Raw genomic sequence first — 89,011 nt, 5'->3', positions numbered from 1 at the left:
AAGACGCTCGGCTGGGATACCCCAGCCGAGCGTCTACGTGATCTACTCACCACCTGAAACCAAGTGGTGTTGCGACGACCCCTTGAACCCAAGGGTCGACCGGGGCCCCTTGCGTACGCGTGCCGTGCGGCCGCTACGCCGTCTTCTGCTCGCCCTGGCCCCTGCCGCGCGCGTCGCGCGGGATGAGGGTCGGGTTGACGTTGGAGTGGACGACGTCGGCGGTGATGACGACGCGGGCCACGTCCTTGCGGGAGGGCACCTCGTACATCACCGACATGAGGACCTCCTCCATGATGGCGCGCAGTCCGCGGGCGCCGGTCTGGCGGAGGATGGCCTGGTCGGCGATGGCCTCCAGGGCCTCGCGCTCGAAGTCCAGCTCCACCCCGTCGAGTTCGAACAGGCGCTGGTACTGCTTCACCAGGGCGTTGCGCGGCTCCACCAGGATCTTCAGCAGGGCCTCGCGGTCCAGGTTGTGGACCGAGGTGATCACCGGCAGCCGGCCGATGAACTCGGGAATCATGCCGAACTTGACCAGGTCCTCCGGCATGACCTCCTCGAACAGGTCCTTGGACTCCATCTCCCGCTTGGAGCGGATCTGGGCGCCGAAGCCGATGCCCTTCGCGCCGGCCCGGGACTCGATGATCTTCTCCAGGCCCGCGAAGGCGCCGCCCACGATGAACAGCACGTTCGTCGTGTCGATCTGGATGAACTCCTGGTGGGGGTGTTTGCGGCCGCCCTGGGGCGGGACCGAGGCCGTGGTGCCCTCCAGGATCTTCAGCAGGGCCTGCTGGACGCCCTCGCCCGAGACGTCGCGCGTGATCGACGGGTTCTCGCTCTTGCGGGCGACCTTGTCGATCTCGTCGATGTAGATGATCCCGGTCTCGGCCTTCTTGACGTCGTAGTCGGCCGCCTGGATCAGCTTCAGCAGGATGTTCTCGACGTCCTCGCCGACGTAGCCCGCCTCGGTGAGCGCGGTGGCGTCCGCGATGGCGAACGGCACGTTCAGCATGCGCGCCAGGGTCTGGGCCAGCAGGGTCTTGCCGGAGCCGGTGGGGCCCAGCAGCAGGATGTTGGACTTGGCGAGCTCGATGCCGTCGTCGCGGCCCTGCGCGCCGCTGTTCTCGCCGGCCTGAACCCGCTTGTAGTGGTTGTACACCGCGACGGAGAGGGCCTTCTTGGCGGCCTCCTGGCCGACCACGTAGCCCTCGAGGAACTCGTAGATCTCGCGGGGCTTGGGAAGCTCTTCCCAGCGCACCTCGCTGGTCTCGGCGAGTTCCTCCTCGATGATCTCGTTGCAGAGATCGATGCACTCGTCGCAGATGTACACACCGGGCCCTGCGATGAGCTTCTTGACCTGCTTCTGGCTCTTCCCGCAGAACGAGCACTTGAGCAGATCGCCGCCGTCACCGATGCGTGCCACGGTGTGCTTCCCCTTCGCCTGGGAGACGCCTAGGTCCAGCGGCTCCTGGTGCTGCCTTATGTCGACGGTACCTTGCCGGGCCCCTCTCCCGGGCCCCCCTTGGCACGGTTCACTTCGCGGTGCACCGTGCCGGGGGGTCCAGGGAGCCCGTGCTCCGCGTCAGCGGAGGGAGGCGTTGTCCAACTTCCGCGTGGTGATGATCTGGTCGATCAGGCCGTACGACAGGGCGTCCTCGGCCGTGAGGATCTTGTCCCGCTCGATGTCCTCGCGGATCTTCTCGATCGGCGTGGTCGAGTGCTTGGCCAGCATCTCCTCCAGCTGCGTGCGCATCCGGAGGATCTCGTTGGCGGCGATCTCCAGGTCGGAGACCTGGCCGCGGCCGGTCTCGCTGTAGGGCTGGTGGATCAGCACCCGGGCGTTGGGCAGGCCCATGCGCTTGCCCTTGGTGCCGGCCGCGAGCAGCACGGCGGCGGCGGAGGCGGCCTGGCCCATGCAGACCGTCTGGATGTCCGGCTTGACGTACTGCATCGTGTCGTAGATCGCCGTCAGCGCGGTGAAGGAGCCGCCGGGGCTGTTGATGTAGATGGAGATGTCCCGGTCGGGGTCCATCGACTCCAGGCACAGCAGCTGCGCCATGACGTCGTTGGCGGAGGCGTCGTCGATCTGGACGCCGAGGAAGATCACCCGCTCCTCGAAGAGCTTCGCGTACGGGTCGTACTCGCGGATGCCCTGGGAGGTGCGCTCCACGAAGCGCGGGATGACGTAACGGGACTCGGCCACGGGGCCGGTGTACTCGGCGATCGTGCGGTCGTAGAGGCCGCTGCCGGGGAACTCGTTCACGGTTTCTCCTGGAAGGGGGCTGGGCGGTCGGCTGGGGGCTGGCTGGGCTGCGCGGGGGCTTCGACGTCCGCACGGAGCGCGGGCGGCGCGGACCTCCGCGGGAGCGGTCCAGGGGCCTCAGGGGCCCCTGGGCGCGGCTCAGGCCCCGGTGCCACCGCCGCCCGGCATGCCGGCGGCCGAGGTGATGACGTCGTCGATGAGGCCGTACTCCTTGGCCTCGTGGGCGTCGAACCAGCGGTCGCGGTCCGAGTCCCGGGTGATCTGCTCGACCGTCTGGCCGGTGTGGAAGGCGGTGAGCTCCGCCATGCGCTTCTTGGTGTGCAGCAGCCGCTCGGCGTGGATCTTGATGTCCGAGGCCGAGCCGGCCAGGCCGGCGGAGGGCTGGTGGATCAGGATCTCGGCGTTCGGCAGCGCGAAGCGCTTGCCGCGGGTGCCCGCGCTGAGCAGGAACTGGCCCATCGAGGCCGCCAGGCCCATGGCGATGGTCACCACGTCGTTCTTGATGTACTGCATGGTGTCGTAGATCGCCATGCCGGCCGTGATCGAACCGCCCGGGCTGTTGATGTAGAGGTAGATGTCCTTGTCCGGGTCGGCGGCAAGGAGCAGCAGCTGTGCGGTGATCTTGTTCGCGATGTCGTCGTCGACCGGCTGGCCGAGGAAGATGATCCGCTCGTTGAGCAGCCGGTTGTAGACCTGGTCACCGAGGCCGCCACCGATGGAAGGCTCGCCGGCGGCGGAGGGCATCAGATTCGTCACGTATCCACCTGCTCGTCTTACGACGGCGCCGGGCCGTCTCACGTGTTCTGCCGGGGCGTGGGGGCCGTCCGGCGCTGTTCGGGGACTCCCCTGCCCTCGTATTCATGGACCCTAACGCGCGGGTCCCTTCGGGGAATCCCGCAGACGGGAGTGTTCGCCGGGGGCGTAGCGCCGCGGCGCCCGCGGCGCGCCGCACGCCGGTGCGGCGGCCGGGGAGCGACACGGTGCCCGGAACGGGAACGGGCCCCAGGTCACAACGTACCCGGGGCCCGTCCCGCACGCATGCAAGGCGCCGTGCGCCCTGGGGGCTCAGCCCTCGGACTTCTCCTCGTCCTGACCCTCGGCGGCCTGGCCCTCGGTGCCGGCGGAGGCGTCGGCGGAGGCGTCGGCGGCGGCCTCGGTGGCCTCCTCCTCGTCCTCGTCCTCCAGGTCGACGATCTCGCCGTTGGTGTCCTTCACGGTCGCGGCCTCGACCACGACGGCCAGGGCCTTGCCGCGGGCGACCTCGCCGACGAGCAGCGGAACCTGGTTCTGCTGGACGACCGCCTGGGCGAACTGGTCGGGGGACATGCCGGAGGAGGCGGCGCGCCGCATGAGGTGCTCGGTGAGCTCCTCCTGGTTGACGTTCAGCTTCTCCCGGTTGACCAGCTCGTCGAGGACGAACTGGGTCTTGATGCCCTTGATCGCCGCCTCGCGGGTCTCGGCCTCGAACTCCTCGGCGGTCTTGCCCTGGATCTCCAGGTACTTGTCGAGGGTGAGGCCCATCTGCCCGAGCTGGTGGTGCTCGAGGTTGTGCTTGCGGGTGTTGATCTCGTCCTCGAGCAGCTTCTCGGGGACCGGGACCTCGACCAGCTCGAGCAGCTTGTCCAGGACGCGCTCCTGGGCCTGCGTCGCCTGGTCGTACTGCTTCATGTTCTCCAGGCGCTTGCGGCTGTCCGCGCGCAGCTCCTCGAGGGTGTCGAACTCGGAGGCGAGCTGCGCGAAGTCGTCGTCCAGCTCGGGCAGTTCACGGGCGGCGACCTCGGTGACCCTCACGGTGACCTCGGCCTCCCGGCCGGCCGCCGAGCCGCCCTTCAGCTCGGAGGTGAAGGTGGCCTCGCCACCGGCCTCCAGGCCCTTCACGGCGTCGTCGATGCCGTCCAGCAGCTCGCCGGAGCCGATGGTGTAGGAGACGCCGTTCGCGACGCCGTCCTCGAGGACCTCGCCGTCGACCTTGGCCTCGAGGTCGATGGTGACGACGTCGCCGTCCTCGGCGGCGCGCTCCACGGGGGTGGTGGAGGCGAAGCGCTCGCGCAGCTGCTCGACCGCCTTGTCGACGTCCTCGTCGGTGACCTCGACGGCGTCGACCTCGACCTCGATGCCGGAGTAGTCCGGGATCTCGATGGCCGGGCGGACGTCCACCTCGGCGGTGAAGTTCAGCGTCTCGCCGTCCTTCAGCTCGGTGATGTCGACCTCGGGCTGGCCCAGCGGGTTCAGCTCGGCGTCGTTGACCGCCTCGGTGTAGAACTTCGGAAGCGCGTCGTTGACGGCCTCCTCCAGAACCGCACCGCGGCCGAACCGCTGGTCGATGACGCGGGCCGGGATCTTGCCCTTGCGGAAGCCCTTCACCGTGACCTGCTGGTTGATCTTCTTGTACGCCGCGTCGAGGCTGTCCTTGAGCTCCTCGAAGGGCACCTCGACAGTGAGCCGAACCCGGGTCGGGTTCAGGGTCTCCACGGCGCTCTTCACGGTTCGGTCTCCTTGTGGCTGACTTCTTGGATTTCGCCGGAGCCAGAGGGGGGTCCGGCGCATTCGCCGCCCGGAGGAGTTCGCTGGCCCACTGGGCCGGACACACGGGCGCGCAGCTTGCATAGTAACCGGAGCAGCTCGACGCCCCAAAAGGCGATCGCGCCGATCAAGCGAGTGGGAGCCGACCGGCGGATCGGCGGGTGGTCGGGGTGGCGGGATTTGAACCCACGGCCTTCCGCTCCCAAAGCGGACGCGCTACCAAGCTGCGCCACACCCCGTCTGGTGCGACACGTAGGGTACATGCCCACAGCCAGTGCGTCCGCCCCATTCCGCACCCGCCACGCCCACCCGCGCACGGCCCGCCCGCACGGCCCGTATCCCGCCACGACCACGCACCGCCGCCACCGGCGACGGGCGCGGCGACCGGCGCGGCGACGGCGCGACGACCGGCGCGCACGGACCGTGGACGGCGCCGGGGGCGTGGGGTGGTGCGAGGGGGGGCGCGGGGGCGCGGATGGGTCAAAGGGGCGCAGGGGGCAGAGGAGCGCGCGGGGCCAGAGAGGCGTTGGGGGCACGGGGGGCGAGAGGGGCTCGCGGGGTGCGGTGCGCAACCCCCGGGCGGGGCCGTGTGGTGCCCTCCCGTACGGGGCCGTCGGTACGCCCACGGGGCCAGGCCGTGCGATACGCCCCCGGGCGATGCCGTGCGGTTCTCACCCCCGCCGGGACGATGCCGTGCGGTGCGTCCCCCGGGACGATGCCGTGCGGTGGTCACGCCCCGGGGTGATGCCGTGCGGGGCGCATCCCGTGCGCGGCGGCGCGGGGCGCGCACCCTGTGCGAGGCGGCACGGCGTGCCCCTGTACGGAGGCGGAGGGGGCCCGCGGGCCGGCGGCCCCGGGACACGCCGGGCCGGGACGCGGAGGGCGGCACCGCGCGGCGTCCACGGTGCGCCGGGGGCGCCCCGCCGCCGGAGCGCCGCGCGGACCCGTGACCCGGTGGAAGCGGGGTACGGGCCGGGAACGGGGTGTGCGGGCAGAGGGTGCGACCCGCTACGATGCCTGTGTGCCGCGGTCGGTCGACCCGCGGCGCGCGCTGTGTGCGGGCGTAGCTCAATGGTAGAGCCCCAGTCTTCCAAACTGGCTACGCGGGTTCGATTCCCGTCGCCCGCTCCACATGACTCAGGGCCAGGTCGGAGGTCGTTTCCTCCGCCTGGCCCCGGTCGTTTCCAGGGGTCGTGATCAATCCGCCGTGTCCCCCGCGTGCCCCAGCCGCGTGAGCACCCGCTGCCTCTGGGATCAGACGTCCGGCCGGTTGACCAAGGCGCCGCCATGCCTCCAACCGCCATCTGTCAAGTCCCGAAATCCAGAGACATGACGCGCCATGCCTGTCGTGGCTCACTTGAAGCGTGGGCTCACACACCGCCAGCCCCGAATTCGCCGACCAAGGGGAGAAGACCTGTCATGACTCGCACCTCTCGGATGCAGCGCCTCCTGATGCTTGCCGCCTCGACCGCGGTGGTCGTAGGAGGCCTCTCGCTGCCCTCCACCGCATTCGCCACCCCGGCCACGCCACACCCAAGCGACACGAGCACGACCAGGGAAGATCCCAACAGCTACGGGGGACGAACCGAGGGCTTCATCGCTCCGTACGATCACAACCACTACGGCTCCAGCATCTTCGGAACCGGCGGCGGCACGGGCGAAGGCCCCGGACACTACACGCGAGGGACCCAGAACTTCATCGCTCCGTGGACATGGAACCAGCAGCACGGCGCCTGAGGCTGCCCCGACCCCCGCCGAGCCAGTCACGGCCGAACGGGTGGCCCCGCACGACGCACCTCCACGCGTCCGTGGGACCGCTTGGGAAATTGGGACCGCTCGGGAAATGAGGGAGACCCCCGCCGGCTGTGGGCTGCGCGGTGGGGCCTCACAGCCGAAAGGTCCGCGCCCGCCACGTGCCCGTAACGAGGGCCACCAAGGGGGAACAGCGGGGAATCTCGGGTACGGACACCGTTCCCGGAGAGACGTGCGACCACCATGGCCGGCGAACCGGCACATACCTTGTCTTCCGAACCGGCTGCGCGGGTTCGATTCCCGTTGCCCGCTCTGCATGGCTCAGGGCCAGGTCAGAGGATGTTTCCTCCGCCTGGCCCTCGGTCGTTCCCGGGGGACGACGAGGGCGCGCGCGGCTGGAGGCCGGCGCGTGGGGAGGCGGGGCCCGGCCGGGATCGGCGGCGTGGGTGATGCCCGCCGCTCGCCGTCCGTGCCCGCGGCGGCGACGGCGTCCGCCGGCCCGCTCACGGGCGCGGTGGATCACGGCCGCGGGCGCGCGGTCCGAGGGGCTCGGTGCCGGGGAGCCTGCGGCGGCACGGTGGCACCGGCGGGAGCCGTCGGGCTCCCGGGTGTCAGAAGCTGATCGAGTTGATCGTCTCCGCTATCGAGTTCAGAAAGCGGTTGATCGACGGGGCCATGCCGGTGGAGGCGAGGAAGAAGCCGAAGAGCACGGCGACGATGGCCGGCCCGGCCTTGATGGACCCCCCTCTGAGCAACACCACCAGGATGATCGCCAACAGCAGCACCACTGACAGTGAAATGGCCACAACTGATCACACCCTCGGTCGGTCCGCTCTCCCGGCCCGGGGGCGCCAACCCCGCGCACCCCGCTGGAAACATCGTGCCACCAACCCGGCCCGCCCATGCGGCCCCTGACGCATCATCGCGTCGGCCGGTGTCCGCGGACAGCGACGCCCCGGCCGTAAAGCCGTGCGGGAGAAGGCAATTCGGCGTTTGGCGGTGGTGCCCCGGACCGGCGCGTCCACCTCTAATTCCCGGGCATCGTTTCCATGCCCACACATCGCGTTCGCAGGTAATACGAATTGCCGGTGCCGACTGACCGGCATCCACCAACTCGTCCGGATGTATCCGGACATTGAGGGTGTGCATCATGTGTTCGAAGGGTGTATACGGTGTGTCGACCATCACCCCGTCGGTCACGTCACCTTCGTCAAATCCCGGGTATGCGCAGCGAATGACCAGGAGGAATGCCGGGGGTTTCACGGAATCCCACGGACAACGCTAGGGTGCCTCAGATGTTCAAAGCTGTCTCGTCCCCCGGCCAGAACAGAACACCGCTCCCCCCGGCACAGTCGCCCGCCCCGGCCGTGCCGAGTCCGCGCAGACCCGGTGAGGGCGGCGGCACGTCCGCCGGGCGGCGCGACCCGTTCTTCGACAACGCCAAGTACCTGGCGATCGTGCTCGTGGCGATGGGGCACTCCTGGTCGCCCATCAAAGGGGGCAGCCAGTTCCTCCAGGGCGCGTACGACGTCGTGTACACCTTCCACATGCCGGCGTTCATCATCATCTCCGGCTTCTTCTCCCGTAACTTCGACCTGCGCCCGGAGCGGGTCAAGCGGCTGCTCACCGGTGTGGTGGTGCCGTACGTCGTCTTCGAGACGGCGTACTCGCTCTTCCGCATGTACGCCGGTGACTCCGAGGACCGGCAGATCAGCCTGCTCAGTCCCTATTACCTGACCTGGTTCCTGTGCGCCCTGTTCGTCTGGCGGCTGACCGCCCCGATCTGGCGGGTCGTACGGTGGCCGCTGCCCCTCGCGTTCGGCCTCGCCATGCTGGCCTCGGTCACCCCGGGCCTCAGCGGTGACCTGGAGCTCCAGCGGGTCCTGCAGTTCCTGCCCTGCTTCGTACTGGGGCTGTGCATGAAGCCCGAGCACTTCCACCTGGTGCGGCGCCGCTGGGTGCGGATCGCCTCGGTGCCGGTGTTCGCCGCCGCGCTGGCCGTCGGTTACTGGGCCGCGCCGCGGATGGGCGGCGCCTGGTTCTACCGGCAGAGCGCCGCGCAGGACATGGGCGCACCCTGGTGGGCCGGACCGGTCATGGTGCTGGTGATGTCCGGCTGCGCGCTGCTGCTGACCGCCTGCTTCTTCGCGTGGGTTCCCGGCCGGCGGCTGTGGTGCACGTCGCTCGGCGCGGGCACGCTCTACGGCTATCTGCTGCACGGTTTCGTGGTGAAGACCGTGCTGTACGCGGGCGGGTACGACCCGGACTGGGTGCACACCCCGCTCGGCGCGGTCCTGGTGACGGCCGCCGCCGCGGCCGCGGTCACCCTGCTGTGCACCGCACCCGTGCGCCGGGTCTTCCGCGTCGTGATGGAGCCCCGCATGGACTGGGCGTTCCGGCAGGACGACGCCGGCCGGGCGGCCCGTGCCCGGGAGAACTCCGCGGGCCGGCAGCCCGCCTTCGAGCGGGTCGGAGCCTGAGACCGGCCGGTCCGGGCCGAGGGCGTGGGTCCGGGCCGGGTCGGGTCGGGCCGGGCCGAGGGCGTGGGTCCGTCCGGGTCCGGTCCGGGCCGGTTCCTCGTCGTGGGAGCGGGGAGTGCGGGCCGCCGGGGGCGCGCTCCCCGCTCGTCGTGTGCGGCCGTGGGCGCCCGGTGTTCGTGGTGTGCGGCCGTGGCCGCGCGGTGGGGGTACGGCCATGGGCGCCCGTGCGGGTACGGCCGTGGGCGCCCGTGCGGGTAACGGCCCAGTGCCGCGGGCCGGCTAGCTAGCGCAGTGCCTGGGCCGTCGGTCCCTCGCGGCAGATCAGCAGCAGCGCCCGGTCGTCGTTGACGTCCTTGGCGACCGCCTCGATCAGATGCCACGCGGCGCCGTGGAAGCCGCCCGCGACATAGCGGTCGGCCTCGCCGGTGAGCCGGTCGATGCCCTCGACGATGTCGCGGTCGGAGGTCTCCACCAGGCCGTCGGTGAACAGCATCAGCACGTCACCGGGGCGCAGCGAGCCCTTCACCGGGTCGAACTGGGCGCCGTCGTACACCCCGAGGAGGGGACCCTCGGCGGCCTTCTCCTCCCACCGGCCGGTGCCCGCGTTGAGCTGGAGCCCGGGCGGATGCCCCGCGGAGTACAACTCGTAGTCGCCGGAGTCCAGGTCGAGCACCAGGTGGATGGAGGTCGCGAAGCCCTCCTGCCAGTCCTGGCGCAGCAGATAGCCGTTGGCCGCCGGGAGGAAGGCGTGCGGGGGCAGGCTGCCGAGCAGACCGCCGAACGCCCCGGACAGCAGCAGCGCCCGCGACCCCGCGTCCATGCCCTTGCCGGACACGTCGGTCAGCACGACCTCCAGGGTGCGCCCGCCGTTGGTGCGGGCCGCGACCACGAAGTCGCCGGAGAAGGACTGGCCGCCCGCCGGGCGCAGCGCCATCTCCCGGTGCCAGCCCCCGGGCAGTTGCGGCAGCTTGCTCTGCACGCGGATGCGTTCGCGCAGGTCGAACAGCATGGTGCCGCCGCGCCGCCAGGGCACGCCGACCCGGCTGCGGAACTGTGCGATCAGCAGCCCGAAGAAGCCGCACGCGGCGACCACCAGCACCACGCCCGGCGTCACCCGGGCGGGGCCCTCGGTGTACGGGCCGAGCCGCACCGACTCCACGATCAGCGCCGTGGCCGCCGCCGCGTACAGCCCGAGCAGGCTGGCCGGGCGCAGCAGCAGGCCGCCCGCGACGATGGGCAGCACCAGCGCGACCGGTGAGAACCACACCGAGTTGGCGAGGGTGAGCGCCGCGATCAGGGGAATGGTCACCAGCAGACCGCCGAGCGCGACCCAGTCGGAGCCGTCCCCGCGGAAGTAGTCCACGGCGGATCTGCGCACGCCGACCCGGACCCGGTGCCACTGCATCCTCAACCGGGCCGTGAACGTCTCGGCTTCCGCGCGCCGCTCTCGTCCTGCTGCCATCAGTTCGGGACCCTATCCATCGGACCTGCTGCTTGGCACGGGAGGTCCCACTTGTCCCCCGTCCGAGGCTCAACTTCACAGTGAACTTCACCAGGAGCCGCCGCGCTGCCACCAGGCGGAAATTCGCTCGCTCCGCCCGCACCGCGCTGGTAGGCATGGCTCATGGCGACCGACCTTGCGACCGGACCGAGGGTGCTGCGGCAGGACGAGTGGGACCCCTGGTACGACACCCTGATCCGGGCCTTCGGCGGAGTGCCGGAGTCGGCGGAGGAACGCCGGGCCTGGAGGTCCGTCACCGAGTTCGGGCGTTCCCTGGGCGTCTGGGACGGCGACGCCTGCGTGGGGACGGCGGGGGCGTTCGCCTTCCGCCTCACCGTGCCCGGCGGCGCGGCGGTGCCCGCGGCCGGGGTGACCATGGTCGGCGTGGCCGCGACGCACCGGCGGCGCGGCGTGCTGACGTCCATGATGCGGCGGCAGCTGGACGACGTACGGTCCTGGGGCGAGCCGCTGGCGGTGCTGACCGCCTCCGAACCCGCGATCTACGGCCGGTTCGGGTACGGCGCGGCCACCTTCCAGCTCCAGGCCGAGATCGACACGGGCCGGGCCGGCCTGTCGGTGCCGCCCGGCACGGACGCGATACGGGTGCGGTACGCGGCGCCCGACGCCGTGCTGGACGCCTGTGAGGCCGTGTACGCCCGGCTGGTGCCCACCCGGCCCGGGATGGTGGCGCGGCCGGCCGGCTGGGAACGGCTGCCGCTGCTCGACCCGGAGAGCCGGCGGGACGGCGCGTCACCGCTGCAGTGCGTGGTCGCCGAACGCGACGGCGAGGTCACCGGGTACGCCCGCTTCCGCGTCAAGCCCGCCTGGGACGCCGGGGGTCCGGAGGGCACGGTGGTGCTGAGCGATCTGGACGCCCTGGACCCGGCGAGCGGGGCCGCGCTGTGGCGCTTCCTGTTCGGCATCGACCTGACGTCGACGCTGAGCGTGCGGTCGCGCCCGGTCGACGACGCCTGGCAGTACCTGGTGTCCGACGTCCGGCGCTGCCGGCCGCGGCTGCGGGACTCGCTGTACGTACGGCTCGTGGACGTCGGGGCGGCGCTGGCCGCGCGGACGTACCAGACGCCGGTGGACGTGGTGTTCGAGGTGGAGGATTCCTTCTGTCCCTGGAACGCCGGGCGGTGGCGGCTGAGCGGGGACGCGAAGGGCGCGTCCTGCGAGCGTACGTCCGATGCGGCCGATCTGGCGCTGACGGTACGGGAGTTGGGCGCGGCCTACCTCGGCGGCGTGCCGCTGGCCGGGCTGGCCGCGGCCGGACGGGTCCGGGAGTTGCGGCAGGGCGCGCTGGTTGAGGCGTCGACGGGGTTCGGGTCGGCGGTGGCGCCCTGGCTGCCGCACGGGTTCTAGGGGGCTGGGCTGGGGGGCCGTACGGCGGCTGAGGGGGGCTCAGGAGCCGTACGGCGGCCGGCCGCGGGCTCGGGGGCCGTACGGCGGCTGGGGGCTTGGGGGCCGTACGGCTGGCTGCGGGCTCGGGCCGTACGGCGGTTGCGGGCTCGGGGGTTCAGAGGTTCTGGCAGGTGGGGCACCAGAAGAGGTTGCGGGCGGCGAGGTCCGCGGTGCGCACCTCGGTGAGGCAGACGTGGCAGGGCAGGCCGGCCCGCCGGTAGACGTAGACCTCGCCGCCGTGGTCGTCGACGCGGGGCGGGCGGCCCATCGCCTCGGGGGTGTGCTCGGGGCGGACCGTGTCGATCCGGTTGTTGCGCACGCCCTCCCGCATGAGCTCCACCAGATCGCTCCACACGGCGTCCCATTCGGCCGGGGTGATGTCCTTCCCGGGGCGGTAGGGGTCGATGCGGTGCCGGAAGAGGACCTCGGCGCGGTAGACGTTGCCGACGCCGGCGACCACCTTCTGGTCCATGAGGAGCGCGGCGATCGTCGTACGGCTGCGGCGGACGCGGGCGTAGGCGGCGGCCGGGTCGGCGTCGGGACGCAGCGGGTCGGGGCCGAGGCGGGCGTGTATGGCGTCCTTCTCGGCCTCGGTGATCAGCGCGCACGTGGTGGGGCCGCGCAGGTCGACGTACGAGGTGGCGTTGGCCAGGCGGAGGCGGACGGTGTCCGTGGGCGGGGGCGCGGGGGCGTCGCCGAAGGTGACCTTGCCGAACAGGCCGAGGTGGACGTGGATCCAGTCGGAGGCGCGGAAGCCCAGGAAGAGGTGCTTGCCGTGGGCGTCGGTGCGGGTGAGTTCACCTCCGGTGAGGAGGTCGGCGGCGTCGGAGAACTTGCCCTGGGGGCTGGTGAGGGTGGTTGGCCGCCCTTGGAAGCGGGCGGCGTAATCCTTTGCCAGGCGGTGGATGGTGTGCCCCTCTGGCACGGGGTGTCCTTTCCTGCGGAAGGGTCTTTGTGGCGGGGGCGGGGTTTCCCCGGCGGGACGGAAGGCACCCGCCCGGGGCTCCGCCCCGGACCCGGCGGGGGCTGCGCCCCGGCGGTTTCCCACCCGCCCACCCGACTCGGTGGGGGGGAGGAGGCGGCCCCGGGGCTCCGCCCCGGACCCCGGCGGGGGCTGCGCCCCCGGGAGTCTCCCACCCGCCCAACCGACTCGGCGGGGGAAGGGCCGGCCCCGGGGCTCCGCCCCGGACCCCGGGCGGGGGCTTCGCCCCCTGCACCCCCAGGGCGGCGGGGTGCCCTGCACCCCGGGGACGGGATGCCCTGCACCCCCAGGGGGCGCGGGTGGCCCCGGGGCTCCGCCCCAGACCCCGGGCGGGGGCTTCGCCCCCTGCACCCCCAGGGGGGCGGGGTGCCCTGCACCCGGGGGGCGGGGTGCCCTGCACCCGGGGGGGCGGGGTGCCCTGTATCCCCCGGGGGGGGGCGGGGTGCCCTGTATCCCCGGGGGCAGGATGCCCCGCACCCCCCGGGGGGGCAGGATGCCCTGCATCCCGGGCCCCGCCCCGCTCCTCCTCGCGTGGCTACTGCTGCGGGTGGTGGGCCGGGACGGGCGGGAGGCCGCCCGTCGTCTCGTAGGACGTCAGCATGTCGATGCGGCGGATGTGGCGCTCGTCGCCGGAGAACGGGGTGTTCAGGAAGGTCTCGACGAACTTCGTCGCCTCCTCGGTCGTGTGCATGCGCGCACCCACCGCGACGACGTTCGCGTTGTTGTGCTGGCGGCCCAGGGACGCCGTCTCCTCGCTCCAGGCGAGGGCCGCCCGGACGCCCTTGACCTTGTTCGCGGCGATCTGCTCGCCGTTGCCGGAGCCGCCGATCACGATGCCGAGGGAGCCCTCGTCGGCCGCCGTGCGCTCCGCGGCGCGCAGGCAGAAGGGCGGGTAGTCGTCCTGGGCGTCGTAGATGTGCGGCCCGCAGTCGACGGGCTCGTGCCCCGCCTCCTTGAGCCACTCGACGAGGTGGTTCTTGAGTTCAAAGCCCGCATGGTCGGAGCCGAGATACACGCGCATGGTCCCGAGTGTGACATGCGGGGCGCCGGGCAGACGCCCCGGGTGCGGTGAGGGGCGATCCGTGGCCAGGTGCGGCTCATGCCGCTTTCAAGTGCGAGTATGGCTACAAACCTCAAGCGAACCTCAAGTAACGATTGAGTTTCGAAGGTTCACGAATTCATTCGCCACGGATTCACTGGACCGGCTCGTACACCGCTCGTATGGGCGACCGCTCACCCGGCGCAAAGGAAATCCGTCCATGACCTCGCAGCCGACCCTGCACAAGGCTGGAAGCGACAGCACAGCCCCCGAAGGACACGGTTCCGGCCTTCAGGCCGGGCTCAAGAACCGCCATCTGTCGATGATCGCCATCGGCGGTGTCATCGGCGCGGGACTGTTCGTCGGTTCCAGCTCCGGCATCGCGACCACCGGCCCCGGCATCCTCGTCTCCTACGCCCTCGTCGGCACGCTCGTCGTCCTCGTGATGCGCATGCTGGGCGAGATGTCCGCCGCCAACCCGACCTCCGGCTCCTTCTCCGCGCACGCCGACCGCGCGCTGGGCAGCTGGGCCGGGTTCTCGATCGGCTGGCTGTACTGGTTCTTCTGGGTCGTCGTGCTCGCGGTGGAGGCGACCGCGGGCGCCAAGATCCTCGAGGGCTGGATTCCCGCCGTGCCGCAGTGGGGGTGGGCCCTGATCGTGATGGTGGTGCTGACCGCCACCAACCTGTTCTCCGTCGGCTCCTACGGCGAGTTCGAGTTCTGGTTCGCCGGCATCAAGGTCGTGGCGATCGGCGCGTTCATCGTCGTCGGCGCGCTGGCCGTCCTCGGCGTGCTGCCGGGCGTCCACAGCGACAAGGCGAGCTTCGCCAACCTCACCGACCACGGCGGCTTCCTGCCGCACGGCCCCGGCGCCATCCTCACCGGTGTGCTGCTCGTCGTCTTCTCCTTCATGGGCAGCGAGATCGCCACCCTGGCGGCCGGTGAGTCGGAGGACCCGCAGCGCGCCGTGACCAAGTCGACCAACAGCATCATCTGGCGGATCGGCGTCTTCTACCTCGGTTCGATCCTCGTGGTCGTCGCCCTGCTCCCCTGGAACGACCCGTCGATCGCGGAGAAGGGCTCCTACGTCGCCGCCCTGGACTCCCTCGGCATCGCGCACGCCGGTCAGATCATGAACTTCATCGTGCTGACCTCGGTGCTGTCCTGCCTCAACTCCGGCCTCTACACGGCCTCCCGCATGGCCTTCTCGCTCGGCCAGCGCGGTGACGCGCCCAAGGCGTTCGCCCGCACCACCCGCCGCGGCGTGCCGCAGACCGCGATCATCGTCTCGGTCGTCTTCGGCTTCGTGGCGGTGTTCTTCAACTACAAGTTCCCGGACTCCGTCTTCCTCTTCCTCGTGAACTCCTCCGGCGCCGTCGCGCTGTTCGTCTGGCTGGTGATCTGCTTCTCGCAGCTGCGCATGCGCCGGATCATCCAGCGGGAGGCGCCCGAGAAGCTCGTCGTGAAGATGTGGCTGTACCCGTACCTGACCTGGGCGACCGCCGCGCTGATCGTCTTCGTCCTCGGCTACATGCTGACCGACACCGAGGGCGAGAGCAGCGGGCGCACCACGGTGCTGCTGTCGCTGCTGGTGGCCGCGGTCGTGCTGGCGATCGCCTTCGTCAAGCAGACGCTGCACCGGAACCGGTCCGCGGCCGTGGGCGAGGCGGGGCCCGCCGGGGCCGGGGGCGAGGCCGAGGCCGAGAAGGTGTCGTCGGCCGGCTGACAGCGTCGGCTGCCGGCGCCGCGCCGCGCCGCGCCGTACGGCTCGGCGGCGGCCGGCTCGGTGCCGTGTCGCGCGCGCCAACGGGTGGAGGGAGTCCTTCGGGGCTCCCTCCACCCGTTTTCACAGCACCGTGAAGCTGTCCCTGACCCTGTCGTACGTCTCCAGTGCCCGCTGCTCCACGTCCGGCTGGTACCAGGTGTTGATCTGGTACGTCTTGCCGTTGGCGTCGAAGCCGAGCAGGAGGGCGTGCCACGGGGTGCCCCGGAGCGTGAAGGTGTACTCCCAGACCACCGCCGGACGGCCGCGGAAGGTCGTGCGCTCCAGACGGATCTTGCGGTAGGCCCTGCCCTGGTGGGCGTTCTGCTCGGAGGTCCGCCAGCTCTCCATCAGGTCGCCGCGGGCCAGTGAGGACTTGGCCACCAGCTCCTGCGTGCCGTCCGGCGAGGTGTAGTGCACCTCGGCCCCCGTCTTCACGTCCCTGCGCCATCCCGTCGGCGTCGCCCACCCGAACCCTCCGGCCTCCCAGTGCGCCCCCGGCGGCAGGCTGGGCGGCCTGGACGTGCCCTCGACGGTGGGCGAGGCGGTCGCGCCGCCGCTCCCGGACGGTGCCGGGGTGCCGCCGCCGGAGGGCCGGTCCTCCCCCGGCGCGGAGGGCGGCCGGGCGCCGGCCGTGGTGTCCCCACGGCCGCCGTCGCCGCCGCCGTCGCCGCCGTGCGGCAGGGTGAGGACGAGGCCGAGGACCGCCGCCGCCACGGCCGCGGCCACGGCGGTGACGAGTACGGCCCCGCGGCGCCGTCCCCGTCCCTGGCCCCGTCCCCGGCCCGGCACCCCGACCTGACCGCCGGGCAGTGCCGTACCGGGCGTGCCCACGCCGGGCGTTCCGGCTCCGGGCGTCCCCGCGCCGGGCATCCCCGCGCCGGACGCCACCCGTCCGAACGTTCCCCCTCCGGGCGGCGGCACCGAGGGCCGGTCCGGACGGGTGCCGGGGAGCGGTGCGGGCGTCGGTACAGGCGTGGGTGCGGGTGCCGGTACAGGTGCCGGTTCCGGCGCGGGCGCGGGTGCGGCACGTCCTCCGGCCGCCGGTCCGGTCCCCGCCGGGCCGGTCACCGCGAGGGTGGGGGTCGGGGGCGGGAACGCCACCGGTTCCAGGGCGGCCTCCACGTCGTCCAGGCCGGGCCTGGCGGCCGGCTCCTTCGTCAGGAGTGCCGCGAGGACGCCGCCCAGCGGGCCCGCGGCGGGCGGGAGGCTCGGCTCCTCGTGGAGCACCGCGTGCAGCGTCGCCAGGGTCGTCGCGCGGGCGAACGGGGAGCGGCCGCCGAGCGCCGCGCAGAGCGTGGCGCCCAGGGACCACACGTCGGACGGCGGGCCCTGGGGGCGGCCGGAGACGCGCTCGGGCGCCATGTAGTCGGGGGAGCCGACCAGCATGCCGGCCATGGTGAGCGCCTTGGCGTCCTGGATCGCGGCGATGCCGAAGTCGGTGAGGACCACCCGCCGGCCGCCGTGCTCCACCAGGACGTTGCCCGGCTTGATGTCCCGGTGCAGCACTCCCCCGGCGTGCACCTGGCGCAGCGCCGCCACCAGGCCGAGGCCGACGCGGGCCGCCTCGGCGGGGCTCAGCGGGCCGTCCTGCAGCACGACCTGCTCCAGGGAGCGGCCGGCCACCAGCTCCATGACGATCCACAGGCGTTCGCCCTCGTCCACCACGTCGTACACACGGACGACGTTGGGGTGGTCGATCCGGGCGGTGGCGCGCGCCTCGCGCAGGGTGCGTTCACGGCGGGTGCGGCCGTCCTCGGCGTCCACGCCGTCGATGCGCATTTCCTTGACGGCGACCTGCCGGTCGAGTATTTCGTCGGCGGCTCGCCACACCCGCCCCATACCCCCCTGGCCGATACTCTCGGCCAATCGATAACGTCCCGTCACCAGGAGCCCCGGAACACCGCCACTCATCGAATTCCCCGGCAATTCGCTGCACCCCCTCGACGATGCCCCGCCTGTCCCCAATGGGGAACACAATGGTCACACTTGGGGCCGTCCCAGCATAGTGCGGAGAAATCTTGTGGTACCTCTTCTGGTACTGCGAATTCAGGCGCAGCCAAGGGGGACGAACATGAGTTCTCGTCGTACGACGGCCATCATGGGATCGCTGGTCACAGCATCTTTCTCGGTGGTGATGGTGCTTTCCGGAACCGCGGGTGCGGACGACCAGGGGCCCGGCAGCAGTCAGGGGGGAAAGGTCGTCGACAAGGCGCCGGCGGGGGTGAAGGTGAGCACACTGCTGCCCCGGAAGATCTCGGTCGACAACAGTTCGAAAAAGACGTCCATCAATGCCACCGTGCGCAACGGAGGGACCAAGGACAGCGGTGACGTAAAGCTGCTGGTCGTCGGTTTCGACGGCCTGCGGGTCACGAATGTGCCGGGCTGCGCGGCCATCCCGGAGAAAGATCTGCCGGCCGGTGCGAACAGCGGTTTCTCCTGCGCGGTCGGTCATCTGGCCGCGGGCGCGTCGAAGTCGTACGCCGTCGCCGCGACGTACGACCTGGGCAAGGAGGGGAAGATCTGCCTGCCGGTGCAGACGGCGGACGGCGGGAAGACGTACTGGCAGCAGGGTCCGGTGCCGTTCGGTACGGCGAATCCGTCACCGAACGCCCCGGCCACCCCGCTGCTGCTCGGCACCGACAACAAGCCGGCCGCCCCGGGCGGCGACGAACTGCCCCGCACGGGCGTGGGACGTGACGTCCTGCCGCTGGGCGCGGCCGGGGCGGCGCTGATCGCGGCGGGCGCGGCGGGCCTGTGGTGGTCGCGGTACCGGCCCGGTCAGCGGCGGGGCTGACCCGCCGCGGCGCGGACATACGGCGGGGCGGCCGGGGGTGTACGTCACCCCCGGCCGCCCCGGTCGTGCGCGGACGCGCCGCCGGTCAGCGCTTGCCGACGAACTTCCAGGCGGCGGGCAGCGCGCCCATCGCCAGGGCGGCCTTGAGGGCGTCGCCGATCAGGAACGGCGTGAGGCCGGCCGCGATCGCGGCGGACGCCGACATGCCGGTGGCCAGGGCGAGGTAGGGCACGCCGACGGCGTAGACGAGGGCCTCGCCGAGCAGCATCGTGCCCGCCATGCGCCAGACGCCGCGGTCGGCGCCGCGGCGGGCGAGGGCGCCCACGACCGTCGAGGCGAGCAGCATGCCGAGGATGTAGCCGAAGGACGGGGCCGAGGCGCCGGAGGCGCCGCCGGCGAACCACGGCACGCCCGCGACCCCGGCGAGCGCGTACAGCGCGAGGGCGAGCAGGCCGCGGCCGGCGCCCAGGGAGGTCCCGACGAGCAGCGCGGCGAAGGTCTGGCCGGTCACCGGCACCGGGGAGCCGGGCACGGGCACCGAGATCTGCGCGGCGAGACCGGTGAGCGCGGCGCCGCCGATCACCAGGGCGGCGTCCCGGACACGGGACTGCGGCAGCAGGTCGGCGAGGACCTGACCGGTGCGGGAGGGGGCGGCGGCAGCGGTGCTCATGGGGACTCCGCGGGGGTGAGGGCAGTTCGGGACATCGTGACGCTATCCCAGCGGGCCGCGGGTGATCACCGTCAGCGCCCGACAAAGGGGGGAACCGACGCTTGGTCAACTTCGTACAAACGCGGGGGTGTACACATGGGCGGACGTGATGCCGGTCACGGAGGTGGCGCGGTTCCTGCCACGTCTTCGTCCACGCCGGCCGCTGTAGGGATCCGCCAAACGGCCCGGCGGGAGGCGCGCGTTCGCCGTCCCGTCGTGCCGGTCGGTCGCCGTCGCGCCCGTCGGTCGCCGTCGTACCCGTCGGTCGCCGGCCCGGCCCGCACCGGGGGGAGCGGCCGGCGCACGGCGGACCCACCCGTCGGTGGGTCCGCCGTGTGCCGTCCGCCGGTGCGGGGGGTGCCGGTGGGCGGGGTTCCGGGCCATGGTGGGGGGATGCCGAAGGAGAAGATCTACCCCTGCCACACCTGCGGCGGCCGTGAGCCGCACCGGCCGCCGCGGGACGACCGGGAACGCGACTTCATCCGCGCCGAGCTGGCCAAGCGCGGCAGGACCCACCCGTATGTGGAGGACTACTGGATCTGCGTCACCCGGGAGCGGGACTGCCGCAACATCCGCTACGCCTGGGACGACAGGCCCTTCGACCCACCCGTGAAGATGCCTCTGCCGGAGTGAGCCTCACGGGTCGGTGAGCCTCACAGCTCGGGTGGACCTCACGGGTCGGTGGGCCTCACAGGTCGGTGGGCCTCACAGGTCGGTGGGCCTCACAGGTCGGTGGGCCTCACAGGTCGGTGGGCCTCACAGGTCGGTGGGCCTCACAGGTTGCTGAAGTCCGGCCCCGCCGTCCGGGTGCGCTTGATCTCGTAGAACCCGGGGACCGAGGCGACCGCGAGGGTGCCGTCCCACAGGCGGGCCGCCTCCTCGCCCTTGGGGGCGGGGGTGACGACCGGGCCGAAGAAGGCGATCTGCTCGCCGTTCGCGCCGGGGACCGCGATGACCGGGGTGCCGACGTCCTGGCCGACCTTGTCGATGCCCTCCTTGTGGGAGGCGCGCAGCTCGGCGTCGAACTCGAAGTCCTCCTGGTCGGCGTACTCGATCAGGTCCGCGGGCAGGCCCGCGTCCCGCAGGGCGCCCGCGATCGCCTCGCGGGTGGGGCCCTCGCCGCGGTTGTGGAAACGGGTGCCGAGGGCGGTGTAGAGCGGGCCGAGGACGTCGTCGCCGTGCTTCTGCCAGGCCGCGGCGACCACCCGCACCGGCGCCCACGCCTTGGTGGTCAGCCACTCGCGGTACTCCTCGGGCAGCTCGTCCAGCTTCGGCTCGTTCAGCACCGCGAGGCTCATCAGGTGCCAGCGGACCTCGATGTCCCGCACCTTCTCCACTTCCAGCACCCACCGGGACGTCATCCACGCCCACGGGCACGACGGGTCGAACCAGAAGTCGACGGGGGTCTTGCCGGACGGGGTCGCACTGGCGGACATGACTCTCCTCTTCGTACGGCGCACTCGGCCGTGCGCCGGCCCACGGGGTCTGCCCAGCGCCAACGCCCGTGACGCCGGTCGCATTCCCGGCTGCCGGGCGTCAGGTCCGCATGGCAGGATCGGGGCTGTTCCTGGCGTCCGATATTCGATACGTCACGTCCTGATCCGAAACGTCCCTGAGGGAGTCGCACGTGCCCGGTGAGAATCTGTCCCGCGACGAGGCCCGGGAGCGGGCCGCACTGCTGTCCGTCGAGGGGTACGACGTGTCCCTGGACGTGCGGTCCGCGGTGGGCGAGCACACCGGACCGGGGCCGCGCACCTTCCGGTCGGTGACGACGATCCGTTTCCGCTGCCAGGAGCCGGGCGCCTCCAGCTTCGCGGACCTGGTCGCACCGGCCGTCACCGCGGTGTCGCTCAACGGCAGGGACCTGGACCCGAGCGAGGTCTTCGACGGCTCCCGCATCCTGCTGGAGGACCTGGCCGCCGAGAACGAGCTGGTCGTGGACGCCCAGTGCGCGTACTCGCGCACCGGTGAGGGCCTGCACCGCTTCGTCGACCCCGAGGACGGCGAGGTCTACCTCTACACCCAGTACGAGCCGGCCGACTCCCGCCGGGTCTTCGCCAACTTCGAGCAGCCGGACCTCAAGGCGCCGTTCCGCTTCGAGGTGCGCGCGCCGGAGGGCTGGACCGTGTGGAGCAACGGCACCGGCCGGCAGCGGGACGGGGTGTGGCGGTTCGCGGAGACCAAGCCGATCTCCACGTACATCACGTGCGTGGTGGCGGGGCCGTACCACTATGTGACCGACTCCTACGAGCGGGTGCTGGAGGACGGCACGCGGCTGGAGATCCCGCTGGGCGCGCTCTGCCGCAAGGGGCTGGCCCGGCACTTCGACGCCGACGACGTCTTCCTGGTCACCAAGCAGGGCCTGGACTTCTTCCACGACCACTTCGACTATCCGTACCCGTTCGGCAAGTACGACCAGGCGTTCGTCCCCGAGTACAACCTGGGCGCCATGGAGAACCCGGGCCTGGTGACGTTCCGGGAGGAGTACATCTTCCGCGGGAAGGTGACCCAGGCCTCCTACGAGGGCCGCGCCAATGTGATCCTGCACGAGATGGCGCACATGTGGTTCGGCGACCTGGTCACCATGGAGTGGTGGGACGACCTGTGGCTGAAGGAGTCCTTCGCCGACTTCATGGGCGCCTTCGCGCTGGTCGGCGCGACCCGCTTCACCGACGGCTGGATCACCTTCGCCAACCGCCGCAAGGCGTGGGCGTACCGCGCGGACCAGCTGCCGTCCACGCACCCGGTCACCGCGGACATCCGCGACCTGCAGGACGCCAAGCTGAACTTCGACGGCATCACCTACGCCAAGGGCGCCTCCGTGCTCAAGCAGCTGGTGGCCTACGCCGGCCAGGACGCGTTCCTCGAGGGCGCCCGGCGCTACTTCAAACGGCACGCCTACGGCAACACCCGCCTGGGCGACCTGCTCGCGGTGCTGGAGGAGACCAGCGGCCGGGACATGGCGGCGTGGGCGCGGGCGTGGCTGCAGACGGCCGGGGTCAACTCGCTGACCCCGCAGGTGCTGCTGGACACGGACGGCAGGGTCGAGGAGCTGGCGGTCGTGCAGGAGGCCCCCGAGTCGCATCCCGAGCTGCGCCCGCACCGGATCGCGGTGGGCCTGTACCGGCGCACGCCGGCGGGCGCGCTGGAGCGGTACGCGCGGGCCGAGGCGGACGTGGACGGGCCGCGGACGGTCGTCGCGGCGCTGGCCGGGCAGGACGCACCCGAGCTGGTGCTGGTCAACGACGACGACCTGACCTACTGCAAGATCCGTTTCGACGAGACCTCGCTGGCCACGCTGCGCGAGCACCTGGGCGCGCTGACCGACCCGCTGGCGCGCGCCCTGTGCTGGTCGGCGCTGTGGAACATGACCCGGGACGCGCTGCTGCCGGCGCGGGAGTTCGTGGACCTGGTGCTCCGGTTCGCGGGCCGCGAGTCCGACATCGGCGTGCTGCAGATGCTGCACGCGTGGGCGGACTCCGCGCTGGTCCACTACGTGGCACCGGAGTGGCGCGAGACCGGTGCCCGGGCCCTGGCCGACGGTGCGCTGGCCGAGCTGCGGCAGGCGGAGCCGGGCAGCGAGCACCAGCTGGCGTGGGCGCGGTTCTTCGCGTCGGTGGCGTCGGCGCCGGCCGACCTGGACCTGCTGAAGGGTCTGCTGGACGGCACGGAGGAGGTCCCCGGGCTGGACGTGGACCAGGAGCTGCGCTGGGCGTTCCTGGAGCCGCTGGCGGCGCACGGGGTGGCGGACGAGAAGGTGCTGGCCGCCGAACTCGCCCGGGACGACACCGCCTCCGGCCGCCGTCACCAGGTGCGCTGCCTGGCCGCCCGTCCCTCGGCCGCCGTCAAGGCGCAGGCGTGGGCGCAGGTGGTGGAGTCCGACGCGTTGTCGAACGCGCTGGTGGAGGCCACGATCGCGGGCTTCGTCCAGCCCTCGCAGCGGGAGCTGCTCGCGCCGTACGCGCCGAAGTACTTCGAGGCGATCGAGCGGGTGTGGACCGAGCGGTCGATCCAGATCGCGATGGACGTGGTCCGGGGCCTGTTCCCGGCGCTGCAGGACTCCGAGGAGACCTTGGCGGCGGCGGACGCCTGGCTCGCCGCGCACGAGGGGGCGGCCCCGGCGCTGCGCCGGCTGGTGCTGGAGGCGCGGGACGACCTGGCGCGGGCGCTGCGCGGACAGGCGTGCGACGCGCGGGCGTGAGGGCGGCGGGTGGCGGGTGGCGGATGGCGGGTGCGGGGCGCGCCGGTCGCGGAGCGTCCCGGGCCGTCACCCGATGAGCCGCAGCTCTGGCCAAAGGTCAGGCGGGCGGTAACCGTTACGAAATTCGGTCAAGACACACCGTAACCCCTGGTCCTCCCCCGGGAGACCAGGGGTTTTCGGCATCCGAACACCCGTCCTTTAGGGCGGGCTTGTCCGGATTCGTCGACGGACGTGTAACAGCGGTTAGCGGGCCGGCCTGGGCCGGGAACCGTGCCGGACATGAACCACAACACCCCGCTCTCCCCCCGCCCCCTCAGCCACCTTCCCGAGGCGCGCCGCCGCGTCCTGACCACCGCCCAGCTGCGCGCCCACGGCGTCTCGGCGGCCGAGGCGAACGAGCAGTGCCGCACGGGCGGACCCTGGCGACAGCTGCTGCCGGGCGTCCTGCTGCTCCACCCGGGCCCGCCGACCGGCGAGGAACGGCTGCACGCGGTACTGCTCTACGCGGCCCGCGGCCGGCGCGCCGAGCCGGCCCCGGGGGTGCCGGCCCAGCCCACCGCGCGGCAGCCGCACCGCCCGGTGTACGCCGAGGCGATGATCACCGGTCTGGCCGCACTGGCCCTGCACGGCTTCGCCGCCGCCCCGTCCCTGCCGTCCCTGGAGACGATCGACGTGCTGGTGCCGCGGATGCGGCGGCTGCGCTCGACGGGCTGCGCGCGGATCGTCCGCACCGCGGACCTGCCCGTCCCCGAGTCCGTCACCGGGCTTCCGGTGGCGCCGGTTCCGCGCGCCCTGGCGGACGCGGTGGCCCGCCTCTCGGACGCGGCCACGGTACGGCGGCTGCTGACCGAGGCGGTGCGCGGCGGCCACTGCGAACCGGCCGCGGTGGTCAGGGAGCTGACCGAGGCCCGGCTGCTGGGCCGGCCGCACGTGGTGGGCGCGGTCGACTCGCTGCTGGCCGAGGGCCGGGCCATCGCGGAGGACCGCCTGTACCGCATGGTCCGCGAGCACCGCCTGCCCGCCCCGGTGTGGAACGTCGACCTGCGGCTGCCGGGCGGTCCGCACCTCGGCGGTGTGGACGCGTACTGGCCGGAGCAGGCGGTCGCGGTGGAACTGGACACCCGGGCGCCGCGTCAGGGCGACCGGCCGGAGGAGGACGCCCAGTGGTCGGCGCACGCCCGCAAGCGGGAGCACCTGGAACGGCTCGGCATCACAGTCGTCCACATCACGCCCCGCAAGCTGCGCGACACGCCCGAGCAGCAGGCGGCGGTGGTCCGTACGGCCCTGATGGCGGCCGCCGAGCGGGATCCGGCCGCGTACGTCGTCGTACTGCCCCGGTAGGCGGGACGGCGTACGGCAGGAGGGGAGAGGAGGGGCCGCCGGGGCGACCGGCGGCCCCTCCTCGTGCCGTGGCGCGGGCGTCCACCCCGCGGGGCGGGGCGCGGCGGACGCGTCGCTCCGGGAGGGGGAGCCGGCTCGTGTCACTCCCGGGAGAGGGATCCGGCTCCTGTCGCTCCGGGAGGGGGAGCCGGCTCGCGTGGCTAGGAGAGGGGGACCCGGCCGTGCACGGGCCGCTCGCGCCACAGCCGCAGGCCGACGTCGACCAGGCCCACCCGGTCCAGGCCGGGCACCTCCTGCAGCGGGTGCCAGGCGGCCATGTCCGTGGAGCCGCCGGTCTCGTGGCGCAGCTCGCCGCCGGTGACGCGGCCCTCGTAGACGATGCGCAGTCCGTGGAAGTCGGCCTGGCTGCCCAGGGGACGCGGGTAGGTGCGGCGGATGGAGTCCAGGCCCAGCAGGCGGACCGGTTCCACGGTGTATCCCGTCTCCTCCTCGGCCTCGCGGACGACGGTGTCGTAGGGGTCCTCGCCGTGCTCCATGCCGCCGCCGGGCAGGGTCCACCGGCGCGCCCCGTCGCGCGCCACCCAGCGGGCCAGCAGCATCCGTTCGTCCCGCACACACACGGCGTAGGCCGCCACCCTCAACTCCTTGCGCATGCGGTGACGTTACGGCAGCGCACGGCCCCGCGGAGCGCTTTCGGGCGCAGCACGGGACGGGGCGCCCGCAGGCAGCCCCGGACGCGGCCCGGACGCGGCCCCGGAGCCGCGGCGCCCCGCCCGTCCGGCCCGCTCACCGGTCAGGACGGGCAGCGAAGGGATCGGGAGCCGGGCAGGGCCCGGGTGATCCGGTCGCGTTCGGGGGCGATGGCCTCCTCCCCCGCGATCCAGACGTCGGGCGAGCCGGCCCGCCGGGGGATGCCGACCAGCAGCCGGTCGCCCGTGCCGAAGTCCAGCGGCTCCGCCATCGTGAAGGACACCTCCCCCTGCTCGTGCGCCGGCTTGTACGCCCGGGTCACCCGCAGGGTCACCCGGTCCCGGCCGGCGTCGCCCGGCACCGGGGCCACGCCCGTCACCTCGCCCTCGACGACCAGGCGGGCGCAGGCCAGGTAGCCGGGCGCGGCGAGCGGGGACCCCTCGGCGGCCCGGCCCGCACCGGCCTTGTCGGCGGAGCCCTCGGAGGCGGCTCCGCCGCCGTGCGCGGCCAGCCGGCCGAGGCCCAGGACGGCCGAGGCGACGACGGCCGCCGCGAGGGCGCCGAGGGAGAGGGCGCGGACGCCGGGGCGGCGGCCGCGGGACCGGCCGGGGCCCGTCTCCCGGCGCACGGGAGACGGGCGGGCGGCCGGCCGCGGCCGCGGGGGGCCCGCGAGGGCGTCCCCGAGGGCGTGCAGATGACTGCGGAGCACGGCGGCGTCCGCCCGGGCGGCCCGGTGGGCGGCCATGAAGGCGGGGTCCGCGCGGGCTTCGGGGGGCAGCGGGGCGTCCGTGAGCGCGGCCATCAGCGGGTCGAGGCCGTCCCCGGGGCGTCCGGGGCGTCCCCGGTATTCCGTGTGCCCGGGGGGCTCGGCGGGCTCGGCGGGCTCGGGGAGCTCGGGGAGCTCGGGGAGCTCGGGGAGCTCGTACTGCTCGTACTGCTCGTGCTCCTCGTAGCGCTTGTACTGCTGCTCGGAGTCTCCGGAGTGCTCGGCGGTCACGTCACACCACCTCGTCCTCGTGCAGCCGGTCGCGCAGCGCGCGGACCGCCGTGTGCAGCCTGCTCTTGACCGTGCCCTCCGGGACGCCGAGCTGCTCGGCGATCGCACGGACGGGCAGGTCGGCGTAGAAGCGCAGGACCAGGACCTGGCGCTGGGCGTCGGGCAGTTCGTCCAGGCCCCGCGCGACGGCGAGCCGGAGCACCCGCGTGTCCTCGCCGCCGGCCGTCTGCTCGGGCCGGCCCAGGACGGCCAGCCGCTCCCCCAGCCGGTCCTGGCGGCGGCGGGCGCGGTGCCAGTCCATGGCCAGGTTGGAGGCGACGACCGCGGCCCACGCCGAGACGTCGCGCGGCGCCCGCCGGCCGCTCGCGGCCCGCTCCAGCAGCCGCAGACGGACCTGCTGCACCCCGTCCATCAGGTCCGCCTGCGGCACCCCGCCGAGCGCGAGCACCGCCCGCACCCGCCGTTCCTGGTCCGCGTCCAGCGGATCGCCGCCGCCGTGGTCCGCCTCCCGGCCGCGGCGCGTCCTTCCGCGCAGCACCAGCCACCCCCCTCACCGCCTCCCCCCTACGACGCCGGACCCGGGCGGAACGTTCGCCGCCGGCGCGGGCTTTTCCCGGCGCCCCGGCGGAGGCGTACGTCACATCGCCGTGTGCGCCGGTCGCGGACGGGCAGGCACCGGGCGGCACGGCTTGCGGCCCGAGGGGCCCGGCGGGCGAATTCCTGCGGTCCGCCCCGGGTGCGCACCGCAGGGACCGCAACCGCCTCCGGGACGCCCGGCGTCCCACTCCGCGGGCACCGGGCGCAAAGAATTGGACACCCGGGCCGGGGTCGGCCGCATGATGGGAAGGGCCTCGGCCGGGCGCACACGCACGCACGGCACACGCACAGCACACGAAGAGGGAGTCACCGTGAGGGTCGGAATCGTCGGAGCCACCGGTCAGGTGGGCACGGTCATGCGCAGGATCCTCACCGAGCGCGACTTCCCCGTCACCGAGCTGCGCCTGTTCGCCTCGGCCCGCTCGGCGGGGACGGTCGTGGACGGGGTGACGGTGGAGGACGCGGCCACCGCCGACTACACCGGGCTGGACATCGTGCTGTTCTCGGCGGGCGGCGCCACCTCGAAGGCGCTGGCGGAGAAGGTCGCCGCGCAGGGCGCCGTGGTGATCGACAACTCCTCGGCCTGGCGCCGGGACCCGGACGTGCCGCTGGTGGTGTCCGAGGTGAACCCGCACGCGGTCGCGAGCCGCCCCAAGGGCATCATCGCCAACCCGAACTGCACCACGATGGCCGCGATGCCCGTGCTGAAGCCGCTGCACGAGGAGGCCGGACTGGAGGCGCTGGTCGTCGCCACCTACCAGGCGGTGTCCGGCTCGGGTCTCGCGGGCGTGGCCGAGCTGCACGGCCAGACCCAGAAGGTCGTCGCGGACGCCGACAAGCTCACCCACGACGGTGCGGCCGTGGACTTCCCCGAGCCCGCCGTCTACAAGCGCCCGATCGCCTTCAACGTGCTCCCCTTCGCCGGCAACCTCGTCGACGACGGCCTGTTCGAGACCGACGAGGAGCAGAAGCTGCGCAACGAGTCCCGCAAGATCCTGGAGATCCCGGACCTGAAGGTCTCCGGCACCTGTGTGCGCGTGCCCGTGTTCTCCGGCCACTCCCTCCAGGTCAACGCCCGTTTCGCGCGCCCGCTCGGCGTGGAGCGCGCCACCGAGCTGCTGGCCGGCGCCCCCGGTGTCGCCCTGTCCGACATCCCGACCCCGCTGCAGGCCGCCGGCCAGGACCCGTCCTTCGTCGGCCGCATCCGCCGCGACGAGACCGTGGACAACGGTCTGGCCCTGTTCATCTCCAACGACAACCTGCGCAAGGGCGCGGCCCTGAACGCGGTGCAGATCGCCGAGCTGGTGGCGGCGGAGCTGAGCGCCTAGTGCCGCGGCCGGACGGGGCGTGAGCGCCCGTCCGGGTACGTGTGGGAGCGGGCGGTCGCCGGGAGCCGGTGACCGCCCGTTCGCATCGGGCGCGACGTGGAAGGATGACCGCACCCACACATCACGAGGAGATGACCGCGTGCCTGGCACAAACCTGACTCGCGAAGAGGCACAGCAGCGGGCGAAGCTGCTCACCGTTGACTCGTACGAGATCGATCTCGACCTCTCCGGCGCGCAGGAGGGCGGCACCTACCGGTCCGTGACCACGGTGCGCTTCGACGTGGCTGAAGACAGTGCGGCGTCCTTCATCGACCTGGTGGCGCCGGCGGTCCACGAGGTGACCCTCAACGGGGACGCGCTGGACCCGGCCGAGGTCTTCCAGGACTCGCGGATCGCCCTGCCGGGGCTGCTGCGGGGCCCCAACGTCCTGCGGGTCGTCGCCGACTGCGCGTACACCAACACCGGCGAGGGCCTGCACCGCTTCGTCGACCCGGTCGACGACCAGGTGTACCTCTACACGCAGTTCGAGGTGCCCGACGCCCGCCGCGTCTTCGCCTCCTTCGAACAGCCCGACCTGAAGGCCACCTTCCGGTTCACCGTGCGGGCGCCCGAGGGCTGGACGGTCGTGTCCAACTCGCCGACGCCCGAGCCCCGGGACAACGTCTGGGCGTTTGAGCCGACGCCGCGCATCTCGACGTACGTCACCGCGCTGATCGCCGGCCCGTACCACAGCGTGCACAGCGTGTACGAGAAGGACGGGCAGTCCGTGCCGCTCGGCATCTACTGCCGGCCCTCGCTCGCCGAGTTCCTCGACTCGGACGCGATCTTCGAGGTGACCCGGCAGGGCTTCGACTGGTTCCAGGAGAAGTTCGACTACGCCTACCCCTTCGCCAAGTACGACCAGCTCTTCGTGCCGGAGTTCAACGCGGGCGCGATGGAGAACGCGGGCGCGGTGACCATCCGCGACCAGTACGTCTTCCGGTCCAAGGTGACCGACGCGGCGTACGAGATGCGGGCCGAGACGATCCTGCACGAGCTGGCCCACATGTGGTTCGGCGACCTGGTCACCATGGAGTGGTGGAACGACCTGTGGCTGAACGAGTCGTTCGCCACCTACACCTCCATCGCCTGCCAGGCGCACGCCCCCGGCTCGCGCTGGCCGCACTCGTGGACCACCTTCGCCAACTCCATGAAGACCTGGGCCTACCGGCAGGACCAGCTGCCGTCCACCCACCCGATCATGGCGGAGATCAACGACCTGGACGACGTGCTCGTCAACTTCGACGGCATCACCTACGCCAAGGGCGCCTCCGTGCTCAAGCAGCTGGTGGCGTACGTCGGCATGGACGAGTTCTTCCGGGGCGTGCAGGCGTACTTCAAGCGGCACGCCTACGGCAACACGCGCCTGAACGACCTGCTGGGCGCCCTGGAGGAGACCTCCGGACGGGACCTGAAGACCTGGTCGAAGAAGTGGCTGGAGACGGCCGGGATCAACATCCTGCGCCCCGAGATCGAGACCGACGCCGAGGGTGTGATCACCTCCTTCGCGGTCCGCCAGGAGGCCCCCGCGCTCCCGCCCGGCGCCAAGGGCGAGCCGGTGCTGCGCCCGCACCGCATCGCGATCGGCCTGTACGACCTGGACGAGGCGAGCGGCAAGCTGGTGCGCGGCGGGGACGGCCGGATCGAGCTGGACGTGGACGGCGAGCTGACCGCCGTACCGCAGCTCGTGGGCCGGCGCCGTCCGGCGGTGATCCTGCTCAACGACGACGACCTGACCTACGCCAAGGTCCGCCTGGACGAGCGGTCGCTGGCCTTCGTCACCGAGCACCTGGGCGACTTCGAGTCCTCGCTGCCGCGCGCCCTGTGCTGGGCGTCGGCCTGGGACATGACCCGGGACGCGGAGCTGGCCACCCGTGACTACCTGTCGCTGGTGCTGTCCGGCATCGGCAAGGAGTCCGACATCGGCGTGGTGCAGTCGCTGCAGCGCCAGGTGAAGCTGGCGATCGACCAGTACGCCGACCCCGCCGCACGCGACACCCTGCTCAGCCGCTGGACCGAGGCCACGCTGGCGCACCTGCGCACCGCCGAGCCGGGCAGCGACCACCAGCTGGCGTGGGCGCGCGCCTTCGCGGCCACGGCCCGCACACCGGAGCAGCTGGACCTGCTGAACGCCCTGCTGGAGGGTTCGCAGACGATCGACGGCCTGGTCGTGGACACGGAACTGCGCTGGGCGTTCGTGCAGCGGCTCGCGGCCGTGGGCCGGTACGACGAGGCGGAGATCGCGGGCGAGTACGAGCGGGACCGGACCGCGGCCGGTGAGCGGCACGCGGCCACCGCGCGCGCCGCCCGGCCCACCGCCGAGGCCAAGGCGGAGGCCTGGGCGTCGGTCGTCGACTCCGACAAGCTGCCCAACGCGGTGCAGGAGGCGGTGATCGCGGGCTTCGTCCAGACCGACCAGCGCGAGCTCCTCGCGCCGTACACCGAGCGGTACTTCGAGGTGGTCAAGGACATCTGGGAGTCCCGCTCCCACGAGATGGCCCAGCAGATCGCGGTCGGCCTGTACCCGGCGATCCAGGTGTCCGAGGACACGCTGCGCCGGACCGACGAGTGGCTGGCCTCCGCGGAGCCCAACGCCGCCCTGCGGCGCCTGGTCTCGGAGTCGCGCGCGGGCGTGGAGCGCGCCCTGAAGGCCCAGGCGGCGGACGCGGCGGCCGCGTAGGCACCGCACGCGGTCGGGGTGCCGTTACCCCGTCCGCACCGCCCGTCCCGCCCCGGGCCCGGCCACCCTTGCGGTGGCGGGGGCCGGGGCGGGCTGCTTGGGGGGGCGGGGCGGAGGCCGGGGTGGGCTGCTTGGGGGCGGCTCTGGGGCCGGGGCGGGAGGTCCCGGGGCGGGTCGCCGCCGGGTGCTGTGGCGCGCGTGCTACGGCGCGCGCGGCGGCCGTACGACGGCGGGTGCGCCGCCGGGGACGGCCGGCCCCGCGGCGGGCGTACCGGGCGCGGCCCGCCCGGCAGGACGAGCGCCGGGGACGGCCGACCCCGCAGGACTGGCGTCGTCGGGGACGGTCCGCTCCACCGGGGACGGGCGGGGTGTGAGTTGCCCGGCGACCGTGGCCCCGAACGCCAGGACCATGCCGAGCAGTTGGACCGGGCTCAGCGCCTGGCCGAGGGCGGCCCAGCCGATCACGGCGGCGGTGAGCGGGGAGAGCGGCCCGAGGAAGGTGACCTGGGCGGCGCCGAGCCGGCCGATGCCGCGGAACCACAGCCAGTAGGCGAGTGCCGTGTTGCCGAGGGCGAGATAGAGGTAGCCGCCGACGGCCCGGGCGTCCAGCGCGGGCGGCGGCCCCTCGGCCAGCAGGGCGAGCGGCGCGATCAGCAGCCCGCCCGAGGTGAGCTGCCAGCCGGTGAGCGCGAGCGGGCCCACCCCGGCCGGGCGGCCCCACCTCTTGGCCAGGACGGTGCCGGTGGACATCGAGGCGGTCGCGCCGAGGGCAGCGAGGACCCCCACGGCGTCCAGCGCCCCGGCCGCCCGCACGACGACGAGGCTGACGCCGAGCGCGGCCATGGCCCCGGTGACCAGCGCACGCGCCGTCGGCCGCTGTCCCAGCAGCAGCGCCGACAGGCCCACCACGAACAACGGGCCCGCCGAGCCGACCACCGCCGCCATGCCGCCCGGCAGCCGGTAGGCGGAGAGGAACAGCAGCGGGAAGAACGCGCCGATGTTCAGCGTGCCGAGCACCGCCGACCGCCACCACCAGGCGCCCCTGGGCAGGACGCGGACCAGGGCGAGCAGCAGCAGGCCGGTGGGCAGTGCCCGGATCAGGGCCGTCAGCAGCGGCCTGCCGGGCGGCAGGAACTCGGTGGTGACGGCGTAGGTCGTCCCCCAGGAGACGGGGGCGAGCGCGGTGAGGACGGTGAGGGACAGGGACGCGGTGGCTGCGGCGGGGCGGCGGTCGGCGGCCATGGAGGACCCTTCCGGGATGCGGGAGCAGTCGTGCCTTCCGGGCCTGGAAGGTCGACGCAAAGTAGCTTAGCGCTGATCTACTTTTCAGCAAGCTACTTTCTTGCCCGCGAGTGCACTCCGGCGGATACTCGGTCCATGAGCGCACGTCAGCAGGGGCACGGGGATGCCGTCGACGCGATCGTCGGCCAGTGGGCCGCGGTCCGGCCCGACCTGGACACCGCGGCCATGGAGGTCTTCGGGCGGATCTTCCGGCTCTCCCGGGCGATGGGCGACCGGATGGAGAAGGCGTACGCGCCGTTCGGGATCTCCCGCGGCGAGTTCGACGTGCTCGCCACCCTGCGCCGGTCCGGCGCCCCCTACACGCTGTCGCCCCGGCAGCTGTCCGCGACGCTGATGCTCACCACGGGCGGCATGACCGGCCGGCTGGACAAGCTGGAGCGTGCGGGGCTGCTGCGGCGCTCCCCCGACCCGCACGACCGCCGCGGCCTCCAGGTGACGCTGACCGAGAAGGGCCTGCGGCTCATCGACGAGGCGGTCGGCGCGGGGCTGGCCGTCCAGACGGAGGCCCTGTCCGCGCTGGACGCGGAGGAGGCCGGCCAACTGGCCGGCCTGCTCAGGAAGCTGCTGGGCGGAACTCCGGGCCCCTCGGTGTAGCGGGGCGGACGGGCGCTCAGCCCACGTGGGCGGCGAGCGCCGCCTCGACGTCGGCCGGGCCGGCCGAGTCCGCGGCCCAGGCGACGTAGCCGTCGGGGCGGACCAGCACGGTGGTCCGGCGACCGCTCGCCCACCGCTCGGTGGCCAGCCGGCCGGCCCGTCCCGGTCCCGCCTCGTACGGCTCCGGCGCGATGAGCACGAACCGGCCGCCGCGCAGCGCCTGGTAGAGGCGGCCGCCGCCGGCCAGGGCCACGTCCGGGACCCTGGTCCCGACGAGACGGTGGGAGCCGTGCGGGGCGGCGTACCGGTAGCCGATGCCGGTGATCCGGCCGGCCACGCGGCGGCGCACCGGGCCGCAGGCGCCGAGGACCGTGCCGAGCGCGGCCCGCAGGGCTCGGGTCCACGGGCGCCGGGCCATGGCGAGACGGATGATGCCGCCGCTGCTGCGCAGCACCGACCTGCCGACGGGGTGGCGTTCGGCGTGGTAGGTGTCGAGGAGCGAGTCCGGGGCGTGGCCGCCCATGACCTGGGCGAGCTTCCAGCTCAGGTTGGCCGCGTCCTGGAGGCCGGTGTTCATGCCCTGGCCGCCGGCCGGGCTGTGGACGTGGGCGGCGTCGCCGGCGAGGAGGACCCGGCCGACGCGGTAGGCGGGCGCCTGGCGCTCGTCGCTGTGGAAGCGGGACAGCCAGCGGGCGTCGTGCATGCCGAAGTCGCGGCCGAGGGCGAGCCGTGTGATCTCCCGGACCTCCTCCAGGTCCACGGGCGCGTCGTCGGAGACCTCGCGCCCGCGCCGCCAGCCGATCACACGGTGGTAGCCGTCGCCGAAGGGCGCGATGAAGGCGAAGGCGTCGGGGACGGCGTTGACGGTGAGCAGCGTTTCGGGCGGCTCGTCGAGCCGGACGTCCGCGAGGACGACGGAGCGGATCACCGAGTGCCCCGGGAACGGCAGCCCGACCGCCTCCCGCACCCGGCTGCGCATCCCGTCCGTGCCTACGACGTAGGCCGCGCGCAGCGACTCGGGCCGGCCGCCGGGCCCGCGCACCTCGAGCGTCACACCGTCCGGGTCCTGCGTCAGACCGGTCACCTCGGTCTCGTGGCGGAAGTCCACGCCGGCCTCGGCCGCGCGCCGCTCCAGGGCCTCCTCGACCTCGTACTGCGGGAGCACGAGGACGTGCCGGAACCGGGAGGGCAGGTCGGTGAGCCCGATGCCGAACCGGCCGAAGAACCGGAGGTGTTCGAGGGGACGCCCGGCCTTCTCCAGCCCGTCGGCGAGGCCGCGGGCGTCGAGCTGTTCGAGGGTGCGGGCGTGCAGGGCGAACGCGCGGGAGAGGTTGCTGATCCCGTGCGGCCGCTTCTCGACGAGGGTGACGGGGACGCCGGCGGCCGCGAGGTCACCGGCCAGGAGCAGACCGGTGGGGCCGGCGCCGACGACGATCACCCGGGACCGGTCGGGGGTGGCGGTGGGCGCGGCTGCGGAAGCGGGGGTTTCAGCGGTGCCGGACATGGTGGCCTCCTCGGAGCGGGAGCGGAGCGGAGCCGAATGCGCCTTGCGCTGTGCGCCTGTGCCGGTCAACGACTGTTGGTCACAAACTGTTGTTCAGCAACTGGGGGTCAACGACCGTTGGTCAACGGCCGGGGGCCAACAGTTGGTGGCCAACAGTTGGTGACCAACAGCGGGTGGTCAACAGGTGTTGGTCAACGCTTGTTGGCCAACGTACGTCGACCACCAACCGATGTCAACACTTGTTGGCCCACATACGTTGGCCTACGATCGTTGGCATGACGACACGCCCCACCTCCGGCACCGCCCCCCGCCGCTCCGACGCCACCCGCGCGGCGATCCTCACCGCGGCCCGCCGCCGTTTCGCGGCCGACGGGTACGAGCGGGCCACCATTCGCGCGATCGCCAAGGACGCGGCCATCGACCCGTCGATGGTGATGCGCTACTACGGCAACAAGGAGAGCCTCTTCGCGGCGGCCGTCACCCTCGATCTGCGGTTGCCGGACGTGGCCGCGCTGCCGCGGGAGCAGGTCGGGTGGGCGCTGGTGGCGCACTTCCTCGACCTGTGGGAGGAGAACGGGGAGCTCACGGCGATCCTGCGGGTGGGCGTGACCAACGCCGCCGGGGCGGAGCGGTTGCAGACGGTGTTCCGGGAGCAGTTGCTGCCCGTCGCGCGGGCGGTGTGCCCGGACCCCGAGCAGGTGCCCGCCCGGGCCGCGCTGTGCGCCGCGCAGTTGCTGGGGCTGGCGCTCACCCGCTATGTGCTGCGGATCCCGGCGGCCGTCGCCCTGGCGCGCGAGGAGGCGCTGGCCTGGCTGGCGCCCACGGTGCAGCGCTATCTGACCGCGCCCAACCCCTGAGAAACGCCGGGGCGGTGCGGTCGCGGCGGGGGTCCGGGGCGCGGTTGGGGCGGGGCGGGCGGGCGGGGGGCCCGGGGCGGGGGGGGGGGCCGGCCGGGGGGGGGGGGGGGGGGGCGGGGGGGGGGGGGCCGGCGCCCTCGGCGCGCGGAACGGCGTGGGCCCGGGTCAGGCCTTGACGTCGACGTTGCGGCTGGTGCCCGGCTTGTGGGACTTGTCCAGCACCATCACCAGGCCGGCGATGACCAGGAACAGCAGGATCGGCAGACCGACGAAGAGGCCCAGCGTCTGGACGACGCTCAGGCCAGGGCCGGGGTCGTCACCGTCGTCGCGGGTCACCGCGAGCGCGGGGGACGACATGAGCAGCATCATCAGCGTCGTACCGGCCGCCAGGGTGCCGGCGCGCAGGGCGTTCTTCTTGTCCACGGTGCCCAACGTAGCGAACGCCGGAACGGGCCGCGCGCCCGGGGTGCCGTATGAGGCCCCGCGGGGGCGTGCGGCCCTCTACTCCTCGCCGCCCGCCCCCGCCCGCTCCTCGCCGCCCGCATCGGCCCTCTCCTCGTCGCCCGTGCCCGCCCGCAGGACCTCCGTCAGCGCGTGCAGCCGGGGTGAGGCGGCGAGTTCCTCCAGCGTCACCGGCCGGCCCTCGGCGTCGGCGAGCGGCAGGCGCCAGTTGGGGTACTGGTCCCAGGTGCCGGGGAGGTTCTGCGGGCGCCGGTCGCCCACGGCGTCCGGGAGCCACAGGCCGACCATGCGGGCCGGGGTGCGCACCAGGAAGCGGTGCACCGCCTGGATCTCCGCCTCCTCGGCGGACGCGCCGACGCCCCCGCTCGTGCCCTGCAGCAGACCCAGCTCCGTCAGCAGCGCCAGCCACTCGCTCGTGTCCGCGGCGGCCTCGGCGCGTTCCTCCTCCAGCGGGCGGGTGAGCAGGCCGAGGCGGTGACGGAGCTCGACGTGCTCCCCGGTGAGACGGGCCGCGGTGGGCGGCAGGTCGTGGGTGGTGGCGGTGGCCAGACAGTCGGCGCGCCAGCGTTCGGGGGGCAGGGGCCGGCCGTCGCCCTCCCAGTCCCGCTCGAACCACAGCACCGACGTGCCGAGCACCCCGCGCCGGTCCAGGGTCTCGCGCACCCCCGGCTCCACCGTCCCCAGGTCCTCGCCGATCACCACCGAGCCCGCCCGCGAGGCCTCCAGGACCAGGACGGCGAGCATGGCCTCGGCGTCGTAGCGGACGTAGGTGCCCTCCGTGGGCGGCCGGCCCTGCGGCACCCACCACAACCGGAACAGGCCCATGACGTGGTCGATGCGCAGGGCGCCCGCGTAGCGGAACAGGGCGCGCAGCAGCCGGCGGAAGGGCTCGTAGGCGGAGGCGGCCAGACGGTCGGGGCGCCACGGCGGCAGGCCCCAGTCCTGGCCGCGGGCGTTGAAGGCGTCCGGCGGGGCGCCCACCGACATGCCGGCCGCGAAGTGGTCCTGCTGGGCCCAGGCGTCGGCGCCGTCCGGGTGCACACCGACCGCGAGGTCGTGCACGACGCCGACCGGCATGCCGGCCTCGCGGGCGGCGCGCTGGGCGCCGGTGAGCTGGGCGTCGGTGAGCCAGGCGAGCCGGGAGTGGAAGTCGACACGGTCCATCAGCTCGGCCCGGGCGCGGGCGGTCCCGGCCGAGCGCGGGTCCCGCAGGCCCTCGGGCCACCGCCGCCAGTGCGGGCCGTGCACCTCGGCCAGGGCGCACCAGGTGGCATGGTCCTCCAGCGCCTGGCCCTGCTCGGCGAGGAAGTCGGCGTAGGCGGCGCGGCGGCCGGGGCCGAGCGGCACCCGGCGCACGAGTTCCAGCGCCTGCCGCTTCAGTTCCCACACCGCGTCCCGGTCGATCAGCGCGCCCTCGCCGAGCACGCCGGCGCGCAGCCGCGCCGCGCGCTCCAGCAGCGGCCGCAGGCGTTCGCGGTCCTCGGTGTAGGCGAACTCGGGGACGTCCTCCACCCGCAGGTGCACCGGGTCGGGGAAGCGACGGGAGGAGGGCCGGTAGGGGGAGGGGTCGGTGGGCGCGCCGGGTACGGCCGCGTGCAGCGGGTTGACCTGGACGAATCCGGCGCCCAGCGCACGCCCGGCCCAGGCGCACAGCTCGGCCAGGTCGCCCAGGTCGCCCATGCCCCAGGAGCGGTGCGAGAGCAGGGAGTACAGCTGGACCAGGAGGCCGTACGAGCGTCCGGTGGCGGGGCGCGGCAGCCGGGGCGGGGCGACGATCACATGCGCCTGCCCGGTGCGGCCGTCGGGGGCGGTGGCGGTCAGCCGGTGGACCCCGGGCGGCAGGCGGTCCGCGTCCGCGCGGGTCTCGCCCTGCTCGGTCAGCACCCGCAGCACGGTGCCGGGGGGCAGGCCGGCGAGGGCGGCCGGCGGCTCCTCGCCGCGCCAGTGCACGACCGTGGGCGGGAGCAGCCGTTCGGCCAGCTCGCGCTCGCGGGCGGCGCGGGCCGCGCGGGCGGCGGCGGGTGTGCCCGCGTCGACGCCGAGCGCGGCCAGGACGGCGACGACCGCGGCGGCGGAGGCCGCGACGGTACGGCCCGGGGAGGGGCTGTAGGAGGTGGCGACGCCGTACAGGGCGGCGAGGCGGGTCAGGTCCTCACCGAGGACCTCCTCGGCGGGACGGCCCGCGGGATCGGCGGGCCGGGCGGCGGGATCGGCAGGCCCTCCCTCGGGCCCGGCAGGGTCTCCGCTCGGCTCAGCAGGCTCTCCGAGCGCTCCGGCGGAGTCACCGGCCGGGTCTCCGGTGGGCTCTCCGGTGGAGTCACCGGCGGGGTCTCCGGTCGGGTCTCCGGTGGGGGGCTCGTCCGGCCGAGGAGCCGTCATCTACGCCTCCGCGCGGCCGGGGCCGTCTCCGGCCGGCTCGGTGTCCCACTCGCCGCCGCGTTCGCCGGTCCACTCGCTGGTCAGGGGCGCGCTCTCGGCCAGGGGCGGCTCACTGGTCAGCGGTTCGGCGTCGGGCAGCGGCGGCTCGCTGGTCAGCGGGGCGCCGGTGGCGGCGCCCTCCGGGCCGAACACCAGGGGCCGGGACTCGGCCTGCGGCGCGTGGTCCGCGGGCGGCCGGGAGGCGGCGGCCGGAGCCGCCACGCGTTTGGAGCGCGCCGCGGGATCCGCCGACGCGCCGGCCCCGGCGGGCGGTACGCGGCCCGCCCCGCCGGCGGGTTCCGTACCGGGCCGGGCCAGGTCGCCGAGGGCGCGGTCGGACAGCGCCGTGCCGGACAGGGCCGAGAGCAGAAGGTGTGCCGGTGCGGCCACGGGGGCCTCCTTGTCGAGTGCGGCATGAGCGGATTACCGCAGCCCTACCCAGTGCACGCGACGGCAGACGTACGAGAGCGGACCACGTGCTCCTGGTCACATTCCGCCCTCTCCAGGGTGGGGCAAACATGGCACAGCGGCCACTCTCGTTGACACCCGTCCCGCCGAATGGTGGGCTCGGGAACGCCTCGACCACCGCCGTGGGAAGCCGAGCGACGAAGGAGGGGGCCGTGCGGATTCGGCACGGAAAGGGGGCTGCCGCCCTCGCGTTCGCGGTCGTCGCCGGGACACTGGCGGGCGCCCCGGCCGCCGCGGCGGCGCCGCACGCGCCCGGCACCCCGGCCACCGGCCCCGGGCAGCCCGACACCGCCTCACCCGCCGTGGCCGTGTGGCCCCGCCCGCAGTCGCTGCGGACGTCCGGCGGCACGGTGGCGGTGACCGGCGACGTCGCCCTGGTCACCGACGCCTCGGCGGACCCGTACGCCCTCGACGCGCTGCGCGCCCTGCTGCGCGGGGCCGGGGCGCACACGATCACGGAACTCGCCGAGGGCGACCCGGTGCCGGCCGGGCTGCTGGTGGTGCGGGCGCGCACCGAACCGGCACACGCCGACCCGCGCCAGGCGCTGCCCTCGGGCGGCTATGTGCTGACCGTCGACCGCGGCGGCGGCCTCGGCGCCGGCGCGGTGACCCTGTCCGGGACCGGTGAGGACGGCCTGTTCCACGCGGTGCAGACGCTGCGGCAGCTCCTGCGGCCGGACGGGACCATTCCCGGTGTCACCGTGCGGGACTGGCCCGGCACCGCCGTGCGCGGCACCAGCGAGGGCTTCTACGGCACCCCGTGGACCCAGGAACAGCGGCTCGGGCAGCTGGACTTCATGGGCCGGACCAAGCAGAACCGGTATCTGTACGCCCCCGGCGACGACCTCTACCGGCAGGACCGCTGGCGCGAGCCCTACCCGGCCGCGCAGCGTGCGGCCTTCCGCGAGCTGGCCGAGCGGGCGCGCCGCAACCACGTCACGCTCGCCTGGGCGGTGGCGCCGGGCCAGTCGCTCTGCTTCGCCTCGGACGCGGACGTGCGGGCGCTGACCCGCAAGCTGGACGCGATGTGGGCGCTGGGTTTCCGCGCCTTCCAGCTGCAGTTCCAGGACGTCAGCTACAGCGAGTGGCACTGCGGCGCGGACCGCGACCGGTTCGGCTCCGGGCCCGAGGCCGCGGCGCGGGCCCAGGCCCGGGTGGCCAACGCCGTGGCACGGCACCTGGCGGAACGTCACCCCGGTTCCGCTGCGCTGACGTTGATGCCGACGGAGTACTACGAGGACGGCGCCACGCCCTACCGGCGGACGCTCGCGGCCGCGCTGGACCAGTCGGCCGACGTGGCCTGGACCGGTGTGGGGGTGGTGCCGCGCACCATCACGGGCGCCGAACTGGCCGGTGCCCGGGAGGCGTTCGGGCACGCGCTGGTGACCATGGACAACTACCCGGTGAACGACTACGCCGAGGACCGGGTCTTCCTCGGCCCCTACACGGGCCGCGAGCCGGCCGTGGCGAGCGGCTCGGCCGCGCTGCTCGCCAACGCGATGGAGCAGGCGGTGGCCTCCCGGATCCCGCTGTTCACCGCCGCGGACTACGCCTGGAACCCGCGCGACTACCGTCCCGAGGAGTCCTGGCGGGCCGCGATCGCCGACCTGGCGGGCGGCGACGCGCGGCGTGAGGAGGCGCTCGCGGCGCTCGCCGGGAACGACGCCTCCTCGGTCCTCGGCGGCACCGAGTCGGCGTATCTGCGGCCGCTGATCGCGGCCCTGTGGCAGGCGCGCACCACCACGGACCCGGCCGCGAACGACACCGCCGAGCGGCGGCTGCGCGACGCCTTCGCGGTGCTGCGCGAGCTGCCGTCACGGCTGGCGGGCGACCGCCTGCTGGCGGCGGAGGTCGCCCCGTGGTCGGCGCAGGCGGCCCGGTACGGCGAGGCGGGCACCGCCGCGCTGGACATGCTGCGGGCCCAGCGCGCCGGCGACGCGGCGGGCGCCTGGAGCGCGTACCGCACGCTCGGCCGGCTGCGCACGGAGGTGAGGGCCGCCGGGGTGACCGTCGGCCGGGGCGTGCTGGACCCCTTCCTGGACCGGGCGGGGCAGGCGTTCGAGGCGTGGGCGGGCCTGACCCGCGAGCCGGCCGCCGGCCCGGGCGGCGGCACGGACGGGCGCACCCTGCGCCTGCCGCACGCCCGCGCCCTGACCGCCGTGACGGTCCTGACGGACCCGGGGACAGACGGGGACGTCGAGGTGCACGTCCCCGGGCAGGGCTGGCGCGGTCTCGGCACGCTGGCGCGGTCCGGGGCGACCGAGCTCGGGGCCGCGCGTCTCGCGCCGGCCGGCGGCGCGCCCGGCCGCCCCGGTGCCGGCGGCCGGGTGCCCTGGCCGCCGGTCTCCGGTACGTGGACCCGTCCGCCCGCCGTCACCGGCGCCGCGCCGTCCGCGCCCGGCCCCCTCGTCGACGCGGTCCGCGTGACCGGGCCCGCCTCCTCCCGCGTGCGGCATCTGGTCCCGTGGTTCGCGGACACGGCGGACGTGGACTTCCGGCTGCCGCGTGCCTCGGCCGACGCGGAGACCGGCGGCACCGAGCGGCTGACCGCCCGGCTGGCGTCGCTGCGGCCGGCCGACGTCACCGGCAAGGTCACGGCCGAGGCTCCCGAGGGCGTCGAGGTCCGCGTGCCCTCCGCCCCCGTGACCGTGCCCCGCGGCACCACGGTGGACGTGCCCGTCGAGGTGAGCGTCCCGCCGGGGGCGCCGTCCCGGCCGTACGAGATCCGCCTCTCCTTCGGCGGGGTGACCCGCACACTGACCGTCCGCGCCTTCCCGCCCACCGCCGGACCGGACCTGGCCCGCACCGGGACGGCGAGTTCGTCGGGCGACGAGACGCCCGACTTCCCGGCCTCGGCCGCGAACGACGGCGATCCCGGCACGCGCTGGTCCTCGCCCGTCGACGACGGCGCCTGGTGGCAGGTGGCGCTGGCCCGCCCGGCCCGGATCGGCCGGGTCGTCCTGCACTGGCAGGACGCCCACCCCTCCGCCTACCGCGTGCAGGTGTCGGCGGACGGCCGCCGCTGGCGCACCGCCGCCACGGTGCGCGACAGCGGGGGCGGGCGCGAGACGGTGCGCATGGACGAGCGCGACGTGCGGTTCGTACGGGTGCAGGGCGAGAAACGGGCCACCCGGTACGGCTACTCGCTGTGGTCGGTGGAGACGTACGCGGTCGCACGGTGACGCGCGCCGGAGGACGTCGCACGTAGTCGCTCGGTGACCGCGCGCCGGAGGACGTCGCACGCGGCAGCCCGGTGACCGCGCACGCCGGAGGACGTCGTACGCCGGCGCGCGGTCACGGCGTGCGACGGCGGACGTCCGGCGGCGACGTCCGGCGACGCGCGCCCGCCGTCCGGCCGGCCTGCGGGATCGCCGCCCCGGCCCGCCCCGCCCGCGAACGGGCGCGGCGGACACGACGGCCGGACGGCCGGACGGACGGACCGGCGGACCGGCGGACCGGGCCGTGCGAAGGCCCGGACGTCAGGCGGAGATGCCGTCGATCCGGGCCATGGCGTCGTCCGCGCCGAACGGCTGCAGATAGGGCAGCCAGCGCGGGTCCCTGTGCCCGGTGCCGATGATGCGCCAGGCCAGTCCGGTGGGCGGGGCCGGTTTGTGGCGCAGCCGCCAGCCCAGTTCGACGAGGTGGCGGTCGGCCTTGACGTGGTTGCAGCGGCGGCAGGAGGCCACCACGTTGTCCCAGACGTGCTTGCCCCCGCGCGAGCGCGGGATGACGTGGTCGACGCTGGTTGCGACGCCACCGCAGTACATGCACCGGCCCCCGTCGCGCGCGAACAGCGCCCGCCGGGTCAGTGGAACGGGCCCCCGGTAGGGAACCCGCACGAATCGCTTGAGCCGGACCACGCTGGGTGCGGGGACTGTGACGGTCGCGCTGTGCAGATGGGCGCCGGACTCCTCGAGGCAGACTGCCTTGTTCTCCAGGACGAGGACGAGCGCGCGGCGGAGCGGTACGACGCCGAGCGGCTCGTACGACGCGTTGAGGACCAGGACATGCGGCACGGATGCCTCCTTGGGCGTCGGCGGCGCGTGGCTCGCGCCGGGACGATCTGCAGTCAGTCTCCCCTCATGCCTGGTGAACGCGCCACCATGTCCCGGTAACGGGCTGGGAGTGTTTTCGACCACACCGGATTCATCCCCAGGATCACGACCGGTCCACACGGCCTGTTCACAGGCGGGTGCGCACCTCCTCACCACCGGACCTCCTCCACAGTTCGCGGCAACCCGCACACCGTGCCCCGTTAGTGTGGTGGTTCCGCCCGTCCGGTGACCTCTTCGTGACCGGAACGACATTGACCACCGCACCGGAGGGCGGACGCATCTGGAGGTACCTGCCGTGTCCTTGCCCGCCGTCCTACTGGCCGCCGGTCCGTCGCCGTCGCCGTCTCCCTCGGGGTCGCCGACCGTCACGGTCCCCACGCTCCAGGACGCCCAGCAGAGCGCGAACCAGGCCGCGAGCTGGGTCGAGCAGAACTGGTCGACCTGGCTGGCGATCGGCCTGCGGGTCCTGCTGATCCTGGTGATCGCGGGTGTGCTCAGAGTGGTGGTGCGGCGCGCGATCACCAAGCTCATCGACCGCATGACCCGTACCGTGCAGGCGGTGGACGGCAGCGCGCTGGGCGGGCTGCTGGTGAACGCCGAGCGCCGGCGGCAGCGGGCGGCGGCGATCGGGTCCGTGCTGCGCTCGGTGGCGAGCTTCGTGATCCTGGGCACGGCGGCGCTGATGGTGCTGTCCACCTTCGAGATCAACCTGGCCCCGCTGCTGGCCTCGGCCGGCGTCGCCGGTGTGGCGATCGGTTTCGGCGCCCGCAACCTGGTCACCGACTTCCTCTCCGGCGTCTTCATGATCCTGGAGGACCAGTACGGCGTCGGCGACACCATCGACGCGGGCGTGGCCTCCGGCGAGGTGATCGAGGTCGGGCTGCGGGTGACCAAGCTGCGCGGGGACAACGGGGAGATCTGGTACGTCCGCAACGGCGAGGTCAAGCGGATCGGCAACCTGTCCCAGGGCTGGGCGACCGCCAACGTGGACGTGACCGTCAAGGCGGGCGAGGACCTGGACCGGCTGAAGGCCACCCTCGACGAGGTCGCCGAGAAGATGAGCAAGGAGGAGCCCTGGAACGAGCTCCTGTGGAGCCCGGTCGAGGTGCTCGGCCTGGACAGCGTGCTGATCGACTCCATGGTGGTGCGGGTCTCGGCCCGGACCATGCCGGGCAAGTCCACGACCGTGGAGCGCGAGCTGCGCTGGCGCATCAAGCGCGCCTTCGACGCGGCCGACATCCGCATCGTGGGCGGTGCCACGGCCCCGGCGGAAGAGGACCCGGCGCCGGACCCGACGGCGGCGGTCGCGGCCCCCTCGGCGTTCGCGAACTCCGCGTCCCCGCAGGCCGAGGCGGCCTCCCCGATCGCCGCGCAGCGGCCGGCGCCCAAGTAGCCCGGACCGGTCCCGGCAGCCACCGGTCCCGGCAGCCCCCGGCGCGCCCCCGAGGTAACGGATGTGTTGCCTCGGGGGCGCCCTGTATTGACGCCCGGTTCGTGCCGGGCTTAGGTTCCTGACACCCGAACAGGAAAGTTTCCTAACAGTGATCACGGCCGGAGCCCGCGGGCACCCTCCTGTGGACTCCCGGCGATCACGCTGAGAAGCTGGACGGCCGAAGGGCAGGTGGCGAGACGCATGGCTGGAACCGCCGGTACGCCGGGCACCCCGCGTGTGCTGCGCGCCATGAACGACCGGGCCGCCCTGGACCTCCTGCTCGAGCACGGGCCGCTGTCGCGCACCCGCATCGGCAAGCTCACCGGCCTGTCCAAGCCGACCGCCTCCCAGCTGCTGGCCCGGCTGGAGTCCGCCGGTCTCGTCCTGGCCACGGGGACGAGCGAGGGGCGCCCGGGCCCGAGCGCCCAGCTCTACTCGGTCAACCCGGCCGCCGCCCACGTCGCCGGCCTCGACGTCACCCCGCACCGCATCCGCGCCGCCGTCGCCGACATCACCGGCCGCACGGTCGGCGAGTACGAGCTGCCGACCCCGGGCCGGCAGCGCGCCCAGCCCGTCGTACGGCAGGTCACCGACGCCCTCGACGGCGCGGTGAAGGCGGCCGGACTGGCCCGCGGCGACCTGCACCGCCTGGTCATCGGCACCCCCGGCGCCTTCGACCCCGGCACCGGCCGGCTGCGCTACGCCTCCCACCTGCCCGGCTGGCACTCGCCCACGATCCTGGAGGAGCTGGCCGCCGCGCTGCCGATGCCGGTGGAGTACGAGAACGACGTGAACCTCGTCGCCCTGGCCGAGCAGCGGCTCGGCGCGGCCCGCGGCCACGACGACTTCGTCCTGCTGTGGAACCAGGAGGGCCTGGGCGCCGCCCTGATCCTGGGCGGCCGGCTGCACCGCGGCTGGACCGGCGGCGCGGGCGAGGTCGGCTTCCTGCCGGTGCCCGGCGCCCCCCTGGTCCGCCGGGTCACCCGGGCCAACAGCGGCGGCTACCAGGAGCTGGCCGGCTCCCAGGCGCTGCCCGCACTGGCCCGTGAGCTGGGTGTCCAGGACGTGCCCGGCGGGCCGTACGCGGAGGCCGCCGCCGAGCTCGTCGCCCGCAGCGCCGATCACGCCACCGGCCCGCACCGCGCGTTCCTCAGGGCCTACGCCACCCGGCTGGCCACCGGACTCGCCTCCCTCGTCGCCGTCCTCGACCCCGAGCTGGTCGTCCTCAGCGGCGCCGCGCTCACCGCGGGCGGCGAGGTGCTGCGCGGCCTGGTCCAGGCCGAGCTGGAGGAACTGGCCGCTCCCCGGCCGCACCTGGTCGTCGGCGACGTCCGCGAGCACCCCGTGCTGCGCGGCGCGCTGGAGAGCGCGCTGGCGGCCACCCGCGACGAGGTGTTCGACACCTCGCGCTGACCGCGCCCACCCCCGTACCCGCCCCTCCCGCACCCGCTTCTCCCCGCACCCGCCCCTCCCGCACCCGCCTCTCCCCCGCTCCACCCCCACCGCCCGACCGCCCCGCCCGTCCCAGGGAGATCCAGCCATGCCCGAAGCATCCCGAAAAGCGGCTTACGCCCTTGCCGTCTCCGCCTCCCTGGCGCTCCTCGCCACCGCCTGCACCGGCCAGTCGGACAGCGGCGCGAACGACGACGCCTCGAAGGACACCACGATCACCTTCTGGCACGCCTGGAGCGCGCCGAACGAGGTGAAGGCCGTCAAGTCGCTGATCGCCGGCTTCGAGGAGGCGCACCCCGACATCCACGTCGACGTCGTCGGCAACATGACCGACGACAAGATCAACCAGGCGCTGCGCGCCGGCGGCGGCAAGGCGCCGGACGTGATCTCCTCCTTCACCACGAACAACGTGGGCAAGTTCTGCTCCTCGGGCGCGCTCGTCGACCTCAACCCCTTTTTCAAGAAGTCGGGCATCGACCCGGAGAAGACGTTCCCGAAGGCCATGAACGAGTACACCCGGTTCGACGGCAACCGCTGCACGGTGCCGCTGCTGGGAGACGCGTACGGCCTCTACTACAACAAGACCGCCTTCGCGAAGGCCGGCATCAAGAGCCCGCCGAAGACCTGGACGGAGTTCGAGGCGGACGCCAAGAAGCTCACGATCCCCGACGGAAACGGCTACCAGCGGCTCGGGTTCATGCCGGACTACCACGGCTGGGAGTCCACGACCGAGCACTACTTCGCGCAGTTCTCCCCGACCTACTTCGACGCGAGCGGCAAGTCGAACCTCGCCAAGGACCCCGCCTTCGAAAAGGGCTTCACCCTCCAGAAGAGGCTGGTCGACGAACTCGGCGGATTCCGGAAGCTGGAGAAGTTCCGCGCCACGCTCGGCGACGAGTGGGGCCCCAAGCACCCCTTCCACACCGGTCAGGTCGCCATGCAGCTCGACGGTGAGTGGCGGCTGGGCATGGCGGTGGACGCCAGGCCGGCGTTCGAGATCGGCGTGGCGCCGCTGCCCGTCCCCGACGACCAGGTGAGCCAGTACGGCAAGGGCTACATCACCGGCACCATCGCGGGCATCGCCGCCACCAGCCACAAGCAGAACGCGGCCTGGGAGTTCGTCAAGTACGTCACCACGGACACCGACGCGGTCGTCGGCTTCGCCAACGACATCCACAACGTGCCCTCCACCCTGGCCGCGCTGAAGTCCCCGAAGCTGAAGTACGACCCGCGCTTCAAGACCTTCCTGGACATCGCGGCCGACCCCGAGTCCACCACCACGCCCGCCTCCCTCAACGGCGGCCAGTACCTGGTGACGATCCAGCAGTTCGGCTACGACTACGAGAGCGGCAAGGTCACCGATCTCAAGGCCGGCCTGAGGAAGACGGCCGCCCAGATCGACACCGACATCGCGCAGGCGAAGTAGCCGATGGGCACGGTCACCCTGGCGTCGAAGCGCCGCCGGTCGGCGCTTCGTACCCTCGCCTTCCTGTCGCCGTGGCTGATCGGGTTCGCGGTCTTCTTCGCCTATCCGCTGATCTCGACGGTCTACTTCTCGTTCATGCGCTACGACGGCTTCCGGCCGCCGACGTGGAGCGGGGCGAAGAACTGGACGTACGTCTTCGGGCACTACCCGCTCTTCTGGCCGGCCCTGCGCAACACCCTCTGGCTGGTCCTGGTCACGGTCACCCTGCGGGTCCTCTTCGGGCTCGGCGTCGGCCTGCTCATCACGCGGATCAAGACGGGTACGGGCGTCTTCCGCACCCTCTTCTACCTGCCCTACCTCGCGCCGCCCGTCGCCGCGACCATGGCGTTCGCCTTCCTCCTCAACCCGGGCACGGGGCCGGTGAACTCCCTGCTGGACAAGGCCGGAATCCCGGCCCCCGGCTGGTTCAACGACCCCGCCTGGTCCAAGCCGGCCCTGACCCTGCTCGCCCTGTGGGGCATCGGCGACCTGATGGTCGTCTTCATGGCCGCGCTGCTCGACGTGCCCGCCGAGCAGTACGAGGCCGCCGAACTCGACGGCGCCTCGCCCTGGCAGCGCTTCCGCTACGTCACCCTGCCGAACATCGCCCCGATCGTGATGTTCGCGGTGGTCACCGGGGTGATCCAGACGATGCAGTACTACACCCAGCCGCTGATCGCCGGGAAGGTCGCCTCGGGCGTGATCCAGGGGGCGGGCACCCAGTTCGAGCCGGGCTACCCGGACAAGTCCACGCTCACCCTCCCCCAGCTCGTCTACAACCTCGGCTTCCAGCGCTTCGACTACGGCTCGGCCTGCGTGGTGGCGCTCGTCCTCTTCGCCCTGTCCATGGTGTTCACCGCCGTCCTGATGCGGCGCCGGGGCGGTCTGATCCAGGCAGGTGACTGACGATGACCCAAGTGCTCGACCCGCCCGCCCCCGTGCGGAACGCGCCGGCCTCGCCCGCCGCCCGCATGGCCCGCCGCCGGGCGCTCCTGGAGTGGATCGCCGTCCACTCCCTCGGCGTGGCGGCGGCCCTGTTCTTCACCCTGCCCTTCGTGTTCGTCCTGCTGACCTCCCTGATGAGCGACAGCCAGGCGCTCAGCCGCGACCTGATCCCGCACACCTGGGAGTGGGGCAACTACCGCAAGGTGTTCGACACCCCCGGCTTCGCGACCTGGTGGCGCAACACACTGCTCTACGCCGGCCTCGGCACCGTGCTGACGGTCGCCTCGTCCCTGCCCGTGGCGTACGCCCTCGCGAAGTTCCGCTTCCGGGGCCGCGATCTGTCACTCATGCTGGTGATCTCGATGATGATGCTGCCCCCGCAGGTCGTCATCATCCCCATGTACCTGTTCTGGGCCAAGCAGCTGGACCTGTCGGGCACGCTGTGGCCACTGATCGTTCCGATGGCGTTCGGCGACGCGTTCTCCGTCTTCCTGCTGCGGCAGTTCCTGACGACGATCCCCGACGAGTACCTGGACGCGGCCCGCGTGGACGGCTGCGGGGAGCTGCGCACGCTGCTGCGGGTCGTCCTGCCGATGGCCAGGCCCGGCATCGCGGCCGTCGCCCTCTTCCAGTTCTTCTACGCCTGGAACGACTACTTCGGCCCGCAGATCTACGCCTCGGAGAACCCGGGCGCCTGGACCCTGTCCTACGGGCTGGAGTCGTTCAAGGGCGCCCACCACACCGACTGGAACCTCACCATGGCCGCCACCGTGCTGGTCATGGCCCCCGTGATCCTCGTGTTCTTCTTCGCCCAGAAGGCGTTCGTCGAGGGCGTCACGCTCACCGGAGTGAAGGGCTGAACGCATGAAACTCACCGTGGTCGGCGGCGGCTCGACCTACACCCCCGAACTCGTCGACGGCTTCGCCCGCCTCAGGGACACCCTGCCCGTCACCGAACTGGTCCTCGCCGACCCGGCCGCGGACCGCCTGGAGCCGGTCGGCGGCCTGGCCCGCCGCATCCTCGCCCGGCAGGACCACCCGGCACGTGTCGTCACCACCGGCGACCTGGACGCGGCCGTGGACGGCGCCGACGCGGTCCTGCTCCAGCTCCGCGTGGGCGGGCAGGCGGCCCGCGAGCAGGACGAGACCTGGCCCCTCCAGTGCGGCTGCGTGGGCCAGGAGACGACCGGGGCCGGCGGCCTCGCCAAGGCGCTGCGCACGGTCCCGGTGGTGCTGGACATCGCCGAGCGGGTGCGCCGCGCCAGCCCGGACGCCTGGATCATCGACTTCACCAACCCCGTCGGCATCGTCACCCGCGCCCTGCTCCGGGCAGGCCACAAGGCGGTCGGGCTGTGCAACGTGGCGATCGGCCTCCAGCGCAAGTTCGCCGGCCTGCTCGGGGTCGCGCCCGCCGACGTCCACCTGGACCACGTGGGCCTGAACCACCTCACCTGGGAGACCGGGGTGCGCCTGGGCGGCCCCGAGGGCGAGGACGTCCTGCCCCGGCTGCTGGCCGGGCACGGCGACACGATCGCCGGCGACCTCCGCCTGCCCAGCCCCCTGCTGGACCTCCTCGGCGTGGTCCCCTCGTACTACCTGCGCTACTACTACGCCCACGACGAGGTGGTCCGCGAACTGCGCACCAAGCCCTCCCGGGCGGCCGAAGTCGCCGCGATGGAACGCGAACTGCTGGCGATGTACGCCGACCCGGCGCTGGACGAGAAGCCGGCCCTGCTCGCCCGGCGCGGCGGCGCCTACTACTCGGAGGCGGCGGTGGACCTGGCCGCGGCCCTCCTGGGCGGCACCGGCAGCCCTTACCAGGTGGTCAACACCCTCAACGGGGGCACCCTGCCCTTCCTCCCCGACGACGCGGTGATCGAGGTCCAGGCGGCCGTCGGCCCCAAGGGCCCCACCCCGCTGCCCGTCGCCCCCGTCGACCCGCTCTTCGCCGGCCTGATCGCGAACGTGACCGCCTACGAGGACCTGGCCCTCCAGGCGGCCCTGCGCGGCGGCCGGGACCGCGTCCTGCGCGCCCTGCTCGCCCACCCCCTCGTCGGGCAGTACGCCTGCGCCGAGACCCTGACCGACCAGCTGATCGCGCACAACCGGGAGCACCTCGCGTGGGCCTGACCGCAAGCGTCCTCGCCATCGACGCGGGCAACAGCAAGACCGACGTGGCGGTCGTGGCGCCCGGCGGGGAGGTCCTCGCCACGGCCCGCGGCGGCGGCTTCCGGCCCCCGGCGGTGGGCGTGGAGACGGCGGTGGACACCCTCGCCGACACGGTGGGCCGCGCCTTCGCCGCCGCCGGCGTCACCTCCACCGGCCATGTCTCGGCCTGTCTGGCCAACGCCGACCTGCCCGTGGAGGAGGAGCGGCTGGCGGCGGCCCTGCGGGCCCGCGCCTGGGGCACGACCGTGGAGGTCCGCAACGACACCTTCGCGATCCTGCGCGCGGGCGTGGCCGAACCCCGCGGCGTGGCGGTGGTGTGCGGGGCGGGCATCAACTGCGTCGGCATGCGCCCCGACGGCCGCACCGCCCGCTTCCCCGCCCTCGGCCGCATCTCCGGCGACTGGGGCGGCGGCTGGGCGCTGGCGGAGGAGGCGCTGTGGCACGCGGCCCGCGCGGAGGACGGCCGCGGCGAGCCCACCGCCCTGGCCCGCACCCTGCCCGCCCACTTCGGCCTCACCTCCGTGTACGCCCTCATCGAGGCCCTCCACCTGGGCCGCGTCGCCCCGGACCGCCGGCACGAGCTGACCCCCGTGCTGTTCGCCACGGCGGCCGCGGGCGACCCGGTCGCCGGCGCGGTCGTCGACCGCCTGGCCGAGGAGGTGGTGGCCATGGCCGCGGTCGCCCTCACCCGCCTGGAACTGCTGGCGGAGGAGACCCCCGTCCTGCTGGGCGGCAGCGTGCTGGCCGCACGGCACCCCCGGCTCGACGACCGCGTCCGCGCGCTGCTGTCCGCCCGCGCCCCCAAGGCGACGTGCCGGGTGGTCACGGCGAGCCCGGTGCTCGGCGCGGCCCTGCTCGGCCTGGACCACGTCCAGGCCCCACCCGAGTCCCACGAACGGGTGAGACGCCACTTCGAGCCCTGAGGGCCCAGCGGCCCGCGCCCGCGGGCGGAACCGGGGCCGGGGCCGGGGGGGAACCGGAGCCGGGGCCAGGCGGAGCCGGGGCCGGGCGGAGCCGGGGCCGGGGGGAACCGGGGCCGGGGGGAACCGAACTGTTCCCCCCGGCGTATTCATGGGCAGGGTGCGGTGCGTGCTGCGATCCCATCAAGATCCAGTGAAGCCCGGTGCGCATGCCGCCCGCGGCGGTGATACTTGCGGCGACGGATGACCATGGGGGAGGTCAACAGTGACACACCCGCCGACGAGCAACGCGGCACCACCGGGCCCCGGCGTGCCCACCCTGCCGGCCGTCCCGGCGCAGCCCGGCCCCTCGCCCGCCCGGCCGGCCGCGCCCGCCCCCGCACCACCGCCCCCGCGCCGCACCGCCTTCGCCGAGGGCGTCGACCGCCTGCGCGCCGCGGCCACCACCGAACCCGGCCGGCTCCGCGTGATCGGCGCCGTACTCGCCCTGCTCGTCGTGGCGTTCGGCGCCGTCACCGCCTGGCAGACCACCACCCGCGCCACGGCCGCCGACGACGTCCTGCACAGCAGCCAGCCCCTCAGCTCGGACGCCGCCGACATCTACCGCTCCCTCGCCGACGCCAACACCATGGCGACCAGCGGCTATCTGGCCGGGCTGCAGGAGACGGCCGCCACCCGCGCCCGCTACGAGGCCGACATCCGCACCGCGGCCGCCAAGCTGGTCACCGCCGCGGCCAGTTCCGACCCGGGCTCGCCCTCCGCGGCCACCATCGGCCGGCTCAACCAGCTGCTGCCCCGCTACAAGGGCCTGGTGGAGTCCGCCCGGGCCAACAACCGCCAGGGCTTCCCCGTGGGCGGCGCCTATCTGCGCGCGGCCAACGACACGATGCAGAAGCAGATGCTGCCCGCCGCCGAGGACCTGTACCAGAAGGAGAACCAGCGCCTGCGCTCCGACTACGCGCAGGCGACCCCCTACCCGTGGGCCGCGATGGCCCTCGGCGTCCTCGCCCTGGCCGCCCTGGCCTGGGCCCAGCGCCGCAACTACCTGCGCACCAACCGGGTGCTGAACCACGGCATGGTGGCAGCCACCGCCGCCACCACCGTGGTCCTGCTCTGGCTGGCCGTCGGGCACACCGTCGCCCGCGCCGGCCTCGACGGCTCCTACACCCACGGCGTCCGCTCGCTGAACGTGCTGCACGACGCCCAGATCGCCTCCCTGAAGGCCCGCAGCAACGAGAACCTCACCCTCGTCAGCCGCGGCGCGGAGACCAAGACCCTGAAGGACGGCACGGTGATGGACGCCTACGACTGGGCGTACGACCAGGAGATCGACACCCTGGCGCGGACCCTCGCCCGGGCCGGCTCCCTCGCGGACGACTCGGCCGGCCGCAAGCCGGTGCAGGTCGCCGACCAGTCGATGAAGGTCTGGAAGTCGCGGCACGAACTGGCCCGCCGGGCCAACGACTCCGGCGACTACCAGCAGGCCCGCGACCGGGTCATCGGCACCACCGCCAAGGGCGGTTCGACGGGCGAGTGCTTCGACAACGTGGACACCTCGCTGGCCTCCGCGCTCACCCACGAGACGAACGAGTTCCGGCAGGCCGCGGACGACGGCCGGTCCGCGATGACGGGCCTGGCCATCGGCGCCGCGGTGCTCGCGGTGCTCGGCGCGGCGGGCGCCGTGACGGGCATCGGGCGCAGGCTGTCGGAGTACCGGTGAAGGGAGGCGCGACCATGCGAACACGAGGCCCGCGCACGCCACTCGCCCCCCGGCTCGGGCGCGCCGTGCCGAAGGGCTGGGGCGGTGTGGGAGCGATGGCGGCCCTGTGCGTCCTCGCGCTGGCGTTCGCCCTGCTGCTCCCGTGCCTGCCCTCCCCGGGCGGGGACGGCGGCGGCAGCGGCCCCCGGCCCGCCCTCGGCGCCCCGGGGACGGCGCGGGCCAGCCAGGCCAGGGCCGGCGCCTGCAAAGATTCCGAGGCCCAGAACCGCAGCCTGTCCCCCTCGGGCGCGGGCGGCGCCACCGTCAGTGCCATCCGGGCGCGCGGCTACCTCTCGGTCGGCGTGGACCAGAACAGCTACCGCTGGGGCTACCGCAACCCGAACAACTCCTCCGGCGAGCTGGAGGGGTTCGACATCGACCTCGCCCACCGCATCGCCCGGGACGTCCTCGGCGACGCCGACAAGGTCCAGTTCAAGGCCATCCCCACCAACGAGCGCATACCCGCGATCAAGAGCGGCCGGGTGGACATGGTGGTGCGCACCATGACCATCACCTGCGACCGCCTGGAGCAGGTGGCGTTCTCCGCGCCGTACTTCCTGACCGGCCAGCAGGTCCTCGCCCCGAAGACCTCGCCGGTCAAGGGGTACGACCGGACCCTGGCCGGCAAGCGGGTCTGCTCGGCGACCGGCTCCACGGCGTACGACCACCTCTTCGCCGACAAGGGCAACGGCACTCTCCCCGCCTCCACCGACATCGGCACCACCGTCCCCAACCAGCTGGACTGCCTGGTACGGCTGCAACTGGGCGAGGTGGACGCGGTGGTGACCGACGGCGCGCTCGCGGCCAGCCAGGCGGCGCAGGACCCCGCGGTGGAGCTGAAGGGCGGCACCTTCACCAAGGAGTACTACGGCGTGGCGATGAAACGGGGCGCCGACGATCTGGTACGCCAGGTCAACCGGACGCTGGAGAACTACCGCAAGGACGGGGGCTGGAAGGCGTCGTACGACAAGTGGCTGTCCCCCACGCTGGGTAGGGACTCACAGTCGGCGACCCCGCCGGCGGCGAGCTACGGATGAGCCGTACCGGGCGACTCGACGGCGGGCCGGCCGGGACCGGCCCGGGTACGGCAGACGGAACACACGACGCAGCGAGAGGTGATCGATGGGCGCCACGGACCCCGCCGGGCCGGTGATGGACCGGGACGAGGTGGACCGTGCGCTGGCGCGGCTCGGCGCGGAGCACGAGGCGATCGAGACCTCGCTCCTCGCCCTCCAGGACCACGCGGGCCGCAGACTGCTCGAAGGCGCCGAGCTGACCGGTGTCACCAAGGAGCGCTGGGCGGCGACGGAGGCGTCGATAACGCTGCTGTGGGCGTACTTCGACGCCTACTCGGCCGCCCTGCGCACCGCCCGCGAGATCCGCGCCCGCCGCCGCTGGTCCAGCCGCGAGGACCTGGCGGAGCTGACCGAGCTGCTGCGCGGCGAGTCGGTCACGGTCGCCGGCTCCGCGGCCACCGCGGGCGCCCCCACCCTGACCGGCGGCCCGGGACGGCTGAGCCACAGCTTCTCGCTGGCCGGCCTGGTGGACCGGATGAACGAGCTGTACGCGACCAGCCTGGACGTGGTGGTCGCCGCCGACGCGGTGTGGTCGGCGCTGCCCGCCCGGATCGATTTACTGGCCGCGGAGCTGCAGCGCACCCGTCGGCTGGCGCACTCGGTCGGCGTCCGCCCCGGCGAGCACCCGGCCGGCGACGACCTGGAACGCATCACGCGCACCCTGACCCGGCTGCGCGAGCAGGTGGTCTCCGACCCGCTCGCGTTCTGGGTGGCGGCGCAGGGCAGTTCGGCGCCGGGCGGCGGCCGGCCGGACACCACGGTCTACGACCGTGAGGCGCGGGCGCTGGAGGAGGTGCGCCGGGAGATCGACGCCGTGCTCACCGTCCGGCAGGACGCCGAGCAGCGGCTGATCAGGCTGCGGGACGTGCTCTCGCGCGCGGACCGCACGCTGGCCGAGGCGCGCACCGCGCGCGGCGAGGTGCTGGCGAAGATCGCCGCCACGGAGGTGCCGGTGGTCAGCGGCCCGCCGACCGTGCTCCAGGAGCAGCTGGCGACGGCCGCCGAGTACCGCAGACAGGCCCAGTGGCACCGGCTGTCGCCGCTGCTGGAGTCCCTGGAGCGCAAGGCGGAGGACGAACTGCTGCGGGCCCGCGAGTCGTTGACGGCGGTCACCGCGCCGCTGGCGGTCCGGGCCGAGCTGCGCGGGCGGCTGGACGCGTACAAGGCGAAGGTGGCCCGGCACGGGCTGGCCGAGGACCCGCTGCTGGTGGAGCGGTACGACGCGGCGCGCCGCATGCTGTGGAGCGCGCCGTGCGACCTGAGGGTGGCCGAACAGGCGGTGCTGCGCTACCAGCGGGCGGCCGCCGAACTGCTCGGCGCCGCGACGGTGCCGGAGCAGGGCGCGCCGCGGGACGGTGACGGTGGGGGTGAGTCATGAGCCGGGCGGGTCAGACGTGTCAGCGGCCGGACTGCGGCGGGACGTACGAGGACGTGGGCGGCGGCGAGCTGTACTGCGACACCTGCGGCCTGGCGCCGGTGGTGTCCTCGGCCGGGCAGGCCGGAGCAGCCGGGCAGGCCGGGTCGGCCGGGTCGGCCGGGCAGACCGGTTCGGCCGGGGCCACCGGCGGCGACGGCTCGCGGGGCTCGGCGGCCGGCACCGGGTCCAGCGCGCCCAGCGCCCGCAGTGCGCGTACCTCGTCGCAGTCGTCCAGGTCCCGCCGCTCGGTGTCGGGGCGGCTGTCGCGCTCCGTGTCGGGGGGCTCCGGCGGCCGTTCGGTGTCGGTGCGCAGCTCGGGCTCCTCCGCGGGCTCCTCCGCCCGCGGCCGGCTCGGCGCGGGGCTGGTGCAGGTGCCGCAGGTGCCGCGGCCCGACCCGCGTTCCGTGGTGCTCGACAACCCCGAGGTCCCGGAGCGGAAGCGGTTCTGCTCGCGCGCCGACTGCGGGGCTCCGGTCGGCCGTGCGCGCGGTGAGCGGCCGGGCCGTACGGAGGGCTTCTGCACCAAGTGCGGCCATCCGTACTCGTTCGTGCCCAAGCTGCGGGCCGGGGACATCGTGCACGGCCAGTACGAGGTCGTGGGCTGCCTGGCGCACGGCGGCCTGGGCTGGATCTACCTGGCCGTGGACCGGGCGGTGTCCGACCGGTGGGTGGTGCTCAAGGGCCTGCTGGACACCGGCGACCAGGACGCGATGGCGGCGGCGATCTCCGAGCGGCGCTTCCTCGCGGAGATCGAGCACGCCAACATCGTGCGGATCTACAACTTCGTGGAGCACCTCGACCAGCGCACCGGCTCCCTGGACGGCTACATCGTCATGGAGTACGTCGGCGGGAAGTCGCTGAAGGAGATCGCCAACTCCCGCCGCACACCGGACGGCAAGCGGGACCCGCTGCCGGTGGAGCAGGCCTGCGCGTACGGCATCGAGGCCCTGGAGGCGCTCGGTCATCTGCACAGCCGCAACCTGCTGTACTGCGACTTCAAGGTCGACAACGCGATCCAGACCGAGGACCAGCTCAAGCTGATCGACATGGGCGCGGTGCGCCGTATGGACGACGACGAGTCGGCCATCTACGGCACGGTCGGCTACCAGGCCCCGGAGGTCGCCGAGGCCGGCCCGTCGGTGGCCAGCGACCTGTACACGGTGGGCCGGACGCTGGCCGTGCTCACCTTCGACTTCCAGGGCTACACCACCGTCTTCGCGGACAGTCTGCCCGACCCCGACACCATCGAGGTCTTCCGGCAGTACGAGTCCTTCTACCGGCTCCTGGTCCGGGCCACCGACCCGGATCCGGCCCGCAGGTTCGCCTCCGCGCAGGAGATGGCCGAGCAGCTGACGGGCGTGCTGCGGGAGGTCGTCTCCCTGCAGACGGGCCGGGCCCGGCCCGCCCTGTCGACGCTGTTCGGCCCGGAACTGAGGGTCACCGACACGGAGTTGTTCCCCGCGCTGGACGGGGACGTCTCCCGGCTCGGGGCGCGGCCCGTGCGCACCCGCGCATCCGCCCGCACCCGGCACCGTGGGCGCGTCACGGTCCCCGCGCGGCTGCCGGGGGCCGCACCGGCGGCGACCGCGCCCGGCACCGTGGGAGCCGCTGGTGCCGCGAGCGCCACGGGCGCGCCGGGGGCGCCGGGAGCGCCGGGCGCCCCCGCCCTCGTCCTCGTCCTCGTCAAGCAGGTCGACGCCCCCGCCGCGGCCCTCGCCCTGCCCGTGCCGCACGTCGACCCCGCCGACCCCAACGCCGGCTTCCTCGCGGGCCTGCTGACCTCGGCGCCGGGAGAACTGGTCCACGCCCTGGCCGCCGCGCCCACCCGGTCCACCGAGACCCGGCTGCGGCAGATCCGCGCCTGGCTGGAGACCGGCGACGCGGCCACCGCGCTGCAAGCACTGCGCACCCTGGAGGACGAGGACCCCGACGACTGGCGGGTGGTCTGGTACCGGGGCGTCACCTCCCTGGTCACCGGCGACCACGAGGAGGCGGCCCTCGCCTTCGACGCCGTCTACGACGCCTTCCCCGGCGAGGTCGCGCCGAAGCTGGCGCTCGGCCTGTGCGCGGAGGTCCTCGGCCAGCTGGACAACGCCGCCGAGTACTACCGCCTGGTGTGGTCCACCGACCCGGGCCAGGTCAGCGCCGCCTTCGGCCTCGCCCGCGTGCAGCTGGCCACCGGCGACCGGCGCGGCGCCGTACGGACGCTGGAGTCGGTGCCGGAGTCCTCCATCCACTACACGGCGGCACGGGTGGCGGCCGTTCGGGCGCGGCTGCGGCACCGGACGGCGGTCGCCTCCGACACGCCGTTCCTGGACGACCTGACCGCCGCGGCCGGGCAGGTGGAGGCGCTGCGCGCGTACGGTCTGGACCCGGCGCGACGCGAGCAGTTGTCGGCGGAGGTCCTCGGCTGCGCCCTGGACTGGATACTCTCCGGAGGCCGGGCCACCGGCCCGGCCGCCCGGCGGGTGCTGCTCGGCAGCGAACTGGACGAGCGGGGACTCCGCTTCGGCCTGGAGCGTTCGTACCGCACGCTGGCCCGGCTGGCGTCCGGCGGTGAGGAGAGGATCGACCTGGTGGAACGTGCCAACCGTTACCGCCCCCGGACGTGGGTGTAGTTGATGTCCCAGATGCACCAGCAGGCCGCCCTGTCGAAATGCCCGAGCTGCGCCGAGCCGCTCGAGTCGGGTGACCGTTTCTGCGGCGCCTGCGGATACGACCTGTCCGCGGCCGCCGCGCCCGGCGACACGCCGACGCTCACGATGTCGGGCGGCGTCGTGCCGCGCCCGGCGGCGCCCGGCGACGACGCCGGTGACGGCCTGCCGCACGCGCCGCGGGCCCAGCCCCAGCCGCAGCCGCAGCCGCAGGCCCAGCCGCAGGGCTTCGGGGCGCCACTGCCGCCGTGGACGCCCGGGCAGGGGCAGCCGCAGCGCGCCGCCGCGCCCGTGCCGCCGGCCTCCGGTGTCCGGTTCGACCGCCCGGCCGAGCCCGAGGAGTACCCGCTGCAGGCACCCGACCCGCGGGTCGCCTCCGACGCCGCCACCACCGCGCGGGAGGCGGACGGGGAGGCGGCGGTCTGCGTGGCCTGCCGCGCCGGCCGGGTGGACGGCGACGGCTACTGCGAGAACTGCGGGCACGCCCAGCCGCGCGAACGCGACCACATGGAGCAGGAGTCGGGTCCGGTGGCCGCGGTCAGCGACCGGGGCCTGCGCCACCACCGCAACGAGGACGCCTTCTCCCTGGGCAGCACCACGCTGCCCGACGGCTCGCCCGCGGCCGTGGCGATCGTCTGCGACGGCGTGTCCTCCGCGACCCGCCCCGACGACGCCTCCCTCGCCGCCTCCCGCGCGGCGAGCGAGTCCCTGCTGGCCGCGCTGCCCCGGGGCGTCCACCCGCAGCAGGCGATGCACGACGCCATCGTCGCCGCCTCGCACGCGGTCGACGCGCTGGCCGAGGAGCCCGCCACGGCCCGCGAGCACACCCCCCACCACAACGCCCCCGCCTGCACGATCGTCGGCGCCGTGGTCGCCTCCGGTCTGCTGGTGGTCGGCTGGGTCGGCGACAGCCGCGCCTACTGGGTGCCGGCGGACCGTGGCGCGCCGGCCGCCCGGCTCACCGAGGACGACTCCTGGGCCGCGCAGATGGTCGCCGCGGGGCTGATGAGCGAGGCGGAGGCGTACGCCGACGAGCGCGCCCACGCGATCACCGGCTGGCTCGGCGCGGACTCCTACGAACTGGAGCCGCACACCGCCTCGTTCAAGCCGGACCGGCCGGGCGTGGTCGTGGTGTGCACGGACGGGCTGTGGAACTACGCGGAGACGGCCGGGGAGATGGCCGAGGCGGTCCCCCTCGACGCCGCCGAGCGTCCGCTGCACAGCGCCCGGGTGCTGGTCGGCCACGCCCTGGACGGCGGGGGCCACGACAACGTAACAGTGGCCGTCCTGCCGTTCCCGGCGCCGCCCCAGGGGGCAGGATCGGCCTGAGGGACGCACGCCGGGGCCCGGGACGCGGGTCCCGGCCCGGACCTCGCACGGGGAGTCACCAAGGGCCGGAGGGGACCGGTCCGTTCACAGTCGTCGGCCCCGTTCGCGGGGTGCTGAGGGGGATTTCAGCGGTATGGCCAATTTCTCGAAGTCGAACGTGCCCCAGTTCTCGGTGGACGTGTACCAGAACGAGTACCTGCCCGAGGGCGGCCGGGAGGTCAACGCGATCGTCACCGTCACCGCGACCGGCGGCGGCACGATCGGCAGCGCCGTCTCCGCGCCGCACCTGTACGCGCCCGGCCAGGGGCCCTCCGCGGCCGTGGCGGTGATGGTCGACTGCTCGGGCTCGATGGACTACCCGCCGGCCAAGATGCGCAACGCCCGGGAGGCCACGGCCGCCGCGATCGACACCCTGCGCGACGGCGTGCACTTCGCCGTGGTCGGCGGCACGCACGTGGCCAAGGAGGTCTACCCGGGCGGCGGCCGGCTCGCGGTGGCCGACGCCACCACGCGCGAACAGGCCAAGCAGGCGCTGCGCCGGCTGACCGCGGGCGGCGGCACGGCCATCGGCACCTGGCTGCGGCTGGCCGACCGGCTGCTGTCGTCCGCGGACGTCGACATCCGGCACGGCATCCTGCTCACCGACGGCCGCAACGAGCACGAGTCGCCCGAGGACCTCAAGCGCACGCTCGACGAGTGCGCCGGACACTTCACCTGCGACGCGCGTGGCGTGGGCACCGACTGGGAAGTGAAAGAAGTCACAGCGATCGCCTCGGCGCTGCTCGGCACCGCCGACATCGTCGCCGACCCGGCGGCGCTGTCCGCGGACTTCACCCACATGATGGAGACGGCGATGGGCAAGGAGGTCTCCGACGTCGCCCTGCGGGTGTGGACGCCGGTGGGCACCACCATCACGTTCGTCAAGCAGGTCGCGCCCACCGTGGAGGAGCTGACCGGCCGCCGCACCGAGGCGGGGCCGCGCGCCGGGGACTATCCGACGGGCTCGTGGGGCGACGAGTCCCGCGACTACCACCTGTGCGTCCAGGTCCCCGCGGCCGCCGTGGGGCAGGAGATGCTCGCCGCCCGGGTCTCGCTCGTCGTCCCCCAGGCGGACGGCACGGCCCGCGCTCTCGGGGCCCAGGGCCTCGTACGGGCCGTGTGGACCGACGACATGGCCGCCTCCACCTCGATCAACCCGCAGGTCGCCCACTATACGGGCCAGGCCGAACTGGCCCAGGTCATCCAGCAGGGGCTGGACCTTCGCAAAGCGGGCGATATCGACGGGGCAACGGCCAAACTGGGACGCGCGGTTCAGCTCGCCGGCGCCTCGGGGAACGCGGATACTGCGAAACTGCTTGCGAAGGTGGTGGACGTGGTCGACGCCGCGACAGGTACTGTGCGACTGAAGGCGAAGGTCGAGGAGGCGGACGAGATGACTCTCGAGACGCGGTCCACAAAGACTGTTCGTGTAAAGAAGTGACGTAGTCCGAAGACGAAGACCAGCGAGCCCGGCCCCTCGGGGTGGGAGAAATCCGGCCGCAGCGGCCGGAAAGGAGAGGGGGAAGCGCCGACATGCCGACCTGCCCGAACGGACACCAGTCGGGTTCCGACGACTGGTGCGAGGTCTGCGGTCACCGCATGGCCGGGGCCGTGCCTCCACCTCCCCCGCCGCCCCCGGTCGGCGGCTACGGCTTCCCGCCCGCGCCGGGACACGGCGGTGCGGGGGCTCCCGGCGGTCCGGGCGGCCCCGGCCGGCCCGGTGGCGCGCCCGGCGGACGCCCGCACCTGTCCGGCATGCCCGACTCCGAGCCGGAGCTGTGCCCGCAGTGCCGCACGCCCCGTGAGGGCGGCGCGCCGTTCTGCGAGGAGTGCCGCTGGAACTTCCTGACCAACACGGCGACCTCGTACACCCCGGCCGCCCCGCGCCCGCCGGCGCCCGGACCCGGCGGACCCGGCGGACCAGGTGCCGGCCCGGGCTCCCGATTCCCGCAGCCGCCCGGCCCGTCCTTCGGCGGCCAGGACTCCTACGAGTACCAGGGCTCCCGCCCGTCCCAGGTCAACCGGCCCGCCGAGCCGATCCCGCCCGGCCCGCCGTACGGCTCGGAGCCGCAGGGCCGCCCCGGCGGTCCCGGGCCCTCGGGCTTCGGCGGCGACCCGAGGCCGCCCGGCTTCGGCGGCGACCCGTCGCGGGGGTTCCCGCCCCCGCCCGCGCCGACGCAGCCGGGTCCCGGCGGCCCGGGCGGCGTGCCCGGGGGCGCCCCGCAGGCGTTCCAGCAGCCGGGCCCTCCCGCGTCTCCCCCGTTCCCGCAGGAGAGCAGCAGACCTCAGCACGGCGGTCCCTCCGCTCCCGGGTTCGACGACGACTGGGTGATCTCCCCGCCGTCGGGTGACGGCCCGTCCGGTCCGCGGTCGGGCCAGGGCGGCGGCTACGGCTATCCGCAGCCCGGCGGCACCCAGGCCCCGGCCGGTCCGCCGTTCCCGCAGCAGCCGCGGCAGCCGTCCACCTGGACGGCGACGATCGGCCCGGACCGCGAGTACTTCATGGCGATGATGCAGCGCTCGGGGCCCGAGGCCGCGGGCCTGAACCTGCCGGCGTACTCCCCGGAGCAGCAGCGCACGCTCACCGGCAACCAGGTGACCATCGGCCGCCGCCGGCACTCCACCGGCGACACCCCGGACATCGACCTGTCGGTGCCGCCGGAGGACCCGGGCGTGTCCCACCAGCACGCGGTGCTGGTGGCCCAGCCGGACGGCGGCTGGGCGGTCGTCGACCAGAACTCGACCAACGGCACCACGGTCAACGGCTCCGAGGAGCCGATCCAGCCCTTCGTGCCGGTACCGCTGCAGGACGGCGACCGGGTGCACGTGGGCGCCTGGACGACGATCACCCTCCGGCGCGGCTGAGCCCCACCCGCCCGACCGGCCGGTCACCCACCCCAGCCGGGTGGGTGACCGGCCGGGGGGCCGCCGTGCCCGGTCCGGCCGGTCGAGCGGGTCGGGCGGGGTGCGGTCCGGCGGGTCAGTCGGGGTGCGGTCGGGGCCGGTGGGGCGGGTTGCGGTCCGGGCGGTCGGGCGAGGTGCGGTCCGGCGGGTCAGTCGGGGTGCGGTCCGGCGGGTCAGTCGGGGTGCGGTCGGGGCTGGTGGGGCGGGTTGCGGTCCGGCCGGTCGGGCGAGGTGCGGTCGCGGGTCGGCTCGGTCCGGGCGGTCGGGCGAGGTGCGGTCGCGGGTCGGCTCGGTCCGGCCACCCGTCCCCGCTCAGTCCTCCCCCGCCCCCGGCAGGGGCCAGGTGTGCGGGCCGTGCGCGTCGTCGAGCCACGTCCACGCCCGCCCGTCGCTCACGGTGATCCCGTAGCGCGGGCGCGTTGGACGGCCCTCGTGCTCCCACAGGGCGTACGCCTCCCGTGCGCCGAGGTGTCCACGGGTCAGCGCGAGCAGGAAGCGGAACAGCTCGTGCTCACGGGCCCCGTGCGGCAGCCCGTGAAGGTCCGCGGCCGGCGGCTGCGGCCCGGTCCCGCCGCGCAGCGGCACGAAGTACGCGGGCGTGTCGAGGAAGGCGCCCTCGGCGTGCCCGGAGTCGCGCACGGTCAGCGCGGCCAGCCCGGTGGCGATCGGGACGAGCATCCGGGCGCCGGGGACGCTCTGGGCGAGCCAGGCGAGCGGCACCGCGGCCGGCGCGCAGGTCGCGATGATCCGGTCGAAGGGGGCGCGCCCGGCGACCCCGCGGGAGCCGTCCCCGGTGACGACCACCGGGTGGTACCCGGCGGCGGCCAGGTGCCGCCGTGCCGACTCGGTGATCTCCGGCTCCAGGTCGACGGTGGTGACCAGGCCGTCCTCGCCGAGCCGGTGGGCGAGCAGGGCCGCGTTGTAGCCGGTGCCGGTGCCGATCTCCAGCACCCGGTCGCCGTCCGCGACGCGCAGCTCGGCCAGCATCCGGGCCATGAGGGAGGGCTGGCTGCTGGAGGAGACCAGCTCACCGTCGCGCAGCCGGGTGGCCAGCGGGGTGTCGGCGTAGACGCCGCGCAGCCAGCGCTCGCGCGCCCGCGGGTCCGGGCTCTCGCCCCACCGCCGCTCGAAGCCGCCGGGGACGCCGGCGTAGTAGTACGGCACGAACAGGTGCCGGGGCACCGCGGCGAACGCCTCCCGCCACACCGGGTCCGAGGCCCAGGCGCCGCTCGCCTCGATCGTCCGCACCAGCTCGGCCCGGGCCGCGGCGGCGAGGCCGTCCGGCTCCTCGTCGTCCCCGCCGACAGCGTGCGCGCCCATGCCTCCACTGTGCTGCGCGCCCCGCCCCGGGGCCAGTGCCGCCGAGCCGGCGCCGGGAACCCCGTGCCGGCGCCCGTCCGGCCGCCGCGCGTCCCTGGGCCCGTGCGGTCCGCGCGGCCCGCGTGGCCGGTGGCCCGCGCGGCCCGTGCCCGTGCGGTGGTCCTAAGCCCGGAGTCCTCCGCCGGGCGGTCTGAGACCATGGACGGGTGAATGAGATTCGGCGTGGCACGCTTCAGGAGCAGACCTTCTACGAGCAGGTCGGCGGGGAGGAGACCTTCCGCCGGCTCGTCCACCGTTTCTACCAGGGCGTCGCCGAGGACCCCGAGCTGCGGGCGATGTACCCGGAGGAGGACCTCGGTCCGGCCGAGGAGCGGCTCAGGCTGTTCCTGATCCAGTACTGGGGCGGTCCGACGAGGTACAGCGAGCGGCGCGGGCATCCCCGGCTGCGGATGCGGCACGCGCCCTTCACGGTCGACCGGGCGGCGCACGACGCCTGGCTGCGGCACATGCGGGTGGCCGTCGACGAGCTGGGCCTCACGCCGGAGCACGAGCAGACCCTGTGGAACTACCTGACGTACGCGGCGGCGTCGATGGTGAACACCCCCGAGTGAGCGAACACCCCCGAGTGAGCCGCCCGCGCCCACCCGGACCCCACCGCGTCCCACCGCACCCCGAGTCCGGTCCCGGATTCCGGTCGTGACCTACCGCATTCCGATCACGATCCGATCAAGCTGGGTCCACAAGCGCTTACCAGCGGCCCGCCCCGTCTGACAGCATCGGCCGGAGCAGCCGGAGGTCTGGACGATCGCGGGGGGAAGCCGGGTGGCGGGGTTCACGGGGTTGGTGCTGCTGCGCGCACGGGCGCACCGGCCGCTCCTGGCCGCCGCACTGCTCACGGTGCTGCTGACCACGACGGTGCTGGCCACGTTCGCCGCCTGCTCCGGCGCGATCGGCGACGCGGCGCTGCGCCACTCCCTGAGCGATCCGCGCAACGCGGCCGACGCCACGCTGGTCGTCAGGGCCGACGTGCCCCCGGCCGGCCGGGCGGCCGCCGGCGCCGCCGTACGGGAGCGGGCGCGGGCCGCGTTCGACGGGCTGCCGGTGACCGTGCGCACGCTGGTGCGCTCGGGGCCGTACGCCCTGCCCCGGTCGGTCCAGCCGCCCGCCGAACGCTCCGGCGACCCGGACCTGACGTACTTCGCCGCCCTGGACCCGGCGCAGGTGCGGCTGGTGGCCGGGCGGCTCCCGCGCGCCACTGCGGCGGGCGACGTGGAGGCCGCGCTCCCGCAGACCGCCGCCCGGCGCCTGGGGCTGCGGCCCGGCGCCCGGCTCACCGTCGCCGACCGGCTCGACGACGGCCGCAAGGCCCGGGTGCGGATCACCGGCCTGTACCGGCCCGCCCACGCCGACGCGGCCTACTGGCAGCTGGACGACCTGGGCGGACGCGGGGTCCGCAAGGTCAGCTTCACCACGTACGGCCCGCTGCTCGCCGCACCCGGCGTCCTGGCCGGCGACAGGGTGAGCACCGGGCAGTCGGCGTGGCAGGTCTCGGCGGACTTCTCCACCCTGACGACCGGCCGGATCGGCGCGCTGCGCGACTCGGTCCGCGAGGGCGCCGCGTCGCTGCGCCGGTCGTTCGCCGGGAACGGCACGCCGACGGTGACCACCTCGCTGCCCACCGTCCTGGACCGGATCGACCGCTCGCTCCTCGTCTCCCGCTCCACCCTGCTGATCGCCGCGCTGCTGCTGGCCCTGCTGGCGGGCTACGCGCTGCTGCTGGTGGCCCGGCTGCTGAGCACGGAACGCGCCGGCGAGACCCGGCTGCTGCGGGCGCGCGGCGGATCGCGGGCCCATGTCGCGGGCCTGGCCGCCCTGGAGGCCCTGCTGCTCGCGCTGCCCGCCGTGGTCTGCGCGCCGCTGCTGGCCGGGCCGCTGACCGGGCTGCTGGCCGGGCAGGGGGCGCCGGCCCGGATCGGGCTGCACCCGGACGTCGCGGCGAGTGGGGGGCCCGCGGTGTGGCTGGTCACCGCCGGTGTGGCGCTGGGCTGCGCGCTGGCGGTCACGCTGCCGGCCCTGGCGTCGTCGTTCGCGGTGGGCGGCCGGGCCCGGGCGCTGCCCGCGCCGCTGCGCGCCGGCGCCGACGTGGGGCTGGTCGCGGTGGCCGCGGTCGCCTACTGGCAGCTGCGGCGGCAGCCCACCGGAGCGGTCTCCGGCTCGCGCACCGGTGCGCTCGGCATCGACCCGCTGCTGGTCACCGCGCCCGCGCTCGCCCTGCTCGCCGGAACGGTGCTGACCCTGCGGCTGCTGCCGCCCGCGGCCCGGCTGGCCGAACGCCGCGCGGCGGGCGGGCGCGGACTGCCGGCGGCGCTGGCGGGCTGGCAGTTCAGCCGCCGCCCGGCCCGCGGTGCCGGGCCGGTGCTGCTGCTGGTGCTCGCCATCGCGCTCGGCATGCTGGCGATCGGCCAGGGCGCCTCCTGGAACCGCTCGCAGGACGACCAGGCCGACTTCGCAGCGGGCGCGCCGGTGCGGGTGCTGGCCGCGGGGGAGGGCGACCTGGGCCGCACCGAGCGCTACGCGGCCCTCCCGCACGTCCGCTCCGCCGCCCCCGCCGTCCGCACCACGCTGCCGCTGGCCGGCGGCCGCACCGCGACCGTGCTCGCGCTGAACGCCCGGGAGGCGGCGGACACCGTGCTCATGCGCTCCGACCTCGCGCCGGAGCCCGTGCGGCCGCTGCTCGCGGGACTCGCGCCCCGGGGCGCGACGGCCGGGGTGAAGCTGCCCACGGGCACCGCCCGGCTGCGGCTGACGGCGGCCCTCGCCGTCTCGGGCCGCGGCGGGGACGCGGATGCCGGCGCGGGCGGCGCGGGCGCCGGAACCGCTTCCGGCCCGGGCAGCGGCTCCGCCCGCCCGGCCGCGGCGAACGTGGCGGTCACCCTGGAGGACCGCCACGGGGTCTCCTACCGTGTGCCGCTCGGCGCCCTGCCCGTCGACGGCCGCTCCCGTCCCCTGGTGCTGGACCTGCCCGTAACCGCCGGGCCGCTGCTGCTGACCGGCCTGGACCTGACCCTGCCCCAGCCCCTGGACCGCGCCGAGGAGCACCGCCTCACCGTCTCCGGGGCGACCGCCGCCGGCACCGACGGGAGGGCGCGGCGGCTGCCGCTGCCCACGGCCTGGACGGCCGTGTCGTCCACCACCTCCGACGTCTCCTCGCCCGACGGCGCCACCGCGCCCACCCGGCCCGCCGTCACCGCCACCGCCACCGGCCCGCTGCGCGTCGCCTACGGCACCGGTTACGTCCCCGGGGAGCAGTCCTGGGAGGCGGGCGCGGTGAGCGTCCGGGTCCGGGTCGCCCAGCCGGCCCAGCCGGAGATCGCCGCCCTGGCCACGGAGTCCTTCCTGAAGGCCGCGGGCGCGCGTCCGGGGCAGCGCGTGGACGTCACCTTCGCGGGCCGGGTCGTCCCGGTCCGGATCGTCCGCTCGGTGCGGGCGCTGCCCACCACGGCCGCGGAGTCCGGCCGGTCCGCCGCCCCGGACGCCCCTGAGGCCGCGGCGCACGACGGCGGCGGCCTGCTGATGGACCTGCCGTCGGTGAACCGCGTGCTCCAGGCGCGCTACGGCGACAGCGCGCCGCCCACCGAGTGGTGGCTGCGCACCGGCGGCCGCGACGCGGCCGCCGTCGCCGCCGCCGTGCGGGCGCTGCCCGACGTGGACCCGGCGCAGGTCGTGGTGCGCGACGAGATCGCCGGGCAGCTGCGCGACGATCCGTTCGGCGCCGGGTCCGCGGCGGCGTTCGCCGCGGCGGCCCTGGTCGCGGCGGCGCTCGCCGCGGTCGGCTTCGCGGTGAGCGCCGCCGGGGCGCTGCGCGAACGCGACGCGGAGTTCGCGGTGCTGCGGGCCCTCGGCGCCCCGCGCCGGCAGCTGGCCCGCACGCTCGCCGCCGAGCAGGGCGTGCTGGTGGCCCTGGCGGTGGTGGCCGGGGTGGTCCTGGGCGCCGTACTGACCCGGGCCGTGGTCCCGCTGATCGTGCTGACCGGCCAGGCGGCGAAACCCGTGCCGCCGGTGCTCGTCGAGCTTCCGGCCGCCCGGGTCGCCGTGCTGCTGGCGGCCGTCGTCGCCGCGCCGCTGCTGGTGACGGCGGTCCTCGCGCTGCGCCGGGCCGACCCCGCGGTGTCCCTTCGATCCGGCGGAGGTGAGTGAGGTGGGCCCCGTCGCCGCCTCCTGGGTCCGCGTGCGGCTGCGGACGGCGCCCGGTGCCGCCGCCGCCCTCGCCCTGCTCGTCGCGCTGACCGCCTGTCTGGCGGCCGCGTTCCCGCGCGCGCTCGACCACTACCAGGACGCCGGTCTGGTGCGTACCGTCGAACGGGCCGGCCCCGAACGCACCACCGTCGTGTTCACCGCCCCGCCGCCCGGTCTGGAGCTTTCGCAGCGGCTGCGGGAGGACGCGGTGCGCCCGGCCGAGCTCGGCCGGCAGCACCGTGACGTCATGGCCGCCGTCGGACGGCCGCTCGTCGCCGACCCCGCCCAGTCGTCCTACGGCCTGCGCAGCGGCGACGACCTGCCCGTCCCCGACCGCTTCATCCCCCGGCCCAGCGGACTGCCCGCGAAGGTGCGCCTGGTCGCGCAGAGCGGACTCGCCGCGCACGCGGCGGTGCGCGGCGGCCGGATGCCACGCGCGGACCGCACGGTCACGGCGGCGACCGGCACGGTGGAGGCCGCGGTGACCGCCGAGACCGCCAGGAGCCTGCGTCTGCGGGTCGGCTCGGTCGTCCATGTGCCCGCGCTGTCCCGGCCCCCGCTCGCCGTCCGCGTCACCGGCATCCTCGCCCCGCGCGACCCCGCCGGCGCCTACTGGTCCACCGACCCCCTGTTGCGCTCCCCGTCCCTGGCCCGCGTGCCCGGCGGCGGCGATCCCCAGTACTACTGGCTCGGCGCCCTGCTGCTGCCGCCCGACGCCGCCCCCGCGCTGCTCGCCACCGCCGGGCACCCCTTCCGCTCCTGGCAGGTGGCTCTCGACACCCACGCCCTGCACGCCCACGACCTCACCGCGCTGAAGTCCGCGGTCGCCTCCCTCGTCGCCGGGCCCGCTCTGGGCAAAGTGCGCTCGGCCACCGCCCCGACCACGGAGACGAGCACCGATCTGGACGACGTGCTCACCGACCACGACCGGCTCGCCGAGGGCATCGGTCCCCTGATCGCCGTCGCCGCCTGCGGCACCGCGGCGGTCGCGGCCGTCGTCCTGCTGATGGCCGGCGGTCTGGCCGCCGACCGCCGCCGCGCCGAACTCGCCCTGCTGCGGGCCCGCGGCGCCTCCCTGCGCGGCCTGACCGGCCGGCTGCTCGCCGAGACGGCCGTGGCCGTGCTGCCCGCCGGGGCGCTCGGGCTCGGCGCCGCCCTGCTGGCGGTCCCCGAGGGCCGCCGCGGCCACGCGGTCGCCGCCGCCGTGGCGGTCACGGCGCTCGCCTGCGCCGCACTCCCGCTGCGCGCCGCGGTCGCGCACCGCACGGTCCGGGTGCACGCCCCGCGCGCCGACGCGGTGTCGGTACGGCCCTCCCGGCGCCGTACGGTGGCCGAGCTCACCCTGCTGGTGATCGCGGCGGGTGCGGTGGAGGCGCTGCGGCGCAGGGGCGCCTCGGGGGACACGCTGGCCTCGCTCGCCCCGGTGCTGGTGGGGGTGATCGCGGCCCTGGTGCTGGTCCGCCTGTATCCGCTGCCACTGCGGTGGCTGGCGCGCCCGGCGGCACGGCTGCGCGGCGCGGTGGGCCATCTCTCGCTGGCCCGGGCCGGCCGCACCTCCGCCTCCGCCGTACTGCCCCTGCTGGCCCTGCTGACCGCGCTCACCACCGCCGCCTTCGGCGGTTCCGTCCTGGCGGGGATCACCGCGGCCCGCGACCAGGCGGCCCTGCTCGCCGTCGGGGCCGACGCCCGCGTCGAGGGCGGCGGGCCGCTGCCGGACGCGCTGCCCGGCCGCGTCCTGCGCACCCCGGGCGCCGGGTCGGTCACCGCGCTGGGCGTCGACCACCAGGCCAAGGCCGGTGACGGTCCTGGCTCGGTGTCCCTGGCGGGCGTCACCCCTTCCTCCTACGCGGCGCTGGCCCGGCACACCGGCCTCGGCCCGTTCGACGCGGAACTGCTGCGGCGGCCGGCCGGCGGCCACGGCGCCCCGCTGCCCGCCCTGGCCTCACCGCCCGTCGCCCGCGCCCACGGCACCCGCCCCTTCCGGGTCAGCACCGCCGACGGCACCACGCTCACCGTGCGGATCGCCGTCGTACGGGACCGGACCCCGGCGGTGACCGGCGAGAACTTCCTGGTCGTGGACCGGGCCGGGCTCACCGGGACGGCCGCGCGCACCACCGTGCTGCTGGTGACCGGCGACCGCCTCGACGCCGGCGCGCTGCGCGAGGCGGCGGGCCGGTCGGTCCCGGTACGGCTGCGCTCGGAGGAACGCGCCCAGTACGTCGACTCGCCCCTGCAGTCCGGCGCCGAGCGCATCTACACGGTTGCCGTGGCCGCGGGCGCCGGTTACGCGGTCCTGGCCCTGCTGCTCGCCCTGCTGCGCGCCGCCCCGGAACGCGCCGCGCTCCTCGCGCGCCTGCGCACCATGGGCCTCACCCGCGCCCAGGGGCGCCGCCTGCTCGTCCTGGAGTCCCTGCCGCAGGCCCTGCTGGCCGCGGCCGGCGGCGCGCTGACGGGCTGGGCGACCGTCCGGCTGCTGTCCCCCGGCATCGACCTGACCGTCGTGGCCCTGCCGTCCACCGCGGAGGCAGCGGCCGGACACGGGCTGCGGACCGATCCGCTGTCCCTGGCCCTGCCCGCCCTGGCGGTCCTGCTGCTGGCGGTGGGCGTCGCCGTCGCCCAGGCGTGGTGGACGGGACGCAGGGGCTCGGTGCGCGAGCTGCGGGCGGGTGACGCGCGATGAGGACGCGTGACCCGGGAGGGGCCACCTCCGGACGTGGAGACGTGACGGGGCGGAGGGACGACGGTGCGGGGCGAGAGGTGCCCGGGACGGGGGGACGTGACGACGTGGGAGCACGTGAGGACGTCGGAGGACGTGAGGACGTCGGAGGACGTGAGGGCATGGGAGCGAAGGTGTCCGGGACGCGGGACGCGCGCAACGGGGGACTCCGGATGAGCCGGCGCCACCGCTCCGGCCCCAGCGGCACGGGAGAACTCCGATGACGGCCAACCCCACCCTCGCCGACCTGGCCCGGCGCGCCACCGCCGACCGCACCCGGCCCGCCTACGGCCACGACGCCCTGATCACCTGCGACCGGCTGGTGCGCGTCTTCACCGCGGACGGCGTGGAGGTGCAGGCCCTCCAGGGGCTGGACCTGCTGGTACGCGAGGGCGAGCTGATGGCCCTGGTCGGCGCCTCCGGCAGCGGCAAGTCCACCCTCATGAACATCCTCGCCGGGCTCGACACCCCGACGGCCGGCGCGGCCCGGGTGGCCGGCCGCGATCTGCTCGCCATGTCGGCCAAGGACCGGCTGCGCTACCGCCGCGAGGTCGTCGGCTTCGTCTGGCAGCAGACCTCGCGCAACCTGCTGCCGTACCTGACCGCCGCCCAGAACGTCGCCCTGCCCATGCAGCTGTCCGGCGGCCGGACCCGCGGCCGCCGCGCCCGCGCGGACCGCGCCCTGGAGCTGCTGGAACTGCTGGAGGTCGGCGACTGCCGCGACCGGCGTCCCCACCAGATGTCGGGCGGCCAGCAGCAGCGCGTCGCGATCGCGGTGGCCCTCGCCAACAACCCCGCGGTGCTGCTCGCCGACGAGCCCACCGGCGAACTCGACTCGCACACCGCCGAGCAGATCTTCGCGGCCTTCCGCAGGGCCAACGAACACCTGGGCACCACCATCGTCATCGTCACCCACGACCAGGCGGTGGCCACCGAGGTGCGCCGCACGGTCGCCATCCGCGACGGCCGCACCTCCACGGAGGTGCTGCGGCGCAGCGAGGTGGACGAGGCGACCGGGCACGAGCGGGTCGTCAGCCGCGAGTACGCCATGCTCGACCGCGCCGGGCGGCTGCAACTGCCGGCCGAGTACACCGAGGCCCTGGGCATGCGCGACCGCGTGGCGCTGGAACTGGAGCCGGACCACATCACCGTACGCCCGGACGACAGCGGCACGGACTGAGCCGGCCGGGCCGGCGGCGGCGCGCCGGGCGGCGGCGCGCCCGGCCCGGGGCGGCCCGGCGCCCGGTGCCGGGTGCCCGGCAGCGGGCGGCGGGCGGCGAAGGTCCGCGCCGCTCAGCGCCCGCTGACGCTGACACCGAGGGAGCCGGTTCCCACCCGACGCACGGCGACCGAGCCGTACGGGCTCCGCAGCCGCAGCCACGCGCCCGACGAGAACAGGACGAGGTCCTCCTCGCCCGCGCCCGAGGGCGGCGGCGGGCGCAGGAAGCCCAGCGACTGCGCCGCGTGCACGGCCCGCACCGGCAGTGGGGTCCGTCCGACCGTGCGGGACCATATCTCCCGGCCGATGCGGTCGAGTTCGGTGCGCGTGCGCTGCCCGGCGTCGAGTTCCTGGGTGCGGGAGCGGAACTCGGCGACGGCCGCGGCGACCAGCGCGCGCAGGGACTCCGCCCCGGGCAGCCCCGGCTCGGGCCGCCAGCCGCCGCGCGGCGGGAGCACGCCCGCCCACGGAGGTCCGGTCACCGCGGCGGGCACGGCGGCGGTGGCGCCGGCCTCGTCGACCGACTCCAGGAGCTCCCCGGCGGAGACGGTCACGTCGAGCGTGACGTCCAGCCCGTCCTCGTAGGGCTTGGCGAGCCGTGCGGTGCGCACGGCCAGGACCTCGAAGGAGGGCGGCCAGCCGAACACGGCGAGCGCGGTGCCCGCCGCCTGCAGGCGCACCGCGGCCGACCGGTCGTAGTGCAGCAGCCGGGAGAGGAAGGCGGCGAGGTCGGCCGTCTCCGTCTCGTCGGCGAGGTGGAGCACCGTCATGCGGCGACGGCCTCCTCCTCGCCGGCCTCGTCCGTGTACTGCTGGAGGAACTCGCGTTCCTCCTCGGTGATCCGGCGCGGCCGCTGGGCCTCGAAGTCGAACGGCACGATCACCGTCGAGGCCCGGACGTAGATCTGGTCGCCGTCCTTCACCTCGTAGGCGAGGGTGAAGGAGGCGGCCCTGATCTCGGTGACCCACAGCTCGATGTCCACCGGGGCGTGCCGGTGGACGAGCTGGCGCTTGTAGTCGATCTCGTGACGCGCCACCACGGACCCCTGCTTGAACTCCTTGTCCGGGCGGAACAGGAAGTCGATACGGGCCTCCTCCAGATAGCGGAGGAACACCACGTTGTTGACGTGGCCGTAGGCGTCCATGTCCGCCCAGCGCAGGGGGCAGCGGTAAATGTGGCGCATCTGCTGGATCAGCCCCGGGTCAGCTTCTTGTAGGTGGCACGGTGCGGACGGGCCGCGTCCGGGCCGAGCCGCTCGATCTTGTTCTTCTCGTACGCCTCGAAGTTGCCCTCGAACCAGAACCACTTGGAGTCGCCCTCGTAGGCGAGGATGTGCGTGGCCACGCGGTCCAGGAACCACCGGTCGTGGGAGACGACCACCGCGCAGCCCGGGAACTCGAGCAGCGCGTTCTCCAGGCTGGAGAGGGTCTCGACGTCGAGGTCGTTGGTGGGCTCGTCGAGCAGGAGCAGGTTGCCGCCCTGCTTGAGGGTGAGCGCGAGGTTGAGCCGGTTGCGCTCACCGCCGGACAGCACGCCCGCCGGCTTCTGCTGGTCCGGGCCCTTGAACCCGAAGGCGGAGACGTACGCGCGGGACGGCATCTCGACCTGGCCGACGTTGATGTAGTCGAGCCCGTCGGACACGACCTCCCACAGCGTCTTCTTGGGGTCGATGTTGGCGCGCCCCTGGTCGACGTAGGAGATCTTGACGGTCTCGCCGACCCTGATGTCGCCGGAGTCCGGCGTCTCCAGGCCCTGGATCATCTTGAACAGGGTGGTCTTGCCGGCGCCGTTGGGGCCGATGACGCCCACGATGCCGTTGCGCGGCAGCGTGAACGACAGCCCGTCCACGAGGACCTTCTCGCCGAAGGCCTTGTGCAGGTCGTTGACCTCGACGACGACGTTGCCCAGACGGGGCCCCGGCGGAATCTGGATCTCCTCGAAGTCCAGCTTCCGCATCTTCTCGGCCTCGGCGGCCATCTCCTCGTAGCGGGCCAGACGCGCCTTGGACTTGGCCTGCCGCCCCTTGGCGTTGGACCGCACCCACTCGAGCTCGTCCTTGAGCCGCTTCTGCCGCTTGGCGTCCTTCTGGCCCTCGACCTTCAGACGGGCGGCCTTGGTCTCCAGGTACGTGGAGTAGTTGCCCTGGTACGGGTAGGCGCGGCCGCGGTCGAGCTCGAGGATCCACTCGGCGACGTTGTCCAGGAAGTACCGGTCGTGGGTGATCGCCACGACGGTGCCCTCGTACTTGGCCAGGTGCTGCTCCAGCCAGTTCACCGACTCGGCGTCGAGGTGGTTGGTGGGCTCGTCGAGCAGCAGCAGGTCGGGCTGCTCCAGCAGCAGCTTGCACAGCGCGACGCGGCGCCTCTCGCCACCGGAGAGGGTGGTGACCGGCCAGTCGCCGGGCGGGCAGCCCAGGGCGTCCATGGCCTGCTCGAGCTGGGCGTCGAGGTCCCACGCGTTGGCGTGGTCCAGCTCCTCCTGGAGCTTGCCCATCTCCTCCAGCAGCGCGTCGGAGTAGTCGGTGGCCATCTGCTCGGCGATCTCGTTGAACCGGTCGAGCTTGCCCTTGATCTCGGCGACGCCCTCCTGGACGTTCTCCAGGACCGTCTTCTCCTCGTTCAGAGGGGGCTCCTGGAGCAGGATGCCGACGGTGTAGCCGGGCGAAAGGAACGCGTCACCGTTGGACGGCTGCTCCAGCCCCGCCATGATCTTGAGCACGGTCGACTTGCCGGCACCGTTCGGTCCGACGACGCCGATCTTGGCACCCGGAAGGAAGTTCAGGGTGACGTCGTCGAGGATCACCTTGTCGCCGTGCGCCTTGCGCGCCTTGCGCATGGTGTAAATGAACTCAGCCAAGAGAAACCGTCCGGCAGCTTGAATCTGGCAGTGGGCAGATACACCCCATCTTGCCGTACCGCCACCCCTGTGCGGAAACCCGTGGGGCCGGACGCCTGTGACCTGCGGTTTCGCCGGCGAACACCACGGCTCGCGACCCGACCGCCACCGCCGGTCGCCGGTGGCCGGAGTCGACCGGCCGGATGGTCGGACGGCCCAGGGGTGGCCCAGGTCGGCCCGCCGCCCGGCCGCCGTCCCGGGGTCGCTCCCCGGCCCCCGGGGCACGGCCGGGGCCGGCCACGGACGGGCGGGCGGCCGGTCACGCCCTGCGTTTCTTGCCCTGTCGAGTTGGCAAGGTGCTGTGGGTCCTCGGGCGCAGGGGCCCGGGTCCCGGGGGTGTGGGGCTCAGTCCTGGGTCGTCCTCTTCTTGCGGATGATGCTCAGGACCGTGGCGCCGAGGACCAGGAGGCTGGAGCCGATGGCGGCGATCAGGGGGGTGGTGTCGGTGCCGCCGGTGTCGGCGAGGTTGGTGCCGACGGGGGTGCCGGCCGTGGCGGGGCTGGGCTCGCTCAGGGTCTGGGTGGTCGTGCCGGTCGCCGGGCCCTGCGTCTTGCAGTCGAGGACGCCCGTGAAGCGCCGGCCGTGGTCGCCGAGGACGGTGATCGCGAAGTCGTAGGCCTGGTCCTCGGCGAGGGGGACCGTCACCGTCCGGGAGGCCCCGGCGGCGATGGTGTGCCGGGTGCCGAGCAGTTCGAAGGCGAACTCCTTGTCGCCCTTGTTGGCCGCGGTGATGTCCAGCCCGCCCTTGGCGCAGTCCTTCGCGGCGGACAGGGCGGGTATCGCGCCCTTGCCGGCCCAGGTGGCGCTCGCCGCCGCGGTGACCGTCGACTCGCTGGAGCCGGCCAGGATCTGGGTCTGGCTGCGGCTGTCGGAGGTGAAGGCCCGGCCCACCGGCACCGTCGTGGAGGCCTGCACGGTCAGTTCGGCCGCGCCGGGCGGTGCGTCCTCGGGCACCTCGAAGAACACCTGCCCGCCGTCCTCGGCGGACGTCACCGGCCTGCCCTTGGCGTCCACGACGCGTACCCCGCCCGCGGCGGCGTCGGCCGGCGGCGTCACCGTGACACTGCCGGCCCCGGTGTGCACGGTGACCGGGCCCAGCCGGTGGCCGGGCCGGCCCGCGACGGCGGGCGGGTCGAGGGTCAGCGAGGCGTTGGGCTCGGGCAGGTCCTGGGCGCTCTTCTCCAGGTAGTCCGCCAGTTTCTCGGCCTGCGGGTCGGCGGCGTCGACGTGCGCGCCGTCGGAGTAGCGCCAGATCGCCACCTGGGTGCCGGCCGCCGCGTCCTGCTCGCTGAGACCGCGCACGCCCGCCTTGGCCGCGAGGGCCGTGAGATCGTTGACCTGCGGGTAGGAGTTCTGCAGGATCCAGCGGATCCGGCCGGCGTTCTTGTTGGCGCCGAGCGAGGTGCCGCTCCACGGGGTCTCGTGGTACTTGGCGTCCCTCTGCGTGGGGTTGTGGATGTCGACGCAGTAGGTCTGCAGCATGCCGCCGCCGTCGACGGACATCTCGAACAGTCCGGCGGAGACCTGGTAGTCCCCGTCCCGCTCATGGATGACGGCGGTGCCGTACGTCTTCAGGGCGCCGATGGTGGCGGTCGCCCCGCCCTGGCTCTGGGGCGTCCCCGCGGCGGCGGCCGGGCCGGCCAGGGCCAGCGCACCCGCGGCGAGGAGTCCGGACACCAGGGTTCCGGCGGCGAGGCGGGCCGCCCCTCGCCTGCGCGGCGACGGCGCAGCGTACGAAGCACACACAGAATTCCCCTCCGAGCGGGACCCGTTGATGTGGGGGAACGGTCCCACCAGCAGAATCTCCAGGCCCACAGAGCCTGTTCGGCATACTAAGGATCAGCCGCACCACCACCGGGCTGTCATATCGTCAGATGACTGATCCGAATCGGAATCGTTATCGCCCACAGCGGTTCTTCGAGCGAGGTGTGCGAGCCCTGTGCGGCTTTCCGGCGCCTTGGAACGGCCTGCCCGTGCATGGGCTGGTGAGCCTGGCCGCCCGTGCGACGCGGCCGGAGGACGCGCCGACGTCCGGGCGTCCGCGCCGCCCCGTGCCCTCAGGTGACCGCGGCGGGTTCCCGTTGCTGCGGGGCGGTGTCCGCGTCCGCCGGCGGTCCCTCCGTCTCCCAGGCGGGTTCCGGCTGTGCGGGCGCCGCGGCGGCGGCAGGCTCGGGGCGGCCCGAGCGCCGGAAGAGGGCGGTGCCCCGGGCCAGGTCGTGGCCGATCGCCACGGCGTCGATGTCCGCCCGGGTCCGGGTGTTGCCGTCGCGGGTCTCCGTGCGCACCTTCAGCCGGCCCTGCACGACGACCGGGTCGCCCACGTTGAGCGAGGCCATCGTGTTCGAGGCGAGCTGGCGATTGGCCCACACCGTGAAGAAGTTGGTGTGCCCGTCCGTCCAGCCGCCCTTCTCGCGGTCCCAGTAGCGCGAGGTCACCGCCAGCCGGAACCTCGCCGACGCGCCCGACGCCGTCTCCCGGTACACCGGCTGCGTCGCCACGTTGCCCACCGTGCAGACCATCGTCTCGTTCATCGCGAACCCCTCCCCCCGCCGGCCGTCCGGCCGGGCGGACACGCGTACGGGCCCTTCCCGTACGGCTGCGTCTGGTGCCCGGCGACCGCGTCCCTAGCGATCGCCGCGGCACCAGACTGCCTCCGCCGGGCCGAGCCCGCTGAGCCCTGTGGACCAACGCCCGCCTGTGGAAAACTCCGTCACCCCGACGGGTGAAGTCCGCGCACGCGGTGACTCCTCCGCCTCACCTCGGCCCCACCCCCGTGACCCGTGCGTACTGTTCGCGTACCTCCCGGTACCGCAGCAGTTCCGCCGCCACCGGGTCCAGCACCCGGGCCCGGCCGCATCCCGCGGCCGCCTCTCTGAGCCGGCGTTCCGCCTCCTGGCCGTACCGGCGCGCCGGCGCCCGCGCCGCGATGCGGCAGCTCCACTCCACGATCGGGCCGCCGATGATGCCGGCCACCATCAGCAGCACCGGCACGCCCAGATTCGGCGACATGACACCGACGATCTGTCCGACCAGCCACAGACCCCCGATGACCTGGAGGATCGTCATCGACGCCTGCGCCAGCACCGCCGCGGGCCACCAGCCCGGCCGCGGCGGGCGGCCGGGCGGCAGTCCCGCGCGCGCCGCCAGTTCGTCCAGCGCCTCGGGCAGCCCCTGGGACCCGCGCACGGCGGCCTCCCGCACGGCCTGCGCCCAGGGAGCGGGCAGGCCGTGCGAGGCACGGTCGGCCACGGTGCGCACCGCCTGCTCGACGCGCTGCCGCGCGGTGGCCTCCTCCTCCGGCTGGGCGCGCAGCGGCAGCCGGCCGGTGGGCGGCTCGCCGCGGTCCTGGTACCACCGCCACAGCCGCAGCCAGGGAGTGCCGCACGCCCGGCCCGCGTTGCGCAGCCAGGCGCGTTCGGCGGCCTCGCCGGCGGCGGTGGCGCCCACCGCGTCCGCGAGCCGCGCCGCGAACTCCTCGCGCGCTTCCTCGCTGAGTCCGGCGCGCCGCTGGGCGGTGTAGACGGGCCGCAGCCGGCCGGCCGCGACGTCCACGTCGGCGGAGATCCGGCGGGCGGCGGCCCCCCGCTCGGTCACGAACTGGCCCAGCGCCTCGCGCAGTTCACCGACGCCCTCACCGGTGAGCGCGGACAGCGCGAGCACCGTCGCACCCGGCTCGCCGTGCTCCCCGAGGGCGACGCCGTCCTCGTCGAGCAGCCGCCGCAGATCGTCGACGACCTGGTCGGCGGCCTCCCCGGGGAGCCGGTCGACCTGGTTGAGCACGACGAACATGATCTCGGCGTGGCCCGCCATGGGCCGCAGATAGCGCTCGTGCAGGACCGCGTCGGCGTACTTCTCCGGGTCCACGACCCAGATGACGGCGTCCACCAGCCGCAGGATCCGGTCGACGTGTTCACGGTGCTGCACGGCGGCCGAGTCGTGGTCGGGCAGGTCGACGAGGACCAGTCCCCGCAGTTGCGGGTCGCCGTCGGTGCCCTGGAGGGGGCGCCTGCGCAGCCGCCCGGGGATGCCGAGCCGGTCGATCAGGCCGGCCGCGCCGTCGCTCCAGCTGCACGCGATGGGCGCCGCGGTGGTGGGCCTGCGCACTCCGGTCTCCGAGATGGGCACCCCGGCGAGCGCGTTGAACAGCTGGGACTTGCCGCTGCCTGTGGCGCCCGCGATGGCGACGACCGTGTGCTGCCCGGACAGCCGGCGCCGCGCCGCCGCCTCGTCGAGGACGCGGCCCGCCTCGGCGAGAGTCCGGCTGTCGAGCCGGGTGCGGGACAGGCCCACCAGTTCGCGCAGCGCGTCCAGCCGGGAGCGCAGGGGGTCGTCGTAGGCGAGCGGCGTCGCGGCCGGCTGACGGGGGGCGCGGGGCTCCACCGTCGGTACGAGCTCGGCGGGGGCGCTCTCGGTGACCCGGCGGGCGATCAGCCCGTCGTCCCAGATGCCCTCGGAGTCCGTACTGCCATCCGTGTCGCCCTCCGTGTCGCGCTTCGCGTCCCCCCTCGCGTCGCCCTTCGTGTCGCCCTTCGTGTCGCCCTCCTTGGGGCGCGCGTGCCGGTCGTCGGCCTCCAGGGCCTGCCCGTGGCCGGTGCGGGGAGCGGCGGCATCGGAGCCGGCGTGAGCAGGTGCACGTCCGGACTCCGTACGCACGGGTCCGGCTTCGAGGTCCGTACGCGCCGGCGGTCCTCCGTGCTCCGGACGTCCGTGCTCCGGACGTCCGTGCTCCGGACGTCCGTGCTCCGGACGTCCGTGCTCCGTCCGTCCGTGCTCCGTACGGGTGGCCCCGTCCGCGGGGTCCGGGCGGACGGGCGCGCCGCCGGAGTCCGCAGGGGCCGGTGCGCCCCCGGAGTCCATGCGCGCGGGTACGCCCCCGAAATCCGCACGAGCGGGTGGGCCGCCCGCCCAGTCCGTGGGCGCGGCCCACGCGCCCTGACGGTCCGCATGGCCCGGCCGGTCACCGCTCTCCGCCCGCACCTGGGCACCCACGGACCCGGGGCGGCGCACCTGACCGCCACTGGGCTCCGCGCCCGCACGCGCACCCTCGTGGTCCGCACCCGGCGGCCCGCCACCGGGCTGCACGCGCGCGTGCAGGGCGGCGGGCGCGTGCCCGAAAGCGAGCCCGTGCCCGGACGCGAGCCCATGGGGGGAGGCGGGCGCGTGCAGCGGGACGCGCGCGGGGAACGGTTCTGCCGCAGGAGCGGGCGCAGGGGCGCAAGCGGCTCCCGGAACGAGGGCGGATGCGGGAACGAGGACCCCCACGCCCTCGGTGGTCGCCCCACCGGTCACCCTGCCGTCCGCCCCACCAGCCACCCCGCCGTCCACCCCACCAGCCACCCTGCTGTCCACCCCACCGGTCCCCCTGCCGTCCGCTCCACCGTGCTCCCTGCCGTCCACCCCACCGTTCTCCTTGCCGTCCGCCCCGCCCTGTCCCGCCGGCGCGCCGTCCCTACGGCTGTCCGTGCCGCCGCCCTCCGCCGCCACGGCACCCCTGTGGGCGGCCGTCGCGGCCGTCGCGGCTTCCCCGCCGGGCTCTCCCACGCCCTCGGTCCTCCCGGGCGCCTCCGCGCCCTGGGGATCACGCGGGCCGCGCGGTGTGCCCGCCTCCGACGGGTCCGGGATCCCCACGACGTCCTCGCCTCTTCTCCTGTCCGTGGGGACGGCGCCCTCCGAACGATCCGTGTGTTCGGTCTGGTCCTGGTCAGTGACGGCGGTCACCGGTCACCTCTCCTTCAGCAGTACGGACAGCGCGGCGATGAGTTCGGCCTGGGGCTCCGGATTGACCTCCAGGGCGTCGAGCGGCGCCAGCCGGCGCTCACGCTCGCTGTGCATCACCCGGTCCACGTAGTCGGTGAGCAGCCGTCCGGCCCGGTCGCGCAGCCGCAGCGCGCCGTGCGCGCTGATCCGTTCGGCGAGCCCCTCGCCCGCGGAACGGGCGCGGTTGCCCCCCAGCAGTCCGGTGGCGGCCAGGGCGGCGACGACCTCGGGGTCCGGTGCGACGCTGCGGTCGAGTTCGCGCACCTCGTCCTCGGCGTGCTCCTCGAGTTCGCGCCGCCACCGCCGTACGGCCACTCCGATGCGGTGCTCGGCGCGTTCCATGGTGGGGTCGCGGTCGGTGAGTCCCGGTGCGGCGGCGGCCGGCTCGCGCCGCCAGGCGTCGTCGATGCGCTCGTCGGCGGCGGTCACGGCGCACACCAGCAGCGCGGCGAGGCTTTCCACGAGCGCGTCGAGCAGTTCGCCCGCGGTGCAGTCCAGCGGGTAGGCGCGCCATCGTTTGAGGGCGTCGCCGGCCAGTACCGCCCCGGACCGCAGCCGTCCGCGCACGCGCGCGTGCTCGGTGTCGTAGGCGGTGTCGACTGCGGCGGTGAGCCGCAGGGCCGCCGCGTACTGCGCGGCGGCCGCGCCGGCCAGTTCGGGCAGCCGGGACTTCAGGGAGTCCAGGACGCCGTTGGCCGTGCGGACCATGGTGTGCTGCCGGGCCGCCGCGTCCTGGGCCTGGTGCACCAGCCAGGTGCGCAGCGCCGCCACGGCGGTGCTGGGCAGCAGCCCGCCGCCCCACGCGGACTCCGGCAGTTCCGGCACCGTGAACCGCGGTACGTCGCCCAGGCCGGCCTTGGTCAGCAGCGCGCCGTACTGGCGGGAGACCTCGGAGACCACCTGGTGCGGGACCCGGTCCAGCACGGTCACCAGGGTGACGTCGTACTCCTTGGCGGCGCGCAGCAGGTGCCAGGGGATGGCGTCGGCGTACCGGGCGGCGGTGGTGACCATGACCCAGATGTCGGCCGCGCAGATCAGCTCCGCGGCCAGGAGGCGGTTCTCGGCGATCAGCGAGTCGACGTCGGGCGCGTCCAGAAGGGCCAGGCCGGGGGGCACGGTCTCGACGGTCTCGACCCGCAGCACGCGCCGGCGGTGGTCGGCGGGGCCGTGCAGGTCGTCGTCGAGCCCCGGCTCGGGCCGGGGCACCCACACGCGTGCCAGGTCGGGCAGCACGCGCAGGTCGCTGAACCAGTGGTGGTCGTCCGGATGGCACACCAGCACCGGCGTCCGCGTGGTCGGCCGCAGCACTCCCGCCTCGCTGACCCGTCGTCCGACGAGCGAGTTGACGAGCGTGGACTTCCCGGCGCCCGTGGAGCCGCCGACGACGGCCAGCAACGGCGCTTGGGGCTGCCGCAATCGGGGCACCAAGTAGTCGTCGAGCTGTGCGAGCAGTTCGTCGCGGTTGGCACGCGCGCGTGGGGCTCCCGCCAGGGGCAGCGGAAAGCGTGCGGCGGCGACACGGTCGCGCAGTGCGGAAAGTGCGTCGAGCAGCTGAGGCCGTACGTCCAAGGTCACCACATGCGAAGAATGCCCAATTTTAGGGCCATTCTGAAGCATATGAGCATGTCTGCGCGCCGACGGAACACAAGGGACGGAAGGGACGACTGGGACACAGGCGCGGTCCAGGCATAACGAGTGCACAACACCGGGTGCACCGGAGACCAAAAGCGATGCACGATTCGTACCTGCCTGCGATTATCAGGACCGCTTCACCGAACCTCCACATTGAGCCACGGAGGCGAAGCAACAGGGACACGGATCCGGGAGCCCTATCCTTGTCCCCGGCAACGTCACGGAACAGCCCTCACCCGGGCACCACGACAGAGGCCACCACACCAGGCCCCCGTAGCTCAGTGGATAGAGCAGGCGCCTTCTAAGCGCTTGGCCGCAGGTTCGAGTCCTGCCGGGGGCGCCACCCCTCGCCCTCCCCCTCGGGAGGGCTTTTCCGTTCGGGGACGGTCAGAGCCCCGTCAGACCCCCGTCGAAGCGGCCGGGCGTCGCGCGCGATCCCGAAAGGCCGAAAATCGGCATCGGCGAGGACGCGGTACAGGAACTCGGGGGCGGACATGCCGTACCGGTGCCATGGGTCGCCGTCATCCGCCGAACGCCTCGTGGAGCTCCTTGCAGTCCGCCGGCAGCGGGACCCGGACCGCCCGGAGCGGTGCGCGCGGAGGCCGTGGCCGGCTCAGGCGACGCGCAGCAGGAGCTTTCCGGTGGAGGTGCGGTCGCCCATGAGGCGGTGGGCCTCGGCCGCCTCGTGCAGCGGGAACTCCGCGGTGACGGGCAGCGAGACGATCCCCTCGGCGACGGTGCGCAGTGCGCGGGCGGTCAACTCGCGCAGTGCGTCGGGTGCCGTGCCGGCCAGGGCCAGGACGGAGAAGCCGCTGACGGACAGGCCGCGGGTGGCGAGGTCGGCCTGTCCGGCCTGCCACGGGTCGGCGCCGCTCGCGTTGCCGAAGGAGACGAGACGCCCGAAGGCGGCCAGCGCGTCCAGTCCGCGGCGCAACGTGTCCCCGCCGACCGGGTCGAGCACCACATCGACGCCCCTGCCGCCGGTGGCGCGGCGCACGTCCTGGTCGAAGGTGCCGGCCAGGAACACGTCGTCGTACCCGTGCGCGCGGGCGCACTCGGCCTTGGCCTTGCTGGAGGTCACCCCGTACACGGCGCCCGCGCCCGCCGCGCGGGCCAGTTGCCCGGCCGCCGTTCCGACACCGCCGGCGGCGCCCTGCACGAGGACGCTCTCCCCGGCCCGCAGCCGGCCCACCTCGTGCACCAGGGCGTGAGCGGTCGGCAGCACCGTCGGCACGGTCGCCGCGGTGCGCAGGTCCACGCCGGCGGGCAGGGCGAACACGGCCACCGCATCGGCGACGACCACGTCGGCATATCCACCGCCCTGCAGGAGCGCGGCGACCTCCTGTCCCGCCTCCAGCGTGGTCACGCCCTCGCCGACGGCCCGGATGCGCCCGGACACCTCCAGGCCGGGGCGGTGGGGCAGCGAAGTGACCCGGTACCCGTCGGCCCTCCCCTTGAGATCGGCGAAGTTGACGCCCGCCCACGCGACGTCGATGGTCACCTGTCCGGCGCCGGGCTCGGGGACCTCGGCCTCGACGACCCGCAGCACATCAGGGCCGCCGTACTCCTGGAACTCGACCGCACGCATACGCAGAACCACCCCTCCGAGAGTGTTCGACGGCAAGCAAACACTCACACTGTATGATGACGATCGAACACTCCGCAACGAGCGACGTCGGACGTCGGAGAGGGGCGAGCGATGACGGACAAGGCTCCGGGCAAGAGCCACCGCCCGGCACCCGTGTGCACGCACCCCGACGACGTCCCGCTGCTGACCGCGCTGACCGCGCTCGCCGACCCGGTCCGCATCCAACTGGTGCGCACCCTCGCCGACCATCCGGACTGGTCCCTGAGTTGCAGCGACTTCGACGTGCCCATCGGCCGGGCGGCCAAGAGCCACCACTTCTCGGTGCTGCGCGCCGCCGGGCTGGTCGAACAACGCGACGACGGGCCCAAGCGGCTCAACCGGCTCCGGCGGGAAGAGTTCGACGCCCGTTTCCCCGGCCTGCTCTCCCTCGCGCTCCGCGACGACGAAGTCCCTTCCGTACGGGGCCGGGTCGTGTGACGGTACGGATGCAAGGACGTGATGTCCGCCTGGCAGGGTGATCGGGTGGACATGCGTGAGGGAGTCAACTGCCGTACGCCGGCCGGGCGGAGAAGGGGCGAGCCTTCGAGTGGGGCGGCACGGGCGGCCGTCGGGGCGGGGCGGGCGGCCGTCCGGGCGGTACGGGCGGGGCGGGCGGTCGTCGGGGCGGGGCTGCTCGTGGTCGGGGTGCCGGCGGGGCTCGTCGGCTGCACGTCGTCCTCCGGGCCCGAACTCCTCGCGCCCCCGGTCCACTACGTATCGCGCGACCCCCAGAACACCGACCAGTTGCACATCGCGGAGAAGCGGGCCGCCGGCGCCACGGTCACCTTCGACGCCCGCGACCTGGCCGGCGTCGCGGTACTGAGAACGGCGATGGACGCCTGCCCCGTCCGTCTGCCGGTGTTCCAGTGCGCGGGACAGGACGCGGACCCCTCCCAGAACTTCCGCCTCACTCCCGCGCGGGGCGCCAAGGCGGGTGACTCGGCGGTACTGCGCTACCGGGTGACCGTGCCCGGCAGGCCCGCCGTCACCGGGAGTTCCCGGATCGTCGTCGGCAAGCCGGAGTTGGTGGCCGACGCGCGCCCCGACCGCCCCGACGTCGACCCGGGCGGCCGGCTCGCCGTCTCACTGACCCTGCGCAACACCGGCGATGTGCCCGCCCGCGGAGTCGCGCTCCGCATGACCACGCGGGACGGCCTCGCACCGGCCGTCAGGCACGGCAACTGCCGTTACCGGGACAGCAGGATGTGGTGCCGCCTGCCGGCCGCAGACGTCGTCATCCCCCCGGGCGCGTCCTACCGGCTGGGAACCCGCGAAGTCCTCAGGGCCGCCGAGGACGCCACCTACCCCGGCGTCACGTTCGAGGCCGCCGCCCTCGGGACCGACTACGTGCCCCCGGCCGTACTGGCGTCGCAGTACGCGTCCGGTGACGGAGCCGCGCTCCGCCTGGTCCCCGCGGACGCCCGGGACGACGGGACGGCCGGCGCCCGGGACCGGGGGACGGCCGGCGCCCGGGGCGGCGGGACCGCGGACAGCGTCACGTCGGAGGTGAAGGTCGCGGTGCGGAACACCTCCGACCTGGTCGCCGTCGCCGGTGGCGTCAAAGGGCCGGTCGGCAGCCGCGCCACGGTGCGGATCGGTGTGCGCAACGACGGTCCCGGTGCGCTGCCCGTCCCGGTGCGCGTCGAGTTCACGGTGCCGGCGGGCACCACCGTGGTCTCCTCCCCCTACGAGTTCGACAGGGACGAGGAAGTGATCGACCAGGAGTGCCGCGCCATCGGACCGTACGGCACGCCCCTGGTCGCCGCGTCCGAGAAGCAGCCGAGCGCACGCCGTTACGTGTGCACGGCGCGGACCGCGGCGGTGGGCGCCACGACGACCTTCCCCTTCACCCTCCGCATCGACGAGGACGTCGCCCACCGCGGCGGGCGGGTCACCGTCTCCGGCGGCGAGGCCGGGCGTCCCAGCCATGACACCGCGTCCGCCAATGACACCGCCGAGGTGACCGTGGCGGTCTGGCCGGGCCCCTCCTGGGCCACTCCCGGCGCCTTGCTGGCAGCGGCGATCGTCCTGGCCGTACTGGTCCCCGGCGCGGCCCTGGGCATTTGGCGCCGCGGGCGGCGCTCACGCTGAGGGGGTTCCCCCATCGCGACAGCCCTCCGGCCGGCGAGTCGGGATCCGATGGGTCCCGATCGCCGGCCGGAGGGCCTTGTTCGTCGCCTCTGCCGTCCCTCTGCCGTCCCTCACCCGTCCGCCGGGGCCGGGGCCGGGCCGTCGGAGGGCGGACGGTCAGGGCGTTTCGACCACGTGCAGCTCCGTGGCCGTGTCACCGGCGAAGTCGCCGTCGCCGGCATAGGTCGCGGTGATGGTGTACGGACTGTCCACCGAGTCCGTGTAGGTGTGGGTGGTCGTCACCGTGCCTCCGGTGAGGACGTCGCTGACGGTGGGTGAGCCGTCTCCGAAGTCGAAGGTGACCGTTCCCGTCGGCGTGCCGGCGCCGGGGGCGTCCGCGATCACCGTGGCCGTCACCGTCACCTCCTCGCCCACCTGCGACGGATTCGGGGACGAGACCACCGTCGCCGTCGTCGCCGCCTCGTCCACCGTGTGGCCGGTCGTCGCCGAGGACGCGGTGAAGTTGCTGTCCCCGCCGTACGAGGCGGTGATGGTGTACGGCGCGACCGATGCGTCGGTGTAGGTGTGGGTGGCCGTGGCGACCCCGCCCGCGACCGTCGCGGTGGTCGTGCCCGAGCTGTCTCCGAAGTCGAAGGTGACCGTTCCGGTCGGCGTTCCGGCACCCGGCGCGACCGGGTCCACCGTCGCCGTCACCGTCACCGTTTCGCCCACCACCGACGGATTCGGAACCGAGGTCACCGTCGCCGTCGTCGCCGCCTGGTCCACCGTGTGGCCATTGCTCGCCGTGGTGCCCTGGAAGTCGCCGTCCCCGCCGTACGAGACGGTGATGGTGTACGGCACGCCCGATGCGTCGGTGTAGGTGTGGGTGGTCGTCACCGACCCTCCGACGAGCGTGTCCGTGACGGGCGGTGTGCTGTCACCGAAGTCGATGGTGACCGTGCCCGTCGGCGTGCCGGCGCCCGGGGCCACCGGGGTCACCGTCGCCGTCACCGTCACCGGCTCTCCCGCCACCGACGGCTCGGGATTCGCCGTCACGTTCGCCGTGGTCGCCGCCGGATTCACGGTGTGGGTGTCCGAGCCCGTCGAGGCGGTGAAGTCGCCGCTTCCGCTGTAGACGGCGGTGACGGTGAACGGGCTGCCCGTCGTGGAGGTGTACGGGTGCGTGACCGTGGCCACCCCGCCCACCAGGGGCGCCGTCGAGCCCGAGTTGTCTCCGAAGTCGAAGGTGACCGTTCCGGTCGGCGTACCGGCGCCGGGGGCGAGCGGAACCACCGTGGCGGTGAATGTCACGGACTGGCCCACCACCGACGGGTTCGGCGACGACGCCACCGTCACCGCCGTCGCCGCCGGGCTGACGTTCTGGGAGTCCGAGTCGGTGGAGGAGTTGAAGTCGCCGTTCCCGGCATAGGTGGCGGTGACGGTGAACGGGCTGCCCGTCGCGGAGGTGTACGGGTGCGTGACCGTGGCCACACCGCCCGCCAGGGGCGCCGTCGCGTCCGGGCTTCCGTCCCCGAACTGGAAGGTGACCGTTCCGCTCGGCGTTCCGGCGCCCGGGGCGACCGGGGCCACCGTCGCCGTGAACGTCACCGGCTCCCCCACCAGCGACGGATTCGGTGTGGAGGTCAGCGCCGTGGTGGTGTCCGCCGCGTCGACGGTGTGGGGGTCGGTGCCCGAGGAGCCGGCGAAGCTGACGTCCCCGCCGTAGGAGGCGGTGATGGTGTACGGGCTCTGCGCGGTCGTGGTGTAGGTGTGGGTTGCCGTGGCCGTACCGCCCACGACGGCTCCGGTGACGGGCGTCGAGCCGTCGCCGAAGTCGAAGGTGACGGTGCCCGTCGGGGTGCCCGCGCCCGGGGGTGTCGCGGTGACGGTCGCCGTGGCGGTCACCTGTTCGCCGACGAGGGACGGGTCGGGTGCGGACGTCACCTGGGTGGTCGTCGGCGACTGGGCGACGGTGTGGGTGTCGCTGCCCGTCGAGGCGGCGAAGTTGCTGTTGCCGGTGTAGATGGCGTTGATGCTGTGCGAGCCCACGCTCAGGGTGCTGGTGGTGACGGTGGCGGTGCCGGCGACGACGGGTGCGCTGAGCACCGGGCCACCGCTGATGACGAAGAACATCGTCCCGCCCGGGGCGCCGGCTCCGGGCGGAGTCGGTGTGACCGTACCGGTGATCGTCACCAGCTCGCCGAAGGCCGACGGGTCGGGGGACGAGGTGACCGTGGTGGTCGTCGCGGCGACGTCCACGGTCTGGGTGTCGGTGCCGGCGGACGCCGCGAAGTCGGCGTTGCCCGCGTAGGTGGCCGTGACGGTGTAGGGGCTGCCGGCTGCGCCGGTGTAGGTGTGGGTGACGGTCGCCGTCCCGCCGGCCAGCGTCACGGTCTGCGCGGGTGAGCCGTCCCCGAAGGTGACGACCACGTTCCCGGCCGGTGTGCCGCTGCCGGGTGCCTGGGCGGCCACCGTGATGGTGGCCTGCACCTGCTGGCCGACCACGGAGGGGTCGGGGCTGGTGGTGACCGTGGTGGTGGTCGCCGCCGGTGCGACGGTCTGGGTGTCGCTGCCGGTGGAGGTGGCGAAGTCGGCGTCGCCGCCGTACGTCGCCGTCACCGCGTACGGACTGCCCGCGGTGCCGGTGTAGGTGTGGGTGACGGTCACGGTGCCGCCGGCCAGCGTCGCCGCCTGCGTGGGTGAGCCGTCACCGAAGTCGAACGTGACCGTGCCCGACGGCGTCCCGGCGCCCGGGGCCGCCGCGGCCACCGTGGCGGTGAACGTCACCTGCTCGCCCGCCACCGACGGATCCGGCGACGACGTCACCGACGTGGTCGTGGCGGCCGACAGCACCGTCTGCGTGTCCGAACCGCTCGAACCGGTGAAGTCGCCGTCGCCGCCGTACGTCGCCGTCACCGCGTAGGGACTGCCCGACGTCGAGGTGTAGGTGTGGGTGACGGTCGCGGTGCCGCCGGCCAGCGTCGCCGTCGTCGTCGAACTGTCACCGAAGTCGACGGTGACCGTCCCCGACGGCGTCCCCGCACCCGGGGCCACCGGAGCCACCGTCACGCTGAACGTCACCTGCTCGCCCGCCACCGACGGGTCCGGCGACGACGTCACCGACGTGGTCGTGGCGGCCGACAGCACCGTCTGCGTGTCCGAACCGCTCGAACCGGTGAAGTCGGCGCTGCCGCCGTACGTCGCCGTCACCGCATACGGACTGCCCGCGGTGCCGG

64 protein-coding genes and 3 tRNA genes are annotated in these 89,011 nt (G+C 74.2%); 36 read left to right on the top strand and 31 right to left on the bottom strand.

The genetic code is table 11. The features are described from left to right. Positions 1-133: 133 nt before the first annotated feature. From clpX to ACI2LW_RS13410, 5 genes are all read right to left on the bottom strand, one after another. Positions 134-1,420: an ATP-dependent Clp protease ATP-binding subunit ClpX gene (clpX, locus tag ACI2LW_RS13430; protein ID WP_404731322.1), complete on the bottom strand. Its 1,287-nt coding sequence runs from the start codon at positions 1,418-1,420 to the stop codon at positions 134-136. 159 nt (positions 1,421-1,579) lie between these two features. Beyond that, positions 1,580-2,260: an ATP-dependent Clp protease proteolytic subunit gene (locus ACI2LW_RS13425; protein ID WP_404731321.1), complete on the bottom strand. Its 681-nt coding sequence runs from the start codon at positions 2,258-2,260 to the stop codon at positions 1,580-1,582. 138 nt (positions 2,261-2,398) lie between these two features. Then, complete coding sequence (locus tag ACI2LW_RS13420) at positions 2,399-3,004, bottom strand: ATP-dependent Clp protease proteolytic subunit (protein ID WP_112468536.1); 606 nt, start codon at positions 3,002-3,004, stop codon at positions 2,399-2,401. 321 nt (positions 3,005-3,325) lie between these two features. After that, positions 3,326-4,744: a trigger factor gene (gene tig, locus ACI2LW_RS13415; RefSeq protein ID WP_404731320.1), complete on the bottom strand. Its 1,419-nt coding sequence runs from the start codon at positions 4,742-4,744 to the stop codon at positions 3,326-3,328. A 201-nt stretch (positions 4,745-4,945) separates the two neighbouring features. Next, positions 4,946-5,022 (bottom strand) — tRNA-Pro (locus ACI2LW_RS13410). A gap of 818 nt (positions 5,023-5,840) precedes the next feature. On the opposite strand from ACI2LW_RS13410, the gene ACI2LW_RS13405 reads away from it, so the two are divergent. Together ACI2LW_RS13405 and ACI2LW_RS13400 are read left to right on the top strand one after the other, a co-directional pair. Then, positions 5,841-5,914: transfer RNA gene (locus ACI2LW_RS13405), tRNA-Gly, on the top strand. 288 nt (positions 5,915-6,202) lie between these two features. After that, positions 6,203-6,520: a hypothetical protein gene (locus ACI2LW_RS13400; RefSeq protein ID WP_404731319.1), complete on the top strand. Its 318-nt coding sequence runs from the start codon at positions 6,203-6,205 to the stop codon at positions 6,518-6,520. 626 nt (positions 6,521-7,146) lie between these two features. Here ACI2LW_RS13400 and ACI2LW_RS13395 read toward each other — a convergent pair. Next, positions 7,147-7,341, bottom strand: coding sequence for a hypothetical protein (locus tag ACI2LW_RS13395; protein ID WP_398178753.1), 195 nt, complete (start codon positions 7,339-7,341; stop codon positions 7,147-7,149). Between the two features lie 489 nt (positions 7,342-7,830). Between ACI2LW_RS13395 and ACI2LW_RS13390 the strand changes: the two genes are divergently transcribed. After that, positions 7,831-9,015, top strand: a complete 1,185-nt coding sequence (locus tag ACI2LW_RS13390; protein WP_404731318.1) for an acyltransferase family protein — start codon at positions 7,831-7,833, stop codon at positions 9,013-9,015. A gap of 283 nt (positions 9,016-9,298) precedes the next feature. On the opposite strand, the gene ACI2LW_RS13385 is transcribed toward ACI2LW_RS13390, so the two are convergent. Then, positions 9,299-10,477 carry a PP2C family protein-serine/threonine phosphatase gene (locus ACI2LW_RS13385; protein ID WP_404731317.1) on the bottom strand — a complete coding sequence of 393 codons (1,179 nt, stop codon included), beginning with the start codon at positions 10,475-10,477 and terminating at the stop codon, positions 9,299-9,301. A gap of 162 nt (positions 10,478-10,639) precedes the next feature. Between ACI2LW_RS13385 and ACI2LW_RS13380 the strand changes: the two genes are divergently transcribed. Then, positions 10,640-11,881: a GNAT family N-acetyltransferase gene (locus ACI2LW_RS13380; RefSeq protein ID WP_404731316.1), complete on the top strand. Its 1,242-nt coding sequence runs from the start codon at positions 10,640-10,642 to the stop codon at positions 11,879-11,881. 154 nt (positions 11,882-12,035) lie between these two features. Here ACI2LW_RS13380 and ACI2LW_RS13375 read toward each other — a convergent pair whose 3' ends face one another. Together ACI2LW_RS13375 and ACI2LW_RS13370 are read right to left on the bottom strand one after the other, a co-directional pair. Continuing rightward, a complete protein-coding gene (locus ACI2LW_RS13375) occupies positions 12,036-12,845 on the bottom strand; it encodes an Fpg/Nei family DNA glycosylase (protein WP_404731315.1) in 810 nt (269 codons plus the stop codon). A gap of 592 nt (positions 12,846-13,437) precedes the next feature. After that, the gene (locus ACI2LW_RS13370) at positions 13,438-13,923 is read right to left on the bottom strand and encodes a ribose-5-phosphate isomerase (protein ID WP_404731314.1); all 486 of its coding nucleotides are present in this window, start codon (positions 13,921-13,923) and stop codon (positions 13,438-13,440) included. 238 nt (positions 13,924-14,161) lie between these two features. On the opposite strand from ACI2LW_RS13370, the gene ACI2LW_RS13365 reads away from it, so the two are divergent. Next, positions 14,162-15,667, top strand: coding sequence for an amino acid permease (locus ACI2LW_RS13365; RefSeq protein WP_404731313.1), 1,506 nt, complete (start codon positions 14,162-14,164; stop codon positions 15,665-15,667). A 120-nt stretch (positions 15,668-15,787) separates the two neighbouring features. Here the strand turns inward: ACI2LW_RS13365 and ACI2LW_RS13360 are convergent, their stop codons facing one another. Beyond that, positions 15,788-17,617: a serine/threonine-protein kinase gene (locus ACI2LW_RS13360; protein WP_404731312.1), complete on the bottom strand. Its 1,830-nt coding sequence runs from the start codon at positions 17,615-17,617 to the stop codon at positions 15,788-15,790. Positions 17,618-17,777: 160 nt separating this feature from the next. Here ACI2LW_RS13360 and ACI2LW_RS13355 point away from each other — a divergent pair, with 160 nt between their 5' ends. After that, positions 17,778-18,500: a hypothetical protein gene (locus ACI2LW_RS13355; RefSeq protein WP_404731311.1), complete on the top strand. Its 723-nt coding sequence runs from the start codon at positions 17,778-17,780 to the stop codon at positions 18,498-18,500. Between the two features lie 85 nt (positions 18,501-18,585). Here ACI2LW_RS13355 and ACI2LW_RS13350 read toward each other — a convergent pair whose 3' ends face one another. Next, a complete protein-coding gene (locus ACI2LW_RS13350; protein ID WP_404731310.1) occupies positions 18,586-19,170 on the bottom strand; it encodes a biotin transporter BioY in 585 nt (194 codons plus the stop codon). Between the two features lie 432 nt (positions 19,171-19,602). Between ACI2LW_RS13350 and ACI2LW_RS13345 the strand changes: the two genes are divergently transcribed. Next, a complete protein-coding gene (locus ACI2LW_RS13345) occupies positions 19,603-19,842 on the top strand; it encodes a hypothetical protein (protein WP_404731309.1) in 240 nt (79 codons plus the stop codon). A gap of 140 nt (positions 19,843-19,982) precedes the next feature. Here the strand turns inward: ACI2LW_RS13345 and ACI2LW_RS13340 are convergent, their stop codons facing one another. Then, entirely contained in the window at positions 19,983-20,645 is a 663-nt protein-coding gene (locus ACI2LW_RS13340) for a DsbA family protein (protein ID WP_404731308.1), read from the bottom strand. Between the two features lie 191 nt (positions 20,646-20,836). Here ACI2LW_RS13340 and pepN (ACI2LW_RS13335) point away from each other — a divergent pair, with 191 nt between their 5' ends. After that, a complete protein-coding gene (pepN, locus tag ACI2LW_RS13335; protein ID WP_404731307.1) occupies positions 20,837-23,410 on the top strand; it encodes an aminopeptidase N in 2,574 nt (857 codons plus the stop codon). Positions 23,411-23,689: 279 nt separating this feature from the next. Beyond that, positions 23,690-24,751, top strand: coding sequence for a hypothetical protein (locus ACI2LW_RS13330; RefSeq protein ID WP_404731306.1), 1,062 nt, complete (start codon positions 23,690-23,692; stop codon positions 24,749-24,751). A gap of 200 nt (positions 24,752-24,951) precedes the next feature. Here the strand turns inward: ACI2LW_RS13330 and ACI2LW_RS13325 are convergent, their stop codons facing one another. From ACI2LW_RS13325 to ACI2LW_RS13315, 3 genes are all read right to left on the bottom strand, one after another. Continuing rightward, the gene (locus ACI2LW_RS13325) at positions 24,952-25,404 is read right to left on the bottom strand and encodes an NUDIX hydrolase (RefSeq protein ID WP_404731305.1); all 453 of its coding nucleotides are present in this window, start codon (positions 25,402-25,404) and stop codon (positions 24,952-24,954) included. Positions 25,405-25,544: 140 nt separating this feature from the next. After that, a complete protein-coding gene (locus ACI2LW_RS13320) occupies positions 25,545-26,438 on the bottom strand; it encodes a hypothetical protein (protein WP_404731304.1) in 894 nt (297 codons plus the stop codon). A 1-nt stretch (position 26,439) separates the two neighbouring features. Then, positions 26,440-26,976: a sigma-70 family RNA polymerase sigma factor gene (locus ACI2LW_RS13315; protein WP_404731303.1), complete on the bottom strand. Its 537-nt coding sequence runs from the start codon at positions 26,974-26,976 to the stop codon at positions 26,440-26,442. 370 nt (positions 26,977-27,346) lie between these two features. On the opposite strand from ACI2LW_RS13315, the gene ACI2LW_RS13310 reads away from it, so the two are divergent. Continuing rightward, positions 27,347-28,363, top strand: coding sequence for an aspartate-semialdehyde dehydrogenase (locus tag ACI2LW_RS13310; RefSeq protein ID WP_404731302.1), 1,017 nt, complete (start codon positions 27,347-27,349; stop codon positions 28,361-28,363). Between the two features lie 139 nt (positions 28,364-28,502). Then, complete coding sequence (pepN, locus tag ACI2LW_RS13305) at positions 28,503-31,082, top strand: aminopeptidase N (RefSeq protein ID WP_404731301.1); 2,580 nt, start codon at positions 28,503-28,505, stop codon at positions 31,080-31,082. Between the two features lie 201 nt (positions 31,083-31,283). Here pepN (ACI2LW_RS13305) and ACI2LW_RS13300 read toward each other — a convergent pair whose 3' ends face one another. Beyond that, positions 31,284-32,324: an EamA family transporter gene (locus tag ACI2LW_RS13300; RefSeq protein WP_404731300.1), complete on the bottom strand. Its 1,041-nt coding sequence runs from the start codon at positions 32,322-32,324 to the stop codon at positions 31,284-31,286. Positions 32,325-32,459: 135 nt separating this feature from the next. On the opposite strand from ACI2LW_RS13300, the gene ACI2LW_RS13295 reads away from it, so the two are divergent. Then, entirely contained in the window at positions 32,460-32,978 is a 519-nt protein-coding gene (locus ACI2LW_RS13295) for a MarR family winged helix-turn-helix transcriptional regulator (protein WP_404731299.1), read from the top strand. Positions 32,979-32,994: 16 nt separating this feature from the next. On the opposite strand, the gene ACI2LW_RS13290 is transcribed toward ACI2LW_RS13295, so the two are convergent. After that, positions 32,995-34,551 (bottom strand): FAD-dependent monooxygenase, encoded by a 1,557-nt coding sequence (locus tag ACI2LW_RS13290; protein ID WP_404731298.1) that lies wholly within the window; start codon positions 34,549-34,551, stop codon positions 32,995-32,997. A 206-nt stretch (positions 34,552-34,757) separates the two neighbouring features. Here ACI2LW_RS13290 and ACI2LW_RS13285 point away from each other — a divergent pair, with 206 nt between their 5' ends. Further along, on the top strand, positions 34,758-35,339 hold the full coding sequence (locus tag ACI2LW_RS13285; RefSeq protein WP_404731297.1) for a TetR family transcriptional regulator: 582 nt from the start codon (positions 34,758-34,760) through the stop codon (positions 35,337-35,339). Between the two features lie 165 nt (positions 35,340-35,504). Here ACI2LW_RS13285 and ACI2LW_RS13280 read toward each other — a convergent pair whose 3' ends face one another. The 3 genes from ACI2LW_RS13280 to ACI2LW_RS13270 form a co-directional block, all read right to left on the bottom strand. Further along, positions 35,505-35,762 carry a hypothetical protein gene (locus ACI2LW_RS13280; protein WP_404731296.1) on the bottom strand — a complete coding sequence of 86 codons (258 nt, stop codon included), beginning with the start codon at positions 35,760-35,762 and terminating at the stop codon, positions 35,505-35,507. Between the two features lie 78 nt (positions 35,763-35,840). Further along, on the bottom strand, positions 35,841-38,180 hold the full coding sequence (gene malQ / locus ACI2LW_RS13275; protein WP_404731295.1) for a 4-alpha-glucanotransferase: 2,340 nt from the start codon (positions 38,178-38,180) through the stop codon (positions 35,841-35,843). Further along, positions 38,181-38,441 (bottom strand): hypothetical protein, encoded by a 261-nt coding sequence (locus tag ACI2LW_RS13270; RefSeq protein WP_404731328.1) that lies wholly within the window; start codon positions 38,439-38,441, stop codon positions 38,181-38,183. Positions 38,442-38,839: 398 nt separating this feature from the next. Here ACI2LW_RS13270 and ACI2LW_RS13265 point away from each other — a divergent pair, with 398 nt between their 5' ends. Continuing rightward, positions 38,840-41,869, top strand: coding sequence for a beta-N-acetylglucosaminidase domain-containing protein (locus ACI2LW_RS13265; RefSeq protein WP_404731294.1), 3,030 nt, complete (start codon positions 38,840-38,842; stop codon positions 41,867-41,869). 297 nt (positions 41,870-42,166) lie between these two features. Here ACI2LW_RS13265 and ACI2LW_RS13260 read toward each other — a convergent pair whose 3' ends face one another. Then, positions 42,167-42,703 (bottom strand): HNH endonuclease, encoded by a 537-nt coding sequence (locus ACI2LW_RS13260; RefSeq protein ID WP_190178506.1) that lies wholly within the window; start codon positions 42,701-42,703, stop codon positions 42,167-42,169. Positions 42,704-43,037: 334 nt separating this feature from the next. Between ACI2LW_RS13260 and ACI2LW_RS13255 the strand changes: the two genes are divergently transcribed. The 14 genes from ACI2LW_RS13255 (at position 43,038) to ACI2LW_RS13190 (ending at position 62,264) form a co-directional block, all read left to right on the top strand. After that, entirely contained in the window at positions 43,038-44,135 is a 1,098-nt protein-coding gene (locus tag ACI2LW_RS13255; protein ID WP_404731293.1) for a mechanosensitive ion channel family protein, read from the top strand. Between the two features lie 240 nt (positions 44,136-44,375). Further along, entirely contained in the window at positions 44,376-45,587 is a 1,212-nt protein-coding gene (locus ACI2LW_RS13250; protein WP_404731292.1) for an ROK family protein, read from the top strand. Between the two features lie 127 nt (positions 45,588-45,714). Then, complete coding sequence (locus ACI2LW_RS13245; protein WP_404731291.1) at positions 45,715-47,052, top strand: ABC transporter substrate-binding protein; 1,338 nt, start codon at positions 45,715-45,717, stop codon at positions 47,050-47,052. Positions 47,053-47,055: 3 nt separating this feature from the next. After that, on the top strand, positions 47,056-47,997 hold the full coding sequence (locus ACI2LW_RS13240) for a carbohydrate ABC transporter permease (RefSeq protein WP_404731290.1): 942 nt from the start codon (positions 47,056-47,058) through the stop codon (positions 47,995-47,997). Between the two features lie 2 nt (positions 47,998-47,999). Beyond that, positions 48,000-48,896, top strand: a complete 897-nt coding sequence (locus ACI2LW_RS13235; RefSeq protein WP_404731289.1) for a carbohydrate ABC transporter permease — start codon at positions 48,000-48,002, stop codon at positions 48,894-48,896. Positions 48,897-48,900: 4 nt separating this feature from the next. Then, positions 48,901-50,166, top strand: coding sequence for a 6-phospho-beta-glucosidase (locus ACI2LW_RS13230; RefSeq protein ID WP_404731288.1), 1,266 nt, complete (start codon positions 48,901-48,903; stop codon positions 50,164-50,166). After that, positions 50,157-51,128 (top strand): N-acetylglucosamine kinase, encoded by a 972-nt coding sequence (locus ACI2LW_RS13225; RefSeq protein ID WP_404731287.1) that lies wholly within the window; start codon positions 50,157-50,159, stop codon positions 51,126-51,128. The genes ACI2LW_RS13230 and ACI2LW_RS13225 overlap by 10 nt, the downstream gene beginning before the upstream one ends. Before the next feature lie 262 nt (positions 51,129-51,390). Then, positions 51,391-52,845, top strand: a complete 1,455-nt coding sequence (locus tag ACI2LW_RS13220) for a hypothetical protein (RefSeq protein WP_404731286.1) — start codon at positions 51,391-51,393, stop codon at positions 52,843-52,845. A 14-nt stretch (positions 52,846-52,859) separates the two neighbouring features. After that, complete coding sequence (locus ACI2LW_RS13215; RefSeq protein ID WP_404731285.1) at positions 52,860-53,921, top strand: glutamate ABC transporter substrate-binding protein; 1,062 nt, start codon at positions 52,860-52,862, stop codon at positions 53,919-53,921. Positions 53,922-54,006: 85 nt separating this feature from the next. After that, complete coding sequence (locus ACI2LW_RS13210; protein ID WP_404731284.1) at positions 54,007-55,338, top strand: hypothetical protein; 1,332 nt, start codon at positions 54,007-54,009, stop codon at positions 55,336-55,338. After that, positions 55,335-57,995 carry a tetratricopeptide repeat protein gene (locus tag ACI2LW_RS13205; RefSeq protein WP_404731283.1) on the top strand — a complete coding sequence of 887 codons (2,661 nt, stop codon included), beginning with the start codon at positions 55,335-55,337 and terminating at the stop codon, positions 57,993-57,995. The genes ACI2LW_RS13210 and ACI2LW_RS13205 overlap by 4 nt, the downstream gene beginning before the upstream one ends. A 3-nt stretch (positions 57,996-57,998) precedes the next feature. Next, positions 57,999-59,360 (top strand): PP2C family serine/threonine-protein phosphatase, encoded by a 1,362-nt coding sequence (locus ACI2LW_RS13200; protein ID WP_404731282.1) that lies wholly within the window; start codon positions 57,999-58,001, stop codon positions 59,358-59,360. 133 nt (positions 59,361-59,493) lie between these two features. Beyond that, a complete protein-coding gene (locus ACI2LW_RS13195; protein ID WP_404731281.1) occupies positions 59,494-60,840 on the top strand; it encodes a VWA domain-containing protein in 1,347 nt (448 codons plus the stop codon). 92 nt (positions 60,841-60,932) lie between these two features. Further along, the gene (locus ACI2LW_RS13190) at positions 60,933-62,264 is read left to right on the top strand and encodes an FHA domain-containing protein (RefSeq protein WP_404731280.1); all 1,332 of its coding nucleotides are present in this window, start codon (positions 60,933-60,935) and stop codon (positions 62,262-62,264) included. A gap of 351 nt (positions 62,265-62,615) precedes the next feature. Here ACI2LW_RS13190 and ACI2LW_RS13185 read toward each other — a convergent pair whose 3' ends face one another. Beyond that, the gene (locus ACI2LW_RS13185) at positions 62,616-63,623 is read right to left on the bottom strand and encodes a methyltransferase domain-containing protein (RefSeq protein ID WP_404731279.1); all 1,008 of its coding nucleotides are present in this window, start codon (positions 63,621-63,623) and stop codon (positions 62,616-62,618) included. Between the two features lie 206 nt (positions 63,624-63,829). Here ACI2LW_RS13185 and ACI2LW_RS13180 point away from each other — a divergent pair, with 206 nt between their 5' ends. The 4 genes from ACI2LW_RS13180 to ACI2LW_RS13165 all read left to right on the top strand — a co-directional run bounded on the left by ACI2LW_RS13180 (position 63,830) and on the right by ACI2LW_RS13165 (position 71,755). Beyond that, the gene (locus tag ACI2LW_RS13180; RefSeq protein ID WP_404731278.1) at positions 63,830-64,234 is read left to right on the top strand and encodes a globin; all 405 of its coding nucleotides are present in this window, start codon (positions 63,830-63,832) and stop codon (positions 64,232-64,234) included. Between the two features lie 211 nt (positions 64,235-64,445). Next, on the top strand, positions 64,446-67,820 hold the full coding sequence (locus ACI2LW_RS13175) for an FtsX-like permease family protein (protein ID WP_404731277.1): 3,375 nt from the start codon (positions 64,446-64,448) through the stop codon (positions 67,818-67,820). A gap of 1 nt (position 67,821) precedes the next feature. Then, positions 67,822-70,539: an FtsX-like permease family protein gene (locus tag ACI2LW_RS13170; RefSeq protein ID WP_404731327.1), complete on the top strand. Its 2,718-nt coding sequence runs from the start codon at positions 67,822-67,824 to the stop codon at positions 70,537-70,539. Between the two features lie 256 nt (positions 70,540-70,795). Continuing rightward, positions 70,796-71,755, top strand: a complete 960-nt coding sequence (locus ACI2LW_RS13165) for an ATP-binding cassette domain-containing protein (RefSeq protein ID WP_404731276.1) — start codon at positions 70,796-70,798, stop codon at positions 71,753-71,755. 113 nt (positions 71,756-71,868) lie between these two features. Here ACI2LW_RS13165 and ACI2LW_RS13160 read toward each other — a convergent pair whose 3' ends face one another. The 7 genes from ACI2LW_RS13160 to ACI2LW_RS13130 form a co-directional block, all read right to left on the bottom strand. Next, positions 71,869-72,564 carry a hypothetical protein gene (locus ACI2LW_RS13160; protein ID WP_404731275.1) on the bottom strand — a complete coding sequence of 232 codons (696 nt, stop codon included), beginning with the start codon at positions 72,562-72,564 and terminating at the stop codon, positions 71,869-71,871. Continuing rightward, positions 72,561-72,977 carry an acyl-CoA thioesterase gene (locus tag ACI2LW_RS13155; RefSeq protein WP_404731274.1) on the bottom strand — a complete coding sequence of 139 codons (417 nt, stop codon included), beginning with the start codon at positions 72,975-72,977 and terminating at the stop codon, positions 72,561-72,563. The genes ACI2LW_RS13160 and ACI2LW_RS13155 overlap by 4 nt, the downstream gene beginning before the upstream one ends. An 8-nt stretch (positions 72,978-72,985) precedes the next feature. After that, positions 72,986-74,650, bottom strand: a complete 1,665-nt coding sequence (gene ettA, locus ACI2LW_RS13150; RefSeq protein WP_404731273.1) for an energy-dependent translational throttle protein EttA — start codon at positions 74,648-74,650, stop codon at positions 72,986-72,988. 384 nt (positions 74,651-75,034) lie between these two features. Beyond that, a complete protein-coding gene (locus ACI2LW_RS13145; RefSeq protein WP_404731272.1) occupies positions 75,035-76,435 on the bottom strand; it encodes a Cys-Gln thioester bond-forming surface protein in 1,401 nt (466 codons plus the stop codon). Positions 76,436-76,746: 311 nt separating this feature from the next. Then, positions 76,747-77,220, bottom strand: a complete 474-nt coding sequence (locus tag ACI2LW_RS13140) for a single-stranded DNA-binding protein (protein WP_404731271.1) — start codon at positions 77,218-77,220, stop codon at positions 76,747-76,749. 223 nt (positions 77,221-77,443) lie between these two features. Beyond that, positions 77,444-79,546, bottom strand: coding sequence for a GTPase (locus ACI2LW_RS13135; protein ID WP_404731270.1), 2,103 nt, complete (start codon positions 79,544-79,546; stop codon positions 77,444-77,446). Positions 79,547-80,410: 864 nt separating this feature from the next. Further along, entirely contained in the window at positions 80,411-82,024 is a 1,614-nt protein-coding gene (locus ACI2LW_RS13130; RefSeq protein WP_404731269.1) for a dynamin family protein, read from the bottom strand. Between the two features lie 321 nt (positions 82,025-82,345). Here ACI2LW_RS13130 and ACI2LW_RS13125 point away from each other — a divergent pair. Next, positions 82,346-82,421 (top strand) — tRNA-Arg (locus tag ACI2LW_RS13125). 270 nt (positions 82,422-82,691) lie between these two features. Here the strand turns inward: ACI2LW_RS13125 and ACI2LW_RS13120 are convergent. After that, the gene (locus ACI2LW_RS13120) at positions 82,692-83,666 is read right to left on the bottom strand and encodes a zinc-binding alcohol dehydrogenase family protein (RefSeq protein ID WP_404731268.1); all 975 of its coding nucleotides are present in this window, start codon (positions 83,664-83,666) and stop codon (positions 82,692-82,694) included. Between the two features lie 111 nt (positions 83,667-83,777). Between ACI2LW_RS13120 and ACI2LW_RS13115 the strand changes: the two genes are divergently transcribed. After that, positions 83,778-84,143, top strand: a complete 366-nt coding sequence (locus tag ACI2LW_RS13115) for an ArsR/SmtB family transcription factor (RefSeq protein WP_404731267.1) — start codon at positions 83,778-83,780, stop codon at positions 84,141-84,143. A 51-nt stretch (positions 84,144-84,194) separates the two neighbouring features. Then, positions 84,195-85,796, top strand: coding sequence for a hypothetical protein (locus ACI2LW_RS13110; protein WP_404731266.1), 1,602 nt, complete (start codon positions 84,195-84,197; stop codon positions 85,794-85,796). A 156-nt stretch (positions 85,797-85,952) separates the two neighbouring features. On the opposite strand, the gene ACI2LW_RS13105 is transcribed toward ACI2LW_RS13110, so the two are convergent. Continuing rightward, the gene (locus ACI2LW_RS13105; RefSeq protein ID WP_404731326.1) at positions 85,953-88,838 is read right to left on the bottom strand and encodes a beta strand repeat-containing protein; all 2,886 of its coding nucleotides are present in this window, start codon (positions 88,836-88,838) and stop codon (positions 85,953-85,955) included. Between ACI2LW_RS13105 and ACI2LW_RS13100 the strand changes: the two genes are divergently transcribed. After that, the coding region (locus tag ACI2LW_RS13100; RefSeq protein ID WP_404731330.1) for a hypothetical protein at positions 88,729-89,011 on the top strand (283 nt) is incomplete at its 3' end. The two genes, ACI2LW_RS13105 and ACI2LW_RS13100, sit on opposite strands and share 110 nt — an antisense overlap.

This window comes from Streptomyces sp. NPDC004065 (assembly GCF_044903565.1).
GTDB lineage: Bacteria > Actinomycetota > Actinomycetes > Streptomycetales > Streptomycetaceae > Streptomyces.
Note: the sequence above shows the minus strand (reverse complement) of the source record. Positions and strands in the feature narration are given on the sequence as shown.

What these genes read in the sequence shown, in the direction of transcription:
- ACI2LW_RS13360 (WP_404731312.1), bottom strand. Translation starts at nt 17,617, where the DNA reads ATGAGTGGCGGTGTTCCGGGGCTCCTGGTGACGGGACGTTATCGATTG.
- ACI2LW_RS13120 (WP_404731268.1), bottom strand. Translation starts at nt 83,666, where the DNA reads ATGCGTGCGGTCGAGTTCCAGGAGTACGGCGGCCCTGATGTGCTGCGG.
- ACI2LW_RS13155 (WP_404731274.1), bottom strand. Translation starts at nt 72,977, where the DNA reads ATGCGCCACATTTACCGCTGCCCCCTGCGCTGGGCGGACATGGACGCC.
- ACI2LW_RS13165 (WP_404731276.1), top strand. Translation starts at nt 70,796, where the DNA reads ATGACGGCCAACCCCACCCTCGCCGACCTGGCCCGGCGCGCCACCGCC.
- ACI2LW_RS13185 (WP_404731279.1), bottom strand. Translation starts at nt 63,623, where the DNA reads ATGGGCGCGCACGCTGTCGGCGGGGACGACGAGGAGCCGGACGGCCTC.
- ACI2LW_RS13300 (WP_404731300.1), bottom strand. Translation starts at nt 32,324, where the DNA reads ATGGCCGCCGACCGCCGCCCCGCCGCAGCCACCGCGTCCCTGTCCCTC.
- ACI2LW_RS13350 (WP_404731310.1), bottom strand. Translation starts at nt 19,170, where the DNA reads ATGAGCACCGCTGCCGCCGCCCCCTCCCGCACCGGTCAGGTCCTCGCC.
- ACI2LW_RS13245 (WP_404731291.1), top strand. Translation starts at nt 45,715, where the DNA reads ATGCCCGAAGCATCCCGAAAAGCGGCTTACGCCCTTGCCGTCTCCGCC.
- ACI2LW_RS13210 (WP_404731284.1), top strand. Translation starts at nt 54,007, where the DNA reads ATGGGCGCCACGGACCCCGCCGGGCCGGTGATGGACCGGGACGAGGTG.
- ACI2LW_RS13235 (WP_404731289.1), top strand. Translation starts at nt 48,000, where the DNA reads ATGACCCAAGTGCTCGACCCGCCCGCCCCCGTGCGGAACGCGCCGGCC.
- ACI2LW_RS13195 (WP_404731281.1), top strand. Translation starts at nt 59,494, where the DNA reads ATGGCCAATTTCTCGAAGTCGAACGTGCCCCAGTTCTCGGTGGACGTG.
- ACI2LW_RS13240 (WP_404731290.1), top strand. Translation starts at nt 47,056, where the DNA reads ATGGGCACGGTCACCCTGGCGTCGAAGCGCCGCCGGTCGGCGCTTCGT.
- ACI2LW_RS13355 (WP_404731311.1), top strand. Translation starts at nt 17,778, where the DNA reads ATGAGTTCTCGTCGTACGACGGCCATCATGGGATCGCTGGTCACAGCA.
- ACI2LW_RS13190 (WP_404731280.1), top strand. Translation starts at nt 60,933, where the DNA reads ATGCCGACCTGCCCGAACGGACACCAGTCGGGTTCCGACGACTGGTGC.
- ACI2LW_RS13110 (WP_404731266.1), top strand. Translation starts at nt 84,195, where the DNA reads ATGCGTGAGGGAGTCAACTGCCGTACGCCGGCCGGGCGGAGAAGGGGC.
- ACI2LW_RS13205 (WP_404731283.1), top strand. Translation starts at nt 55,335, where the DNA reads ATGAGCCGGGCGGGTCAGACGTGTCAGCGGCCGGACTGCGGCGGGACG.
- ACI2LW_RS13365 (WP_404731313.1), top strand. Translation starts at nt 14,162, where the DNA reads ATGACCTCGCAGCCGACCCTGCACAAGGCTGGAAGCGACAGCACAGCC.
- ACI2LW_RS13295 (WP_404731299.1), top strand. Translation starts at nt 32,460, where the DNA reads ATGAGCGCACGTCAGCAGGGGCACGGGGATGCCGTCGACGCGATCGTC.
- ACI2LW_RS13390 (WP_404731318.1), top strand. Translation starts at nt 7,831, where the DNA reads ATGTTCAAAGCTGTCTCGTCCCCCGGCCAGAACAGAACACCGCTCCCC.
- ACI2LW_RS13140 (WP_404731271.1), bottom strand. Translation starts at nt 77,220, where the DNA reads ATGAACGAGACGATGGTCTGCACGGTGGGCAACGTGGCGACGCAGCCG.
- ACI2LW_RS13380 (WP_404731316.1), top strand. Translation starts at nt 10,640, where the DNA reads ATGGCGACCGACCTTGCGACCGGACCGAGGGTGCTGCGGCAGGACGAG.
- ACI2LW_RS13325 (WP_404731305.1), bottom strand. Translation starts at nt 25,404, where the DNA reads ATGCGCAAGGAGTTGAGGGTGGCGGCCTACGCCGTGTGTGTGCGGGAC.
- ACI2LW_RS13400 (WP_404731319.1), top strand. Translation starts at nt 6,203, where the DNA reads ATGACTCGCACCTCTCGGATGCAGCGCCTCCTGATGCTTGCCGCCTCG.
- ACI2LW_RS13370 (WP_404731314.1), bottom strand. Translation starts at nt 13,923, where the DNA reads ATGCGCGTGTATCTCGGCTCCGACCATGCGGGCTTTGAACTCAAGAAC.
- ACI2LW_RS13345 (WP_404731309.1), top strand. Translation starts at nt 19,603, where the DNA reads ATGCCGAAGGAGAAGATCTACCCCTGCCACACCTGCGGCGGCCGTGAG.
- ACI2LW_RS13420 (WP_112468536.1), bottom strand. Translation starts at nt 3,004, where the DNA reads ATGCCCTCCGCCGCCGGCGAGCCTTCCATCGGTGGCGGCCTCGGTGAC.
- ACI2LW_RS13340 (WP_404731308.1), bottom strand. Translation starts at nt 20,645, where the DNA reads ATGTCCGCCAGTGCGACCCCGTCCGGCAAGACCCCCGTCGACTTCTGG.
- ACI2LW_RS13230 (WP_404731288.1), top strand. Translation starts at nt 48,901, where the DNA reads ATGAAACTCACCGTGGTCGGCGGCGGCTCGACCTACACCCCCGAACTC.
- ACI2LW_RS13330 (WP_404731306.1), top strand. Translation starts at nt 23,690, where the DNA reads ATGAACCACAACACCCCGCTCTCCCCCCGCCCCCTCAGCCACCTTCCC.
- malQ (WP_404731295.1), bottom strand. Translation starts at nt 38,180, where the DNA reads ATGACGGCTCCTCGGCCGGACGAGCCCCCCACCGGAGACCCGACCGGA.
- ACI2LW_RS13115 (WP_404731267.1), top strand. Translation starts at nt 83,778, where the DNA reads ATGACGGACAAGGCTCCGGGCAAGAGCCACCGCCCGGCACCCGTGTGC.
- ACI2LW_RS13200 (WP_404731282.1), top strand. Translation starts at nt 57,999, where the DNA reads ATGTCCCAGATGCACCAGCAGGCCGCCCTGTCGAAATGCCCGAGCTGC.
- ACI2LW_RS13285 (WP_404731297.1), top strand. Translation starts at nt 34,758, where the DNA reads ATGACGACACGCCCCACCTCCGGCACCGCCCCCCGCCGCTCCGACGCC.
- ACI2LW_RS13385 (WP_404731317.1), bottom strand. Translation starts at nt 10,477, where the DNA reads ATGGCAGCAGGACGAGAGCGGCGCGCGGAAGCCGAGACGTTCACGGCC.
- ACI2LW_RS13160 (WP_404731275.1), bottom strand. Translation starts at nt 72,564, where the DNA reads ATGACGGTGCTCCACCTCGCCGACGAGACGGAGACGGCCGACCTCGCC.
- ACI2LW_RS13135 (WP_404731270.1), bottom strand. Translation starts at nt 79,546, where the DNA reads ATGGACTCCGGGGGCGCACCGGCCCCTGCGGACTCCGGCGGCGCGCCC.
- ACI2LW_RS13250 (WP_404731292.1), top strand. Translation starts at nt 44,376, where the DNA reads ATGGCTGGAACCGCCGGTACGCCGGGCACCCCGCGTGTGCTGCGCGCC.
- ACI2LW_RS13215 (WP_404731285.1), top strand. Translation starts at nt 52,860, where the DNA reads ATGCGAACACGAGGCCCGCGCACGCCACTCGCCCCCCGGCTCGGGCGC.